Source organism: Mycolicibacterium vinylchloridicum, from assembly GCF_013404075.1.
Classification (GTDB): domain Bacteria; phylum Actinomycetota; class Actinomycetes; order Mycobacteriales; family Mycobacteriaceae; genus Mycobacterium; species Mycobacterium vinylchloridicum.
In genome coordinates, this window is the sequence record NZ_JACBJQ010000012.1 from 1 (window position 1) to 113,034 (window position 113,034).

At 66.1% G+C, this 113,034-nt stretch carries 113 protein-coding genes and 1 pseudogene (1 of these 114 only partly in view); 67 read left to right on the forward strand and 47 right to left on the reverse strand.

All coding sequences use genetic code 11. The features are described 5' to 3' along the window. Positions 1-596: 596 nt before the first annotated feature. On the forward strand, positions 597-2,858 hold the full coding sequence (locus HPC46_RS12220; RefSeq protein WP_179470111.1) for a sensor histidine kinase: 2,262 nt from the start codon (positions 597-599) through the stop codon (positions 2,856-2,858). Beyond that, complete coding sequence (locus HPC46_RS12225) at positions 2,842-3,519, forward strand: DNA-binding response regulator (protein ID WP_179470113.1); 678 nt, start codon at positions 2,842-2,844, stop codon at positions 3,517-3,519. Before HPC46_RS12220 ends, HPC46_RS12225 begins: the two co-directional genes overlap by 17 nt. Positions 3,520-3,562: 43 nt before the next feature. Here the strand turns inward: HPC46_RS12225 and HPC46_RS12230 are convergent, their stop codons facing one another. After that, positions 3,563-3,814, reverse strand: a complete 252-nt coding sequence (locus HPC46_RS12230) for a hypothetical protein (RefSeq protein ID WP_233716394.1) — start codon at positions 3,812-3,814, stop codon at positions 3,563-3,565. A gap of 684 nt (positions 3,815-4,498) precedes the next feature. On the opposite strand from HPC46_RS12230, the gene HPC46_RS12235 reads away from it, so the two are divergent. The 8 genes from HPC46_RS12235 (at position 4,499) to HPC46_RS12270 (ending at position 15,705) form a co-directional block, all read left to right on the forward strand. Continuing rightward, positions 4,499-6,718 (forward strand): sensor histidine kinase, encoded by a 2,220-nt coding sequence (locus tag HPC46_RS12235; RefSeq protein WP_179470115.1) that lies wholly within the window; start codon positions 4,499-4,501, stop codon positions 6,716-6,718. Next, positions 6,715-7,386, forward strand: a complete 672-nt coding sequence (locus HPC46_RS12240; protein WP_179470116.1) for a DNA-binding response regulator — start codon at positions 6,715-6,717, stop codon at positions 7,384-7,386. Before HPC46_RS12235 ends, HPC46_RS12240 begins: the two co-directional genes overlap by 4 nt. Before the next feature lie 9 nt (positions 7,387-7,395). Further along, positions 7,396-9,786 (forward strand): BamB-related PQQ repeat family beta-propellar protein, encoded by a 2,391-nt coding sequence (locus HPC46_RS12245; protein WP_179470118.1) that lies wholly within the window; start codon positions 7,396-7,398, stop codon positions 9,784-9,786. A 145-nt stretch (positions 9,787-9,931) separates the two neighbouring features. Beyond that, positions 9,932-10,303, forward strand: a complete 372-nt coding sequence (locus HPC46_RS12250) for a hypothetical protein (protein ID WP_179470120.1) — start codon at positions 9,932-9,934, stop codon at positions 10,301-10,303. A 494-nt stretch (positions 10,304-10,797) separates the two neighbouring features. Continuing rightward, the gene (locus tag HPC46_RS12255; protein WP_179470122.1) at positions 10,798-11,589 is read left to right on the forward strand and encodes a DUF5336 domain-containing protein; all 792 of its coding nucleotides are present in this window, start codon (positions 10,798-10,800) and stop codon (positions 11,587-11,589) included. 7 nt (positions 11,590-11,596) lie between these two features. Further along, on the forward strand, positions 11,597-12,205 hold the full coding sequence (locus HPC46_RS12260; RefSeq protein ID WP_179470124.1) for a hypothetical protein: 609 nt from the start codon (positions 11,597-11,599) through the stop codon (positions 12,203-12,205). 174 nt (positions 12,206-12,379) lie between these two features. After that, positions 12,380-13,321 carry a PASTA domain-containing protein gene (locus HPC46_RS12265; RefSeq protein ID WP_179470126.1) on the forward strand — a complete coding sequence of 314 codons (942 nt, stop codon included), beginning with the start codon at positions 12,380-12,382 and terminating at the stop codon, positions 13,319-13,321. Positions 13,322-13,353: 32 nt separating this feature from the next. Continuing rightward, entirely contained in the window at positions 13,354-15,705 is a 2,352-nt protein-coding gene (locus HPC46_RS12270) for a VWA domain-containing protein (protein WP_179470128.1), read from the forward strand. A gap of 1 nt (position 15,706) precedes the next feature. On the opposite strand, the gene HPC46_RS12275 is transcribed toward HPC46_RS12270, so the two are convergent. After that, positions 15,707-16,021, reverse strand: a complete 315-nt coding sequence (locus HPC46_RS12275) for a hypothetical protein (protein WP_179470130.1) — start codon at positions 16,019-16,021, stop codon at positions 15,707-15,709. A 130-nt stretch (positions 16,022-16,151) separates the two neighbouring features. On the opposite strand from HPC46_RS12275, the gene HPC46_RS12280 reads away from it, so the two are divergent. Beyond that, the gene (locus tag HPC46_RS12280; RefSeq protein ID WP_179470132.1) at positions 16,152-16,313 is read left to right on the forward strand and encodes a hypothetical protein; all 162 of its coding nucleotides are present in this window, start codon (positions 16,152-16,154) and stop codon (positions 16,311-16,313) included. A gap of 137 nt (positions 16,314-16,450) precedes the next feature. Here HPC46_RS12280 and HPC46_RS12285 read toward each other — a convergent pair whose 3' ends face one another. The 3 genes from HPC46_RS12285 to HPC46_RS12295 form a co-directional block, all read right to left on the reverse strand. After that, on the reverse strand, positions 16,451-16,858 hold the full coding sequence (locus tag HPC46_RS12285; protein WP_179470134.1) for a hypothetical protein: 408 nt from the start codon (positions 16,856-16,858) through the stop codon (positions 16,451-16,453). Positions 16,859-17,008: 150 nt separating this feature from the next. Further along, on the reverse strand, positions 17,009-17,659 hold the full coding sequence (locus HPC46_RS12290; RefSeq protein WP_179470136.1) for a TetR/AcrR family transcriptional regulator: 651 nt from the start codon (positions 17,657-17,659) through the stop codon (positions 17,009-17,011). After that, positions 17,659-18,954 carry an acyl-CoA dehydrogenase family protein gene (locus tag HPC46_RS12295; protein WP_179470138.1) on the reverse strand — a complete coding sequence of 432 codons (1,296 nt, stop codon included), beginning with the start codon at positions 18,952-18,954 and terminating at the stop codon, positions 17,659-17,661. The genes HPC46_RS12290 and HPC46_RS12295 overlap by 1 nt, the downstream gene beginning before the upstream one ends. Positions 18,955-19,034: 80 nt before the next feature. On the opposite strand from HPC46_RS12295, the gene HPC46_RS12300 reads away from it, so the two are divergent. Genes HPC46_RS12300 through HPC46_RS12320 form a run of 5 tightly spaced genes read left to right on the forward strand, consistent with a single transcriptional unit; the run spans position 19,035 to position 23,417 of the window. Continuing rightward, entirely contained in the window at positions 19,035-19,868 is an 834-nt protein-coding gene (locus HPC46_RS12300; protein ID WP_179470140.1) for a magnesium transporter MgtE N-terminal domain-containing protein, read from the forward strand. Beyond that, positions 19,865-21,118 carry an NRAMP family divalent metal transporter gene (locus HPC46_RS12305; RefSeq protein ID WP_179470141.1) on the forward strand — a complete coding sequence of 418 codons (1,254 nt, stop codon included), beginning with the start codon at positions 19,865-19,867 and terminating at the stop codon, positions 21,116-21,118. The genes HPC46_RS12300 and HPC46_RS12305 overlap by 4 nt, the downstream gene beginning before the upstream one ends. Further along, positions 21,115-21,915: an enoyl-CoA hydratase/isomerase family protein gene (locus HPC46_RS12310; protein ID WP_179470143.1), complete on the forward strand. Its 801-nt coding sequence runs from the start codon at positions 21,115-21,117 to the stop codon at positions 21,913-21,915. The genes HPC46_RS12305 and HPC46_RS12310 overlap by 4 nt, the downstream gene beginning before the upstream one ends. Beyond that, entirely contained in the window at positions 21,912-22,802 is an 891-nt protein-coding gene (locus tag HPC46_RS12315; RefSeq protein WP_325096643.1) for an SDR family NAD(P)-dependent oxidoreductase, read from the forward strand. Before HPC46_RS12310 ends, HPC46_RS12315 begins: the two co-directional genes overlap by 4 nt. Before the next feature lie 9 nt (positions 22,803-22,811). Further along, positions 22,812-23,417, forward strand: a complete 606-nt coding sequence (locus tag HPC46_RS12320; RefSeq protein WP_179470147.1) for a GNAT family N-acetyltransferase — start codon at positions 22,812-22,814, stop codon at positions 23,415-23,417. Positions 23,418-23,628: 211 nt separating this feature from the next. Here the strand turns inward: HPC46_RS12320 and glgX are convergent, their stop codons facing one another. From glgX to HPC46_RS12345, 5 genes are all read right to left on the reverse strand, one after another. After that, positions 23,629-25,761: a glycogen debranching protein GlgX gene (gene glgX / locus HPC46_RS12325; RefSeq protein WP_179470149.1), complete on the reverse strand. Its 2,133-nt coding sequence runs from the start codon at positions 25,759-25,761 to the stop codon at positions 23,629-23,631. Positions 25,762-25,860: 99 nt separating this feature from the next. Next, positions 25,861-26,286 carry a hypothetical protein gene (locus HPC46_RS12330; protein ID WP_179470151.1) on the reverse strand — a complete coding sequence of 142 codons (426 nt, stop codon included), beginning with the start codon at positions 26,284-26,286 and terminating at the stop codon, positions 25,861-25,863. Beyond that, positions 26,283-26,987: a pyrimidine reductase family protein gene (locus HPC46_RS12335; protein ID WP_179470153.1), complete on the reverse strand. Its 705-nt coding sequence runs from the start codon at positions 26,985-26,987 to the stop codon at positions 26,283-26,285. Before HPC46_RS12335 ends, HPC46_RS12330 begins: the two co-directional genes overlap by 4 nt. Beyond that, the gene (locus HPC46_RS12340) at positions 26,984-27,661 is read right to left on the reverse strand and encodes an HAD family hydrolase (protein WP_179470155.1); all 678 of its coding nucleotides are present in this window, start codon (positions 27,659-27,661) and stop codon (positions 26,984-26,986) included. The genes HPC46_RS12335 and HPC46_RS12340 overlap by 4 nt, the downstream gene beginning before the upstream one ends. Positions 27,662-27,732: 71 nt before the next feature. Then, a complete protein-coding gene (locus tag HPC46_RS12345; protein ID WP_325096644.1) occupies positions 27,733-28,458 on the reverse strand; it encodes a TetR family transcriptional regulator in 726 nt (241 codons plus the stop codon). A 70-nt stretch (positions 28,459-28,528) separates the two neighbouring features. Between HPC46_RS12345 and HPC46_RS12350 the strand changes: the two genes are divergently transcribed. Both HPC46_RS12350 and HPC46_RS12355 read left to right on the forward strand, forming a co-directional pair. Further along, the gene (locus HPC46_RS12350; RefSeq protein ID WP_179470159.1) at positions 28,529-29,575 is read left to right on the forward strand and encodes a ferredoxin reductase; all 1,047 of its coding nucleotides are present in this window, start codon (positions 28,529-28,531) and stop codon (positions 29,573-29,575) included. 16 nt (positions 29,576-29,591) lie between these two features. Then, positions 29,592-30,689: a fatty acid desaturase family protein gene (locus HPC46_RS12355; RefSeq protein WP_179470161.1), complete on the forward strand. Its 1,098-nt coding sequence runs from the start codon at positions 29,592-29,594 to the stop codon at positions 30,687-30,689. Here the strand turns inward: HPC46_RS12355 and HPC46_RS12360 are convergent, their stop codons facing one another. Next, positions 30,690-32,591 carry an ArnT family glycosyltransferase gene (locus HPC46_RS12360; RefSeq protein WP_407665493.1) on the reverse strand — a complete coding sequence of 634 codons (1,902 nt, stop codon included), beginning with the start codon at positions 32,589-32,591 and terminating at the stop codon, positions 30,690-30,692. A 129-nt stretch (positions 32,592-32,720) separates the two neighbouring features. On the opposite strand from HPC46_RS12360, the gene HPC46_RS12365 reads away from it, so the two are divergent. Continuing rightward, a complete protein-coding gene (locus tag HPC46_RS12365; protein ID WP_179470164.1) occupies positions 32,721-33,422 on the forward strand; it encodes a hypothetical protein in 702 nt (233 codons plus the stop codon). Between the two features lie 19 nt (positions 33,423-33,441). Here HPC46_RS12365 and HPC46_RS12370 read toward each other — a convergent pair whose 3' ends face one another. Next, positions 33,442-33,858, reverse strand: a complete 417-nt coding sequence (locus HPC46_RS12370; protein ID WP_325096645.1) for a hypothetical protein — start codon at positions 33,856-33,858, stop codon at positions 33,442-33,444. 390 nt (positions 33,859-34,248) lie between these two features. Here HPC46_RS12370 and HPC46_RS12375 point away from each other — a divergent pair, with 390 nt between their 5' ends. The 4 genes from HPC46_RS12375 to HPC46_RS12390 all read left to right on the forward strand — a co-directional run bounded on the left by HPC46_RS12375 (position 34,249) and on the right by HPC46_RS12390 (position 37,469). Further along, positions 34,249-35,148, forward strand: a complete 900-nt coding sequence (locus HPC46_RS12375) for a M56 family metallopeptidase (protein WP_179470168.1) — start codon at positions 34,249-34,251, stop codon at positions 35,146-35,148. 54 nt (positions 35,149-35,202) lie between these two features. Continuing rightward, positions 35,203-35,592, forward strand: coding sequence for a BlaI/MecI/CopY family transcriptional regulator (locus tag HPC46_RS12380; RefSeq protein WP_179470170.1), 390 nt, complete (start codon positions 35,203-35,205; stop codon positions 35,590-35,592). A gap of 224 nt (positions 35,593-35,816) precedes the next feature. Beyond that, entirely contained in the window at positions 35,817-36,509 is a 693-nt protein-coding gene (gene ripB, locus HPC46_RS12385) for an NlpC/P60 family peptidoglycan endopeptidase RipB (RefSeq protein ID WP_179470172.1), read from the forward strand. 252 nt (positions 36,510-36,761) lie between these two features. Further along, on the forward strand, positions 36,762-37,469 hold the full coding sequence (locus HPC46_RS12390) for a DUF305 domain-containing protein (protein ID WP_407665494.1): 708 nt from the start codon (positions 36,762-36,764) through the stop codon (positions 37,467-37,469). 27 nt (positions 37,470-37,496) lie between these two features. Here the strand turns inward: HPC46_RS12390 and HPC46_RS12395 are convergent, their stop codons facing one another. Both HPC46_RS12395 and HPC46_RS12400 read right to left on the reverse strand, forming a co-directional pair. After that, complete coding sequence (locus tag HPC46_RS12395; RefSeq protein WP_179470176.1) at positions 37,497-38,636, reverse strand: sensor histidine kinase; 1,140 nt, start codon at positions 38,634-38,636, stop codon at positions 37,497-37,499. Further along, positions 38,633-39,391, reverse strand: a complete 759-nt coding sequence (locus HPC46_RS12400; RefSeq protein ID WP_179470178.1) for a response regulator — start codon at positions 39,389-39,391, stop codon at positions 38,633-38,635. The genes HPC46_RS12395 and HPC46_RS12400 overlap by 4 nt, the downstream gene beginning before the upstream one ends. Positions 39,392-39,546: 155 nt before the next feature. Here HPC46_RS12400 and HPC46_RS12405 point away from each other — a divergent pair, with 155 nt between their 5' ends. Both HPC46_RS12405 and HPC46_RS12410 read left to right on the forward strand, forming a co-directional pair. Beyond that, complete coding sequence (locus tag HPC46_RS12405) at positions 39,547-41,043, forward strand: multicopper oxidase family protein (RefSeq protein WP_325096646.1); 1,497 nt, start codon at positions 39,547-39,549, stop codon at positions 41,041-41,043. A 27-nt stretch (positions 41,044-41,070) separates the two neighbouring features. Continuing rightward, a complete protein-coding gene (locus HPC46_RS12410; protein WP_179470182.1) occupies positions 41,071-41,340 on the forward strand; it encodes an SHOCT domain-containing protein in 270 nt (89 codons plus the stop codon). 110 nt (positions 41,341-41,450) lie between these two features. On the opposite strand, the gene upp is transcribed toward HPC46_RS12410, so the two are convergent. From upp to HPC46_RS12455, 9 genes are all read right to left on the reverse strand, one after another. Next, a complete protein-coding gene (gene upp, locus HPC46_RS12415; protein ID WP_179470184.1) occupies positions 41,451-42,080 on the reverse strand; it encodes a uracil phosphoribosyltransferase in 630 nt (209 codons plus the stop codon). Continuing rightward, positions 42,080-43,303, reverse strand: coding sequence for a URC4/urg3 family protein (locus HPC46_RS12420; protein ID WP_179470187.1), 1,224 nt, complete (start codon positions 43,301-43,303; stop codon positions 42,080-42,082). The genes upp and HPC46_RS12420 overlap by 1 nt, the downstream gene beginning before the upstream one ends. Continuing rightward, on the reverse strand, positions 43,303-44,556 hold the full coding sequence (locus tag HPC46_RS12425; RefSeq protein WP_179470189.1) for a GTP cyclohydrolase II: 1,254 nt from the start codon (positions 44,554-44,556) through the stop codon (positions 43,303-43,305). Before HPC46_RS12425 ends, HPC46_RS12420 begins: the two co-directional genes overlap by 1 nt. Before the next feature lie 47 nt (positions 44,557-44,603). Beyond that, positions 44,604-45,257, reverse strand: a complete 654-nt coding sequence (locus HPC46_RS12430) for a TIGR03085 family metal-binding protein (protein ID WP_179470191.1) — start codon at positions 45,255-45,257, stop codon at positions 44,604-44,606. Next, positions 45,244-46,107 carry an SAM-dependent methyltransferase gene (locus tag HPC46_RS12435; RefSeq protein WP_179470193.1) on the reverse strand — a complete coding sequence of 288 codons (864 nt, stop codon included), beginning with the start codon at positions 46,105-46,107 and terminating at the stop codon, positions 45,244-45,246. The genes HPC46_RS12430 and HPC46_RS12435 overlap by 14 nt, the downstream gene beginning before the upstream one ends. Positions 46,108-46,133: 26 nt before the next feature. Beyond that, positions 46,134-46,889, reverse strand: a complete 756-nt coding sequence (locus tag HPC46_RS12440) for an Rv2686c family ABC transporter permease subunit (RefSeq protein WP_179470195.1) — start codon at positions 46,887-46,889, stop codon at positions 46,134-46,136. Continuing rightward, positions 46,889-47,602 (reverse strand): fluoroquinolone export ABC transporter permease subunit, encoded by a 714-nt coding sequence (locus HPC46_RS12445; protein ID WP_179470197.1) that lies wholly within the window; start codon positions 47,600-47,602, stop codon positions 46,889-46,891. Before HPC46_RS12445 ends, HPC46_RS12440 begins: the two co-directional genes overlap by 1 nt. Continuing rightward, entirely contained in the window at positions 47,599-48,471 is an 873-nt protein-coding gene (locus tag HPC46_RS12450; protein ID WP_179470199.1) for an ABC transporter ATP-binding protein, read from the reverse strand. The genes HPC46_RS12445 and HPC46_RS12450 overlap by 4 nt, the downstream gene beginning before the upstream one ends. A 140-nt stretch (positions 48,472-48,611) precedes the next feature. Continuing rightward, a complete protein-coding gene (locus HPC46_RS12455) occupies positions 48,612-49,652 on the reverse strand; it encodes a zinc-binding dehydrogenase (RefSeq protein ID WP_179470201.1) in 1,041 nt (346 codons plus the stop codon). Between the two features lie 67 nt (positions 49,653-49,719). Between HPC46_RS12455 and HPC46_RS12460 the strand changes: the two genes are divergently transcribed. After that, positions 49,720-50,172 carry a PPOX class F420-dependent oxidoreductase gene (locus HPC46_RS12460; RefSeq protein WP_179470203.1) on the forward strand — a complete coding sequence of 151 codons (453 nt, stop codon included), beginning with the start codon at positions 49,720-49,722 and terminating at the stop codon, positions 50,170-50,172. Positions 50,173-50,222: 50 nt separating this feature from the next. Next, positions 50,223-50,678, forward strand: a complete 456-nt coding sequence (locus HPC46_RS12465) for a hypothetical protein (protein ID WP_233716401.1) — start codon at positions 50,223-50,225, stop codon at positions 50,676-50,678. A 10-nt stretch (positions 50,679-50,688) separates the two neighbouring features. Here HPC46_RS12465 and HPC46_RS12470 read toward each other — a convergent pair whose 3' ends face one another. Then, positions 50,689-51,306, reverse strand: a complete 618-nt coding sequence (locus tag HPC46_RS12470) for a TetR/AcrR family transcriptional regulator (protein WP_179470205.1) — start codon at positions 51,304-51,306, stop codon at positions 50,689-50,691. A 110-nt stretch (positions 51,307-51,416) separates the two neighbouring features. Here HPC46_RS12470 and HPC46_RS12475 point away from each other — a divergent pair, with 110 nt between their 5' ends. Further along, on the forward strand, positions 51,417-52,775 hold the full coding sequence (locus tag HPC46_RS12475) for a cytochrome P450 (RefSeq protein ID WP_179470207.1): 1,359 nt from the start codon (positions 51,417-51,419) through the stop codon (positions 52,773-52,775). Between the two features lie 78 nt (positions 52,776-52,853). Here the strand turns inward: HPC46_RS12475 and msrA are convergent, their stop codons facing one another. Together msrA and msrB are read right to left on the reverse strand one after the other, a co-directional pair. After that, positions 52,854-53,363, reverse strand: coding sequence for a peptide-methionine (S)-S-oxide reductase MsrA (gene msrA, locus HPC46_RS12480; protein WP_179470209.1), 510 nt, complete (start codon positions 53,361-53,363; stop codon positions 52,854-52,856). Then, entirely contained in the window at positions 53,360-53,812 is a 453-nt protein-coding gene (msrB, locus tag HPC46_RS12485) for a peptide-methionine (R)-S-oxide reductase MsrB (protein ID WP_179470371.1), read from the reverse strand. Before msrB ends, msrA begins: the two co-directional genes overlap by 4 nt. A gap of 194 nt (positions 53,813-54,006) precedes the next feature. Between msrB and HPC46_RS12490 the strand changes: the two genes are divergently transcribed. The 10 genes from HPC46_RS12490 to dps all read left to right on the forward strand — a co-directional run bounded on the left by HPC46_RS12490 (position 54,007) and on the right by dps (position 61,602). Beyond that, positions 54,007-54,990, forward strand: coding sequence for a GGDEF domain-containing protein (locus tag HPC46_RS12490; protein ID WP_179470210.1), 984 nt, complete (start codon positions 54,007-54,009; stop codon positions 54,988-54,990). A 62-nt stretch (positions 54,991-55,052) separates the two neighbouring features. Next, positions 55,053-55,469 carry a hypothetical protein gene (locus tag HPC46_RS12495; protein ID WP_179470212.1) on the forward strand — a complete coding sequence of 139 codons (417 nt, stop codon included), beginning with the start codon at positions 55,053-55,055 and terminating at the stop codon, positions 55,467-55,469. A 24-nt stretch (positions 55,470-55,493) separates the two neighbouring features. After that, positions 55,494-55,994: a nuclear transport factor 2 family protein gene (locus HPC46_RS12500; protein ID WP_179470214.1), complete on the forward strand. Its 501-nt coding sequence runs from the start codon at positions 55,494-55,496 to the stop codon at positions 55,992-55,994. Beyond that, a complete protein-coding gene (locus tag HPC46_RS12505) occupies positions 55,991-57,007 on the forward strand; it encodes an NAD-dependent epimerase/dehydratase family protein (RefSeq protein ID WP_179470216.1) in 1,017 nt (338 codons plus the stop codon). The genes HPC46_RS12500 and HPC46_RS12505 overlap by 4 nt, the downstream gene beginning before the upstream one ends. A 31-nt stretch (positions 57,008-57,038) precedes the next feature. Next, the gene (locus HPC46_RS12510) at positions 57,039-57,413 is read left to right on the forward strand and encodes a cupredoxin domain-containing protein (protein WP_179470218.1); all 375 of its coding nucleotides are present in this window, start codon (positions 57,039-57,041) and stop codon (positions 57,411-57,413) included. A gap of 63 nt (positions 57,414-57,476) precedes the next feature. After that, entirely contained in the window at positions 57,477-58,250 is a 774-nt protein-coding gene (locus HPC46_RS12515) for a class I SAM-dependent methyltransferase (protein WP_407665497.1), read from the forward strand. Positions 58,251-58,259: 9 nt separating this feature from the next. After that, positions 58,260-59,630 carry an NAD(P)/FAD-dependent oxidoreductase gene (locus tag HPC46_RS12520; protein ID WP_179470220.1) on the forward strand — a complete coding sequence of 457 codons (1,371 nt, stop codon included), beginning with the start codon at positions 58,260-58,262 and terminating at the stop codon, positions 59,628-59,630. Positions 59,631-59,690: 60 nt separating this feature from the next. After that, complete coding sequence (locus HPC46_RS12525; protein ID WP_179470222.1) at positions 59,691-60,068, forward strand: DUF427 domain-containing protein; 378 nt, start codon at positions 59,691-59,693, stop codon at positions 60,066-60,068. Between the two features lie 53 nt (positions 60,069-60,121). Beyond that, positions 60,122-60,985 carry a DNA-3-methyladenine glycosylase family protein gene (locus HPC46_RS12530; protein WP_179470375.1) on the forward strand — a complete coding sequence of 288 codons (864 nt, stop codon included), beginning with the start codon at positions 60,122-60,124 and terminating at the stop codon, positions 60,983-60,985. Between the two features lie 74 nt (positions 60,986-61,059). Then, the gene (gene dps / locus HPC46_RS12535; RefSeq protein ID WP_179470224.1) at positions 61,060-61,602 is read left to right on the forward strand and encodes a DNA starvation/stationary phase protection protein Dps; all 543 of its coding nucleotides are present in this window, start codon (positions 61,060-61,062) and stop codon (positions 61,600-61,602) included. Here the strand turns inward: dps and aqpZ are convergent. Both aqpZ and HPC46_RS12545 read right to left on the reverse strand, forming a co-directional pair. Then, positions 61,599-62,369: an aquaporin Z gene (gene aqpZ / locus HPC46_RS12540; RefSeq protein WP_179470225.1), complete on the reverse strand. Its 771-nt coding sequence runs from the start codon at positions 62,367-62,369 to the stop codon at positions 61,599-61,601. The genes dps and aqpZ overlap by 4 nt on opposite strands. A 125-nt stretch (positions 62,370-62,494) precedes the next feature. Next, entirely contained in the window at positions 62,495-63,952 is a 1,458-nt protein-coding gene (locus HPC46_RS12545; protein ID WP_179470227.1) for a chloride channel protein, read from the reverse strand. Positions 63,953-64,161: 209 nt separating this feature from the next. Between HPC46_RS12545 and HPC46_RS12550 the strand changes: the two genes are divergently transcribed. Further along, positions 64,162-65,931: a chloride channel protein gene (locus HPC46_RS12550; protein WP_325096649.1), complete on the forward strand. Its 1,770-nt coding sequence runs from the start codon at positions 64,162-64,164 to the stop codon at positions 65,929-65,931. Here HPC46_RS12550 and HPC46_RS12555 read toward each other — a convergent pair. The 4 genes from HPC46_RS12555 to HPC46_RS12570 all read right to left on the reverse strand — a co-directional run bounded on the left by HPC46_RS12555 (position 65,928) and on the right by HPC46_RS12570 (position 70,029). Beyond that, entirely contained in the window at positions 65,928-66,185 is a 258-nt protein-coding gene (locus HPC46_RS12555; protein ID WP_179470231.1) for an HPr family phosphocarrier protein, read from the reverse strand. The genes HPC46_RS12550 and HPC46_RS12555 overlap by 4 nt on opposite strands. A 61-nt stretch (positions 66,186-66,246) precedes the next feature. Then, the gene (locus HPC46_RS12560; RefSeq protein WP_179470233.1) at positions 66,247-68,256 is read right to left on the reverse strand and encodes a PTS fructose transporter subunit IIABC; all 2,010 of its coding nucleotides are present in this window, start codon (positions 68,254-68,256) and stop codon (positions 66,247-66,249) included. Between the two features lie 19 nt (positions 68,257-68,275). Next, positions 68,276-69,253 (reverse strand): 1-phosphofructokinase, encoded by a 978-nt coding sequence (gene pfkB / locus HPC46_RS12565; RefSeq protein ID WP_179470235.1) that lies wholly within the window; start codon positions 69,251-69,253, stop codon positions 68,276-68,278. Continuing rightward, positions 69,250-70,029 carry a DeoR/GlpR family DNA-binding transcription regulator gene (locus HPC46_RS12570; protein WP_179470237.1) on the reverse strand — a complete coding sequence of 260 codons (780 nt, stop codon included), beginning with the start codon at positions 70,027-70,029 and terminating at the stop codon, positions 69,250-69,252. Before HPC46_RS12570 ends, pfkB begins: the two co-directional genes overlap by 4 nt. Before the next feature lie 103 nt (positions 70,030-70,132). Between HPC46_RS12570 and HPC46_RS12575 the strand changes: the two genes are divergently transcribed. Both HPC46_RS12575 and HPC46_RS12580 read left to right on the forward strand, forming a co-directional pair. Further along, positions 70,133-71,830, forward strand: a complete 1,698-nt coding sequence (locus HPC46_RS12575; RefSeq protein WP_233716395.1) for a phosphoenolpyruvate--protein phosphotransferase — start codon at positions 70,133-70,135, stop codon at positions 71,828-71,830. Between the two features lie 36 nt (positions 71,831-71,866). Then, on the forward strand, positions 71,867-72,844 hold the full coding sequence (locus HPC46_RS12580; protein ID WP_179470241.1) for a pirin family protein: 978 nt from the start codon (positions 71,867-71,869) through the stop codon (positions 72,842-72,844). A 43-nt stretch (positions 72,845-72,887) separates the two neighbouring features. On the opposite strand, the gene HPC46_RS12585 is transcribed toward HPC46_RS12580, so the two are convergent. Together HPC46_RS12585 and HPC46_RS12590 are read right to left on the reverse strand one after the other, a co-directional pair. Continuing rightward, positions 72,888-75,059 (reverse strand): FUSC family protein, encoded by a 2,172-nt coding sequence (locus HPC46_RS12585; RefSeq protein WP_179470243.1) that lies wholly within the window; start codon positions 75,057-75,059, stop codon positions 72,888-72,890. A gap of 25 nt (positions 75,060-75,084) precedes the next feature. Further along, entirely contained in the window at positions 75,085-75,645 is a 561-nt protein-coding gene (locus HPC46_RS12590; RefSeq protein ID WP_179470244.1) for a TetR/AcrR family transcriptional regulator, read from the reverse strand. Positions 75,646-75,794: 149 nt separating this feature from the next. Here HPC46_RS12590 and HPC46_RS12595 point away from each other — a divergent pair, with 149 nt between their 5' ends. The 5 genes from HPC46_RS12595 (at position 75,795) to HPC46_RS12615 (ending at position 80,886) form a co-directional block, all read left to right on the forward strand. Continuing rightward, the gene (locus tag HPC46_RS12595; RefSeq protein ID WP_179470246.1) at positions 75,795-77,195 is read left to right on the forward strand and encodes an aldehyde dehydrogenase family protein; all 1,401 of its coding nucleotides are present in this window, start codon (positions 75,795-75,797) and stop codon (positions 77,193-77,195) included. Positions 77,196-77,504: 309 nt separating this feature from the next. Continuing rightward, complete coding sequence (locus HPC46_RS12600; protein ID WP_179470248.1) at positions 77,505-78,137, forward strand: TetR/AcrR family transcriptional regulator; 633 nt, start codon at positions 77,505-77,507, stop codon at positions 78,135-78,137. Positions 78,138-78,293: 156 nt separating this feature from the next. Beyond that, positions 78,294-79,229, forward strand: a complete 936-nt coding sequence (locus HPC46_RS12605; protein ID WP_179470250.1) for a class I SAM-dependent methyltransferase — start codon at positions 78,294-78,296, stop codon at positions 79,227-79,229. Positions 79,230-79,308: 79 nt separating this feature from the next. Next, positions 79,309-80,172, forward strand: a complete 864-nt coding sequence (locus HPC46_RS12610) for an SDR family oxidoreductase (RefSeq protein ID WP_179470252.1) — start codon at positions 79,309-79,311, stop codon at positions 80,170-80,172. A gap of 18 nt (positions 80,173-80,190) precedes the next feature. Further along, entirely contained in the window at positions 80,191-80,886 is a 696-nt protein-coding gene (locus HPC46_RS12615) for a haloacid dehalogenase type II (RefSeq protein WP_179470254.1), read from the forward strand. On the opposite strand, the gene HPC46_RS12620 is transcribed toward HPC46_RS12615, so the two are convergent. From HPC46_RS12620 to HPC46_RS12630, 3 genes are read right to left on the reverse strand one after another with little or no spacing between them, the layout of a single operon-like run. Next, positions 80,883-81,752 carry an EamA family transporter gene (locus tag HPC46_RS12620; protein ID WP_325096650.1) on the reverse strand — a complete coding sequence of 290 codons (870 nt, stop codon included), beginning with the start codon at positions 81,750-81,752 and terminating at the stop codon, positions 80,883-80,885. The two genes, HPC46_RS12615 and HPC46_RS12620, sit on opposite strands and share 4 nt — an antisense overlap. A gap of 9 nt (positions 81,753-81,761) precedes the next feature. After that, positions 81,762-83,183, reverse strand: coding sequence for a Re/Si-specific NAD(P)(+) transhydrogenase subunit beta (pntB, locus tag HPC46_RS12625; protein WP_179470256.1), 1,422 nt, complete (start codon positions 83,181-83,183; stop codon positions 81,762-81,764). A 1-nt stretch (position 83,184) separates the two neighbouring features. Then, complete coding sequence (locus HPC46_RS12630) at positions 83,185-84,717, reverse strand: Re/Si-specific NAD(P)(+) transhydrogenase subunit alpha (protein ID WP_179470258.1); 1,533 nt, start codon at positions 84,715-84,717, stop codon at positions 83,185-83,187. Between the two features lie 163 nt (positions 84,718-84,880). Here HPC46_RS12630 and HPC46_RS12635 point away from each other — a divergent pair, with 163 nt between their 5' ends. Further along, positions 84,881-85,366, forward strand: coding sequence for a DUF456 domain-containing protein (locus tag HPC46_RS12635; RefSeq protein WP_179470260.1), 486 nt, complete (start codon positions 84,881-84,883; stop codon positions 85,364-85,366). Here HPC46_RS12635 and HPC46_RS12640 read toward each other — a convergent pair. The 3 genes from HPC46_RS12640 to HPC46_RS12650 form a co-directional block, all read right to left on the reverse strand. Then, positions 85,355-86,149, reverse strand: a complete 795-nt coding sequence (locus HPC46_RS12640; protein WP_179470262.1) for a tyrosine-protein phosphatase — start codon at positions 86,147-86,149, stop codon at positions 85,355-85,357. The genes HPC46_RS12635 and HPC46_RS12640 overlap by 12 nt on opposite strands. Then, entirely contained in the window at positions 86,146-87,363 is a 1,218-nt protein-coding gene (locus tag HPC46_RS12645) for an acyl-CoA dehydrogenase family protein (protein ID WP_179470379.1), read from the reverse strand. Before HPC46_RS12645 ends, HPC46_RS12640 begins: the two co-directional genes overlap by 4 nt. A gap of 169 nt (positions 87,364-87,532) precedes the next feature. After that, positions 87,533-87,709, reverse strand: a complete 177-nt coding sequence (locus HPC46_RS12650) for a hypothetical protein (RefSeq protein ID WP_179470264.1) — start codon at positions 87,707-87,709, stop codon at positions 87,533-87,535. A gap of 150 nt (positions 87,710-87,859) precedes the next feature. On the opposite strand from HPC46_RS12650, the gene HPC46_RS12655 reads away from it, so the two are divergent. Then, entirely contained in the window at positions 87,860-88,498 is a 639-nt protein-coding gene (locus tag HPC46_RS12655) for a response regulator (protein WP_179470266.1), read from the forward strand. Next, entirely contained in the window at positions 88,491-89,699 is a 1,209-nt protein-coding gene (locus HPC46_RS12660; protein WP_179470268.1) for a sensor histidine kinase, read from the forward strand. Before HPC46_RS12655 ends, HPC46_RS12660 begins: the two co-directional genes overlap by 8 nt. 46 nt (positions 89,700-89,745) lie before the next feature. Here the strand turns inward: HPC46_RS12660 and HPC46_RS12665 are convergent, their stop codons facing one another. The 3 genes and pseudogenes from HPC46_RS12665 to HPC46_RS34970 form a co-directional block, all read right to left on the reverse strand. Next, complete coding sequence (locus tag HPC46_RS12665) at positions 89,746-90,219, reverse strand: acyl-CoA thioesterase (protein ID WP_325096651.1); 474 nt, start codon at positions 90,217-90,219, stop codon at positions 89,746-89,748. After that, positions 90,216-91,367, reverse strand: a complete 1,152-nt coding sequence (locus HPC46_RS12670) for a low temperature requirement protein A (protein WP_179470270.1) — start codon at positions 91,365-91,367, stop codon at positions 90,216-90,218. Before HPC46_RS12670 ends, HPC46_RS12665 begins: the two co-directional genes overlap by 4 nt. 19 nt (positions 91,368-91,386) lie before the next feature. Further along, a pseudogene (locus HPC46_RS34970) lies at positions 91,387-91,497 on the reverse strand (CAP domain-containing protein); the annotation flags it as partial. A 150-nt stretch (positions 91,498-91,647) separates the two neighbouring features. On the opposite strand from HPC46_RS34970, the gene HPC46_RS12675 reads away from it, so the two are divergent. Further along, positions 91,648-92,304, forward strand: a complete 657-nt coding sequence (locus HPC46_RS12675) for a TetR/AcrR family transcriptional regulator (RefSeq protein WP_179470272.1) — start codon at positions 91,648-91,650, stop codon at positions 92,302-92,304. Between the two features lie 14 nt (positions 92,305-92,318). Continuing rightward, positions 92,319-92,762 (forward strand): SRPBCC family protein, encoded by a 444-nt coding sequence (locus HPC46_RS12680; protein WP_005142557.1) that lies wholly within the window; start codon positions 92,319-92,321, stop codon positions 92,760-92,762. Between the two features lie 5 nt (positions 92,763-92,767). Here HPC46_RS12680 and HPC46_RS12685 read toward each other — a convergent pair whose 3' ends face one another. Then, positions 92,768-93,460 carry a GntR family transcriptional regulator gene (locus tag HPC46_RS12685; RefSeq protein ID WP_179470274.1) on the reverse strand — a complete coding sequence of 231 codons (693 nt, stop codon included), beginning with the start codon at positions 93,458-93,460 and terminating at the stop codon, positions 92,768-92,770. 154 nt (positions 93,461-93,614) lie between these two features. Here HPC46_RS12685 and fadD5 point away from each other — a divergent pair, with 154 nt between their 5' ends. The 15 genes from fadD5 (at position 93,615) to HPC46_RS12760 (ending at position 109,550) form a co-directional block, all read left to right on the forward strand. Continuing rightward, the gene (gene fadD5 / locus HPC46_RS12690; protein WP_179470276.1) at positions 93,615-95,240 is read left to right on the forward strand and encodes a fatty-acid--CoA ligase FadD5; all 1,626 of its coding nucleotides are present in this window, start codon (positions 93,615-93,617) and stop codon (positions 95,238-95,240) included. A gap of 275 nt (positions 95,241-95,515) precedes the next feature. Next, positions 95,516-96,271 (forward strand): MlaE family ABC transporter permease, encoded by a 756-nt coding sequence (locus tag HPC46_RS12695; protein WP_050950537.1) that lies wholly within the window; start codon positions 95,516-95,518, stop codon positions 96,269-96,271. A 1-nt stretch (position 96,272) separates the two neighbouring features. Then, complete coding sequence (locus tag HPC46_RS12700) at positions 96,273-97,142, forward strand: MlaE family ABC transporter permease (RefSeq protein ID WP_179470278.1); 870 nt, start codon at positions 96,273-96,275, stop codon at positions 97,140-97,142. Between the two features lie 4 nt (positions 97,143-97,146). Continuing rightward, entirely contained in the window at positions 97,147-98,358 is a 1,212-nt protein-coding gene (locus HPC46_RS12705) for an MCE family protein (RefSeq protein ID WP_179470280.1), read from the forward strand. Continuing rightward, complete coding sequence (locus tag HPC46_RS12710; protein WP_179470282.1) at positions 98,355-99,395, forward strand: virulence factor Mce family protein; 1,041 nt, start codon at positions 98,355-98,357, stop codon at positions 99,393-99,395. Before HPC46_RS12705 ends, HPC46_RS12710 begins: the two co-directional genes overlap by 4 nt. Next, a complete protein-coding gene (locus HPC46_RS12715) occupies positions 99,392-100,939 on the forward strand; it encodes an MCE family protein (protein ID WP_179470284.1) in 1,548 nt (515 codons plus the stop codon). Before HPC46_RS12710 ends, HPC46_RS12715 begins: the two co-directional genes overlap by 4 nt. Before the next feature lie 3 nt (positions 100,940-100,942). Continuing rightward, positions 100,943-102,568: a virulence factor Mce family protein gene (locus HPC46_RS12720; protein ID WP_179470286.1), complete on the forward strand. Its 1,626-nt coding sequence runs from the start codon at positions 100,943-100,945 to the stop codon at positions 102,566-102,568. Beyond that, the gene (locus HPC46_RS12725) at positions 102,565-103,722 is read left to right on the forward strand and encodes a virulence factor Mce family protein (RefSeq protein WP_407665495.1); all 1,158 of its coding nucleotides are present in this window, start codon (positions 102,565-102,567) and stop codon (positions 103,720-103,722) included. Before HPC46_RS12720 ends, HPC46_RS12725 begins: the two co-directional genes overlap by 4 nt. A gap of 15 nt (positions 103,723-103,737) precedes the next feature. Beyond that, positions 103,738-105,288, forward strand: coding sequence for an MCE family protein (locus tag HPC46_RS12730; protein ID WP_179470288.1), 1,551 nt, complete (start codon positions 103,738-103,740; stop codon positions 105,286-105,288). Next, the gene (locus tag HPC46_RS12735) at positions 105,258-105,887 is read left to right on the forward strand and encodes an Mce protein (protein WP_179470289.1); all 630 of its coding nucleotides are present in this window, start codon (positions 105,258-105,260) and stop codon (positions 105,885-105,887) included. Before HPC46_RS12730 ends, HPC46_RS12735 begins: the two co-directional genes overlap by 31 nt. Beyond that, positions 105,862-106,857, forward strand: a complete 996-nt coding sequence (locus tag HPC46_RS12740; protein ID WP_179470291.1) for an RDD family protein — start codon at positions 105,862-105,864, stop codon at positions 106,855-106,857. The genes HPC46_RS12735 and HPC46_RS12740 overlap by 26 nt, the downstream gene beginning before the upstream one ends. After that, on the forward strand, positions 106,854-107,402 hold the full coding sequence (locus tag HPC46_RS12745) for an Rv1363c family protein (RefSeq protein WP_179470293.1): 549 nt from the start codon (positions 106,854-106,856) through the stop codon (positions 107,400-107,402). The genes HPC46_RS12740 and HPC46_RS12745 overlap by 4 nt, the downstream gene beginning before the upstream one ends. Then, a complete protein-coding gene (locus HPC46_RS12750) occupies positions 107,369-108,001 on the forward strand; it encodes an Mce protein (RefSeq protein WP_179470295.1) in 633 nt (210 codons plus the stop codon). Before HPC46_RS12745 ends, HPC46_RS12750 begins: the two co-directional genes overlap by 34 nt. Before the next feature lie 26 nt (positions 108,002-108,027). Then, complete coding sequence (locus HPC46_RS12755) at positions 108,028-108,711, forward strand: YoaK family protein (protein ID WP_179470297.1); 684 nt, start codon at positions 108,028-108,030, stop codon at positions 108,709-108,711. Positions 108,712-108,725: 14 nt separating this feature from the next. After that, complete coding sequence (locus tag HPC46_RS12760; RefSeq protein ID WP_179470299.1) at positions 108,726-109,550, forward strand: SDR family oxidoreductase; 825 nt, start codon at positions 108,726-108,728, stop codon at positions 109,548-109,550. Between the two features lie 18 nt (positions 109,551-109,568). Here the strand turns inward: HPC46_RS12760 and HPC46_RS12765 are convergent, their stop codons facing one another. Continuing rightward, positions 109,569-110,648 carry a phosphodiester glycosidase family protein gene (locus HPC46_RS12765; protein WP_407665496.1) on the reverse strand — a complete coding sequence of 360 codons (1,080 nt, stop codon included), beginning with the start codon at positions 110,646-110,648 and terminating at the stop codon, positions 109,569-109,571. A 237-nt stretch (positions 110,649-110,885) separates the two neighbouring features. On the opposite strand from HPC46_RS12765, the gene HPC46_RS12770 reads away from it, so the two are divergent. Then, the gene (locus HPC46_RS12770) at positions 110,886-111,164 is read left to right on the forward strand and encodes a GlsB/YeaQ/YmgE family stress response membrane protein (RefSeq protein WP_005142580.1); all 279 of its coding nucleotides are present in this window, start codon (positions 110,886-110,888) and stop codon (positions 111,162-111,164) included. 4 nt (positions 111,165-111,168) lie between these two features. Here the strand turns inward: HPC46_RS12770 and HPC46_RS12775 are convergent, their stop codons facing one another. Next, positions 111,169-112,440, reverse strand: coding sequence for a PQQ-dependent sugar dehydrogenase (locus HPC46_RS12775; RefSeq protein WP_179470301.1), 1,272 nt, complete (start codon positions 112,438-112,440; stop codon positions 111,169-111,171). Then, positions 112,421-113,034: the 3' portion of a pirin family protein gene (locus tag HPC46_RS12780; RefSeq protein WP_179470303.1), read on the reverse strand. The gene runs 142 nt beyond the window's last position; only the last 614 of its 756 coding nucleotides appear in the window; its start codon lies beyond the right edge, outside the window — the gene reads right to left on this strand; its stop codon occupies positions 112,421-112,423. Before HPC46_RS12780 ends, HPC46_RS12775 begins: the two co-directional genes overlap by 20 nt.

Genomic DNA, 113,034 nt, shown 5'->3' on the forward strand with positions numbered 1-113,034 from the left:
CGGCGCCGTCTTCCACAAAGGCAAGCTACTCGAACGCCCCGCCGACATCACACCGCCCGAGCCGGCCGAATCAACCGAAACGGAGGTCGCCTGAAACACCCCGATCCACAGGTATTGACAATTCCTCCAAACGTATTCTCGCGTCGGTCTAAATTTAACCGCAATCGGAGCGTCAAATGTCACGGGACCGTTGCATTCCATCGGCCTATCTCCGCTATTCTTGTCGGCCGAACGTATGACGAAGAAGCACTGGTTCATCCATTCCGCGTGCCGGCAATCGGTAACACTGAGCGCGAAGTGGATCACAAACGTGATTTGATCAGCGAGAGTGTAAGTGAGGTGCCGGCGAGAGTCGCGCGACCCGTCGAAATGGCAAGCGCTGCTGATGGTTGCGAGAACTCTGACACGGTCGAGCATTCACGCACCGCATCCCGATGCGGCCGGCTCCAAACGGCCATGCTGAGCGTCTTGGATAGGGGTCAGTGCAACTCCGCACAGCAAGTGTCTGCAGTCCAACATTCATGCAGACGGACAAGCCGACTACCCGAATCGATTTCTTCGCTACCCATTGCGGATCGTGCCCTGGTGGTGAGTAGTTGATCGCGACCGTCGGCAGCCCCGCGACCGATCTGAGCGCATCGCGGCGGCACATGCTGCGACCTGCCGTCAGGGTGGGACTGCTGATGCGCAACTGGATCAACCTGATCGTCGCGCTGGTTATGTTGGCCGATTCCGGATCCCGGGCCCTGCCGGTCGGCGAGTGGTTCTTGGCCGCGCTGGGCTGCTGGTCGCTGTATCGCGTCGCTACGCGGTCGCGGCACTGGCTGCCCTTGGTCATCGATTACGTGCTCGTGCTGGCTGTATGTGTGTCGATACCCGCGCTCGCCCCTGACCCGCTGTTCTATGCCTCCAACAGCGCACCGCAGGCCATCGCTGGCACGGCTGTAGTCAGCTTTGCCGTGTCGGCTCCGGCCGCGGTGAGCCTGCCCATGACGGTCGGAATCGCCGCGGCTTACGCCTGGGGTAGCGCACAGATTCTTGGCTGGTCGCACATCGGTCCGGTGGCAGCGCTGTACTATTTTGCCTTGCAATGGATTACGGCTGCGCTGTTGCGATTCATGCTTCTGCGGATTGCGGCAGCCATCGACCGGACACGCGCTGCGCGTGCGGCTGCGGAATTCAATCGGCAAGTCAGTGATGCCGTGCGGCAGTACGAGCGGGAACAGCTCGCGCTGCTGCATGACACTGCAGCCTCGACACTCTTGATCGTCGGTCAGGGCGGGCATCTGGCGCCGCAACGGCTCGCCGCGCAAGCGCGCCGCGACCTGCAATTGCTCGAAGAGAGCTCGTGGGAAGCTCCGCCGACGAGCCAGGAATTGGTTGACGCCCTGCGTAATTGCGCCAGTCACATGAACACGCCTGCCCGCTTCGAGGGCCGCGACCGGTTGTGGCTGAACGGAGAGGCCGCGAGAGCCGTGATCGCTGCCGCACGCGAAGCCATGAACAACGTCGATCGGCACGCGAACGCAACCGAGGTCACGATCAACGTCACTGATCAGTCAGTTGTACTGATCGACAACGGGATTGGATTCGATCCCGCCAGTCCACGAACTGGGCACGGCGTGACCGATTCGATAATCGGAAGGATGCAACGGGCCGGCGGGACCGCGGTGATAACCTCCGCACCCGGCCGCGGTACGAAGACTGAACTCCTTTGGCCCAAGCCGTCTTCTGAAACCGCGACTGACCTGCCGAGCGACCCCGACAGGTTGATCGAACGGCTTCGCGTCCGCTACGGACTGGCACTGGTTGTCTACGCCTTGGCCAACCTGGCGTTCACCGTTCCGCACTCGGTCATCACCGCCGGTCATGGTGTCCTGAATGCGGCGTTGGCGTTGGCGGCCGCCGTGTGCACGCTTGCGGCGGTCCCTGGAATCCGTTCCAGCCGCCCGCGTCTCGTCTGGCCCGCTGGCGTAGTGTTGATGGTCATCGTGATCATCCAGCGATTGCTCTTGGAGCCGACGATGGTTGGCGGCAATGCCGACTGGGCGCAAGGCGCGATCGGGTGGTGTGCGCTGCCGTTGCTTCTCGGGTTCTCGACCCGGACGGGTGTGGGGATCCTCATCGCGTACTGGTCCGTCGGTGCCGCAGTCGAACTAATCTGCAACCCCACGAGCGCCGCGTTGGTCAATATCGGCCTGGGAAGCGCCAGTATTCTTGGCGTGCAACTCTTCGCGCTCGCCTTCAACGGATTGATGCGCGAGTCAGCCCTCGCGGCACAGGCCGAGGTTCACGCTCACAAACGCATAGCTTTGCGGGACCTGGTCGAACGTGCGTTGCGCGCCGAGTATCAACGTCGGTACGCCCAGCTGGTTGACAATGTAGTCCCCTTGCTGCGGGCGCTCAGCGATGGCGCCGTCGTCGACGATCACCTCCGGGCCCGCGCTCGTGCCCAGTCCCGAAGGATGCGTGCGTTGTTTGACCAGGCAGCCACGTTCGAACATCCCTTCATGCAGGCGGTCCGCCCGTTGGTGGACGCCGCCGAAGCGCGTCAGGTCGGAGTGACCGTCGACCTGGCGGGTGACTTGTCAGATCTCCCGCCCGCGGAGATCGATGCACTGCTGCGGCCGGTGGCCGAAGTGATGGCACATACCACAGAAGCCGCCCGGATCGTCGTTAGCTGCTCAGCTCAGGACATTTCGGTGAGCATTGTGTGCCATGGACTTTCGCTGCCCATTGAGCTTTCCGAAGATCCTAGTGTCGATATCGACATCATCGAGGCCGACAACACCATCTGGTTGCTCGTCTCTCACATCGCCTCACACCAAGGAGCTCATAGCCATGTCCTCGCCGGCTGAGAGTGCGTCCGCCATCCGCGTTGCAGTCATTGATGACCACGACGCCATCCACGCGGGTATCCAGACGTGGTGCCAGCAAGCGCATCCGCCGGTGCATGTGGTGGCCACCTACGCCACCGTCGAGGAATTCGTCGCTGAGCGCGGCGGCAATGTCGGTGATCTAGATGTCGTGCTGCTTGACCTCGAACTACAAAGCCGCCGACCGGATTTCAGTGCTGTCGAGCATATCGCGGCCATCGGATTTCGCGTGATCGTGTTCTCGCACATCGAAAGTGACGAAGCGATCCTCCGGACGCTGGACATCGGGGCGACGGCCTACGTCGCCAAAGCCGAGGGGAAAGACCATCTTCTGGAGGCCATTCGCGCCGCTGCCAGGGACATCCCGTACGTCGGTCCCCGAATGGCCAGCGCCATCAACAACGACCGCCGCCTTGGCCGGCCCGATTTGACCGAACGTGAACAGCAAGTGCTGTTGGCATGGTTCCAAACGGAGAGCAAAGAGCTCGTCGGCCATCAGCTGTTCATCTCACCGGGATCGGTGAAGACCTATCTCCAAAGAGTCCGCGCCAAGTATGCCGCCGTGGGGAGGCCCGCTCCCACCAAGGCGGCTTTGGTCGCCCGGGCTGTCCAAGACGGCATCATCAGCATCGAGGAACTCTGATCGGCTGCGTCCGCTCAATTGCGATGATTCGGCAGCAAACCGATCAGGGAATGTGTGGCGGGTGTCCGGAGTCGCCGAAGTTGACTACGTAGCAACGCGATCCCCCGATCCCCATCCCATAGCCGCTGTCGCATCGGGTGAAGTTCCCCAGCCGGTCGACCGGCCCGTCGCAGCGACTGCCGCCACCAAAGATGCTGACCGACACGCTGTTGCAGCCGGCAGCGGCCGGCGCGGCGGTACCAATCGCCCCGGCGATGAGTGCGCAGGCAGCCATCGCCAGTGTGACTTTCCCCATTTGATTTCCCTTCTGTTCCCTTTTGCGAATGGACTAATTAGCCATGAGTGCGGATTCACGAGCCTGCGGAATGCCCGTGAGATCAACGCAATTTTGCGAATCAAGATCGGGGTATTCCGTCCGATCGACGATTGCTGAAGGTGTTTCAACAGGCGAATACACCTGTGCCCGCCACACGCGGTTACGGCAGGAAGGGCGGCCGAAGCCGCGTCAGAGATTGCAACCCAATGTCACCTCAGACCTTAATTTCACTGCGAAAGGGTAGTTTGATAACGGCTAAATTACGCACGGCATTCGGAGCGGTAAAGGTGGCCGAAGCTCAATAAGACGTTCGGATTACAGCTATGGGCGGTGTTTCAGACGTTCGACTGACAGGAGACGCGTCACTGCTGTCATCAATTGCCACTCCTACACCGCCGAATTCCTACGGCCCCCAAGCTATTGCGTGAGCTGATCGCGACCAAGGCAAGACGTTCGCTCCCCAAGTTCACGTGCGCACCGCTGTCATACGAACGACTGACACTGCGTGTACTCCGATCGGCCAAGGCTTGGACGCATAGGTGAACTTACGTTGTCGATGATTAAATTTGCGTCTATATTCCGCTCAGGCCAGCACAGTGGGTTGGTTCGCTTCTAGAGGGGGAAGGGATGAGGCGCGGCTGTAACTATCGGCCGATCCACGACATGACCTCATCGGTTACCACTGGTTCGACGTCGCGGCGGATCCTGCGCCGCGGCAAAGGGTTGTGCGCGGTGGTGCGCAACAGCACCAACTTGATCGCCGCGGTTGCGATGCTCGCGGATCCTGGCACGTGGGGATATGGGCATCGGTATCTCGCGGCGGCACTTGCCTGTTGGGCGCTCATGCGGCTGGTGACGCGATCGCCGAGCCGCGTGCTCGCTGTCGCGGACTGGGGCTGGGCCGCCGTGGTTGCCGCCGCCATCCCGATGGTGAACGGCTGCGCCGGCGCGGGCGTGGCGACTGGCGCGGCGCAGGCGATCGTCACTTTGACAGTCGCTACGATCGTCATCGAGTTGCCCGCGCGGCTTTCGGTGCCGCTATGGCTGAGCCTGACCGCCATCTATGCGATCGCCGAAGCGAGCGCGACAAACTGGCTGGGGCCGTTCGTCTCCGACGACTTGTATGGCGTCACGGTGGTGACGCTCACGGCCTTCCTCATCCGCCGTGCAAGGCTCCAATTGACCACTGCCATGGATATTGCACGCCAGCAACGTATCTCGGCACAGCTCTTTACAACGGTGGCCGCCGAACGTCTCGCCGCCGAGCGTGAACAACTCGCCACTCTTCACGACACCGCAGCGGCCACCTTGTTGCTGGCAACCGAGGTCGACGAACCGGCACGGGAGCAACTGGCAGCGCAGGCCGCGCGTGACCTGACGATCCTGCAGCACCCGCTGTACCGACCGTTGCGCCGCGTCGACGTGGTCGCAGCACTGCATTCCGCAGCATGCCACGTCACGATCCCTGTTCGCTTCATCGGCAGGCGCCACCTCTGGCTGCGCGGGGGCCTCGCTTCCGCGGTGCAGTCAGCGGTGCGCGAGGCCTTCAACAACGTTGAGCGTCACGCGGACGCGTGCGAAATCGTGGTGGAGGTCGAAGGCACGCGAATTGTCGTTCATGACGACGGAATCGGCATGGCAGCCGATCAAGGGCGGTACGGATACGGCCTGAGCGAGTCGATCATCGGGCGAATGCGGCGAGCTGGTGGAACGGCCGCCATAAGTTCAGGGCCTGGACGCGGAACTGCTGTGGAATTGACCTGGATCGATGACGCGGAAGAGCCGGAGCCCGACGAGCCCGCTGACGGCTCCGGCGGTCTCATCGATCGAATCCGCGTCGTGTTCGGCTTGGCTGCAACGGGCTACGCAGTGGTCAACGTCATCGCGGCTGCGCCGTGGTCAATAGCTCATGGGGCACACCCACGGGTTGAATGGCTTCTGGCCTCGATCGCGATCATCTGTGCGCTGGCAGCCATTCCCGGAATCGTCTGGCATCGGTGGGGATTCTCCCAAGTCGCCGTTGTTGTGCTGGCATTCGTCGCCTTGGCCCAGCCAGCGCTACTGAGCGGAAGCCAGCTGCACACTGAGATCCACTGGGCTGCTTCGGCTGTCGGATTCTGCCTGATCCCTCAACTCATGCGCTGCTCGCCGTCTCGTGCGATCACCATCGTCGCGCTCTTCTGGCTGATCCCGGCCGCGGTTGACCTGCTGCGTGTTCCGTCTACATCGATGGTTGTCGCGATTGCCTGTGGGTTGGCCAATTTCCTGGTGCCGCAGATCGCGCTCACTTTCTGTACGTCCATCATCGAGCAGGATGTACGCGACGTCCACGCCGAGAATCGAATCCGGGATCAGCTGATGATCGACGGGGAAGTAGCTCGGGCTGTCCGCGATGATTACGAGACGCGCCACGCCGGCACGGTCGAGCGCCTCCTGCCCGTCCTCACCGAGCTGAGCAGTGGGCGACCGCTGACTCCGGAGCTGCGCAGTCAGGCCCGCACCGAGAACCAACGTCTCCGACACCTCTTCGATGCCGCGCGAGGCGGAACACCGCCCCGGCTGGAATCGATTCGCGCGGTGGTCAACGCTGCAACCGGGCGAGGCCTCGACGTCACCGCACACATCGACGCCCAGACAGCCAACGTCAGCGCACGCGATGCAAACGCTCTGCTCGCGACGATCGGCGAGGCGTTGGCCCATGCGCGCAGCTATGCGCGGGTGGTCGTGACGACCGCGGAATCGAAGCTCACCGGCAGCGTGGTGTGTGATGTCGCCGATGAAGATTTCGACCTGGTCTGCGTGGGCGCTGGAGTCGACGTCATAGCATCTGCCGACACCCGTTGGATCACGTGCGAAGTCCCCTGCAGCGAGCAGCCCGCATGAGCGCTCAGCAAGGGCGCTCACCCGTGGCGGTGGCCATCATCGACGACCATGAAGCGATCCACGAAGCGGTCAAAGTGTGGTGTGCGCGGGCGGATCCACCAATCAAGGTGGCTGGCGGGTACTTCTCGGCAGAGGAGTTCCTCGCTGAACAGCCGCCCGGGGCCGGCCACACCGTGGTGATATTCGACCTGGAATTGCAAAGCAGACGTTCTGATTTCGAAGGGCTGCAGCGCATCATCGCGGCTGGCTATCGCGTGGTGGTTTACTCCCACCTGTCGGCCGACGAGATCATTCTGCGATGCTTGGATCTGGGTGCGGTGACTTACCTCGTGAAGTCCGAGGGGAAGCGGCACCTCATCGATGCGGTCGAGGCCGCCCGGACCGACGAGCCCTACGTGGGCCCACAGATGGCGGGCGCGATCGTCAACGACGTCAACTTCGGGCGGCCTAAACTCGCGGCACGAGAGCGTGAGGTCCTCATCGCCTGGTTCCAAACGGAGAGTAAGGATCTGGTCGCGCAGAAGCTGCACATTGCGCCGACCACCGTGCGCACACACTTGCAGCGCATCCGGGCGAAGTATGCCGCGGTCGGCCGCCCAGCTCCGACCAAGTCGGCCCTCGTCGCGCGAGCGATCCAGGACGCCATCATCGTGGTTGACGATCTCTAGGGGCAGCTCATGGCGTCGCACTTCAACCGGCCGCCCAATTGGCCGTTACCGCAGGGATGGATACCACCGTCCGGCTGGACTCCTGACCCGTCTTGGCCGCCGGCACCGCCCGGCTGGCGGTTCTGGATCGATGACACCGAAACCGCGGCAGAGGAATTCGGCCCGGTGGAAACCGCCTGGCAGTTGGAAAGTGAAACCCGCCCGCGTCGACGCCGCGCGCTTCTGGTCGGCGCGCTGGCCGCCGTTCTGACTGTGGTGGCCGGCATTTCGATCGGCGTACTGTGGTCGAACAACTCGTCGCCTGCGGCGAAACAGCCACAGTTCATGCTCACCGGTACATACCCGATTGCGCCTGTGGCGGCCTGGTCGGTCGATGCGGGCAGCGTGGTCCACGACGCCACACCCGCTCACTTCCTGGACCCGTCATTCGGGACCGACATTCCCGACACCAACGGCGCGATCGTCGCCGCCGGCCACGTAGTGGCGTTCATTGGTTTGCCCACGGGATCTGGACATCGGCAACTTAGTTCGTTCAACCTGTCCAACGGCGCGCTGGAGTGGTCGGTATCCAGCGGGCCGTTGGCATGTGCGCGCGACTTGCTGGACGGTGCATGGCCGTGCATCGTCGTCACGAGCTCTCAACAGAGCACGCTGGTGTTCATCGATGCGAAAAGCGGTGCGACCACGTCGTCGGCGTCGGTTCCGTTCGATGCTCGCATGATTGCGACAGATGGCCGCAGTCTGTACACGGCCGGCTACCGCTCTGACCTTGGGCCTGACGCGATGGTGGTCACCAAGGGTTCCCGGCAGAACCCCTCCGACGGATGGAAAACCACTGTCCGGCTAGGTGATTGCAGCACGCACGGCACGTTCTCGAGCCTGCGGGTCGATCACGGCCTGGTCTGGGGCAGCTATGGTGGGGGCGCGTATGCGGTGTTGCGGGCCGACGACGGCTCGGCACTGTTCGACTATCCCATAACCAATGTGTCGGTCGCTGAGGACGGATCGCGGATCACGGCTGTACGGTGCGTGTTGAACAAGGATGCTGCAACGGGGCCGACCGACGTGGTCGACGACCGAGGGAGGCAGCTGTTCTCGGCGCAGACCGCGGTGCGCGAGCCCTCGCTGCAGGCCTACGCCGGCGGCCCCGCGCCGTTGGTCGACCAGGACGGTCGGGGTCTTGACCCGACTACTGGTGCCGAGCTCTGGCGTGCGGAGTTCGTGCCCGACGGCAAGAACGAGGGTCGATCACTCGTCGGCAATGTGGTGGTCGGCGGCGCTGCCGACGGCGTGACGGCGATCGATATCGGGACTGGTGAGCGGCTCTGGACTTGGACGAGACCGCAGGGCCATTACGGATTCAGCAAGTTGACAGACGGGGTGCACCTGCTGTTGTCGAACGACAACGGCGACATCGACGCGGTGAACCTCGCGGATGGCACGCTGGCGTGGTCGACCGACGGGGTTGCGGGTGAGCCGCCGCAGCTTTACGCCACCTCGGAAGGGCTCCTGACGGTGAGCCACAGCCGGATCCAGTTGCTGCGTCCGACCGGACCGGCCGCGGTGGTGCCGCCGCTTTCGGGGAGCCTCCGTGATGCGGCGACAACGAAGTTGGTGACCAAATGCGGTCGGGTGCCGGAGTTCAGGCCCGAAAGTGTGCGCACTGACAACGGAGAGCTCGTGATCAGGATGCGGATCGTTGCGCACTGTCCGAGCGGTGATGTCCTGTCAGGCAGTCAGACGACGCTCACTGTGAGGTCCAGCGACGCTGCGGTGGCGTCAGGAACTTTCGATCTGTCCACAAATCCGGTTGTTGTGCCGCCCAATTCGGGAGGCAGTAGTTCGGATCCGTTTGTGGAGCACGAATTCCGCTTTCCCACTGGAACGTGGGACCCACGGTTTGGCCGACAGGGCGCAAACGGTGCCGCTTCGTCGCAGGGCGGTTCCGAGCTGGATGCCACCACCCTGGTGGTGGCCTGTGACCAGGACGAGTCGGTTAGCCACGGTGCATCGATGTCGGGATCGTCGAGATCAAGCCACACCGCCACCGGGGCGGGTCGTACACCTGGGCCACAAACGATCACCGGCCCTGTCACCTTCGACGTGATGCGCGACCTCGTCCTCGCGTATTACGGGGAACTGCCGGCCAATGTCGACGATGCGTGGTCGAAACTCGATTCGCATCTCGCTGAGCGCAACGGCCACCAGGACTACCTCGACTGGTGGTCGAGTGTCCAATCGGTGTCGGTGCTGTCGATCAGCCCGCGTGATGACACAAGTGTGTTGGCGCAACTGGACTATCACCTGCGTGACGGCAGCACGAAGTCCGAACTTCGCTGGCTGAGCTTCGTTGCCGATGGTGGAGGCTTGCGGATCTATGACTCCGACGCGCTCCCGTAGCAATCTGGAATACAGCAGTCCAACGTCGGGACATTTTCAGCCGCAGGTCGAAATGCTCGTGTGGGGTGGCGGCGTGTCATCCGTTCGATCGATTTCGGCGGCGTTGTCTCCTGCGACCGCGCGGCGGCCCATTACCGTGCACGCTGTGATCGCCCGATTTATGACATCAAGTTCAGCTGCGCAGCCGCGACGGGTTGGGTACTTCCTGATCGCCGCGGCGGCGGCCGCTGCTGTCACCGCCTGCAGCGGCGGAGGCTCCTCGATGGGTGCAATGAGTTGCTCCACGTACAACTCAGTGAGAACGAACCCGTCGCAGTACGTGGCGAATACCAACGCGGTCAGTGACCTGCTGTCCGCGCACGGGATCGACCCAGCCGGCAGCCACCACTACAACGCGGCGGCAGGCAGCTACATCATGAACGTCACCGTGGCTTCCAACGAAGTGGACAGCTACTGTGCGGAAAACCCAGGCTCAACGGTCGGCAAGGGTGTGACGTGGTCGAACTTCAACAAGTGAACTCGACACCTGTTCGACATCACCGACGCTAGGAGAGGGCGAGTCGCTACTTGCAATGCCCGCGAGGGTGTACGCGGATACGAAAGGCTCTGCTGGGCAGGGTATTCCGGTAACCGGATCGCTCGGGTCGCTACAGCTCAACACGCCGGCGGCGTGGTTTTTCGCGTGTCTGTTGCTATAGAAGATGATCTTCCCCTGTCCATCACCGGCCGCAGTTCGGCCTAGCGCCAGAGCGTCGTCCGGAAGGAGTCGTGAGTGCCGACGCAGATAATGTGCCCCTCGACAGCGTGCCGGAGTCGGTCGCGATGGTAGTAGATACCAACGTGTACCTGCTTCGCCTGTGATACGTCGGCTGTCGTCCGTTCGTACGAATCTGGTGGGCTCGACGTGGACCAAAAATTTTCCTGCTACACAGAGACGGGCAGAGACTGGCATGCTTCCGGCAAGGCATCGACCGTCTTGCGTCGATACGGATGAAAAGTAAGGGGCCGTTGGTGGGCAATCCGTATGACCCGCAGCAATACCCAGGACAGCAGCCCGGTCAATACCCGGTCCCGGGATACGGCCAACCTGTGGGACAGTCCGCCTTTCCAGCCGGGGCTTCGTATGGTCAGTCGGCGCCGGGTGCGCAGCCGCAGTCGCAGTGGGCTCAGCAGTCCTACGGTGCTCCGCGCCCGAGCATCAACCTCGCAGCGCTGGGAACGCCAAGAATAGCCGCGGTCGTTGTCGTGGCGGCGGGCTTGATCGTGCTGTTCGGGTCACTGCTGGCGTTGTACAGCGTCACCGTGACACCCTCGGCGGCGAGCGTGCCGCACAATGACGCGCCGGCCGGCCAGATCAATGTCGACATCGGCTTCTACGATGTGATGCCGATCTTCGCGCCACCCATTGTGGCGCAGGCTGTTCCGGTCTTGATGGTGTTGGCCGCGCTGTGTGCGGTCCCGGTTGTCTTGGGTGCCGACCGCAAGACGGCGCCCCTGGCCGCGGTCTTCGCCGGCACAGGAACGTTGTTGGCGTTGATGTTGACGATCAGCAGCCCGCTACCGTCGGTCGAACTCACCGGGCAGATGGCCGCGAAGTTCGAAAAGAACGTCGGCAGCGTTACGGTCGAGGACTTTGTCAACTCAGTCGCCTCGGTGGGTCCCGGCGCCGGCTTGATCATCGCCCTGATATTCGGTGCGGTGGCCTGGGCGGCCGCGGTGGTGATGGTGTTCAAACGCAATGTCGTCGCCCCGCCGGCCGGGCCGCCGGGTGGGACGGTGCCGCCCATTCAACCGCGGTGGTGAGCTGCGGATGACCGGCCCGCATATCCCCGTCACGCGGCCACCGATCACCTGGCTGCCTGCTGCCTTGATGGGCGCGATGGCGGTCATCGGATTGTTGAGCACGCTTCTGCCGATCTGGACGCTGCAGGTCGCGCTGTCGGATCTGAGCCCTGGGCTCACGATCATGGACGGCGACGACGTTGAGCAGACTGTCGGCGTCCACTTCGGCTTCTACACCTGGATCGTCGCCAACGTTCCTGTGGCGGCGGTCATTCCGTTGACACTGGCAGTTGCCGCAGCGGTGGCGATGACTCAAGCGGTGTCGGGGTCGAACCGGACCCTGTGGGGTGGAACGGCGGCGCTGGCCGTTGGCGCGCTCGTCCTCACCGCCTCGGTGGCCATCAGGCCCAATCGGACGACTTCAGTCACGGGCCCACTGGCCAAAGAGGTGAGCATGCGGGGTTTGCGGCGGACCGTCGGCGCAGATGGGGACCTCGGTGTGGGGCTCGGTTCCGGGCTGATCGTCGCCCTGATCTGTTTGATTGCGGTGCTGGCAATCGCTGCCTGGCAGTACGTGATATCGAGCCGTCCAAGCTCAGCTGCGCCGCCGGGGATGCAGCCGACGCAGTCCCCCTAACCTGCCTCGACAAAAGGGACAGCAATGGTCCGTGGCCAAGATCAACCTGGCAATGACAATCCGGCTAAGCCGGTGTGGGGTCGCGGTGCGCAGCCGTCGCCGCCCGCCGATACCGCCGCGGCTCCAACGGCAGCGATCCCGGCACCTGCGCGAAAGCGGGGATGGTTGGTACGCATGCGTTGGCCGGCCACCATTGTGGGGCTATTGCTGGTCGGTGGCGCGCTGACCTATCTGCTGATTCCGCCGACGGTGGTGGCTGAGCAAGCCATCAGCGTGAATCCGGGAGACCTGCTGTCCGCGCAGGACCGCAAGGCGCAGCCCATGCCGGCGGTTCTGGGCCTGAACCGCGACGTGGCGCAGACGGTGCTCAGCGATGCCGCGCTCAGCGATGTGAAGCTGACCGTCAAAGAGCGACCGGCGGCCGGACCGTCGGCGATGGTGGTGGCCCAAAATCCCTCCGCTGGAACGACTTCTGTCGACACGATTGAACTGACGGTCTCGGTTCCCGCACCCGTGCCCGACGTCCTCGGCAAGCCGATGACCGACGGTCGCACCGCGTTGGAACAACTCGGTGCCGTTGTGGAGATCGTGCCGCAGTTCAACCCGTCGGTCCCGAAGGGGCAGATTATCGACATCTCCCCGAAGCCGGGCGAGACTATGCCGACAGTCGTCTCGATCACCGTCGGCGATCCCGGTGATGCCCTGACGCTGGCGTCGGTCAACTCGGTCGACGATACGCGTTGCGGCACAGTGGACAACGTCACCATCAACGGGACCACTGTCGGTGACAGCGTCAGGTGTGAGCCGGGGGAGAAGCCGGCGTTCGTGGAATATGCGCTGTCTCGGCAAGCTGCCGCGCTTGAGGCGACCGTCGGAACCGACGACCGAGGTAAGACAGGACCGGCACACGTGGTGGTGTTCGGCGACGGCCGGGAGCTGGCGTCGGCCGATGTGGGACTGGGCCAGTCGACGCCGATCCGCGCCGACCTCAACGGTGTGATGCGGATGCGGATCGAGGTCACGACGGCGGATCCCAAGCAGAGCCCGACGGTGATACTCGGCGACGGGAAGCTCCTCGGACTGCCTGAGGGGCTCAATGCGATTGCGGCGCAATGATGGATCGGGCCCTCCGGTTGCTCCTGTCAGTCATGTTGGCGCTGAATCTCTCTGCGATAGCGGGCATTGCCGCTCCCGCGGCGCAGGCCGACCCGGCGACCACCACCACCAATGACGCCTACAACCCCGTCATCGTCGTGCTCGACACGTCGGGCTCGATGAGTGATAAGGACGACTCCGGAACAGAACGTATCGTGGGTGCACGTTCCGCGGTTCTCGGACTGGTCGATGCCCTTCCGCCGCAGACCCAATTCGCGTTGATCGCGTACCCGGGCAACGGAGCCCGCGTCGCCAACGGGTGCTCGGAGGGCAAGGTCGAGATCAAGCTCGGACCCCTGGATCAGCCGACTACCGCAGCCGCGGTGCGCAGGCTGACCCCGGACGGTGACACCCCGACCGCGCCGGCTCTGCGACACGCCGCCGAGCTGATCAAGAACAGCCCGACGCAGCGGGGCACCGTCGTGCTCGTCAGCGACGGCGAATCCAATTGCGGTTCAAACGATGTCTGCCAGGTGGCCAAGGATCTGTCCGCCCAGGGTGTTGAAGTACGGGTCAATACGGTGGGTTTCCAGATCAACGACAAAGGTGCAGATGAACTGACCTGCATCGCCAAGTCGACCGGCGGCCGCTACATCGACGCGAAGGACAAGGATCAACTTCGCGATGCGGTCGAGGACCTCAGCGGTGCGAAGCTGACGCTCGAGGCGTCAGTGCCCGACCCGCTGGCGGTGGTCAGTGGCAGCGGCGCAGACGGTCCCAAGGTCGTCGTGAAGGTCGCCAACAGTGGCCGCAAGGCCGCGACCGACGTGCGGGTGTCCGTGGATTTCCGGGACGACGCCAATCACCCTGGGGCCCTGCTGGTTCCCCGGCCCATCCAGTTCCTCGGCAATCTCGATCCTGGGCAGTCCCGGCAACTCGAGGTGACCGTGCGACCAGACGCCGCGCAGGTCGACAAGAAGTTCAGTTGGACGGTCGTCGCCACCGCCGTCAACGCCAGGCCGCAACGCCGCGACGGGACGACGACAACGGCTGAACCGACGTTGAACGGGCTGCTGACCGGTGTCGACAGCATCGCGGTACTGGGTGATTCGTACTCGTCGGGGGAAGGCGCCGGCGACTACGACTCCGGCACCGACGGTGTCGCCGGCAACAAGTGCCATCGATCCGCCAACGCGTACGGGAGGGTGCTGGGCGCGAAGACGGTGACGCTGATTGCCTGCTCGGGTGCGGTGACTGCTGACTTTTACGATCAACAGAAGTCGAACGACAAGCCGGTCGAGCCGCAGTTGCGCCGGCTGCGTCGCCTGGCGCTATCCAAGGACTCGCCGGACGCGGTCTTGTTGAGCATCGGTGGCAACGACGCCGACTTTGCAGGCACCGTCAAATGGTGCATCTTGGCGGGCCCGGGACAGACTTGTTCACGGTTCGGTCCGATCGAGGAGGGGCAGTACCGTAGAGGGGCGGCTGATCGGATTTCCGCTATCGCCGATAGCGTCCGCCGGGTCTACCGCGACGTGAATCGAGCGGTCAACGACTCCGCTGCCCGTGCCAACCGGGATGACAAGTACGCACCCATCATTGTTGTGCCCTATCCCCGCATAGTTCCGTCGGCGCCGGCCGGCGCCAGTGCGGCAGGGAACTGTGAAGTGGCTATCAACGCCAATGAGGTGGCATTCTTCAACGATTTTATTGACATGCTGAACCTGGAACTCATGGCCGCGGTGGGATCGCTGCGCTCCCAACACATCCCGATCTTCGTCGCCTCCGATGTGATACCGGCGTTCCAGCCCAATCACACCATCTGCGATGCGACCAACAGCTACGCGAACTTCTCCAAGAACCTGCTGACTGCCGGCGATCAGGAGCAGCTACACCCGAACGCCGCGGGCAACAAGGCGATGGCACGGGCGATCTCAGCGTGGTCGGCCACCAAGACGATGATGACCGATCCGGCCGAGGTGAGCTGGGTGTCGCTTGACGCGAAGAAGCTCAACCCGCTGGCCAATGCGTTCGGCAACGCGACCCTCGGTGCGGCCGATCTCTATCTCGTGGGCGGGGATGCGCGCATCGATGCCAATGGGTTCGCCCCGTCGTCCACTGTCGTCTTCCGATTGGATTCGACACCGCGGATCCTCGGGTCGGCGAAGGTCGGCGCCGATGGATCGATCAGAGATCGGGTTCCGCTACCGGTCGATATCCGGCCCGGGGAGCATCACCTGCACGCCATGGGGATCGGTGCCGATGGGGCGCTGCGGGATGTGTCCAACCCGGTGCGGGTTGTTCCGTCGCACACTGTGGGCGCCCTGTTCGGCCTTGTCGCCGGGCTGGTGGCTCTGGTGCTGGGTGGCGTCGGGTTGTGGCGCAACCGCGCCTCCACCAGTTGAATCAGGGCGCGGCGCGCCAGCGTAGCCAGCGTGCGTGATCCCACCGTCGTACTCCGACGGCGCCGACGATTCCGATGGCCACGCCGACAAACATCGCCACGACGGGCATGACGCCGCCCCACAACCAGCCCTCGTAAATCCAGCTGGGGGACAACCGCAATAAGGCGAAGAACCAGCCGAACAGGGCGACACCGACCGCGGCGGTCAGCCCATAGCCCAGCCTGATCGGATTGACGTAGACGATGAGAGCCTCGGTGCCGCGGCGCCATAGCGCGGCCAGCCGGGCGATCAGATTCCGGACCGGGACGGTCGACATTTGGGCGGGAGATGTGACCCGGGGCTTCTGCGGCGGCCCGACTGGGGTGGAAGGTGTTGGCGCAGAAGGGAAACCAATACTGCGAGGCTTGTCAACGGAACGCGGTGGTGCTGCTCCCTTGGGTGGTGTGATGGCGGCAGGCCGTAGCGTGGACGGGGGTTTTGCGGACGGCGGTGCCGAGGTAGTCCAGAACACCCAGCCCGGCGGGGGTGGCGGCCAGGAGGGATCGGGGGTCCAGTCCGGGCCCGGCACCCACCCCGGAGGCGGCTTGGGCCAGTTGGGCGGGGAGTGAAACGGCACCGGTGGACGCTCCTGCTGATCGACTGTGCAGTGGCGACCATTGTCAGGTAAGCGACTCGATGTCTGCAACAGTCCGGCGATTCGCCCAGCGCTCAGCCGATCAACTCGGAGGCGCTTGCGAGACCACCGTCAGTAGCCCCTGGGCAGTGACACTCTCGCCGGAGGTGCGGCGGCGATGTTCGGTCCGCGGACCGCGTCGGCTTGCATGCCATCAGCATCCAGCGCGCTGTCGGCGTCATTGCTCGCTTTCGACCACAGCCCCGACGTGTGGCATTGCTGGCCGCCTAGCCCGATTTCGCAGCCGCCGTTCTCGAAGGTGTGACTGTCGAATTGGACACCTTGTGTCGGACGTTCAGAGCCGTGGACCGCGCTGGCCCACGAGCCCTGAGTTCCGTCGGCGTCGACCGACCCGGGGTTCGCGGTGAGCCCGTCGGCGTGCGCCATGCCCGCACCGGCGATGGCGGCGGCGAAGCCGGCGGCGCCGAGCATTCCCGCCATAGAGATCCGGAATCGACGAGAAGGGAGCGTGTTTGCCATTGGTTCCTCCGTGTGCTGGGTGTTGCACCAGAGGTTCCCATCGAATTTTTCAAAATAGTAGATCTAGCTGCGAATATAGGCCGAACGGCGGACCCCCTTTGTCTACCGAACGGTAGACAAATTGTCGCATCCAGATATTCGCTGACCGATTTATCGGCGCACCTGAGGGCGCGACTTGCGGGCCTGCCGCTCCTGCGCCAGTGACCGGGTCTCCTCCGACGGCGCCGCGGCGAGCATCGCGGCGACCGTGTCGATCAGATGGCTGGTGAACAAGCGGTCATCGGCGTGCGGTGCGGTGGCCGCGCGGCGGCCCAGCTCGACCGCCGCGTACACCAGCGCCCCCAGCCGCGGGTGCAGCGTGCGGGCCACCGGGTCGAACATCGGCTCGAGCAGCTGCCGCCAGCGCTGCAGGCTGGCCGAATGCCCGGTGAAATCGAAGGTGGGCACCGGGCGGTTCAGCAGGTCGGCGTGGATGCGCAGGAAGGCCGGCCCGCCGTCGGGGTCGGCGAGTTTCGCGGCCAGCGGTGCGACCAGGGCCGAGGCCATCGACCGCATGGACGGCCGCGTGTCGGCCTCGATCGCGTCGAGCAGCGCATCGCGGCGGGCGTCGACCACCGGCAGGTGCTTGCCGGCGATCGCGGCCAGCACCCCGGCGCGGTCGGTGAAGTGATACTGCACCGCCATCACGTTGCGTGCGCCGGCTTCGCGGGCGATCTCGCGCAGGCTCACCGCGTCGACCCCGCGGTCGGCGAACAACCGCTCTGCCGTGGCCACGAGGTTGGCCGAGGTGCCGGCCGCCATCAGAGTTCGGCGACCTCGTGTTCCAGCATCTCGGCCAGCCTGGCCTGCGCGGCGGCGCGTCTCGTCGGGATGTGCTGCGACGGGAACAGGGTGTCGACGGGCTCGTACTCCTTGAGCGTGCGGCGGGCCACCGTGAGCTTGTGCACCTCGGTGGGACCATCGGCGATGGCCAGGGACTCCGCACCCACCAACATCTTCACGAACGGCATCTCGTCGGAAACCCCCAGTGCCCCATGCAAATGCATGGCCCGTTGCACCACGTCGTGCAAGACCTGCGGCATGGCCACCTTGACCGCGGCGATGTCGCGACGCACCTTCTGGTAGTCGTGGTACTTGTCGATCTTCCAGGCAGTGCGCAGCACCAGCAGCCGGAACTGTTCGATCTGGATCCAGCTATCGGCGATCTTCTCCTGCGTCATCTGATAGTCGCCCAACGGCCCCATCCGGGTCTTGCGAGACACCGCACGTTCACACATCATGTCGAAAGCCTTGCGGGCCAGGGCGATTGTGCGCATCGCGTGGTGCACACGGCCACCGCCGAGCCGGGTCTGCGCGATCGCGAACGCCTGCCCCTCACCGCCGAGCACGTGGTCGGCAGGCACTCGAACGTCGTTGTAGCGGATGTAGCCGTGCCCGGCACGGTCGTCGGACTCGCCCCCGACCCCGACGTTGCGGATGATCTCGATGCCAGGTGTCTCGGCTGGCACGATGAACAGCGACATCTTCTGGTGGGTACGGGCTTCCGGGTTCGTCACGACCATGACAATGAAGAACGAGGCGTTGCGGGCGTTGGAGGAAAACCACTTTTCGCCGTTGATCACCCACTCGTCACCGTCGCGTTCGGCGTGCGTGGTGAACAGCCCGGGGTCGGAACCGCCGTGCGGTTCGGTCATCGAATAGCACGACGAGATCTCACCATTGAGCAGCGGCTGCAGATAGCGCTCCTTCTGCTCCTCGGTACCGAACATGGCGAGGATCTCGGCGTTGCCGGAGTCCGGCGCCTGCGAACCGAAAACCGAAGGTGCCCAACGAGACCGGCCGACGATCTCGTTCAGCAGCGCCAGCTTGACCTGCCCGTAGCCCTGCCCGCCCAACTCCGGGCCCAGGTGCGCGGCCCACAGCCCCTGGTCGCGGACCTGCTGTTGCAGCGGGCGCAGCACCCGTAGCACCTCGGGGTTGGTTTTCTCGTAAGGGTCCAGCGGTGCGAAGTCCAGCGGCTCGAGCTGATCGCGCATGAACTCCTCGACCCAGTCGAGCTTCTTCTGGTAGTCGGGGTCGGTTTCAAAGTCCCACATGGCCGCGAGCATAAACTGATGCAACTGTATTAATCAATGACTCCCGGTTGCGCAATCCTTCGATCAGGCATGCTTCCACCGTGCTGTTGCTCAGCCGAGTCATCGGTCACCACGTGCGAGATCCCGGCGGGCAGGTGGTCGGCCGACTGACCGACCTGACCGTCAGCCTGGCTCAGGAGTCCGGGCGGCATCGGGTCCAGCGGGTGTTGGTCCAACCACGCCACGGTGCGGCGCTGCTGGTGCCCTGGGATCGGGTGACCATATTCGAACGCGGCCGTGTCGTACTGTCCACGTCCACCGCCGACACCGCCGCCGCAATGCGTGAGTACGAGATTCTGCTGGGGCGAGACGTCTTGGACACCCAGGTCATCGATGTCGTCGGCCAGCGTCTGGCACGCGTTGCCGACGTGGTGCTGGCCCGCACCGATGGCGGCGGTATCGAACTCGTCGGGGTCGACGTCGGGTTCGGCGCCGTGCTACGCCGACTTGGATTGGGCGGATTTGCCGGACGTTTCGGCGCGGACGTCATCGCCTGGACCGACGTGCACCTGACGTCGGAGCGCGGGCACGTCGTTCAGCTCGGCAGCCCACGCGCTGTCGTGCACCACCTCGATGCTCGCGAACTTGCCGGACTCGTCAGTCGACTCGACACCGAGTCGGCCGCCGACGTTCTGGCGGCCGGAGGCCCCGCCGTCGCCGCCGCCGTCGTCCGCGCCGCGCACCCGGTGGTCGGCGAACGGGTGTTGCGGGCGATGCCCAGAACCGATGCGGCCCGCATCGTGGCGGCGATGCCCGAGGAGCACGCCGGTCGATGGCGTCAGCGGCTCGAACAGGTGCCTGCGCTGCGTGGGCGGCGCTTCCTTCGGTCGCGGGTGTGGCCACGGCGGCGGCATACCGGGGTGGTGTCGTCATGACCACGCGCACCACCAAGCGGTTCGGTGCGCTGCTGGCCGTCGTCGGACCCGGACTTCTTGCCGGACTGTCAGACGACGACCCGGCCGGAATCACCACCTACTCGGTACTCGGAGCGGAGCACGGTTACCAACTGCTGTGGGTCCTGCTGCTGTCCACCATCGCCCTGGTTGTCTTCCACAGCCTCGCTGCTCGCATGGGTGTGGTGACCGGTCAGGGCCTGATCGGTTTGGTGCGCCAGCGTTACGGCGTCACGGTCGGGGCGGTCGCACTTGCTGCGCTCGTGGTCGCCAACATCGGTACCACATGCGCTGAATTCGCCGGCATAGCAGCCGGATTCGAGCTGTTCGGGGTCAGCCGCTATGTGAGTGTCCCGGCTGCGGCGGTCGCGGTGTCGCTGCTGGTCCTCCGGGGCAGTTTCCATCGGGTCGAACGGTTGTTGCTGGCAGTGTCCACGGTGTTCCTGGCCTACGTGGCCTCGGGAATCTTGGCCAAGCCCGACTGGGGTGCCGCGCTGCACGGCACCTTTGTGCCCACGATGCCGATGACCGGGTCTGCGATCGTGATCGTCACGGCCACCCTGGGCACCACGCTGGCGCCGTGGGGCCTGTCCTTCATGCAGTCCTACGCGGTGGACAAGAAATTGCGCACCGGCGACCTGCCACTGGAGCGGGTCGATGTCGTCACCGGCGCGGTACTGACGGGGGTCATCGGCTTCTTCGTGGTGGTGGCGTGCGCGGCGACGTTGCACCGGGGCGGGCATGGTATCGCCGATGCGGCTGACGCCGCAATCGCCTTGCAGCCGTTGGCCGGTGAGGCAGCGGCCGCGCTCTTCGGGATCGGATTGATCGGTGCGGCGCTTCTGGCGGCGTCGATCCTGCCGCTGTCCACCGCGTACTCCGTGTGCGAATACGTGGGCGTGGAAGCCGCGATCGACGACTCGTATCACGACGCGCGCACTTTCTACCTGACGTATGGGATTGTCACTGCGATCGGTGCGGTGATCGTGCTGGCTCCCAACGCCCCGCTGGTGGCGATCCTGGTCGGTACCCAGGTGGTCAACGCGGTGCTGCTGGTGCCGCTGATGATCGCAATGATCGGGCTGGGCCGAGACCGCGACCTCATGGGCCGGTTCGCAATCAGTCGCAGGGGCGTAATCGGTTATGGCGTGACCACCGCGCTGGTACTGATGTGTGTGTTGGCACTGGGCGTGAGCACGCTCGTCGGCGCAGCAGAAGGGAGCGCACCGTGAGCAACCCGACCACAGTCCGCGTCGACGTCGATTCCTCCGGCGTCGCCCTGATCACCTTCGACGGTCCGGAGCGGCTCAATGCGTTCTCCGCCGAGACCGCCGCCGCGCTCGGCGAGGCCTACCGCCGATGCGATGCCGACGACACCGTCCGCGCCGTCGTGCTCACCGGAGCCGGCCGCGCATTCTGCGCCGGTGCTGACATGACGGCCGCGGCCGCAGCATTCGAGCGCCCCGAGGACGGATTCAGCGCCTCACCCGTCCAGCCGCCGGCCTGGCGGGTGCGCAAGCTGGTGATCGCCGCGGTCAACGGGCACGCCATCGGGATCGGCCTCACGCTGGCGCTGCAATGCGATATCCGGCTGGTCGCCCAGGACGCCAGGCTGGCTATCCCGCAGGTACGCCGGGGCGTGGTGGGCGACTGCGCGGTGCACTACACCCTCAAGCGCGCCGTCGGCCTGGCCGTGGCCGCCGACGTCCTGCTCACCGGCCGCACGTTCACCGGCAGCGAGGCTGCCGCATTGGGCATCGCCAGCCGCGCCCTGCCCGCCGATGAGGTGCTGCCTGCGGCGCTGGACCTGGCCAGGGATGTGGCCGTCAACGCCAACCCCGCCTCGCTGGCCTACAGCAAGCGACTCCTGTGGGCTGAGACGAACGTCGACGAGGTGGCCGCGCAGGAGACTACGGTGCACCTGAAACTGATGGGCGGTCCGGACGCGGCCGAGGGGCCGGCCGCCTGGCGGGAGAAACGCCCGCCGGTATGGCATTCCACCGCCAGCCAGACAGGAGACCCGGCGTGAGCTCACCGTCCACCAGCGACGTCCTCGACGGCATCGACCTGACCGGACGCACGGTGGTGATCACCGGTGCCTCCACGGGGCTGGGACTGCAGACCGCGCGGGCGTTGCAGGGCGCCGGGGCGACGATCGTGGCCGCGGTGCGCGATATCGACAAAACCCGAGAATCCATCGACTGCGAGACCGTCGCGCTCGAACTCGGCGACCTGCGCTCGGCACGGGCCGCGGCCGAGACGATCGCCGGGCGCCACGACCGCATCGACGTGCTGATCAACAACGCCGGGGTGATGGCGCCGCCACTGTCGCGCACCGCACAGGGCTACGAAATGCAGCTCGGCACCAACCATCTCGGGCATTTCGTGCTGACGACGGCACTGGCCGACCGCTTCGTGGACGGCACCCGCATCGTCAACCTGAGCAGCCGCGGGCACCAGCTCAGCGGAATCCGGTGGCACGACCCCAACTACGACGACGAGAGCGCCTACGACAAGTGGCAGGCCTACGGCCAGAGCAAGACCGCCAATGTGTTGTTCACCGTTGAGGCGCAGCGGCGCTGGGGCCCGCGCGGCGTGCATTCCTTCGCCGTGCATCCCGGGGTCGTCTACACCGACCTGGCCCGGCACATGACCCGCGACGATTTCAGCGAGGGTGGCACCCTGGCCAACCTCGAGGTGACCGACGTCGCCCACGGTGCGGCCACCACGGTGTGGGCCGCGACCAGCCCCGACCTCGACGGGCTCGGCGGGCGCTACCTCGAGGACTGCCGCATCGCCGATCCGCAGGTGGACGGCATCGAGGGCGGGTATGCGGCCTGGGCCGTCGACCCCGAGCAGGCGGCCCGGCTGTGGGACTGGTCGCAGCGACAGGCCGCACTTATTTTGGGTGGCTAACCTGCAGTGGTGCCCATCGACGTCCGTCGCGCCCGCAAGGGCGACATCCCCGCGCTAGCGCAGGTGTTGGGGCGGGCTTTTCAAGACGACCCCGTGATGGCGTGGGTGCAACCCGACGCCGCGCGTCGCAAGGCGGCGCTGCCCGGACTGTTCAGTGCCCTGACCCGGCACCACTTTCTGGCAGGTCGCGGCACCGAGGTGGCAGCGTCCGACGACGGGGTGGGCGCCGCAGCGCTGTGGGATCCCCCCGGGCGGTGGACGCAGTCCCCGCGCGAGCAGCTCGCGATGCTGCCCGGCGTGATGCGCGCCTTCCGGGGCCGGCTCGCGGCCGCGCGGACCGTCACCGACATGATGAAGGCCAATCATCCCGAGGAACCGCACTGGTATCTGGCCATGATCGGCAGCGACCCGACAGTGCGGGGTGGCGGGTACGGGCGCGCCCTCATGCAGTCCCGGCTGGATCGGTGCGACGCGGAATACGCGCCTGCCTATCTGGAGTCCAGCAACCCCGACAACATCCCGTACTACGAGCGGTTCGGCTTCGAGGTGACCGGCGAACTCACGCTGCCCGAAGGCGGGCCGTCGCTGTGGCCGATGTGGCGGGCGCCGCGCTAACCGACGGCCGTGAGTGCGTTGTTTCCTGAGCGTTTGCTGGTCGCTTGGAAATACTTGAATTCAAGATGTTCAAAACTGCGCATCGCACGTTCCTGATTGTGATAATCGGGCCGGGTGCAAAACGGGTCATGGCGGGTCCCCCGGAGGGGAGGGGATCGGCCGTGATCTGGTTCTTTACGATGCACAAGGCGTATTTCCAGCGGTGAACGCCCTACTGAACTGCTCGTAGCACCATCATCGCGCGCGGCTCGATGTGCAGCGGTGCACCAGCCTTCACCACCCCAGTGTCTTCGGTTTCCCCAGTTCCAGTGGCTGTGTCGAGAACCGGCCACCATGCTTTTCCAAACTCAGCCGGCGGCAGGGTGAACTCGATGGGCTCGTGGTGGGCGTTGAAGCACATGACGAAGGATTCGTCGATGACGCGCTGGCCACGGGCGTCCAGGTCGGGAATGCCGTGGCCATTGAGGTAGACCGCCACCGATTTGCCAAAGCCGGAGTCCCAATCGTCGTCGCTCATCTCCGACCCGTCCGGGCGGAACCAGGAGATGTCAGGCACGCCTTTGCTGCCCCGGCGGCGGACTGGCCGGCCGTTGAAGAAGCGCCGCCGGCGGAACACCGGATGCGCCGCGCGCAGCGCCGACACCGTGGCGGTGAAGTCGAGCAGTCCGGCGTCGGCGCCGGCCCAGTCGATCCAGGTGATCTCGTTGTCCTGGCAGTAGCCGTTGTTGTTGCCGCCCTGCGTTCGGCCGAGCTCGTCGCCGTGGCAGATCATCGGAACGCCCTGGGACAGGATGGTCGTCGCAATCAGGTTGCGCTGCTGGCGAGTTCGTAGTGCGTTGATCTCGGGGTCGAGTGTGGGGCCTTCGACGCCGCAGTTCCACGACTTGTTGTTGCTCTCGCCGTCGTTGTTGTCCTCGCCGTTGTCTTCGTTGTGTTTCTCGTTGTAGGACACCAGGTCCCGCAACGTGAAGCCGTCGTGGGCGGTGACGAAGTTGATCGAGGCGACCGGACGACGCGCGGTGTGCTCGTAGAGATCGGCCGAGCCGGTCAGCCGGGAAGCGAACTCGCCTAGGCTGGCGTCTTCCCCGCGCCAGAAGTCGCGGACGGTGTCGCGGAACTTGCCGTTCCACTCCGTCCACTGCGGCGGAAAGTTGCCGACCTGGTAGCCGCCGGGGCCGACGTCCCATGGCTCGGCGATGAGCTTGACCTGGCTGACTGTTGGATCTTGTTGCACCAGTTCGAAAAACGTGCTCAGCCGGTCGACGTCGTAGAACTCGCGGGCCAGCGTGGACGCCAGGTCGAAGCGGAAACCGTCCACGTGCATCTCCAGCACCCAGTAGCGCAACGAATCCATGATCAGTTGGAGCGAATGGGGGTGCCCGACGTTGAGGCTGTTGCCGGTACCCGTGTAGTCCATGTAGTAGCGCTTGTCGTCGTCGACGAGCCGGTAGTAGGCGGCGTTGTCGAGGCCTCGGAACGACACCGTCGGCCCGAGGTGGTTGCCTTCAGCGGTGTGGTTGTAGACGACGTCGAGGATCACCTCGATGCCGGCCTCGTGCAATGCGCGCACCATTGCCTTGAACTCCTGAACTTGGCCGCCAGGGGTGGTGCTGGCCGAGTATTTGCTGTCCGGGGCGAAGAACCCAATCGTGTTGTATCCCCAGTAGTTCGACAGACCCTTGTCGATCAGGGTGGAATCGTTGGCGAAGTGGTGCACCGGCATCAGCTCGATCGCGGTGGCGCCCAACTCTTTCAGGTGCTCGATGATCACCGGGTGGGCGATCGCCGAGTAGGTTCCACGGGCATTGTCCGGAATGTCGGGATGGGTTTGGGTCAGACCCTTGACGTGTGCCTCGTAGATCACGCTGTCGGCGTACTCGCGCTGCGGCGGCCGGTCCACTCCCCAGTCGAAGTACGGGTTGATGACCACCGACTTGGGCATACTCGCCGCCGAGTCGTCGTCGTTGCGGCTATCCGGGTCACCGAAGTTGTAGCCGAACAGCGACTGGTTCCAGTCGAAGGTGCCGTCGATGGCCTTGGCGTAGGGGTCTAGAAGAAGCTTGTTCGGATTACAGCGTTGGCCTTCGGTGGGATCGTAAGGGCCGTACACCCGATATCCGTAGCGCTGGCCAGGTTCCACGCCGGGCAGGTAGCCGTGCCAGACGAAACCGTCGACCTCGGGCAGGACGATGCGGGTCTCGGTGCCGTCCTCGTCGAAGAGGCACAGCTCGACTCGCTCGGCCACCTCCGAGAACACCCCGAAATTGGTGCCGTAGCCGTCGTAGGTGGCACCCAGAGGATAGGCCTTACCCGGCCATACCTCGAGTGCGGCGGCGTTGGTCACGTGGACTCCCTTGAATCATCGGCGGACTGTCCGGCATACCCAGGAACCGGCGATACCAAATCTATGCGCAGGGGTTTGTGACTGTCGCGACAATTTGGCTCACGGAGTTGCGCCGTGGCCGCGGTGCCCCTTGGTGCGGCGCCGTTGCTTCATCTCGGCCTCGAACACGTGCCGCTGGCCGCCCATCATCTGGTCACGCACGGTGCGCTCATGGTCGCGTAACACCGACCAGTAGTTGTCGTCGAACTCTTCGACGACCTGGAAGGTCCAGCGACCCTCGAGGACGTTGCGGCCGACGAGCTCGGTGCTCAGCACCGCGGCGATGTCGGGGTGGCCGGAGTCCCGCAGCTTGTCGCAGGTCTCGCCGAGCAGGAGGTCGGCATGACCCATCAGCTGGTGAAAGGAGTAGAGGTGACCCCGTGCCCGCTCGACGTACTCCAGCGCCTCGGACAGTGATCCGACCGCCTCGACGGTGTCGTCGTCGACGCCGTCGGGTCGCCGCCCCAGGAGCTCGTCACCGCTCATAGGCTTCCCTCGCCGGACCGGGTGTATCGCAGGTATACGTAGTCGTCCACCGTCACGACGTGGCCCAGTGTCATGCGCGCGGGCGCGGTGAGCGCGTGCGCTCCCGGGCGGTCGATGGCGGCGGTGGCGGCCAGGGTGGGGGAGATCGTCAGGCACATCTCGTCGACGAGGTCGTTGGCCACGAGTTCGTCGAGCAGGGTGGGGCCGCCCTCGCACAGGATCCGGCGCATGCCGCCGGCCTGCAGAGTGCTTATCGCGGCGGCGACGTTGACCGCGGTGTCGCCGGCGATCACCAGGTCGGCGTGGTCGCGCACTTCGGGGTGGGCGTGCGCCAGGTGCGCGGTGGTGATCAGGATGGGTCGCTGCTTGGGATTGGCGAACAGTGCTGCGGGCAGGTGACCGGTGTGGGTCACCACCGCGATGGGCGGGGCGGACTCGAGGCCCCAGCGTTCCCAGCGCTCGACGCACTGGTCGGCGGTCAGCCGGACCGGGCCGTAGCCTTCGGCGCGCACGGTCCCCGCCCCAACCAGCACCACGTCGGCGAATCCACGCAAGGCCAGCAGCAGATTCTGATCGTTCGTATCCGACAGCGGCCCCGCTCGTCCGCCGAATGCGGCCGCACCGTCCAGCGACATGATCATGTTGACTCGGACCCCGTCGGGTGGGTCACGGTAGAGCGGCACCAGTTCGTCGAAAATCATCGGCGCTCGATCAGCGCGGCGATCGGTGAGTCGCCAAGGTGTTCGCACAGATCCTGGGCATCGTCGAAAATGGCTGCCGCTCCAGCGCTTTCGAGCTCACCACGCGACACGCCGCCGGATAGTACGGCGATGCAGGGGACCCCGGCGCGAGTGCTCGCCTCGACGTCCCAGACGGTGTCGCCGACGAACACGGCGTGCTCGGCGCTCACGCCGGCCTTCTCGAGAGCGACGTTGACGATGTCGGGCCTGGGCTTGGCCTGTTCGACGTCCTCGGAGGAGGTGATGGCTGATACCAGGTCATCGCACGACAGGGTCGCGAGTAGCATCGCCAGTTCGTTCTCCGGCGCCGACGTCGCCAGCACGACCTGCAGCTTCGAGTCGGCCACCTGTTGCAGCAGCTGACGTGCGCCGGGCAGGGCCGCCAGCAGCTCAGCGCTGGCCTCGTAGTAGCAGGTGTGTAAGTCCTTGAGCCGCTTCTGCACATCGTCGTCGGCACCCTTGGAGAGCTTGTCGACCAGAGTGGAACCGTCCATCCCGATCGAGCGGTGGATGTGCCACGCCTCGACGGGCAGACGCGCCTCGTGGAAGGCTCGTTGCCAGGCGTGAACGTGCAGGTAATTCGAGTCGACGAGGGTGCCGTCGATGTCGAAGAGCACAGCGGGCCGCGGGTCCATGGGCTGGGGTATACCCGTTTGCGTACGCCGAAACATTTTGTCTATCAGGTGCTTCAGCAGTCGCAGAACGCTCAGGACTCGGGTGTGTCCACGCCTTCGTCGGCAATGGCGCCGTCGTCGTCGCCCTCCTCGGGTTGCCAGGCATCGACGCCGATCGTGATCATCCGCAGTTGCTTGACGGCCGTGCGCTTGATCTCGTCGAGTGCGGCCGCGTCGTGGGCGTCTTCGATCGCCTCGGCGATGATGATCATCGAATTCACGAACAGGCTGGCCAAGATGTTGAGGTCTTCGGTACTCCAGGTGTTCAGACCGGGAAAGCGGGCCAGGTCGGTAGCCAGCTCCGAGGTGATCAGCCGGATCTCGGTGCGGATCGCATACCGCAGCACCGTCACACCGCTGGACCGTTCGCGCCCGATGAACCGCCAGTGCTCGCGCTGTTCGGCCACCCCGGCGACCAGGATCTCCACCGTCGACTCGATCACCCGGTTCGGGTCCAGCTTCCCCGCGCGAGCACTGCGCAACATCTCCCGCAGCGTGCGGAACGACTCGTCGATGAGCACCAGGCCGAGGGCTTCCATCGACTCGAAGTGCCGGTAGAACGCGGCGGGCACGATACCCGCCTCCCGGGTGACTTCGCGCAGGCTGAGACCGCTGAAGCTGCGCTCGTCCAGCAGCTTCAGCGCGGCAGCGATGATCGCCCGGCGGGTGGCCTCTTTGCGCTCCTCGCGCGAGGGCGTCTCCCGCGAGCGAGACCTGCTCGAGCGCTCACGGCGTGAGCTCGGCGTACGACTGTTCACTGTTGTGAACGCTACCACACTCTGGCCAAATTCCTTGACGACGTGCACTTTCACCAGGAACGGTATACATATGTTCACTCAAACTCTGACCAAGAAGGTGCTCCGCTCGCCGCTGGTCGATCTGCTCACCGGTCCGCATGGCGTCGACCGGTACACCGAGCTGGTGGACCCGACCTGGACCACTGACGCCAGGGCCAAGGTGGTCGACGTACGACGGACCACCCCGCGCAGCGTCACCCTCCTCCTTGCCCCGAATGCGGCCGTCGCCGGCTACCGCGCCGGCCAACACCTGAACGTGACGGTGGAGATCGACGGCCGCCGCCACACCCGCTGCTATTCGCCGGCCGGCGCCGAAGGCTCGCCGCTCATCGAGCTGACGATCGGCTGCCACGACGGCGGCCTGGTGTCGGGCCACCTCTACCGGCACGCCCGCCCCGGCATGGTCGTCGGGCTCTCTGAACCGGCAGGCGACTTCGTGATGCCCGACCGCAGGCCCCGGCGCATTCTGTTCGTCTCCGGCGGCAGCGGGATCACCCCGGTGATGTCGATGCTGCGGACCCTGCATGCCGAGGGCTTCGACGGCGACGTGGCCTTCATCCACTACGCCCGCAAGCCGGAGGAGGCGTGTTACCGAGCCGAGCTCGCGGCCATGCCGTACCGGGTCCTCCACGGCTACACCCGCTCGCCCGGCGGCGAGCTCACCGGCCGCTTCGGTCCCGAGCACCTGCAGGCCGCCATGGTCGATCCTGACGCGGTGTACGTCTGCGGACCACCGGCTCTCGTCGAGGCGGTGCGGGAGCACTGCAGCGAAGTCTCGGCCGAAAGCTTCGTCCCGATGCCGTTCGTCGCCCCGGATTCTCCGTCGGGCGGTCGAATTACCTTCCGGGACAGCGCAATCGACACAGAAGACGACGGACGTCCCCTGCTGGACCAGGCCGAGGACGCCGGGCTGAACCCCACCAGCGGATGCCGGATGGGCATCTGCCATACCTGCACCCGCCGCAAGCATCGCGGCGCCGTGCGCAACGTGACCACCGGCGCGGTATCGACCGCCGACGAGGAGGACGTGCAGATCTGCGTGTCCGTTCCCGTGGGCGACGTCGAGATCGCGTTGTGAGACGAAAGGGAAAACCATGACCCCCCAACACATCACACTGACACCCGAGCAGGCCGACGAGTTCGGCCGCGAACTCGACGCCATCAAGGAACGGGTGATCGCCGACCTCGGCCAGACCGACGTCGACTACATCCGCCGGGTCATCAAGGCTCAGCGCGCCATGGAGATCGGCGGCCGCGCGCTGCTGATGGCCGGCATCTTCCCGCCGGCCTGGCTGGCCGGCACCGCGCTGCTCGGGATCTCGAAGATCTTGGACAACATGGAGATCGGCCACAACGTCATGCACGGGCAGTACGAGTGGACCGGCGACCCTGCGCTGGCCGGCCGCACCTTCGAATGGGACACCGCGTGCCCGGCCGACCAGTGGCGGCACTCGCACAACTTCTCTCACCACACGTTCACCAACATCGTCGGCATGGACCGCGACATCGGTTACGGCATCCTGCGGATGAGCCCCGACCAACGCTGGCGGCCCTACTACTTGGGCAACCCGGTGTATGCCTTCCTGCTTATGGTGCTGTTCCAGTACGGCGTCGCATTGCACGAGCTGGAGACCGAACGCATCCGCTCCGGCGCGATCTCGCTGTCCGACAAGCGTGAGGTTCTCCGCGAGATCTGGCACAAGACCCGTCGCCAGCTGCTCAAGGACTACGTCGCCTTTCCGCTGCTGGCCGGACCGGTCGCGCCGTTCGTGTTCACCGGCAATCTGACGGCCAACCTGATCCGCAACGTGTGGTCCTACGCGATCATCTTCTGTGGTCATTTCCCGGATGGCACGCAGGAATTCACCGTCGAGGAGACCCGCAACGAGTCTCGTGGTCAGTGGTACTTCCGGCAAATCCTCGGCTCGGCCAACCTGACCGGCGGCAAGCTCTTCCACCTGCTGTCGGGCAACCTGTCCCACCAGATCGAGCACCACCTGTTCCCGGATGTGCCGGCGCGCCGCTACGCCGAGATGGCCCCGCGTGTTCGCGAGGTGTGCGAGCGTTACGGCGTGCCGTACAACGCGGGGCCGCTGCCCAAACAGTTCGCCACCGTGGTGCGCAAGATCGTCAAGCTGGCGTTGCCGACCAGGCAGCGCCAGGAGTCCGACGAACTGGTCGCGGCCGCCTGATCACTTCGGCTTGGTCAGGTCGTACACATCGTCGTCGCCGACCTGGATCGCGGCAAACGTTGCGGTGACCCAGTCGGTGAGGCCGGTGTGACTGCGATTGCCTGCCGGCCACCCGCCGGGTTTGCCCCGCCAGTCCTTCTCGACGATGTAGTACGTCACCTGGCCATCGGAGACGTCAGCCTTGAACTGGCCGAGGCTGGGAACCGGGTCTGCCCCGGTGAATCCGCCGATCGCCATGACCGCAGTGCCGCTTGATAATTCGAGACCGGCTGCCGTCGACGATCCGACCACCGCCGCCGACCACTTCGTCCTGGTGGCCCGCAACAGATTGGCCAGCTGCGGATTGTCCTGCGTCTCGTCGAATCCCGCTCCAAAGCCGGTCTTCGGCCGCGACGGACCTACCGTCGGTCCGCCACCGCGATGTGCCGCGCCGAGCGTGGCCATCGCGTAGGCAGTCGGGCCGGCCAGCATCGCAGCGACCCCCAGTGCGGCGGCGGCCAGCGCGACTCGGCGCCTGCTCGGCGCCGACACCGCGAGCGTGACCGCCGCCAGTACGGTGCAGGCCAGGATCGTCCATCGCAGCGCGGGCAGCCAATCCCCGTTGCGGCCCAGCACAAACCAACTCCAGATCCCGGTCACCGCAATCAGCGCGGTCAGACCGATACGCCCGAAGCGGGATTGGCGGCGCACCCACATTTCCTGGGCACCGATCGCCACCATGCCGGCCACCGCGGGCGCCAGCGACAGGCAGTAGTAAGGGTGCACCATGCCCTTCATGTAGCTCAGCACCAGGCCGTCGACGATCAGCCATCCGCCGAGCAGCAGCGCGCCCGCACGGACTGTGTCGGTGCGAGGGGCTCGCCCGCGGGAGATCAGCACGAGCACGAAGGCGAGCAGTGCCGCCGGAACCAGCCAGCCGACCTCGAAACCGAACTCGCCGGCCAACAACCGGCTCAGCCCCTCCTTCTGGCCACCCATACCGCCGAACCCGCCGAGGTGACGCAGGCCGTCGCCGACGGAGTTACCGAGCGGATCGCTGGGGCCGAAGTTCATGTGGTTGTGCCCGAGTACCCGGGCAAACCCGTTGTAGCCCAGCACAAGATCCATGAAGCTGTTGTCCGTCGAACCGGCGATGTACGGGCGCGACGAGGCCGGCCACACCACCGTCAACACCACGAACCAGCCGGCCGACACTCCGAACGCCGCCAGTGCGCCGAGCAAGTGCAACACCCGTGTCCGCAGCGTCGTCGGTGCGGCGATGAGGTAGACCACCCCCACGGCCGGCACCACCATCAGCCCTTCGAGCATCTTGGCCAGAAACGCGAACCCCAGCGCGACGCCCGCCCAGGCCAGCCACGTGCCGCTCGCCCGGTCGAGCGCGCGCACGGTGCAGTAGGCGGAGACCATCATCAGCAGGACCATCGCGGCGTCGGGGTTGTTGAAGCGGAACATCAACGCGGCCACCGGCGTGAGTGCCAGCGCGGCAGCCGCGAGCAGCCCCGCACGCGGGCCGCAGATGCGTGTCACCGCCGCATAGAGCAGCGCGACCGTCGCCACCGCCATGAGTGCCTCGGGAATCAGCATGCTGGCACTGCTGAAGCCGAACAGCTGGCCCGACAATCCCATCACCCACTGGGACACCGGCGGCTTGTCGACGGTGATGAAATTGGCCGAGTCGAGCGAACCGAACAGCAGCGCCTCCCAGTTCCTCGAGCCGGCCTGAGCGGCGCCGGCGTAGAACTGGTTTCCCATACCGTTGACGGTGATGTTCCACAGGTACATCACGGCGGTGCCGGTGAGCAGCAGCACCAATCCGGCGCGGTCCCATCGCGACGGGCGGGCTGGGGTTGTGGCAATCTCGGTGGCGTCCTGCGGCAGCGGGGTTTGGAACGTCGTTGTCACAACACCTATTGACCCACTTATGCCTGACTGTTGACTGTAAGGAAACTGGCGGCGCTGTTGCCGAGCTGGCATCTGACTGTTATTGCTTGCTGCTCGTACGGACGGGCTCGGTGTGTCACGGTCGACGCTGTGGGCGCCACCGTCGTGAGAAAGACCGACAGCCAGCTAGCGGCCCGGTGTGCGGCCGTGGCTTCGATCGGCGCAGCCGTCATCCATGTCGCCGTGGTGCCGATGCACTGGACAGACTGGCTGCCGTCAGGGGTGTTCTTCGCCGCGATCGCGGCGTTTCAGCTGGTTTGGGGATTTCTCGCATGGTCGCGACCGACGCGAATACTGCTCGCCGCCGGCGCCGCGGCCAATCTCGGTTCAGCTGCGTTGTGGGTTATGTCCCGAACCGCGGGTGCCCCGTTCGGCCCCAACGCGGGAGTGCCCGAGGCGGTCGAGGCGGCCGGGATAGCGGTCCTGCTGCTTCAGTGCTACGTGATCATGGGTGCGGGGTGGGCATTGCTTCGGCGCTACCGGGGAGACGAGATTTCAGGTCTCGGGCGAGCCGTGGTGTTGTTGGGAGCCAACGCCGTGATGGCAGGTGCGGTCACGGTTGGCCTGGCGTCCGGCCTCCAGGGCCAACACCATCACCACGGCGGCCCGGCTGAGGCAGAACGGGCGCCGGGCCACCATGCTGATGTGACCGACCATGATCTCCAGGTGGTGCCTGTGGCTCCGCCGGGACTACCGGTGACTGACATGAGCCTGAACACAGCCGGTGATCATCATTCGGAATCCCCGGCCCCGGCGGAGGCCGACGGTCACCAGCACAGCCATGGCGACTGAGAACTGATCAACTCACCGCTCAATGGGCGTGTTCGAAGAGGACCAGGGTGTGCACCAAGGAGCCATCGACGAAATAGGCCCGACAGTCGAAGTGGTCGGACAGCGTCGAGCCGACTTCGGTGGGCGTACTGATCACACCCGAGACGTTCAGCACGGTGATGCGGGATTCGTCGATGTCTTTGAGGGGTTCCTCGAGGGTGAGCGAGAACAGATCTCGGCCGTCGACGTCGAGGGCGCTGGCCTCAGCCCGTACCTCGGAGAAGTGCGACGTCGACGGAGATAGCACCTTCTCGAGCACGTCGCGTTGGCAACGCTGCTGAGCGGACTGTTCGGCTGTAGGACCGGCGTCGTCGGCTTTCCACAGCCGCAGCGCGCCCGTGGTGATGGCAACGGCGACGATGGCCGCGCCCACCAGGACAAGGGCGGCGAACAGCACGAGTCGGCTTCTGCGCCGTATGTGATTCCCAGGGTTGTCGACCATCGCCCTCCTGCCCGTCGCACCGCGAGGCTCTGCTCGCGGACGATACGCGATGACGGATGTGGGTCCTCGATTCGGCGCAGTCTGCCCACTTCTTCGTCAAATCTTTATGGAAGGCATATGGGGGCCATACCGGCGCCGGGGCAGATTCGGGCCTGTCCTGGGTCAGAACCACGGCTGGGGTTGGGATACAACGTGATTGCGCTACCGATCGCTGCGGGCGTGAAGTGGTTCTCCGTAGTAACTACGTATTCGGCTACTGTCGAGCTCAGTAGTTAGCGCGTGGTGGTGACGCCTCTCGCCGGGAGGGCCGGTTATCGTGAGGCGGAGAAAGGGGTGGCGCGGCCAATGACAGGCGCAGTTCTATGGACAATCGGCGGCCTTCTCGTCGGGGTGTTCTCGCCGCCACTGCTGCGCCGCGGGATGCGGCGGAATGTCGACGCGGGACTGTTGCTGACCCTTTGGGCGATCCCGGTATGTCTCGCGGTGTCCGCGATCGCAGTGCCGCTCGTGACCAAACTCGCTCACGGTTGTTGGCTACCGCCCGATTCCGGCCTGCCGCATTGGGTAAATTCCGTCGCGGCGTCGCTCAGCGGCACGGCAGTCGTCATCGCCGTCGTTCGGGGGACGTGGCAGCTGGGTAGCACCGCACTCCGCCGTCGCCGTGTTCACGCGCGACATGTCGAATTGGCGTGGCTGCTGACGGGAAAGGCGCCACAGCCGCGCTCGGTTTTGTGGCTGCCGACGCCGGAGCCGCATGCTTATAGCCTGGCGGGCAACCCTCCTCTCGTTGTGATGAGTGAGGGAGTCCGCAGGTGCTTAGGGCAGGCCGCGGTGAGCGCCGTCGATACCCACGAACGGGCGCATATCCGCAGGCGTCACCATTTGTTCATGGCGGTGGCGCAGGCGCTCTCCGCGGGCCTCGGCTGGTTGCCTCTGACGCGGCAGTCGCCCTCGTTGGTACGGACCCTTATCGAATTGGATGCCGATGCCCAAGCTGCCCGAGTTCACGGCACGTGGCCGGTTCGGCAGGCAATCCAGGCTCTCCAGCACACGGCCGCACCGGCCGTCGCGCTCGGGATCGCCGGTGAACGTGCGCAGTTGCGGTTAGCACGCCTGACAAAACAGACTCCTGATGGCACGACGCGCCGATCGCGATCGGCGGCAGCGGTTGCGATGATGGCGGCGACGGCATTGGCGTTGTGCGCGTTGACAGTTGGTGTCACCCTTGCGTCGTGCGGACCCTGAGCAGTGATCTGATACGGCGAATATTGGACCGCCCGATGAGAGTTGAGGATCTGCATGAGGGTTCGAGGATTCGGCGAGTTGGAAGCCACCGTCATGGCGAGGGTCTGGGATCGCGACCCCTATACCATCACGGTACGTGAGCTCTTTGACGAGCTCGCTGCCGAACGGCGGATCGCCTACACCACAGTGATGTCGACGATGGACAATCTGCATGCCAAAGGTTGGCTTGACCGGGAGAAAGACGGTCGCGCATACCGGTACTGGGCGGTCATGACCCGCGAAGAACACACCGCGAGCCTGATGCGTGAGGCACTCGAAGGCGGCGGGCGCCCCGAACTGGTGCTCGCTCACTTTGTCGAACAGATGGACGCTGAAGCGTCGGAGGGCCTACGGACGGCGTTGCGGCGCAGGGCAAAGCGAACGGGTAAGCCGAACCAGAAGTAATTTTGTCCAATCCGACACGCCCACAGGGGCGATCGTTACTCAAGTGATACGAGATGCGGGTGTGAGTGCCTGCTCTGCACTGCTACGGTACCGAAATACGTAGTAACTACGTACTAAGTAAAGCAGTATCCGTGAGATGCAAATCGGTTCTGCCCGCGCAGCAATGTCCTTCTTGTCGTCGCTGCGTGGGCACGCGCAACAGCAGAGCGAGGACGTGATCGAAGATGCTTCACCGACTGATGCGGCTGATCTGTCTCTTGTTCGCAGCGTTGTTCCTGCAGCCGTCCATTCCTGCTGCCGCGGATCCCGGCTCCGTGGCGTGGGATCCCTTGCTCCCCAACGTCGTCAGTGCTGGAGCGCCGGGTGACCCGTTGGCGATCGCGAACGCATCACTTCGGGCGAGCGCGTCCGCCCTGCAGACCACTATGGACCTCGGTCGGTCCTTCCTGCAGAGTCTCGGCTTGGCCGGTAGTGACACCAACGTCGTGCCCGCCGCTGGTAGACGCGTCTCCGGAAGTCAGGCGATCGAATACGTCATACGCCGTGCCGGCACCCAAATCGGTGTTCCGTATTCATGGGGCGGCGGAAGCCTCAACGGCCCGAGCAATGGGATCGACTCCGGAGCCGGCACAGTAGGTTTCGACTGTTCAGGGCTCACCAGGTACGCGTACGCCGGTGTGGGTGTACTTCTGCCCCGATGGTCGGGTGACCAGTACAACGCGGGCCGCAAGATCGCCCCATCGCAAGCCCGGCGAGGGGATCTACTGTTCTGGGGACCGGGGGGAAGTCAGCACGAGGCGATATACCTTGGCGGCGGCCAGATGCTGGAGGCTCAGCAGACTGGGGTGCCGGTCAAAATCTCTCCCGTGAGAACGGCGGGGATGACGCCGTACGTGACCCGCATCATCGAGGGCTGATGCGCTGTACGTCGCCGGGCTGACCCAAGGTGGGCTCACCTTCGCACGCCGAGCGTGCGGGCTGTCGAGATGTTGACGACGAATTTCACCGATAGCCCACACGTTCGGAGCAAGACGGGCAGGCCGAAACCGCTCACCACCGGCGGGTTGTGGTTCTTTGCCAAATCTTCACAGAACGACTAGGGCAGCCCTATCGAACCTGGGAAGTCTGGAAGGCGGACCCGAATGGGTGATCGGACGAAAGGATGTGCTGTGAAGCAGGCAAGGATTGTGGCGACCGGGGCGGCTGCATTCGCCGTGGTGTTCGCCGTCGGCGCGTGTAGCAACCCCGTAACCAAGGAGGCGACATCGTCGGCGCCGGCCACGGCCCAAACCTCGCCGTCGGCTTCGGCAAGCGCGCACAACCAGTCCGACATGATGTTCGCCCACATGATGATTCCGCATCATCAGCAAGCGATTGAGATGAGCGACATCATCGTGGCGAAGCAGGGCATCGACCCGCGGGTGATCGACCTGGCCAAGCAGATCAAGACCGCGCAGGGTCCGGAGATCGACCAGATGCAGGGTTGGCTGAATCAATGGGGCATGTCCGGAATGCCGGGGATGAACAACATGCCCGGGATGCACGGCTCCGATACCGCCACCGCGTCCCCGACCACCATGCCCATGCCGATGCCCAGCGGTTCGATGATGCCGGGTATGCCCGGAATGGGTGACATGCCGGGCATGGACGGGATGATGTCGCCGGCCGACATGCAGGCGTTGCAAAACGCCCAGGGCGTCGAGGCCAGCAAGTTGTTCCTCACCCAGATGATCAAGCACCACCAGGGCGCGATCGCCATGGCGCAGGACGAGATCAGGAACGGCCAGTTCACCGACGCCATTGCGTTGGCCAAGTCGATCGCCACCAGTCAGCAGAAGGAGATCGACGCCATGAACCAGATCCTGAGCTCCCTGTAGGGGAGTCGCAGTCGGGACGACGACGCGTCAGGCGGGTTCGTGTTGATGGAGCCGTGCGACGGTCAGCGGCTGATCAGGGACCGACACCGTGAAGGTGGTGCCGGCTCCCTGTCCGGGGCTGGTCACGGCGATAGACCCGCCGTGGGCCTCGGTCAAGGCCTTGGCGACCGCAAGTCCGATACCGGAGCCGCCCCGCCCGCGATTGCGTGCGGAGTCGACGCGATAGAACCGCTCGAAGACGTGCGGAAGATGCTCAGCCGCAATGCCTTCGCCGTCATCGCGCACCGTGAAGACCACTCTGTTGTCCGCCCTCTCGGCGGCGAGAAGAACCTGTCCTCCGGCCGTGGTGTGGCGTAATGCATTGTCCAACAGATTGCTCAACACTTGTGCCAGGCGTTGACGGTCCGCCCACAGGCGGATCCCTTTGCCCACCACGATGCTCAACGCGACGTTCTTGGCGGCATAACGGTCCGCCATCGCGGCACTGACTGTTCGTGCGACATCACCGGCCTCGATCCACCCCGGGTTGATGGTGGCGTGAGCTTCTTCAGCCTGGGCCAGGGCGGCGACGTCGGCTGAGAAGCGCACCAGACGACCGGTCTGCTCACGCAACATAGCGATGGTCGGCTGATCCAGGGTTTTCACGCCGTCCTCTACGGCTTCCAGATATGCCTCAAGCACGGCTACCGGTGTGCGGATCTCGTGGGCAAGATCACCGAACAGCTGGCGCCGGGTTGATTCCACCGCTTGCAGACGATCTGCCATCTTGTTGAAAGCGGTTGCCATATTGTCGAATTCGCTGCCGAGACGAGGTGGTGCGACACGTATGTCATAGTGTCCCTCCGCGATCGCTGATGCTGCGGCAGACACCTCTGCGATGGAATGCTGCAGGCGCCGGCTCAAGTAGACGGTGACCACGAGCGCGGTAAGGGCGGCCACCGTGATCGCGACCCCGATGGAGAGCGCCGTCGCGTGCTGGTAGGCCTGCTCGGCGTGATATTGCTCGTTGGAATCATGGGCGACGCCGGCCATGTGCAGGTGTTCCCGGAACAGCGGCGGCCCGACCATCGACGCGACAACCCACGTGGTCACACCGCCGGCGACCAGAACCAAGCTCTGGGCGAGCAGCAATCGCCGACGCATGCCGAAACCGGTGGGCGCGATCATTGGCCGGATCCCATCCGGTAGCCAACGCCGCGCACCGTCAGTACGAACCTCGGCTCGGTGGGATTGTCGCCGAGTTTGCGCCGCAGGTGCCCGATGTGGACATCGACGAGGTGGTCGTTGCCCACCCAGGGTTCGCCCCACACGGTGTCGATCAGTTGTCGGCGACTCCACACCACGCCCGGCCTCGACGACAGAGCCGCCAGAATGTCGAACTCGGTGCGGGTCAAGGGAATCAGTTCCGCGTCGAGGAACACCTGTCGGCTGGGCACATCGATTGTCAACGGGCCGAACATCCGCGGCGGCAGCTCGGCGTCTGCCGTCCCGCCACCCGGCGTGACGGGTGCACTCACCGAACGGGGCCGGCGCAGCATCGCCCGGATCCGAGCGACCAACTCCCGCGGACTGAAGGGTTTGGTCACGTAGTCGTCTGCACCGACCGACAACCCGACGATGGTGTCCACCTCGGTGTCGCGGGCGGTGAGCATCACCACGTAGGCGTCGGAGAACGTCCGCAACTGTCGGCACACTTCCAGCCCGTCGATACCCGGCAGGCCGAGATCAAGCACCACCACGTCCGGGTCGACCTGCCGGGCCACCGCCAGGGCGTCCACCCCGGAGTGACTCACTGTCACTTCGAAGTGCTCGCGCTCCAAGTAACTGGCGACAACTTCCGCCAACGGCTTCTCGTCATCGACGACCAGGGCTCGGTAGCCCAGGTCAGCATCGCGCGGTGCCGCCTGGGATTTGAGATCCATACCTTCATCGTGCCGCGTTGCCGCGACCAGGTCAGGTCTTGAGTGAATCTTCACAGAACGAACACCAAACCCGTCGTGGGTCCAGCGCAGGCTGGGGACGAGACCTTGAGAAGACGGGATTGGTGATGAGTCGACGGCCCCTCACGGCGGCACCCATGACGCGGCGAGGCTTTCTTGCCGCAAGTGTGCTCGGGGGCGCGGCGTTGGTGGCCTGCAGCCGCTCCACCTCTGTCGGGGCCTCTGGCGGGTCTACGGGACCTGGCGCAGTCGCCGCCGCGGAGGCGGCTCGGCCGCACACCGGTAGGACGGTCAACGCGCGCCTGATCGCGCGAGCGGCTGATATCGACCTTGGCGGCACCAAGGCGCACACGCTGGCCTACAACGACCAAGTACCAGGCCCGCTGATCCGGGCCAACGTCGGCGACGACATCGCGATCACCGTCGACAACGGGCTCGATCACGCGTCCTCGGTGCACTGGCACGGGATCGCGTTGCGCAACGACATGGACGGCGCCGCCCCGGCGACCCCCGACATCGCATCAGGCTCGAGCTTCACCTACCGGTTCAGCTCCCCGTATCCCGGAACGTACTGGGCGCATCCGCATACCGGGCTGGACACCGATTACGGTCTGTATGTACCGGTCATCATCGACGACCCGACCGAGCCGGCCCGCTATGACGCCGAGTGGATCGTGATGCTCGACGACTGGACCTCAGGTGTCGGAACCAGCCCCGAGCAGATTTTCCAGGGGCTGCGATCGATGGGCGGTATGGGGCACATGCCGGGCATGGGTGGCATGGGCGCGATGCCCGGGACACCCGGCGTCGGCGGTGTGGGACCAAGCGATCTGCTCGGCGGTGACGCCGGCGACGTCACCTACCCGTACTACCTCATCAACGGCCGCATCCCGTCAGCGGAGACGTCGTTCAGCGCAAAGCCGGGGCAGCGCATCCGTATCCGAATCATCAACGCCGCGGCCGACACCGCGTTTCTTGTTGCCCTGGCCGGACATCGCATGACGGTCACCCATACCGACGGCTTCCCCGTCGTGCCCACCGATGTCGACGCCGTCCTCCTGGGCATGGGCGAGCGTTACGACGTCATCGTGACCGCCGGTGATGGAGTTTTTCCGCTCGTCGCCTCTGCGGAAGGGAAGAGTGCGGTCGCGCGCGCCTTGCTGTCCACGGGCGCCGGCACTGCACCGGATAGCGCGTTCCGGCCCAAGGAACTCACCGGGCGGGTCGGCACCGTCGATATGTTCACTGCCGCAACAGAAGTCCAACAGCGACCCGACAGCGACCTCAGCCTGTCAGCCCGCCTGACCGGATCGATGATGCACTACAACTGGATGATCAACGGCCGGCGCTATGACCAGACAGTTCCGCTGACCGTGCGTCAGGGGCAACGCGCTACCCTGACGTTCGCCAACGACACCATGATGTGGCATCCCATGCACCTGCACGGCCACACCTTCCAGGTGATCAAGGCGGACGGGAGTCTGGGCCCGCGTAAGGACACAGTGATCGTCAAGCCGATGCAGTCCGTCGCCGTCAAATTCGTTGCCGACAATCCAGGAATATGGATGCTCCACTGTCACAACGGTTATCACATGGACGCTGGGATGATGACCCTGCTGAACTACGTCGGCTGATCGAGTCGTGAGGAAGGAGAGGTGCTCATGATGTTCTGGTACGACCACGATTTGAGCGGATGGGGATACGCGGGCATGGCCGTCGCAATGTTGGCGTTCTGGGTGCTCATCGCTGCCGGGATCGTCGCGTTGATCCGGTTCTCTGCGGCGTCTCCCCAACAGCGGACCATACCTCGACCCCCACTGCACGACGAGTCGCCTGAGCAATTGCTTGCGCTCCGATTCGCGCGCGGCGAGATCGACGAGACCGAATATCAACAGCGTGTGGCTATCCTACGAGGAACAAAACGCGAGTGAGCGTCGCACGGCCCTCGACGTCGGCACGCCGATCTGGCGGACCCGCGCGAGGATGGAATTCGGCGCCGCAACCGTAGTCAGATCACAGGCGAAAGCCTGACTCGGCAGCCCTATTTGGTGCCGAACAGCCGGTCACCGGCATCGCCGAGGCCCGGCACGATGTAGCTGTGTTCGTCGAGACCGCGGTCTACCGCCGCGGTGTAGATCGGCACCTCCGGATGGGCGTCGTGCAGCGCGGCGATGCCTTCCGGGCAGGTGAGCAGGCAGACGAACTTGATGGATTTGGGCCGGAACTCCTTGAGTCGGTCGACCGCGGCCACTGCGGAATTGCCGGTGGCCAGCATCGGGTCTACGACGACGACCTCGCGCTCATGCAGGTCGCTGGGCATCTTGAAGTAGTACTCAACGGCGACAAGGGTTTTCGGATCTCGATACAACCCGATGTGGCCGACGCGGGCACCGGGCACGACGGTCAGCATCCCGTCCAGAATGCCGGTACCGGCCCGCAGGATGGACACGAAAACCAGCTTCTTGCCGTCGATGACGGTGCCGGTCGTCGTCTCCAGTGGCGTGCGGACCTCGATCTCCTGAGTGGGCGTGTCGCGCAGCACCTCATACGCCAGCAGCGTGGCCATCTCGTTGGCGAGCCGCCGGAATGTGTTGGTGGACGTTTCCGCCCGGCGCATCAAGGTGAGCTTGTGCTGGACCAGCGGGTGGTCGATGACGTGGACGTCGCGCATCAGAACACCGTGCCATCACTGGCGACGGTCAATGGCGGCAGCCCCCCACGCAACTGCTGGGCCAGTACCCGGCCCGCCGCCCACGTACCGCCTTCCAGCACCCGCGCCAGCGGCATCTGCAGAGCGTCCACCCCGAGCCGGCCGCGGACCAGGGGAGCCAGCTCGTCGAGTAGCGTCACCGTCAGTGCCCGCCACTCGACCACCAATTCGTCTGCTGCGGTGCAGGGCTGGGACGCCCACCCGCCGTCGCGAAGCCGCAGGACTCCGGTATCCAGCAGCAGGCCACCGTTGCGGTACTCGGGCAGTCCGGTCAGCTCGTCGAGATCGGTGACCGTGACGCCCGCCCACCCGAACGGTTCGAGCAGGGAGTAGGTCAGCCACTGCGACAACTTGTGAAACGGCATCCAGCCCGTGGTCAGGCCGGGGCCGCCGAGCGCCGGGTGATACCAGCAATCGCCGAGCGGCTGATCACCGATCATGCTGCCGCCGGGCCAGATTGGCGCCATCGACGCCAGGATCGCGGTGAGGATGGCGTGCGCGCGCACCGACTCATGACCCGGGGCGCGCACCGTGTCGAGTAACCCGCCGGGCCGGCCGTCGGCGCCGAAGACCTCTGGCGCGGCGGACAGGGCCGCACCCAGGCGGCGCAGGATCGCCACCCGGCCGTCGAGCCCTACCAAGGGGTTCGCGGCATCGGCCTGAAACGCATCGGCCAGCTCGGGCACGGTCAGATCGGCCAGGCCCCCGGCATCGACGCGCAGCGGATCGTCGGGGTCCGACGAGAACAGTCCTGCGGCGAACGCGTGAAAGCTGGCCACCCCCAGGCCTTCCGAGCGGCTCAGCCGCAACCCGGTGCCCGGCTCCCGGTAGGACCAGTCCGGCCCGGCGCCGGCGTCGAGCAGCACGCTGACCACGGTGAGATCGACCGTCGCCGTGGCGTCGGCACCGGGCAGGAGGTCTTTGCGATTCACGCCGCCGGCCTCGAAATGGCGCCACCGACTGTGGAACGGGATCTGCAGGTCCGGATAGCTTGCCCGGGTGACGTCGGCGACCAGCGCTGCGGCCGAGTCCAGGCGCTCGTCGTGCACGGTGAACCAGCGCGAGTCACCGGCACGAGCTCGTTCGGTCAGCAGCCGAGCCCGCTCACGGATGGCATGGGTGCTGCGCAGCGCCGCTGCGGCTCCGGCCGGGCTGTCAACGTCGACCTCGATGGCCGAGCCCATCAGCCCTCCAATCCGCGGCCCTTGGCCTTTTTCAGCTCGTCGGCGTCGGGTACCGGTCCGGGCGTGAAGTAGCCGGCCGCCATCTTCGCGTCGATCTCCACCCGGGCGTCGGGCGGGATCAGGTCGTCAGGAATGTTGACGCGCTCGCCCACTTCGATGCCCGAGCCGACGATGGCGTCGTACTTCATGTTGCTCATCGAAACCAGGCGGTGAATCTTTTGTATCCCCAACCAATGCAACACATCTGGCATCAGCTCCTGGAACCGCATGTCCTGCACGCCGGCGACGCATTCGGTGCGCGCAAAGTAAGCCTCGGCGGTGTCGCCGCCCTGCTGGCGCTTGCGGGCGTTGTAGACCAGGAACTTGGTCACCTCGCCCAGGGCGCGACCTTCCTTGCGGGAGTAGGCGACCAGTCCGACGCCGCCACGCTGCGCGCCCAGGATGCACTCCTCGATCGCATGCGTCAGATACGGCCGGCACGTGCAGATGTCGGAACCGAACACGTCCGAACCGTTGCATTCGTCGTGCACCCTGGCGGTCAGCTCGACCGCGGGATCGGCGAGATCGCCTGGGGCGCCGAAGATGTAGAGGGTCTGCCCGCCGATCGGTGGCAGGAACACCTCCAGGTCGGAGCGGGTAACCAGTTCGGGATACATGCCGCCGGTCTCTTCGAACAGGACGCGGCGCAGGTGTGCCTCGCTGCATCCGAATCGTTCTGCGACACCGGGCAAGAACCAGACCGGCTCGATGGCGGCCTTGGTGACCAGCGCCGCGCCGCCGGGCAGTAGCACCTTCCCGTCGGGAACCAGCCTGCCCTTGTCGATCGCGTCGGCGATCTCGGGCAGGATCACGTGCGCTTTGGTCACCGCGATCGTCGGGCGGATGTCCTGACCGGCGGTGAGCTCGGCGGCGAACGCGTCGGCGACCATGGCGCCCCACGGGTCGAGGCTGACGATCGCCGCGGGGCGGCTCCACTGCGGGTAGGGGCCGATGCTGTCGGTCGGGGAGGTGTTCGTCAGGTCCGCCCGGTGCTCGCGGGAGAGTGCACCGGCCGCGACGGCCAGGGCGCGGTAGACGCTGTAGGACCCGCTGTGAGTGCCGATGACGTTGCGGTGGCTGCGGGTGCTGGTGGTCCCGATCAGCGGTCCGCGCTCGCCCGCGGTGGGCGCACCCCATCTGATCGGCAGAGCGTCATCGGCACCGCGGTGCGATGTCAGCCGGATGTGGCCGGGGCTCTTCGCTTCGGCGGACATGTGCCCTCCTCGTGGAAACACGCCAGCTTAGTCACGATCGCCGGCGTTCACATCCCGAAGCGAGCGCCCCGCACGGCTTGGACGGCCGACGGCGGCCCGAGGACTTCGACTTGCGCCGCAGCCTGACGCCCGAACAGATAGAGGAGCAGCTCGCCGGGTGGCCCGCTGAGCACCGCCGTCGATTCGCCGGATCGGACCGCGATGCGCTCGGGGGTCCCGGCCCACACGATGTCGAGACCCGCCCCGCGCACGCGCCTACTCAAGAAGCGACTGCCGCGCTGAACGTTTCGCCACAGCGCCGCCTGCAGCGCGGGAGTCAGATCCTCGCGCGGGCCGAGCCCGTTGGCCCGGCGGACGTCCTCGTGGTGGACGAAGAACTCGTTGAGGCTCGGGAAGGAGCGGACCCACGGGACCCGGAAGAAGCCCGGCGGGGGACCGGACCGCAGGCGTCCGACCAGCCAGCCGAACTCGTGCCGCTCGACCATGGCCGCAGTGCGGCGTTCGGCCAACCGGGCAAGGGGACCGGGAAGAACCAGGCCAGGGGCGGCCACCGGATCCCGTTCTCGGAGCAGCAGGTGGGCGGCGAGGTCCTTGGTGGTCCACCCGTCGAGCAGGGTGGTGGCGTGCGGTCCGAGCGTGTCGAACAGATCGCACAACGCCACCCGCTCCTGGGCGTCGAAAGGACGATCAGCGCTCGGCATAGACGGCCCTCTCGATTTCGGACACCTCGGTGTCCCGTCCGGCGGGGTTCAGGTATCGGGCCGCATAGTCGGCGGGACCGACCTGGTCGACCTCACGCCAGCCGTACTCGGCGAGAAACGGGCCCACTTGCTCGGGCTGGAGCCCGAAGCGCCACAGCTCGTTGTCGACGACGAACTGGCGGCGGGCCCGGGCGGCCCCGTACGTGTGTTGCCCGGTGAGGAAGTCCTTCCGGACGAAGGTGAACGCGAGCCCACTACCGGCTGGCGCCTGGGCAAGATAGTCGAACGTTCGGCGCACGGCTGCCTCGGTGAGGTACTGCGTCACCGCCTCCCAGACGTAGAACGTGCGTCGGTCGGTGCCGAATCCGGCTCGCCAGAGGCTCGTGGAGAGATCGTCGGTCTCGAAGTCGACGGGCACCAGCGTGACATCGGGCGGGATTCGGCCGAACGCGCGGTGCAGCGCGGCGCCCTTGCGCCTGGTGTTGGCGGGCAGGTCGACTTCGTACACCGGGATGCCGGCCAGCTCCGGCAGCCGGACTGCTCGGGTGTCATACCCGGCACCTAGAATCACCACGGCGTCAACACCTTTGGTGATCGCCGCACGCAGCTGGTCGTCGATATAGCGCTTGCGGCACAGGAAGCTCGCCCACCCGCCTTCGAGTTTCTTGTCGGTGGCCGACTTGAATGCGCTGCGCACCGGCGACCACCGGGTGAGGGCGGCCGCCACCCGCCCGGACGTCGGGAGCAGTTGTGCCGCCCACGGGTCGTGCACCAGGGGCACCGGCTCGTACTGGTCGGCGGCCACGACGATCATCGGTCCGATCGCGGTCTGTTCGGCTGGATTTCCCATTGCGTACTCCTGGTCATCGAGACAGGTCAGGTGTTCTTGGCCACGAAGCGACGAAACAACGGCCAGGCGATGGCCAGGTTGTAGCCGGTCCCGGCAAGCAGGTATGGCCACCACGTACCGTGTTCGGTGGCCAGCCAGAACGCCTTCGCAGCCCAGTATGGCGGCAGCACACCGAACAGCACACTCCAGTTCGAGTGGATGAACCACGGCAGGCAAGGGAGGCCGGCAATGAGCATGCCCAGTCCGCGTAGCGCCGCCAGACCCTGAATCTTGTTGCTCGCCAATGTGATGATCAACAGCAGCGTCACGACCGCCGACAGCCCGGCCAACAGTCCAATCGGAACCAGTGCCGGTGCGACGCCGGGTGCCAGGATGCCGCTGAACGACATGGTCGCGAAGACATAGGCCGCGGTCACCACGACGACCGTGGCGGCCCGGTAGGCGAAGAATCCGCCGAGTGGGACCGGCGTCACCCTCAGCGCAGCCAGTGTGCCGGCGTCGACCTCGTCGAGTACGAGAAATGCGGCCAGCCCACCGACGATCACGATGCTGGTGAGTAGCAGGAACGCGGTCAGCACGAGCGGGTAGTAGGGAACGAGATCGAAGTTGTAACGCTGTGCCAGCATGGTGGTGAAGCGGGGCGTCAGGACCGCGACACCGGTGGTCCAGATGACCGGTGCGACGACGATCATGACCAACAGCGGGTCGCGGTATGTACCGCGAATGTCGTTGCGGCCGAATGCCAGTGCCGCCCCCGCGGTCATCAGAGCAGGTCTCGGCATCACAGCCCTCCTGACTGCGCGATCACGTACCGGGTGAACATGTAGCGTGCGGTGTACGACAGGACGACCACCCAGGCGAGCGGGTATGCGAGCGAGTATCCGATCTGCCATGGTGCAAGCGAGACCTGATCGAACGCGGCGCCGAACAGCAGGAGCGGGCCTTGCGTGGGGACGAGATATGTCAGCCCGCTGGTCCACACATTCGAGAAGAAGAGCACCGGCGGCACGGTGAGCACCGCGAGCGGAATCGTCTCCGCCAGAAACCAATCGCTGATTGAGGCGAATGGAAGCGAGGTGGTGAAGCCGACGAGAAGCATCAGGCTGGTTCCCAGCACCGTCCCTACGATCAGGGGAAGCGGTTGATAGCCGAATCCGTGGCTGATAGTCGGGACGACCAGTGCGACCGACAGTGAGATTCCCACCAACGGAGTCACTTTCGCCGCCAGATACTCCCAGAATCGCAGCGGGGTCGACACCAGCGCGCTGAGCGTGCGTTCCTGCTTCTCGAAGAACACCGTTCCCGCGACGAAGAAGAACCCGATGATGCAGGTATCGCCGAGCAGGATGTACGGTTCGGCGACCGGGCGCAGGTTAGGCGACAGCGGCAGGAGAACTGCCAGCCAGATGAGGCCGGAGAATACGGCGGCATGCAGAAAGCGTTGTCTGACTTGCAGAATCACTTCGAGCCGGAGGGCATGTGCCAGCCGCGTCACGTCAGCTGCCTGCCGGTGATCTCGACGAACACGTCATCGAGGCTGGCTTCCCTGCTGTGAATGGTCTCGACGTGATGGTCACGTAACAGCCCATGAAACTCTGGGTCGTCGGCCAGGCCGGCCATCGGGAATTCGGCGCTCGCCAAACCCCCGTCCGTACCGCGGTATTCCACGCGGACCAAGCGCTGGCTTCGCGCGATCTTCAATTCCGAGGGCGTGTCGAGCGCGACGATCCGCCCGTCGACGACGAAGGCCACCCGATCGCACAACTCGTCGGCGGTCGCCATGTCGTGTGTGGTCAGAAAGACGGTGCGCCCGGTTGCCTTCACGTCGCGGATCATGTCTTTGACCGTGCGTGCGTTCACCGGATCGAGCCCGGAGGTCGGCTCGTCGAGGAACAGCAGTTCGGGATTGTTGAGAAGCGCTCGTGCGAAGGTCAGGCGCATCTGCATTCCCTTGGAGTACTTGCCAACCCGGACGTTGGCGGCCTCTGACAGCCCGACGGCGTCGAGCAGCCCGGCAGGGTCCCGGGTGTCGCCGTCGTAGAGCGCCGCGAAGAACTGAAGGTTCTCCAGGCCGCTGAGCTTCTGGTAGTGGTTGGGTAATTCGAACGACACACCGATGCGTTGGTAGTAGTCGGGGCCCCACTCCAACGGATCCTTGCCCCACACCGATGCCGTTCCGCCGTGCCCGCGCAGCAGACCGATCAGCAGCTTCTGGGTGGTGGACTTCCCCGCACCGCTGGGGCCGAGAAACCCGAAGATCTCGCCGCGACCGACGGTGAAGTCCATCTCCCGGATCGCCGGCTCGGCCGACTTCGGATACCGAAAGGTGAGGTCCCGAACGCTGATGACGTCGGAGTCGCGCATCCCTGACTGGCCCCTCTCGTGGGTGCGCGCGGCGCGCCGATCGGCCGCCACCGCACAACGGCGGATATCAATTCCGACCAGACTTCCCGGAGCCGTTCAGCACCTTACTCCACGAGCGAGGCGTCACCTAGTACATGGGGCTAGGGCGCTACGAGCACCCTGATCGGATTTCCCTCGGCGTGCTCGAGGATGCGGATGCCATCCGCGATGTCCTCGAGCGGGATGATCTGGCTGATCGAGCGCGTCAGATCCAGCCGCCCGCGGGACACCAACTGCGCCAGCGTTTCGATGTCGGTGTTGTGATAGCCGAGGTGGCCGAGCACCTGGCGTTGCACCAGGTTGAACATCGACGTCGGCCCGATCGTCGGGCACTCGGCACTCATGCCCACCCCGACGAGTCGGCTGCCGATCGTCAGCGAGTCCAGTGCCTGCTCGAAGGTGACTTTCAGCCCGACCGCATCGAACGCGACGTCGAGCTTGCGGCCGCCGGTCGCTTCGGCCAGCTTGTCGGCGAAAGCGGGGTCACGGGAATCGAACGCGTAGTCGGCCCCGAGTTCCAGCGCGCGATCGCGCACCGCGGGATTGATGTCGACGGCGATCACCGGCACCGCGCCGACCAGGCGGGCCAGCTGCACGACGTGCGTGCCGACGCCGCCGACACCCCACACGCCGACGGATTCACCGACCGCGACCTTGCCGGTATGCACCACCGCACCGAACGGCGTCGACACCGCGTCGGCGAGGATCGCGGCCTGCTCCAGCGGCACGTTGTCGGGCACCCGGGTCAACCCCGAGGCCTGCGCGACGGTGTATTCCGCCCATGCGCCGTCGTAGGCGAAGGCCATCAGCTGAATTCGCATGCAGTTGGCCAGATCACCGCGGCGGCAGTTGGCGCACGTCCCGCATGGCCGGCCGGCGGCGACCACGACCCGGTCGCCCTCCGACCATCCGGTGACGCCCGGGCCGAGCGCGGCGATGGTCCCCGCGGCTTCGTGTCCCTGGGTGACCACGGGGCGCTGGGCCGGGAAGGTGCCGTTGATGAGACTGAGGTCAGAATGGCAGATCCCGCAGAACGCCACCTTGACCAGTACCTCGCCGTCACCGGGCTCGGGGATCGGAACATCCTCCAGCACAACAGTTTTAGTGTCGGCATAAAAGCGTTCGGCACGCATCGTGGCCATGGCGTCCTCCTCAGGTCAGTCACAAACGTACGCCGGGCGGTCGTCGACGGTGGCTAGAGTGGCCATCATGGCCAGGATCGCCAAAGCTGAGGCCGTCGACCTCGACACGCTGCTGGACTTCGTGCGGCCCCGACACCACATGGTGCTCATCACCTTCCGCCTCGACGGTTCACTGCAGAGTTCACCGGTCACGGGCGGGGTCGACGAGCACGGCCGCCTGGTGATCTCCAGCTACCCGCAACGAGCCAAATCGGTGAACATCCGCCGCAATGGCCGGGCTAGCGTCGTGGTGCTGTCCGATGAGTTCGACGGCGCCTATGTGCAGATCGACGGCCCCGCGGAGGTGATCGACCTGCCCGACGCGGTCGAGCCGCTGGTCGACTACTTCCGCGCGGTGGCCGGCGAGCACCCGGATTGGGACGAATACCGCGAGGCGATGGTCAAGCAGGGCAAGTGCCTGATCCGGGTGACACCGCAGACCTGGGGTCCGGTGGCCACCGGCGGCTTCCCCCCGTCGTGAGCCGGCCGCACCAGCGCGACGGGGTCAGCTGCGGCCCCAGTGTCGCGGTGATGGCCGGCGCCCTGCTCGACCCCGACTACGGCGGCCCGCTGCGCTCCCGGGACCCGCAGCCGTGGTTCGACGCCGAACAGGTGCGGGTGCACCGCGCGATCAATGTGGTGTGGCCGCGAGCGCTGGGGGCCACGCCCGCGGGCATCGCCCGGGCACTGACCGTGCACAGCGCATCTCGTGGCGTGCACTACCGCTGGCGGCCGGCCCGCTGCGCTGACCGGCTGTCCGACGTGTGCGTCGCCGTGGCGGCCGGCTGGCCGGTTGCCATGCTGATCGGTGCGGTCCTACCCCGGCATTGGGTGCTACTGACCCAACTCGAGGGTGCGGTATTCCGTTGCTACGAACCGTCCTCCGGTGCAGTTCTGGACATTCCGATCGATGACATCCGCCGGGGCCGGTTGGTACGGCCGGGCTTTCCGCGCGCGTTCGCGTTCGTCGTGCCGCGAATCGGTTGAGAAGTCGTTCTCAACCAAGCATTTTCGGGCCAAGCAGTGCCAGTGAGACGGCCAGCGCGGGCTCGATGATATCGGTGACGGGGTCACCGTCCTCCACGGTCTGTGCCGTCAGCTCGCGGAGGCCACCCACCAGGATGACCGCTGCCGCACGGGAAATCGGTGGCAGTCCAGCCGATCGGAAGCCTTCGTTCGACGACAGGTCGACGATCATCGCGGCGAGGCGGGCAAACCCGCGGCGCAGGGTCGGCCGGGCGTACTCGCCAAGGGCGGGCAGTTCGCGGATCCAGCTCAACGTGATCGCCCGCCGCTCGTCGATGTGGTCGACGTACGTGACGACCGCCTGCCGGACCTGTTCGCGCCAGGGTGCCTGCGGATCGACGGCAGCGCTGATCGCCTCGACGAGTTCGTCGTTGTTGGTCGTGAGCAGTTCGGCGAAGCAGTCTTCCTTCGTCGGGAACTGACCGTAGAAGGTGCGCTTCGAGGTCCGGGCGTGCCGGACGATGTCGGCAACCGTGGTGTCGCGGTACCCCCGCTCCTCGATCGAGGCCGCCATCCCCTCGAGCAGCCGCCGCCGGAAGTCGTGATCGGGTCCGACGGCCACCGCGCCGTCAACAGCCGTCGTGGTCATCGGATCTCCTTTCCAGAGCGCTCTTGTCATCGCTGGTACCGAAGGGTACCGTACCTCACAACCTCGTGGTACAACGCGGTACCACGTCAGTGCTTGGGAGGGCCTCACCGATGAGCGAAGCGCCAACTGTCGGAGCCGCCGGGCCGGCGACATCGGGCAGAGATCGTCCGGTCGCCACCGAACCGAAGCTGCCGCCGAGTCCGGGTCTGCCGAGTGCCCTGCTCAAGCTCGCTTTCGTCGCCGCACGCCGGCCGACGACGGAGTGGCTGAGCCGCCGTTACGGCCGCAGTCTCACCTTGCAGGTTCCGGTATTCGGGAACACCGTGGTGGTCACCGACCCCGCGCTGACCAAGCAGATCTTCACCACCAGTCCCGACGTGTTGTACAACATCCAGCCCAACCTGAGCCGGCTTCTGGGCCCCGGGTCGGTGTTCGCCCTGGACGGCGTCGACCATCGGGTTCGCCGCAAGCTGCTCACCCCACCGTTCCACGGCAAGAGCATCAAGGCCTACGAACAGATCGTGGTCGAGGAGACGCTGCGGGAAGTCGAATCGTGGCCGCAGGGAACAGAGTTCGCCACCATCGAGCCGATGATGCACATCACCCTCAACATCATCCTGCGGGCGATCTTCGGTGCCGACGGCGCCGAGCTGGAGCGCTTGCGTGACCTGATCCCGAGGTGGGTGACCCTGGGTTCGCGGCTTGCCGTGCTGCCCGCGCCCAAGCGCGAATTGTCTTGGACGCCTTGGGGAAAGCTCGCACGGTTCCGTCGTGAATATGAGGGTCTGGTCGACATCCTGATCAGCAGGGCGCAGGCGGACCCGAACTTCGAGGAGCGCACCGACGTGCTGTCGCTGTTCCTGCGCAGCAGCTACGAAGACGGCTCGACGATGACGCGCGGTGAGATCGGCGACGAACTGCTGACGCTGCTGGCCGCCGGCCACGAGACCACGGCTTCCACCCTGGCGTGGTCCTTCGAGCGGATCTCGCGGCATCCGGAGGTGTTGCGCCGCTTGGCCGCCGAGGCCGACACCGACGAGAACTCGTATCGTCAGGCCGTCATCTACGAGGTCCAGCGCAACCGTACGGTCATCGATTTCTCCGGTCGTCACGTCATGGCGCCGATCTACGAATTGGGCGAATGGCGGATACCGCAAGGCTATTCGGTGATGGTCAGCCTGAGTCAACTGCACGAAAACCCGGAAATGTTCCCGGATCCGGAGCGTTTCGATCCACAGCGATTCGTTGACACCAAGCCCAATACCTTTGCCTGGGTTCCATTCGGCGGCGGTACCAGGCGCTGCATCGGCGCTGCCTTCGCCAACATGGAGATGGACATCGTCCTGCGGACGGTGTTGCGCAACTTCACGATTGCGACCACGAACGCTCCGGACGAGAAATGGCATTCGCGCGGTGTGGCCTTCGTCCCGAAAAAGGGTGGGCGCGTCGCCGTCTACCGACGGCGCTGACGCGCCGAGTGTGCGGCCTCATACGGCAACCGCGGCGTGTTGCGTAGGAAACCGCACACTCGGTGGCGAAAGCGAACCCTAGACCTGGGCTCGCTTCGGTAACTTCCAGCCCGGCCGCGGGAAGTGGCAGGTGTAGCCGTTCGGGTAGTGCAGCAGATAATCCTGGTGCTCGGGTTCGGCATCCCAGAAGTCACCGGCCGGGGTCACCTCGGTGACCACCTTGCCCGGCCACAGCCCAGAGGCGTCCACGTCGGCGATGGTGTCCAGAGCGACCTGCTTCTGCTCGTCGTCGAGGTAGAAGATCGCCGAGCGGTAGCTGGTGCCGACGTCATTGCCCTGCCGGTTCTTCGTGCTCGGATCGTGGATCTGGAAGAAGAACTCCAGCAGTGCGCGGAAGTCGGTCTGGGCCGGGTCGTACTCGATCTCGATCGCCTCGGCATGGCCGGGATGGTTGCGGTAGGTGGGGTGATCGTTCTGGCCGCCGGTGTAGCCGACTCGTGTCGACACCACGCCGGGCTGCTTCCGGATCAGATCCTGCATGCCCCAGAAGCAGCCGCCGGCCAGGATCGCCCTCTTCGTATCGCTCACGCGTCCTCCTTGAATAGCTGGGTGTAGTCGCCGTAGCCCTGGGCCTCGAGGTCGTCGAGGTGGATGAACTTCAGCGAAGCCGAGTTGATGCAGTAGCGCAACCCTCCTTGGGCGCGCGGGCCGTCTTTGAAGACGTGTCCCAGATGGCTGTCGGCGTTGGCCGAGCGGACCTCGGTGCGGACCATCAGGTGACTGAAGTCCCGTTTGGTCACGACGTTGGACGCAGCGATCGGTTTGGTGAAACTCGGCCACCCGGAGCCGCTGTCGAACTTGTCGACCGAGGCGAACAACGGTTCGCCCGAGACGACGTCGACGTAGATCCCCGGCTCGTGGTTGTCCCAGTACTCACCCGTGAAGGGGCGTTCGGTGCCGTTCTCCTGCGTCACCCGATACTGCTCGGGGGACAGCGCGGACACGGCAGTGGGATTGCGGTGATAGGCGTGCGACATGCCCCGTTCAACCTCAACTGCCATTCAGATAGTTCCCATGTCACAGTTCCGTCAGACCTGACGCGCGCTGCAGCCCGCCAGGCTCGGTGTCACAATTGGCCGGCCGGCAAACGAGGCCGGGTCTGACCAGGAAAGTTCGGCGTGATGTCGCTTCGCCAAATCTGCGGACCCGTGTGTGTCGGAGGCGGGATCGCATGGCTCGGGTAAAGCTGCTCGCCTACACCGGCAGTGACTTTCACGGTCCCCAGCAGATCCGGTTGCTGCGCATCTATCTGGGTCTCACGACCTTCCTATACACCTACGGCGTGGTCTTCAGTGTCCTGCGCGTCCGCAAGGATCTGCTGTACGGAAATCCGACCGGGGGCATTCTGGCGATCGTGCTCGGCGTCGCGGCCCTGGCCTGGCTGGCGATCAAGCCGGACAAGCCGGGGCCGGCAACCCTGGCGGCCATCATCGCGACGCCCTTGGTGATGGCGTTCCACATCGCGATAAGCGCCGAGCTGGCCTGCTTGATCGCGCCGATGTTCCTGGCGATGTACCTGCGGGCGTTCTATCCACCCCGGCGGGCCATGGTGCTCATCGGGTTTCTCACGCTCGCCGCGGTCGGGGCGCTGGCCGTTGCGCCGATGCCCAAGCTCTACATCGACTACCTCATCTGGGTCATCGCGATCGTCGGTGCGGGTGAGTCGTTCGGACTGGTGATGCGTGCTCTGGTCACCAGTGCCTGCACCGACCCGCTGACCGGTCAGCTGAACCGGGCCGGATGGGAGATCGCCACACGCGATCTCCTGGTGCGCCGGAGATCGTCGACGTCGACCATCTCGGTCGTGGTCATGGACCTCGACGGCTTCAAACAGATCAACGACACCCTTGGCCATCTCGCCGGTGACGAGCACCTGGCCAGTCACGCACGCCGCTGGCGTGAGCTGCTGCCGGCCGATGCGGTGCTGGCCCGCCTCGGCGGCGACGAATTCGCCGTGTGCATCCCTGACCGCACCGAAGCTGCGGCGTCGGCTGCGGAGCGGTTCGTCGCCGAGGTCGGGCGACACACCCCCGACACGAGCGTCGGGATGGCCTCACAACGCGGGGATACCGCCGACGTCGCGACGTTGTATGCGCAAGCCGACGCCAGGCTGTACGCCGCCAAGGGTCGCAACCGCCGCAAGACCGACCGCTGAGCGGGCTTGCTGCTGAGGCAAAAGCCGTGTGTGGTGTCTGCGAGGGTGGGTACCGCAAGCACATGATGATTCGGTGGTCGGTCCTTTTTGTCGGTGTGGTGGCGTTGGCCGTGGGCGTGGTCGGACTCGTTAGCCCCGTCTCGGCCGGACCGGCGAATGTGCGCTGCGGCAGCGCTGTCGCCCAGGACCTCTCCGCCGCCCGGCAGGCAACGGTACTGGGCGGAGCGAACATGCCCGGCCCGCCGGCCGTGCCGGAAACCCCCGGCCTGGCCGAACCCCATGACGACGACATCATCGTCAACACCGACTACGTGTCGTTGTGCCGAAAGGACTTGACTGATCGGCGAATCTGGACCATCGCGCTCGTGGGAGTAGGCGCAATCGCGGTACTCGGGATCGGACTGGCAGCCGTTTTGTCCGGGCGATCGCGCCGTGAAAGGGCCGCCTCGCAATCGGCGGATACCCTCGACAAAGGGTGATAGAACGTGTTCTAGTTTGAAGCTGTGGCGCGATTCTCCCGTGAAGAACTGACCGAAGCTTTCGCCGTTTTCGAGCAGACCGTCGCCGAGGCGGCCCGCACCCAGGACTGGGATGCCTGGGTGAGTCACTACACCCCCGACGTCGATTACATCGAGCACGCGATGGGCACGATGAAGGGCCGGGACCAGGTGCGGGCCTGGATCACCAAGACCATGGGCAGCTTTCCCGGCAGCTACATGACGGAGTTTCCGTCGCTGTGGACGGTGTACGACGAGGACACCGGCCGGGTTATCTGCGAGCTGGACAATCCGATGCGCGATCCCGGCGACGGCACGATCATCAGCGCGACCAACATCTCGATCGTCACCTACGCCGGTGACGGACTGTGGTCGCGCCAGGAGGACATCTACAACCCGTTGCGGTTCCTGCAAGCCGGCATGAGGTGGTGCAAGAAGGCCGAGAAGCTGGGCACCCTCGACGAGGAGGCGGCCGCCTGGATGCGCGCCAACGGAGGCATGAAGTGAGCGCCAAGCTCGTCATCGGAGCCAATGGATTTCTCGGCTCGCACGTCACCCGTCAACTCGTGGCCGATGGCCACCAGGTCCGAGTCATGGTGCGTGCCAACGCTTCCACGATCTCCATCGACGACCTCGACGTGCAGCGGTTCGTCGGCGACATCTGGGACAACGACGTCCTGCGCGAGGCGATGGCCGGTGTCGACGACGTCTACTACTGCGTCGTCGACACCCGCGGCTGGCTGCGCGATCCCGCGCCGCTGTTCCACACCAATGTCGAGGGCACCCGCAACGTCTTGGATCTCGCCAGGGACGCTGGGCTGCATCGCTTCATCTTCACCAGCAGCTATGTCACCGTCGGGCGTCAGCGGGGCAAGACGGCGAGCGAGACCGACATGATCTCCGACCAGGGCCTGACGCCGTATGTCCGGTCCCGGGTGCAGGCCGAGGAACTGGTGTTGCGCTACGCGCGCGAGTATGGCCTGCCCGCGATCGCGATGTGCGTCTCGACCACTTATGGCACCGGCGACTGGGGCCGCACCCCGCACGGCGCCATCATCGCCGGGGCGGCATTCGGCAAGCTGCCCTTCGTCATGGGCGGCATCGAGCTGGAAGCCGTCGGGGTCGAAGACGCCGCCCGCGCGATGATCCTGGCTGCCGAGCGCGGCCGGGTCGGCGAGCGCTACCTGATCTCGGAGAAGATGATCAGCAACGCCGAGGTGGCCAGGATCGCGGCCGTGGAGGCCGGGGTTCCGCCGCCCGCCAAGACGATCCCGCTGCCGCTCGCCTACGCGCTGGCCGCACTGGGCACCGCCAAAGCCCGGCTGCAGAAGACCGACGAGAAGTTGTCGCTGGGCTCGCTGAGGCTGATGCGCGCCGAGGGCCCACTGGATCACAGCAAGGCCGTCCGCGAACTGGGTTGGCAACCCCGCCCGGTGGAAGAGTCTGTCCGGGAGGCCGCCCGTTTCTGGGTCGGGTTGCGCGAAGCCAAGCGGCAGGCGAAGGCAGCCAAGCGGGACTGAACCGGGCAGATGGCGAATTCGTGTCCCGCGTATGACGCCTCGCATATCTGCCTTGCTCGCCGGCCTGCTGGTGCTGACCGCGTGCTCGGCGGGAAGCACACCTGCTCCGTCACCCACATCGTCGCCGGCGGCATCGCCCACCGCGGTGCAGCCGGCCTCCGGTCCGGCGATCACCATCTCGGGTATGACATTCACCTCGCCGTCGGCGGTGGCGCCGGGCGCCACGATCACCGTCACCAACTCCGACTCGGTCGAGCACTCGGTCACCGCCGACACCGGCAACGCGTTCGACGTCGAGGTCGACGGCAAGGGCACGGCCACCTTCACCGCGCCGACCCAGCCCGGAACCTACCCCTACCACTGCACATACCACCCGTCGATGCACGGGCAACTGATCGTCGGTTGATAGGGGACTAGCCTGAACCGGGTGTCGAAGATCCCGGTCGATCTGAGCGGACCGCCGCAGACAATGCTCGCGACGCTGTACGCGAAAGCCCTTGACGCACAGCGACAACAGCCGATCCTCGGCGATGTATGGGCCAAGGATGCGGTCGATCGCATCGACTACGACTGGACCAAGACGACGATCACCGACCGCATGTCTCCGTCGGTCACCACCCGTTCGCTGCACTTCGACGGCTGGGCGCGTCAGTTCCTGGCCTGCCACGACCGCGCGGTTGTCCTGCATCTCGGCGCGGGCCTGGACAGCCGGGTCTACCGGCTCGATCCGGGGCCGGGCATCGAGTGGTACGACATCGACTACCCGTCGATCATGGAACTGCGCGAACAGATCTACCCGCCGCGGCCGCACTATCACCGGGTTGCCGCCTCGGTCACCGACCCGGGCTGGCTGGACGAGATCCCCGGCGATCGTTCGGTGCTCGCCCTCGGCGAGGGCCTGACCATGTACCTCACCGAATCCGACGGCATCGCATTGCTGCGCCGGATCGTCGCGCATTTCCCTTCCGGGGAGCTGCAATTCGATGCGTTCAACCGGTTCGGCATTCGCAGCCAGTGGGTCAACTCTGTGGTGCGCCGGTCAGGGTCGACGCTGCACTGGGGCATCGACAGTCCCGGCGAGATCGTCGCGGCGGTGCCGGGCGTGCGACTGCTGGCCTGGGTGTCGCCGTTCGAGTCGCACGCCTTTCGGGACGTGTCCCTGGCCTACCGCATCATGGCCCGGGTGATGGGAAAAGTGCCCGCACTGAGAATGATGGCGCAGTACCACCGCTACGCGTTCTAGATTCGAACCATGTCCACGATCAACGGTGCCGTCTCGCACTGGTTCACCGAACTGCCCCACCCGCGCCCCGCCCTGCCGGGCGACCGCGATGCCGACGTCTGCATCGTCGGTGCCGGCTACACCGGGTTGTGGACCGCCTACTACCTGAAGCAGGCCGACCCCTCGCTGCGAATCACCGTGCTGGAGGCGCGTTTTGCCGGGTTCGGCGCGTCCGGGCGCAACGGCGGCTGGCTGTCCGGGCTGGCGCCGGGCCATCGTGGATTGTTGGCCAAGAAGTACGGCCGCGACAACGTGGTGGCCTGGCAGCAGACCCTCAACGCGGCTGTCGACGAGGTCATCGCGGTGGCGGCCAGGGAGAACATCGACGCGGACATCGTCAAGGGCGGAAACCTCGAGGTCGCACGTAACCCGGCCCAGGCCCGACGGCTGCGCGCCGAGGCCGACGAGGACCGCGAATGGGGAATCGGCGGCATCGAGGTGCTGAGCGCCACCGAAGCCGCCGCGCGGGTACGGGTCGACAGCCTGGTGCTCGGCTCCTTCAACCCGCACTGCGCGCGGATCCAGCCGGCGAAGCTGGCCCGCGGGCTGGCCGATGTCGTGCAGCGGCTCGGCGTCACGATCTACGAGCAGACCCCGGTGACCGAGATCAGCCCGGGGCGGGCGCAGACGCCGATGGGTACGGTGCGGGCGCCGATCGTGTTGCGTGCCACCGAGGGCTTCACGCCGAGAATGCGCGGCCTGCGCCGGCGCTGGCTGCCGATGAACAGCGCGATGATCGCCACCGAACCGATGTCCGACGAGATCTGGGCAAGTATCGGCTGGGAGGGCCGTGAAACCGTCGGCGACCTGGCCCACGGATTCTTCTACGCACAGCGCACCGCCGACAACCGCATCGCGATCGGCGGCCGGGCGGTGCCATACCGCTACGCCTCCCGCATCGATCGCGACGGCGCCGTCGGCGCGGACACCATTGCGTACCTGACCGGTGTGCTCAACACCGTCCTGCCGCAGACCCGTGGCGTCCCGATCGCGCATGGCTGGTGTGGCGTATTGGGTGTGCCGCGCGATTGGTCGGCCGGCGTCAGCCTGGACCCCGCGACCGGACTGGGCGAGGCGGGCGGCTACGTCGGGCACGGCGTGACGGCGACCAATCTGGCCGGCCGGACCCTGACCGACCTGGTTCTCAAACGATCCACACCGTTGACCGGGCTGCCGTGGGTCGGGCACCACTCGCGGACCTGGGAACCGGAGCCGTTCCGCTGGCTCGGCGTGCGCGGGATGTACACCGCATACAAGGTGGCCGACCGCCACGAGTCGGGTGGGCGAGCGACCACGTCGCCGATCGCCGTTGTCGCCGACGCCATCGCCCGCCGGCCCTGACGGGAATCATGGATGCCGCGCGGTGTTGCATGGACTACGTCGACTTGAGGAGATTCACCGATGAGCACACGAGAGATCAAGCAGCCCACCGCGGAGCATCCGATCACGATCACCCCGACCAATGGCCGGGTGCAGGTCCGGGTCAACGGTGAGGTCGTCGCCGAGACCCGCGCCGCCCTCGGCCTTGCCGAATCCACTTATCCTGTCGTGCAATACATTCCGATCGGCGATGTCGACCAGGCGGTCCTGACTCGAACCGAGACCCACACGTACTGCCCATACAAGGGGGAGGCCGGCTACTACAGCGTCACCGCTGCGGGTACGACTGTCGACGATGCGATCTGGACCTACGAGGCACCCTATCCCGCGGTCGCCGCGATCGCCGGGCACGTCGCGTTCTACCCCGACAAAGCCGATATCACCGTCGACCCGGACTGACGGTGGACGCGAAAGAGCGCACGCTGAGCTTCCCCGGTCCGGCCAGCCCGGGCATGACGCTGGCGCCGCAGCGGCGCGGGCCGGGTGACCCGTGCTACCAGCTCGACGCCGAGCGGGCGATCTGGCGGACCAGCCTGCAAGCCAGCGGTCCGGTCACCGCGAGGATCCGCCGCGTGGCCCCCGACGCGGTTGTCTGCCAGGCGTGGGGCGAGGGCGCCGAGGAGTTCACCGACGCACTGCCCGCACTGCTGGGCCTCGATGACGACGCGCGCGATTTCCGTCCCGACCACCCGGTGGTGGAGGCGGCTCGGATGCGGGTGCCGCAGCTGCGGCTGGGCCGCACCGGGCGGGTGCTCGAGGCCTTGGTCCCGGCCGTCATCGAGCAGCGGGTTCCGGGCGCCGACGCGTTTCGCGCCTGGCGGCTGCTCGTTACGAAGTTCGGCACCCCGGCACCGGGGCCCGCGCCCGCGCGGATGCGAGTGCCGCCCTCGGCCGAGGTGTGGCGCCGGATCCCGTCCTGGGAGTTTCACCGGGCCAATGTCGACCCCGGACGCGCCCGCACGATCGTCGGCTGCGCGCAGCGCGCGGCTGCGCTGGAACGGTTGTCGGCCCGCCCCGCGGCGAAGGCTCGCGAAGCGCTCACCACGCTGCCCGGGGTGGGCGTGTGGACGGCGGCGGAGGTTGCCCAGCGAGCCTTCGGCGATGCCGACGCGCTCTCGATCGGCGATTACCACGTCGCCAAGATGATCGGCTGGACACTGATCGGAGCGCCGGTCGACGACGCCGGAATGGTGGAGCTACTCGAACCGATGCGCCCGCACCGCTACCGCGTGGTGCGCATGCTTGAGGCCAGCGGATTGGCCTACGAACCGCGGCGCGGCGCCCGGCTTCCGGTTCAGGACATCAGCAAGTTGTGACGGCGGTGGGCGATTATCACCCCCGCAACCCGGGTATGTGGCGTCGTGAAGCCAGAACACGAAGGGAGCGATACATGGGTTCCAAGTTCACCATCCCCGGTCTGTCGCAAGAGAAGAGCCGCAAGGTTGCCGACCTGCTGCAGAAGCAGTTGAGCACCTACAACGACCTGCACCTGACGCTCAAGCATGTGCACTGGAATGTCGTGGGCCCCAACTTCATCGGCGTCCACGAGATGATCGATCCGCAGGTCGAACTGGTCCGCGGGTACGCCGACGAGGTTGCCGAGCGGATTGCCACTCTCGGCGCATCACCGCAGGGTACGCCCGGTGCGATCCTCAAAGACCGCACGTGGGACGACTACTCCATCGGCCGGGACACCGTCCAGGCTCATCTCGCCGCACTCGACGTCGTCTACGACGGTGTCATCGAGGATGTCCGCAAGGCTATCGGGGCCACCGAGGAGCTCGACCCGGTGACACAGGACATTCTCATCGATCACGCTGTCGAGCTGGAGAAGTTCCAGTGGTTCGTGCGGGCCCACCTCGAAAGTGCCGGCGGCACATTGGAGCACGCGGGTAAGTCGACGGAGAAGGGTGCTGCCAAGGCCGCGCGTTAGCCGGCGCTCGAGGCATCCAGGGCGTCGTCGCGCACCGGACGCTCGGCCAGTTCGTCCTTGCGCCCGAACAGCACCGGGTAGAGCACGCCGGCCAGGGCTGCGCCCACGAGCGGGGCCAGCCAGAACACCCACAGCTGCGCGGGGGCGCCGTCGGCGTTGAAGAATGCCACCCCCGTGGAGCGGGCGGGGTTGACTGACGTGTTCGAAATCGGGATCGAGATAAGGTGGATGAGCGTCAGCATCAGACCGATCGCCAGGCCGGCGAACCCTTTTGGTGCCCGGTTGTCGGTGGCGCCCAGGATCACGAGCAGGAACAGGAACGTCAGCAGTACCTCGGCAATGATCACTGCGGCCATCGAGTATCCGAACGGTGAGTGGTCGCCGAACCCGTTGGCGGCCATATGCCCGGTCGCCGTGAAATCGGGCTTGCCCTTGGCGATCCAGTAGATGACGCCGCCGGCGACCAGGCCGCCGATCACCTGGACCACCCAATACGCCGGCAGGGCTTTCCATTCCACGCGTTTGGCCAGTGCAGCACCCAGCGTCACCGCCGGGTTGAAGTGGCCGCCGGAAATGGTGCCGAACGCATACACGCCGGTGAGCACGGTCAGGCCGAAAGCCAGTGACACTCCAAGGAATCCGATGCCCACGGAGCTGTCTTCGGCGGGGTTTGCTGCGAATACAGCTGCGCCACAGCCGCCGAGAACCAGCCAGAAGGTACCGATGAACTCTGCGGCCAGCCGATGCGCCATCGTGGGAGCGTTCACTGTAAAACCCCTTCACCATTGAACCGGGTCCGTGCTTTGGAGAAATATCCCATGGCTGAGAGCAAGAGCACACGTGTCTTTGCTGAATTGTGTTGAGACGGTGACCCGGCTTTGAGGTCGAATGGCTAGCCGGCGGAACCGTTGGGGTCCTCGCGCTGCGAGGGGGTGTCGCGACCCGAGCAGGCGGTGCGTTGGGCGACTGCCGTCTCGCGGTCGAGTCGCTGCGCCTTGTAGATCGACACCGGCGTGCGCGAGATGAGCAGATAGGCAATTCCCACGGCAACTAGCGCACAGGGAATCACCGAGAAGGACCCGGTCATTTCCGCAACCATGATCATCACGGCAAGAGGTGCGTGTGCGACGCTGCCGAAGCAGGCCATCATGCCGACGACGACGAAGAGGGCAGGGCTGTCGGGCAAACCTTGTAAGCCGATGTCATGGCCGAGACGCCAAATCGCTGCACCGACGAACGCCCCGACAACGATGCCGGGTCCGAAGATGCCGCCGGAACCCCCTGTGCCAATTGACAAGGACGTCGCGACGATCTTGGCCAGGGGCAGCAGTAGCACGATCCACAGCGGGATGGAAAGCAAAGTGCTGGTATCGGTGGCCTTTTGGGCCCAGCCATATCCGCTGGCGAGAACCTGCGGGATGAGCAGAGCGAGGACACCGACGAGCAGACCGCCGATTGCCGGCTTGATGACCTTGTTGCCCGGCAGCTTTGCGGTCAGCGTAACGGTGCCGTAGAAAATCCGGGCGTAGAGATAGCCGAACAGCGCGGCTGCGATGCCCAGCACGACGAACCAGACCAGAATGGCCGGTTGCTCGAACCGAAAGTCCGCTGCCACATACCCGAACAGCGGCTCAAAACCAAGAATCGACCCGAATACCGAGTAAGCGGTGGCCGACGTGATGAACCCGGGCACTAGGACCTTGTAATCGAAGTCCTCGCGATAGACGATCGACGCCGCGAGGACTGCGCCACCAAGCGGCGCGCCGAAGATCGCACCGATGCCCGATCCGATGCCCAGCGAGACCGCGATCCGGCCGTCCGCATCGGCAAGATTGAGCCAGCGACTGATCAGCGAACCGAATCCAGCCGAGATCTGCGCGGCTGGTCCTTCCCGGCCGCCGGAACCCCCGGAGCCGATCGTCAAAGCACTGGCGACCGTCTTAACGACGATTGCACGACCTCTGATAGCGCGGGGATCCGTGTGCACGGCTTCGATGGCGCTGTCGGTTCCGTGGCCCTCGGCTTCCGGGGCGAACCGGGCCACGATCCACGCCGACAACAGCGCGCCGCCGCACGTGATGAGTGGTATTGCCCAGGGACGCACGAATCCCGGCGAGCCAGGTTGGCCGCCGTCCCCGATGGGCTTGGGGATGTCGTAGCCGCCGAGGTGTCCGAGCAGGATCTTGCCGGTGTAGTCCAGTGCAAGGTAGAACGTGACGGCACCCAAACCGGCGATGACGCCGATCGCGACGCCCAGGATCAACCATTTACGCAGAAAGCCCGACCGGCGGATGAAGGCGCCCAACCGGCCGCCAGGCTCGACGTCACTATCCGGACGCGGGTGCGGCATGGTGCGGATGCTAGCAGGCGCGGCCGAAGCGTGGCCGGGGTCCGCGCGAGGGGGAATCGAATCATGTTGCAGCTCAGCAGATTCTGTGCAGACTGGCGATCCGGCCGTCGCCGGATAGCGCGACCCAGGTGCAGAATGCGGATGGGCAACGGTGTCGTCTCTAACAGCCTGATTACTGAAGCAGTATGCAACTCTTGCATACTGCAAGGGTGAGTAATGGTCTCGGCACGCCGCGCAGAATCCCCGTGCCGAGTCGAGCGCTGTGGATCAGCTGGCTCCGGGACAGCTCGTCGGCACTGGTAGTGCTCGCCGTCGCCGTCGGCGCGGTGACCGGCGTCGGCGCGGTCGGCTTTCGATTCCTGATCACATTCTTCACCAGGTTCTTCACCGGTTATGACGACTACTCAGGCGTGGGTCGGGTGCCGAGCGAGCACTGGCCATGCCTTGGTGTCTGGTTCCTGCTCTTGGCCCCGGTGATCGCCGGTGCGATCTACGGCCCCATCGTGCACTGGTTCGCGCCCGAGGCGCGCGGACACGGGGTACCGGAGGTGATGTACGCGGTAAGTCATAAGGGCGGCCGAATCGCGCCGCAGGTCACCTTGGTGAAAGCTCTCGCCTCGGCGCTGTGTATCGGGGGCGGCGGATCGGTTGGCAGGGAGGGGCCGATTGTCCAGATCGGTTCCGCCACCGGGTCCACGGTGGCGCAGATACTTCGGCTGGACACCGCGCGCGTTCGGCTCCTGGTCGCGTGCGGGGCGGCCGCGGGTATCTCGGCAACCTTCAACGCGCCGCTGGCCGGACCGTTCTTCGCAATGGAACTCATCCTCCGTGACTTTGCTGCCCAGTCATTCGGCGCAGTCGTGTTGTCGAGTGTCACCGCCGACGTCGTCGGGCGGGCGATGCTGGGTAACCACCCGTTCCTCTCGTTGCCGTCATTCGCAGTCCGCAGTCCGGTCGAGTACCTGCTCTACGTCGCCCTCGGGATCGCCGTTGGGGTGGTCGGCGTCGCTTTCTCCAAGATTCTCTACCTGGTGGAGGACGCGTGCGACTGGCTGTGGCGTGGACCGGAGTGGGCTAGACCGGCTGTCGGTGGACTACTTCTGGGAGGCGTCCTCGTGGCGCTGCCCCAGATGTACGGGGTCGGGTACCCAGTCCTGGAGAACGCAGTCGAGGGCCATTATGTGATCGGTCTGCTGTTGCTGTTGATGGTTGGCAAGATGTTTGCCACCAGCCTCACCATCGGGATCGGCGGGTCCGGTGGCGTGTTCGCGCCGACGCTGTTCGTGGGCGCGATGGCCGGAACCGCGTTCGGGGCAGTTGCCCACGGCGTGTTTCCCAACCTCACCGAATCCGCCGGCGCGTACGGGTTGATCGGAATGGGCGCAGCTCTCGCAGGCGCGACGCGGGCACCAATCACCGCGGTGGTAATCCTGTTCGAACTCACCGGCGAGTACTCGATCATCCTGCCCCTCATGGCTGCGGTTGCGATGGCTGCCGGCACCGCGCATCTGCTGTCCAGAGACACCATTTACACCGCAAAGTTGTGGCGCCGCGGCGTAGATCTCGACACGCTCCCGGCCGATCTGCCGGATCTCCACGCGGTGGAGCTGGCTGCCCCCGCGCCCGAGCCGCTGGCCGTCGGCAGCTCTCTGCGCGGCGCCGCCAAGGCGCTGTCGCAGAACGTCTTTGGCATGTTGCCTGCGGTAGCCGAGGACGGGCGCTACGCGGGTTGTGTCGCCGCCGAGGACGTCGCCGAGGCGCTCGAGGACCCGAACGGCCCCGCCACGATTGCCGAGCTGGTCAAGCCGACGGCCTTCGTCAGTGCGGATGCCAACGTCCGCGACATCCTCAACGCGCTGAAGGGCCGAGGCGGTACCGGCCTGCCGGTGCTGGACACTGCTCGGACGTCTCTCATCGGCTGGGTCACCTACGAAACGGTGTTGTCGCGCCTTCACCCCGACCCCGGGGTTCAGGACTAGGCGTCGAGGTCCTGCTGAACGAGGTCGGCGATGGTCTTGCAGGCTGTCTCGTCCTCGGAGGCGACCGTGACCTGCGCACCGTTCCCGGCCCCCAGCGTCATGATCATCAGCGCCGAACCGGCATCCACCGGTTCGCCGCCGTCGACGGACAGCGTCACCGGAACACCGGCATTGACAACGGCCTCGGAGATGATCGCGGCCGGGCGGGCGTGCAGGCCGATCGCTGAGCCGACGATGACGGTCTTGGTGTGCATGAGACTCCTTCTGTTGGCGTCGAGATCGACGTAATGGTGATGTTTACTTGAACTTTCGCGATCAAACTGCCGTTTGGGCGACGGCGGGGGTGGCGACAGATCGGTTGGTGAACTGTTTGGCGCCGAGGACTGCGAACGCGCTGACGGCGGTGCCTGCGGCCAGGGCCACCAGGAACCAGACCAGCTTGCTGATTGCGAAGAACACGAAGATCCCGCCGTGTGGCACGGTCTGGGAGACTCCGAAGGCCATGATCAGTGCGCCGGTGACGGCGCCGCCGGCCATCATCGACGGGATGACCCGCAGCGGGTCGGCAGCAGCGAACGGGATCGCGCCCTCGGAGATGAACGAGGCGCCCAACAACCATGCGGCCCGGCCATTCTCGCGCTCGGGCTCGCTGAAAAGCCCCGGGCGGACGGTGGTGGCAAGTGCCATCGCCAGCGGCGGCACCATGCCGGCAGCCATCACCGCGGCCATGATGCGCAGTGAGGCGGGGTCGGTCACCGACAGACCCGCGACCGCGAATGCGTAGGCGGCTTTGTTCACCGGGCCACCGAGATCGAAGCACATCATCAAGCCCAGGATGATGCCGAGAATGATCACGGAGCCGCCGGTGAGGCCGTTGAGCCAATTCGTCAACCCGGAGGTGATCGCGGCCAGTGGGCGGCCCAGTAGCAAGAACATCAGCAGGCCGACGACCAGCGACGCGAACAGCGGAATGATCACCACCGGCATCAGGCCGCGCAGCCATTGCGGCACGTTGATCCGGCTGATCCAGAGCGCCGAGAATCCGGCGATCAGGCCGCCGACGATACCGCCGATGAAGCCGCCGCCGACGAACACCGCCACCGCGCCCGCGGTGAAACCCGGTGCGATACCAGGCCGGTCGGCGATCGCAAACGAGATGTAGCCCGCCAGTGCCGGAACCAGGAAGCTGAACGCCAGCCCGCCGAGGGTGAACAACACCGCTCCGAGGTACTGGGCGAAGCCGCCACTCGGCAGGTTGGTCAGTGAGTTGGTGGTCGCGATGATGTTGCCCAGCGGTGTCTTGCCGTCAGGCTTGTTGGCGATGTCGGCGCCTGCGAACAGGAAGCCGAGTGCGATCAGCAGACCGCCGGCGGCCACGAACGGAATCATGTAGCTGACACCGGTGAGCAGGATCTGCCTGATCCGGGTGCCCCAGCCGACCCCGCCCGCCGAGGCGCCGCTGTCGGCCGCGCTCGCCGTGCCCTCGACCCGCGGGGCCTTCGGATTATCAGACGCGGCAACGGCTTCGGCGATCATGGTGTCGGGCTCATTGATGGCCCGCTTCACCCCGGAGGCGATCACCGGTTTGCCCGCGAACCGCTGACGGTCTTTGACCCCGACGTCGGTGGCGAAGATGACGGCGTCGGCATCGCTGATGGTCTGCGCGCTCACCGGAGTGCTGCCCGAAGAGCCCTGGGTTTCCACCGTCAGGGTCACTCCGGCACGCTCGGCAGCCAGCTTCAGCGCGTCGGCAGCCATATAGGTGTGGGCGATACCCGTCGGGCACGCCGTGATCGCGACGATCGACTTGCTCTGCGCCCCAGCAGGTTCAGTGGGCGCCGCAGCGGCGGGCTTGGTGCCATCGGGATTGACGACACCGTCGACGAGGCCCACCACGTCGTCGGCGGATTTGGCGTCTCGCAACGATTGCACGAAGTCCGGCCGGACCAGGGCGCGCGCCAGGCTGGACAGCAGCTTCATGTGCTCGGCGCCCGCGCCGTCCGGTGCGGCGATCAGGAACACGAGATCCGCGGGACCGTCCGGCGCTCCGAAGTCGACCTTCGGTGCCAGCCGGGCGAACCCGATCGACGGGCTGGCCACTGCCGCCGAGCGGCAGTGCGGGATCGCGATACCGCCGGGAAGCCCGGTGGCGGACTGTGCTTCTCGGGCCATGGCCGCGGCCTGAAGTGCCGCGCCGTCGCTGACCCGTCCGCTGTCGGCGAGTCGGGTGGCGAGCCGGCCGATCACCGACTCCTTGTCCGACCCGGCGTCGACGTCGAGGAGCACCAAGTCGGTGCTGATGATGGAAGTGGCGGAGTGCGTCATGGTGAAATGCCTTCTGCTATCAGGATCGGGCGGGGTAGGGCGATATCGAAGTGACCGCCACATCATCGAGGTCGATCTCGGCCGGGGACGGCAGCGCCGAACCGGGAAGTGCCGCAGCGGCGCTGCCGTAGGCGACGGCCATCTGCAGTCGTTGCGGCGCCTGGGCGCCGCCGACGTCGGCGCGTACATAACCCGCGAGGGAGGAGTCGCCGGCGCCGACGGTGCTCCTGGTTTGGATCGGTGGCGGTGTAGCCAGCCAGCTCCCGGTGTCGTTGACCAGTAATGCGCCCGCCGCGCCGAGCGTGGCCAGCACCGTCTTGGCCCCACGGTCGAGCAGTTGCCGGGCGGCATCGACGACGGGATCCGGATTACCCTGGGCCAGGGCATCTTCCAAACTCTGCGCGTCGAGCCCGGCCAGGCTGGCCAGTTCCTCGGCGTTCGGCTTGATCAGGTCAGGTGCGGCGGTGGCGAAACCGGCGGCCAGCGCGGCCAACGGGGCATCGGAGGTGTCGACGGCGACTTTGCAGTCGTAGGGCTGCAATTGGGCTACCACGTCGGCGTACCAGCTATCCGGGATGCCAGGCGGCAGGGAGCCGGACAGCACCACCCACCGCGCCAGGGCCGCGCGATCGAGGATCGCCTGGGTCAGGGCGGCCAGGACGGGCGCGTCGATCACCGCGCCCGGCTCGTTGATCTTCGTTGTGGTGCCGTCGGGTTCGGTGATCGTGAGATTGGTGCGTACTGCGCCGTCGATCGGCACTGCGTAGAACGGGACACCGCGGGACCCGAGTGCGGTGATGATGGGGTCGTGCTGTGCGGCGGGCAGCACTGCCACGGTGCTCAGCCCGGCCAGCGTGAGCGCCCGAGCGACGTTCACGCCCTTGCCGCCCGGTTCGTTCGTCACCGACTGCACCCGGTGCACGGCGCCGCGAACCAGTGGGGCGGGCAGCGTCACCGTACGGTCGATGCTCGGATTGGGTGTGACGGTGACGATCATGATTCCCCTCCTGCCACAACGACTTCGATGCCCTGCTCGGTCAGCGCGGCGCGATCGGCCGCGTTGATCTCACGGTCGGTGATCAGCGCGTCGACGCTGTCGATCGGGGCGAAGCTGACGAACTCCTCGCGACCGATCTTCGACGAATCAGCCAGCACGACAACGTAATTGGCGCATCGAACCATCGCGCGTTTGACGGCCGCCTCGTCGCTGTCGGGCGTGGAGAGCCCGTGGCGCACGGTGATGCCGTTGCTGCCGATGAAGGCGATGTCGACGCGCAGGGTGTCCAGCGCGCGCAACACCGGTTCGCCGACGGCTGCCTGGGTCAGGCCGCGGACACGGCCGCCGAGCAACTGCAGGGTGATCGACGGCATGGCGGCCAGCCGCGCGGCGATCGGCACCGAATTGGTGACCGCGACCAGCTCCCGGTCGGCGGGCAGCATGGCCGCGACGCGGGCGGTGGTGGTGCCGGCGTCGAACAGCACCGTCGCACCCGACAGCGGCAGGAATTCGGCGGCGGCCTTGGCGATGGCCTCCTTGTAATCGGCGCGGGTGGTCTCCCGCTCGTCGACGCCGGGCTCGACCACGTGCAGCGCCCGCACCGGGACGGCACCGCCGTGCACCCGCCGCAGCACCCCGGCTCGGTCCAGGACCGCGAGGTCGCGACGCACCGTTTCGGTCGTGACGTCGTAGGCCTGGGCGAGTTCAGTGACCGAGGCTCGTCCCTGGGACAGCACTCGGGCGGCGATCGCCTGCTGACGTTCTTCCGGGTACACAATTCTCCGTTTATGTGGGCTTGTGGCCGAATCGGATGTTGATATGTGTTGTTTTACCCCCGTTCGTGTTGACTTGTCAACGATCCGTTGTAACCTAGTTCACATGACCGCCTCTTCCACACCTACCTCACTCGGTGCCGGACAGGTTCTCACCGGCGTCCCGGTCGTTCCCGGCGTCCGCTATGCACCGGTCATCCGTCCGGGCCGGCTCCCCGCCATCGAGGACCTCGACCCGGGGGGCGAGCTCGCCGACGACGCGCGTGACGCCGAGGCGACGCGGTTCGCCGCGGCCGCGGCCACCGTCGCCGACCGGCTGCGAGGGCGTGCAGCCCACGCCACCGGCGCCGCTTCGGAAGTGCTGGCTGCCACCGCGATGCTGGCGCAGGACCGTGCCTGGCTGGGCGCCGCGGAGAAACGCATCAAGGAGGGGGTGCCCGCGGTCCGTGCGACCGCCGCGGCGGTGGCCCAGTTCGTCGATCTCTTCACCAAGATGGGCGGGTTGATGGCCGAACGCGTCACCGACCTGCGTGACATCCGCGACCGGGTGATCGCCGAACTCAGCGGCCTGGCCGAACCCGGAGTGCCGGTGCCGGACCAGCCCGCCATCCTGTGTGCCGAAGACCTCGCCCCTGCCGACACCGCGGGGCTGGACCCCACGCTCGTCGTCGGCCTGGCCACCACCCTCGGCGGTCCGACCAGCCACACCGCGATCATCGCCCGCCAGCTCGGAATCCCGTGCGTCGTAGCCGTTCACGGCCTCGACGACGTCCCGGCCGGCGCCGACGTCCTGATCGACGGGACCCTGGGCACCATCAGTGTTTCGCCCGACCCGGCCGAAGCCGTCGCGGCCGTCGAAACCGCGGACGCTGCCGCCGCCGCGATGGCGGGCTGGACCGGCCCTGGCGCCACCGCCGACGGCCATCCGGTCTCGATTCTGGCCAACGTGCAGGACGGGGCCGCCGCCCGCTCCGCACGGGACACCCCGGCCGAAGGTATCGGGCTGTTCCGCACCGAACTGTGTTTCCTCAACCGCGACACCGAACCTAGCGTCGATGAGCAGGCCGTGATCTACGGCGAGGTGCTCGATGCCTTCGCCGGGTGCAAGGTCGTCATCCGCACCTTGGACGCCGGATCGGACAAGCCGCTGAAATTCGTCGGACATCCCGACGAGGCCAACCCCGCGCTCGGCGTGCGGGGAATCCGCATCGAGGCCATCCACCCCGAAGTCCTCGAGCGCCAGCTCGACGCGATCGCGGCCGCCGCCGAGCGGACCGGCACCTCACCGTGGGTGATGGCCCCGATGATCGCCACCCCCGACGAGGCCAAGCGATTCGCCGATCGGGCCCGCCAGCGCGGCCTGGTGCCGGGTGTGATGATCGAGGTGCCCGCCGCCGCGCTGCTGGCCGAGCACATCCTCACCCACGTCGAGTTTCTCTCCATCGGCACCAATGACCTGGCGCAATACACGATGGCCGCCGACCGGATGTCGGCCGAACTGGCCACCTTGACCGATCCCTGGCAGCCCGGCGTGCTGGCACTGGTCGCGCAGACCGCCCGCGCCGGTGCCAACCGCGGTAAGCCAGTCGGGGTCTGCGGTGAGGCCGCCGCCGACCCGTTGCTGGCCTGCGTGCTGGTCGGGCTGGGCATCACCTCGCTGTCCGCGGCTGCCGCGGCGGTGACTGGTGTCGGCGCCAAGCTGGCCTCGGTCACGCTGCAGCAGTGTCGTGAGGCCGCCGACGCCGTGCTGACCACGGCGAGCGCGGCCCAGGCGCGTGCCGCGGCATTGGCCGTCCTGGGCTGACGGAATTAATCGGACCGCGGTCCGGTTATCGATGGCATGCCAGCAGTTACCGCAGACACGTTGTCCCTGCCGCGGCTGAGCGCAGCCGCCCCGACCGATACCGAACGGCCCGTCAGGTCCATCACCACCGGACCGCGCGGCTATGAAGGCGAAGGCTTTCCCGTCGTGCGCGCGTTCGCCGGAGTCAGCGCCGCCGACCTTGATCCGTTCGTGCACATGGACCAGATGGGCGAAGTCGAGTACTCGCCCGGTGAGCCGAAGGGCACCGACTGGCATCCGCACCGCGGGTTCGAGACGGTGACCTACATGATCGACGGCCGCTTCGCACACCAGGATTCGCACGGTGGTGGTGGTCTGATCGCCGATGGCGCCACCCAGTGGATGACGGCGGGGTCCGGCATCCTGCACATCGAGACGCCGCCGGCCGAACTCGTCGAAAGCGGTGGCGTCTTCCACGGAATTCAGCTGTGGGTCAACCTGCCTCGCAAGGACAAGTTCGCGCAGCCGCGCTACCAGTCCATCGAGGGTCCGGCCGTCCGCCTGCTGTCGTCGAGCGACGGCGGCGCGCTGGTTCGCGTCATCGCCGGTGACGTCGACGGCTGGTCCGGCCCGGGGATCACACACACCCCGATCACGTTGGCGCACGCGACTATCCAGCCCGGGGCTCAGCTGAACCTGCCATGGCCGCGCGACTACAACGGGCTGGTGTACGTGCTGTCCGGTTCAGGCGCGGTCGGTCCGATCGGGCACCCGATTCAGCAGGGGCAGCTCGCGGTCCTGGGTCCCGGTGACCGCATCACGGTCGCGGCCGATCCCAGCCAGGATTCCAACCGACCGGCCATGGAGGTGCTTCTGTTGGGCGGCAAGCCGATTCGTGAGCCGGTGTTCCACTACGGGCCGTTCGTGATGAACTCCAAGTCCGAGATCATTCAGGCGCTCGACGATTTCAACGCCGGCCGGTTCGGCGCCATCCCGCCCGGCGCATTGATGCCGCACCGCGCGGGCCAAGGGTGACGATTCAGAGCTCAGAGCGGCGTTGAGCCGGGCAACGTCGCTCTCAGCTCTGAATGGAAGTGCCCGCCGCCGCCACGGCCGGGGGGTAGGTGAGCTCCAGCTCGCCGATGTTGGCCGCGGCGGTGACCAGCGGCAGTGCCGCTGATACCGCCAGGTCACCCGTACCCGCCTCGGCTCGCAGCGCGGGCACCAGATCGTCACTGATCGGCGCGGTCGTTTTCAGCGGTTCCGTCCCGCCGAGCGAGCCGTCGAACCGGGAGCACAGTGCGGCGGCGTGAGCCTCGAGCACCGCCCGTGCCCTCGGGTACACCCCGAGCGGTGGTGGCACGATGTCGGCGATCAGATCGGCGGCAGCGCGTAGCCGCACCGCACGGCTGGCTGACCGCACCACGGGAGCGCGGGAGTCCGTCGGCCCGCCGTTCTCCGAAAGATATTGGCGCACAGCGTCATCCAATGTCCGAGACACCGTCAACGCATCATGACTGAGCGCGTTCACCTGGTTCTCGGCCTGCTCGAAGGCGCCGCGGGTGACCCGCAGGACCGCGGCCCGCAGATAGCGGGAGCCGACCTCGCGCACTGCGTCGATGGCCTGCTGTACGGCGGTCTTGATGCCGCGCGGCCACAGCAGAAGTGAGACGACCACACCCACCGACGCGCCCACCACGACGTCCTCGATCCGGATCAGGCCGACGGCCCAGCCGCTGGGGACGATCAGGTTGAACACGATCAGCACCATCATCGTGAACGCGGCCTGGCTGGCGGTGAACGAACCGATCTCGGGCACATAGGCCGAACCGAAGGCGACCATCGGCAACAGCACCCACATCACGATGGGGTCGGTGCCGAGCAGTTCGATGATGACCGCGCCCAGGACGAAGCCGATCACCGTGCCGGTCACTGCCCGCACGACCGTCGTGCCGGTGGTCAGCGCGCTGCTGCGCAGCACCGACAACGCACCGAGGACCACCCAGAATCCGTGTTGCACCGGGAACACAAACGTGACGAGCACGGCCAGCGCCAGGCCCAGCCCGGTCCGCACGCTGTTGCGGGCCGTGACCGAACGGGTCGCCAGATGCCCCGTCGTCAGCGCGGTGACGGCCTCGGTCTCGGAGTACACCCGCTCGGCGATGCCCGTCTCCGGCAGCCGTCGCCCCAGCACCCGTGCCCATACCGGCCGGGCGTCAGCCGCCGCGGCGCTGGCGATCAGTCGCCCGGTGACCCCGACCGCCGCGCCGATGGTCCGCCGGTTCAGCAGGGTGCGGCCCAGCGCGACGGCTTCGTCGTCGTCGGGCTCGGCGAGGATGTCGACGATGTCCTGGCGGTAACTGCCGATCGCGATCGTGCGCAGGTTCGCTGACGCCTCGGCCAGATGCGCGCGTTCGGCGGTTCGGGCGCCGGGCCGGGTGATCTGCAAGACCTGGGCGCAGTCCCGCAGCACGCGCACCACCGGCTCGCACATCGGACCGAGTAACTCGCCGGTGTCGTCGGTGACCCGATCGCAGATCCACTGCAGGTCGTCGACCACACGCACGAGCGCCCGACTGCCCGCGGTCAGCGCCACCGGTCGGTAGGCCGCCCCGAGGAAGTTGGCGCGCAGAGCGTCCATCGCCGCGGTCACATCGGCGGCGGATGCCGTGGCCTCGATCCGGTCGGCGAGCACCGCACAGACGGCGGCCGCATGCTGGCGCAGCTCGCCGTGGTGGCGCGGGGGGAAGAGGAAGAGCGCGGCGGGCACGCAGATCACCAATGCGATCAGCCAGCCGAACAGCCGCTCACCGAGCGGGCCCACCGGCGTGCAGACCGGGAGCACGAACGTCAGCAGGGTGGCCCGCTGCCCGGCGGCGACGACCTCGCTGAGCACGCCGGAAAACGTGACGGCCACCCCGATGACGAACATCAGCGTGACCGCCAACCAGGGGATCGGTGCGGCCAGGGTGCCCAGGCTGATCAGCACCGCGCCGTTGAAGCCCAGACCGCCGTAGGCAACGGCCCGCGCATTCATGTTGCCGGGGAAGTCGGTGACGATCAGCAGTGCGATCGACCCGAAGATCGTGAACAGCGGGGTCTGCGATCCGCCGCCGACGCTGAAGCTGACCGCGGCGGCTATCGGGACGACAATCGCCGCGCGCAGGGCGCGGCGCGCGCCGTCGTTCTCGGGGTCGCGGGTCCGCACCCGTTCCGCTGCCCGGTGCCACAGGCCGGCTGGGGTCAGCACAATCCGCCGATGAACTCGGCTGGGTTCACCGCGGCACGCTGGCGAAACTGCCCTGATCCAGCGCGTCGAGCATGTAGCGGGCGATCCAGCCGAACATCCCCGGCTCGCGCGGCAGCGTGGCCTGCTCGTAGCCGACAAAGACGTAGACCGCCCAGGAGGCGTAGACCTCGGCCTGGCGCGCATCGTCGACGATTTCGATCGCCGAGTCGTAGAGGATCTTGTGTCGCGCCCGGTCGACCTCGGTCTGCACCGCCAGTACGTGCGGGTCCACCGAGCTCCAGGAACGGATGGCGGCTTCGGCTCCGTGCGGCAGCGACAGCCCGACCTGGATGATCGCCTCGATACGACGGCGCGGGTCGGAGACCTCGCGGATTGCGCTGATCAGGCGGATCGTCCGATCCTGGACCCAGTACGAAACCAGATCTCGGGTGTAGGCCGGCCAACTGGAGAAGTAGTGATAGAACGACCCGGTCGTCACGCCGAGCCGATTACACACTTCGGCAAGTTTGAGTCCGCCGTAACCCACGTCTGCGAGAACCTCGAGGCCGGTCTCGAAATACGCCTCTCGGTTGGCAACGGTGGCCATGACAGAAGACGATAGTGCGCTGCCCTGGCACGGTGGCCGTGACGTGCAGGATCGTGACCAAGTTTCGCGCCGATCCGCTGCCAGGCCAGCTGTGACGTCACCCCGGCGATGGGGCAAGCTGGACTCACGGATCGATTCGAGGAGTTGTCATGACCGTCCAGATCACCAACGACCAGGCCACCCAGGGGGGTGCCGCGGGCGTGCTGGCAGACGTGCGCCGAGTTTTCAACAGTGGCCGCACCCGCTCGCTGACGTGGCGGACCGAGCAGTTACGCGCCGTTGAGCGGATGTGCGACGAACGGGAACCGGAGATCGCCGAGGCGCTGGCCAGCGATCTGGGCCGGTCCTCGTTCGAGGCGTGGCTCGGCGACATCGGCTCGACGAAGGCCGAGGCCGCTTTCGCCCGCAAGCACCTGAAGAAATGGGTGAAGCCGCAGCGGTACGGGCTTCCGCTGGCGCAGCTGCCGGGCAAGGGCTGGGTGCAGTACGACCCGCTGGGCGTGATCCTGGTGATCGGACCGTGGAACTACCCGTTCTATCTGTGCATGGCGCCGGTGGTGGCCGCGATCGCGGCCGGAAACGGCATGGTCATCAAGCCGTCGGAGTTGGCGCCGGCCACCTCGGCCCTGATTGCCCGACTGGTTCCGGAATACCTGGACTCGGAGGCCATCCGGGTGGTCGAGGGTGACGCCGCGGTCACCCAGGATCTGATGGCGCAGGGCTTCGACCACGCCCTGTTCACCGGTGGCACCGAGATCGGCCGCAAGATCATGGCCGCCGCGGCGCCGACGCTGACGCCGGTGACGCTGGAACTGGGTGGGAAGAGCCCGGTCGTGGTGCTCGCCGACGCCGACCTCGACGTGGCGGCCCGCCGGATCGCCTGGATCAAGATGCTGAACTCGGGGCAGACGTGCATCGCCCCGGACTACGTGCTGGCCGACCGCACGATCGCCAAGGAGCTCACCGACAAGATCGTCGCGACGATCGCCCAGTTCCGCGCGGAGGAGAAGGACCCGTCGCTGCGGATCGTCAACGAGCGGCAGTTCGATCGGCTGGTCTCCCTGATCGGCGCGACCAGCGGCACCGTCGTCACCGGTGGCGGCTCGGATCGGTCGGCGCTGCGGATCGAGCCGACGGTGATCGTCAACCCCGCCGCCGACGACCCGGTGATGTCCGAGGAGATCTTCGGGCCGATCCTTCCGATCATCGCGGTGGATTCGCCAGACGCGGCCGTCGCATTCGTCAACGCCCGACCCAAGCCGTTGGCGCTGTACGTCTTCACGGCCTCCCAGTCGGTGGCGCGGAACCTCGTCGACCGGATGCCGTCCGGCGGCGCGGTGGTCAACCATGTGGCGGTCCACTGCCTTGTCCCGCAACTCCCGTTCGGCGGTGTCGGGGCCAGCGGCATGGGTGCGTATCACGGGAAGTGGGGCTTCGAGGCGCTAAGCCATCGACGCGCCGTGTTGGCTAAATCGACCAAATTGGACTTGAAACTCATGTACCCGCCATACACTGATCGCGCGATCAGGCTCATGCGTAAAGTGATGTAGAGTCTCAAAATCGCCGTTAGCAAACACGTCTCAAGTCCCTTATAACGTATTGAACGGGGACTCTTGCGCGCAAATGCAATCTCAGCGAATTCTTATGCGGAATTTCATTTCCAAAGGATTTGCCGGGGCTGCGGCTATCCGATATGCGAATAGAAACCCGCAGGTTGTGCACGGATCACGGGCCAAAGCGGCGCTGTGGCAACGGATTCCGCAGGTGGGTTTGAATATGAGCGGAATTCTAATTTAGAACTCGTGAGCAAATGTCGTCGGCCGTCAAAATTTCCCCGTTGGTTGTGGCACAATTTCACCGTGCCGCATACAGCGAGTCGGGGCCCGGGTCGCCCCCCAGCAGCTAAGGCCGCGGAAACACGCGAGCGCATCATGCGCGCCGCCCGCGAGGTGTTCAGCGAATTGGGTTACGACGCTGCCACCTTTCAGGCAATCGCCATCCGTGCTGACCTGACCAGACCCGCCATCAACCACTACTTCGCCAGCAAACGGCTGCTTTATCAAGAGGTAGTGGACCAGACCAACGCCTTGGTCATCGAGGCCGCCGTCCAGCAGTCGCAGCGTGAGGGGACGCTGGCCGGACGGATTCGTGCCTTCATCCAGGCGGTGGTGTCGGCCGAGGGCCAGGATCGCTCGGTTGCTGCGTTCCTGGTGACGGCCGTGCTCGAGGCCGAGCGGCATCCGGAGTTGGCCGAGTCCAACCATGACTCGCGGGAGTTCACCCGCGGGTACATCAAGGCCGCCATCAAAGACGCCATCGAGACGGGCGAGGTCCGTTCCGACATCGATATCGAAGCGGCCGCCGAGATGTTCATGGCCGTGATGTGGGGCCTGGGCTTCTATGCCGGATTCGTGGGTGACAACGAGCGCTTGGTCGCGATCACCGACCAGTTCCTCGAGCTGCTCAACGGCAAGGCCTGGCACGCCGGCTGAGCGCGCGGTGACATACACCACAGTCGCATAGCTTGGCTAAGTTTCTCGGTACGATCGTCGTATAACCCTGGCTGAACTGGGTTGATGCGTCCCTTGCGGGGAATTGCGGACCAGTGTCGAGCCGATGAGCGACGCCGAATTGGGGATACCGCTGCCATGAGCACCTTGCGCACTGATGACGACACCTGGGACATCGCGACGAGCGTGGGTTCGACCGCCGTATTGGTGGCCGCCGCGCGGGCCAGCGAGACCGACCGCCCCGATGCCCTGATCCGGGATCCGTACGCCCGGATCCTGGTGGAGGGCGCCGGGACCGGGATGTGGGAGCACTTCCTCGACGCGTCCCTCGCGGACCGGCTGACCGAGGCCGATCCCGAAGCCGTTGCGATGCTCACCCGCATGCTCAATTACCAGGCGGTGCGGACACACTTCTTCGACGCGTTCTTTACCGAGGCCGCCGCTGCCGGCATCCGGCAGATCGTGATCCTGGCCTCGGGACTGGATTCGCGTGCCTACCGGCTGGACTGGCCGGCCGACACTCATGTCTATGAGATCGACCAGCCCCTGGTCCTCGACTACAAGGCGAAGACACTGGCCGAGCACGGTGTGCGTCCGGTGGCTGAACGCCACGAGGTTCCTGTCGACCTGCGTCAGGACTGGCCGGCTGCGCTCAAAGAGCAGGGCTTCGACCCGTCGCTGCCCACCGCCTGGCTGGCCGAGGGACTGCTGATGTACCTACCGGCCGACGCCCAGGACCGGTTGTTCGAACTACTCACCGAACTGAGCGCGCCCGGCAGCCGGGTGTCGGCCGAGACGATGGGGCACCATTCCGAGGAGCGCCGCGCGGAGGCGCGGGAACGGTTCGAGAAGTTCGCCGACCAACTCGGCATCGAGCGCACCATCGACATGCAGAACCTGACGTACAACGACGCCGATCGCGCCGATGTCACCGACTGGCTCAACGCCCACGGCTGGCTCGCGACCGGCGAGCGTTCCACCGATGCCATGCGCCGGCTGGACCGTTGGGTCGAGGTGCCGATGGCCGACGATGAGGACGCCTTCTCGACGTTCGTCGTCGCGCAGAAGGCCTGACCCCAACCCGGGTGCCTGCAGCTCCGACTGCCCACGTATACAAGAGTTACGTTCCGTCAGTCGCAGGAGAGGAAGGCCCATGCCCGGAGTTGTTGATCGAGTCATCGTCGTCACCGGAGCCGGTGGCGGTCTGGGTCGTGAGTACGCCCTGACCCTGGCCCGCGAAGGTGCCAGCGTCGTAGTGAACGACCTCGGCGGCGCGCGCGACGGAACCGGCGCCGGCCACAACATGGCCGACCAGGTGGTCGCCGAGATCAAGGACGCCGGCGGCCGCGCGGTCGCCAACTACGACTCCGTCGCCGAGCCCGAGGGTGGCGCGAACATCGTCAAGACCGCACTCGACGAGTTCGGCAAGATCGACGGCATCGTCAGTAACGCGGGCATCCTGCGCGACGGCACCTTCCACAAGATGCCGTTCGAGAACTGGGATTCCGTGCTCAAGGTTCACCTGTACGGCGGGTACAACGTGATCCGCGCCGCCTGGCCGCACTTCCGCGAGCAGAGCTACGGCCGCATCGTCGTCGCCACCTCCACCAGCGGTCTGTTCGGCAACTTCGGTCAGGCAAACTACAGCGCCGCGAAGCTCGGCCTGGTCGGCCTGATCAACACGCTGGCCCAGGAAGGCGCCAAGTACAACATCAAGGCCAATGCGCTGGCGCCGATCGCCGCGACCCGCATGACCGAGGACATCCTGCCGCCCGAGGTGTTCAAGAAGCTCACCCCGGAGTACGTCGCGCCGGTGGTCGGCTACCTGTGCACCGAAGAGGTGCCGGACTCCGCCTCGGTGTTCATCGTCGGCGGGGGCAAGGTGCAGCGCGCCGCGCTGTTCCAGAACGAGGGCGTCACCTTCGACCATGTGCCGAGCGTCGACGACGTCGCCGCACAGTGGTCGACGATCGACGACCTGTCGGCGGCCGAGCACGCCACCTTCAAGCTCGGCTGATCTCATGCTGGAGCCGTAGTGGTTCGCGCACTGGCCTTCGACGTGTTCGGCACCGTTGTCGACTGGCGCGCGAGCCTCATCGGCGAACTCCGGGAATTCGGGAACAAGCAAGGCGTACAACGGGATTGGGCCCAGTTCGCCGACAATTGGCGGGCCGGCTACGTTCCGGCGATGGATCTGGTTCGCCGTGGCGAGCTCCCGTGGACTCGGCTGGACGATCTGCACCGCAGGATCCTCGACGAGTTGCTCCGCGAGGCCGACATCACGGCTGCCGACAACGACATCGACCACCTGAACCGCGCCTGGCATCGACTGGATCCGTGGCCTGACAGCGTGGCCGGGCTGTACCGGCTCAAGGAGCGATTCGTGATCACCACGCTGTCGAACGGCAACGTGTCGCTGCTGACCGACATGGCCAAGCGCGCCGGGCTCCCCTGGGACTGCGTACTGTCAGCGGAGATCTTCGGCCATTACAAGCCCGACCCCGAGGCGTATCTCGGGTGCGCGCACATCCTGGATGTGCCGCCCGGCGAGCTCATGTTGGTCGCGGCGCATCCCAGTGACCTGCGGGCCGCCCGCGACGCCGGGTTGCGGACCGCCTACGTCGACCGGCCGCTGGAATGGGGACAACCAGGGCGCTATCGAGTGGCGTTCGAGCCCGACGAATTCGACGTGACCGCAACGGATCTCGTGGACCTTGCCGACAGGCTCTAGTTTCCGGTGTCCCCGGCAACCGAGTCGTCCGCACTGATGACCAGTGCCGTCATGACCAAGGCGATACCCGCGAGTTCGGTGGGTGTTGGCCACTGATGCAGCATGATCGCGCCGATACCGGCGGCGGTAGCGGGCAGCAGTGCCAGAAGCAAGGCGAAGCGGGCCCGCGCGACGACCGTCAGGACGAACTGGTCGAGCGCGTACGGCACCGCCGTGGACAGCACGCCGACACCGAGACCCAAAAACCAGGTCCGGGGATCGCTGAGCACGTGCGCTTCGGTGTTCAGCTGGCCGGCCAGCAAGGGCGCCGCCAGTAGCACTGCCGCGACGGCGATCCCGATGGACAGGGAATCCAGCCCCGAACCCGCGTCGGCGACCCGCTTGCCGAGCAGGATGTAACCCGCCCAGAGTGCCGCTGCGGTCAGGGCGAAGAACACACCGACGGCGTCGGCACCGGCCTGTACTCCGGCCAGGAGCGCCACCCCGCCCGCCGCGAGTGCGACGGCCAGGACATCACGGGGGCGCCGCGTGCCCAGTGTCGCCACCGCCACGGGTCCGATGAATTCGATCGCCACCGCGGTACCGAGCGGGATACGCGAAATCGCCTCGAAGAAGGCCACATTCATCCCGACGGTGACGGTTCCGAACCCGGCGGCGACGATAAGGCCACGGCGCGTCCACAGCCGGCGCCACGGTCTGCGCCAGGCGAGTAGCACGACCGCGGCTCCCGCGGCACGTAGCCAGGCCACCGCGGGCGGGTTGGCCGCGGCGAACAGGAACACCGCCACCGCGGCACCGACGTATTGCGATACGGCGCCGGCGATGAAGAACATCGGCACCGACCACATCGGGACGCGGCGGCTCACCGCAGGGTCTTACAGCGCGGCGTTGATGTCGTCGACCCGGTCGCGGGCGTCACCGAACAGCATCTGGGTGTTCTCCCGGAAGAACAGTGGATTCTGGACGCCGGCGTAACCGGAGGCCATGGACCGTTTGAACACGATGACGTGCTCGGCGTTCCAGACCGTCAGCACCGGCATACCGGCGATCGGGCTGCTCGGGTCTTCTGACGCAGCCGGGTTCACCGTGTCGTTGGCGCCGATCACCAAAACCACCGAGGTGCTGTCGAAATCGTCGTTGATCTCGTCCATCTCCAGCACGATGTCGTAGGGCACCTTGGCCTCTGCCAGCAGCACGTTCATGTGTCCGGGCAGACGGCCTGCGACGGGGTGGATACCGAATCGCACGGTGACACCACGCTCGCGCAGTTTGCGGGTCAGTTCGGCCACGCCGTACTGGGCCTGGGCCACGGCCATCCCGTAACCGGGGGTGATGATCACCGAACTGGCCGAGGACAACAGTTCTGCGGCGCCTTCGGCGTTGATCTCGCGGTGTTCGCCGTAATCCTTGTCCTCGGCCGGGCCGGCTTCGATTCCGAAACCGCCGGCGATCACCGAGATGAACGAGCGGTTCATGGCCTTGCACATGATGTAGGACAGGTAGGCACCCGAAGAGCCGACCAAGGCACCGGTGACGATCAACAGATCGTTGGACAGCAGGAAGCCCGAAGCTGCTGCGGCCCAACCGGAGTAGCTGTTGAGCATCGACACGACGACAGGCATGTCGCCACCGCCGATCGAGGCGACCAGGTGCCAGCCCAGCAGCAGTGCCAACACTGTGACGGCGATCAGCAGCCACAGCTGGGGTTCGATGACGAACCAGACGGTGAGCGCAACGAACAACACCAGGGCGCCGACATTGAGAAAGTTCTTGCCGGGCAACATCAGTGGGGCCGATTTGATGCGCGCCGACAGTTTCAGGTTGGCGACGATCGATCCGGTGAAGGTCACCGCACCGATGAACACGCCGATGAAGACCTCGGCGGAGTGAATGCCAAGCATGCCCTCGCTGCCCAGCGCTGCGGCCTCGGCGCCGGCCAGATCGTGTTCGACGTGCAGGTAGCCGTTCCAGCCGACCAGGACCGCGGCCAAACCGACGAAACTGTGCAGTAGCGCGATCAGCTCGGGCATGCCGGTCATCTCGACGACGCGGGCACGCCACAACCCGATCGCGGCACCGATGGCCATGGCGCCGATCAGCAGGCCCAGACCAAGCGGCTCGATGTGGCGGGCCAGGGCCAGCGCGATGGTGGCCACCAGCGCGACCACCATGCCGGCCATGCCGAATGTGTTTCCGGCCCGCGAGGTTTCGTGCTTGGACAGCCCGGCCAGCGCCAGGATGAACAGCAGGGCCGCGACGACGTAGGCCGCGGTCGCGGCCGTTTCCAATGTGAACAACTCAGCTCCTCGAGAACATCGCGAGCATGCGACGCGTCACCGCGAAGCCACCGAAGATGTTGATACTGGCAAGCAGGATGGCGACGGCGGCCAATGAGGTGACGATGACGTCACCGTGGCCGATCTGGAGCAGCGCGCCGACGACGATGATGCCGGAGATGGCGTTGGTCACCGACATCAGTGGCGTGTGCAGTGCGTGGTGCACATGGCCGATCACGTAGTAGCCGATCACGATCGCGAGTGCGAAGACCGTCAGGTGCACCTGTAGTGCGGCCGGGGACAACGCGATGAGTCCGAACAGCACGGCGGCGGCACCGAAGGTGATGCCGAGCCGGCGTCCCATCGTCATCGGTTCTTTGGCCTGCTGCACTGCCGGGGCGGCCGACGCATTCGGAGCCGGGGCCGCCGAGACCTGTACCGGTGGCGGTGGCCACGTCGTTTCGCCGTCGCGGACCACGGTGACCGACCGCTGCACGACGTCATCGAAATCGAGTACGAGTGTGCCGTCCTTTTCCGGGGTCAGCAGCTTGAGGAGGTTGACCAGGTTGGTGCCGTAGAGCTGCGACGCCTGGGTGGGCAGCCGGCCGGCCAGGTCGGTATAGCCGATGATGGTCACGCCGTTATCGGTGAGGATGGCCTGGTCTTTGACGGTGCCCTCGACGTTGCCGCCGTTGGCCGCGGCCATATCGACGATGACACTGCCCGATTTCATCGAGGCCACCATCTCGGCAGTGATGATGCGCGGCGCGGGCCGGCCGGGAATCAGGGCAGTGGTGATGATGATGTCGACATCCCCGGCCTGATCGGCGTACAGCTGCGCCTCGCGGGCCTTGTAGTCGTCGCCCATCTCCTTGGCGTACCCGGTAGCCGATACCTCGGTCTCTGGTGATTCGATCGAAAGATACTCACCACCAAGGGATTTGACCTGATCAGCCACTTCGGGGCGCGGGTCGGTGGCGCGCACGATGGCACCCAGGCTGCCCGCGGCGCCGATCGCGGCCAGCCCGGCCACACCCGCGCCGACCACCAGCACTTTGGCCGGCGGGACCTTGCCTGCCGCGGTCACCTGGCCGGTGAAGAACCGGCCGAACGCATGTGCCGCCTCGATGACCGCGCGGTACCCGGCGATGTTGGCCATGGACGACAGGACGTCCAGAGACTGGGCGCGCGAGATCCGCGGGACCGCGTCCATGGCCAGCACCGTGATGGGCCGGGTGGACAGTTCCTCGACGAGTTCGGGTTTCAGTGCGGGGGAGATCAGGCTGATCAGTGTGGCCCCGTCGCGCAGTGCGGCGATCTCGGCGCTGGTGGGTGCGTTGACCTTGAGGACGATATCGGTTGCCAGCGCTTCCGCGGTGGTCCCGATCCCGGCACCGGCCTGCACGAATGCCTCGTCGGAGAAGCTCGCCGCGACACCCGCACCGGACTCCACCAATACCTCGTAACCGAGTTTGATGAGCTGTCCGACCGTCTGTGGCGTGGCGGCGACACGTGTTTCCCCAGGTAGAGACTCGCGTGGAATCCCGATGAGCATCGATGCGATCCGATCTGGTTGGTCGTGGGCGAGGCCGGACGGCCCGGGTGGAAGATGCCAGTGTATTTCCACGCGCCGCAAGGGCACGGTCGGCCGCTACTCGCTCAGGTAATGGACAGGTGTCCAGTCGAGCCGTCGGATGTGAGGCCCTAGGCTCGGACGGGTGAGCACCGGCGGCATCGTCCTGGTTGGCCTGGCCATTGCGATCGGACTGGTCGGTGTCATCGTGCCGCTGCTGCCGGGCACCCTGTTGGTCTATGCCGCCATCGCGGTGTGGGCCGCCGTCGAACACACCCTGGTGTCCTGGGTGGTGCTCGGCGTGGTCACCGTGGTGCTCGGGGCCAGCGTGGCGATCAAGTACCTGTGGCCGGCCAAGCGGATGCGGGCGGCCGAGGTCGGCAGATGGACGCTGGCGGCGGGAGCCGTGCTCGGTGTGATCGGCTTCTTCGTGGTGCCGGTCATCGGCCTGCTGCTCGGTTTCGTGCTTGGGGTCTACCTGGCCGAGTTCGCCGCCCGCCGTGATCAGCGGCGCGCTTGGGCGGCCACCGTGCATGCGCTGAAGGCCGCTGCACTGTCGGTCGGTGTCGAGATGACCGGCGGGCTGATCGCCACCGTGGTGTGGGTGGCGGGCGTGGTGCTAACCCAGTAGTTCGGTGCGGGCGCGATCGACGTCTTCGGCGCTCACACCGCTGACTCGCAGGAAGCCGTCGAGGCTGCCGTAGTTCTCGTCGATGGTGCGGCGCGCGGTCGCCAGGTACTCCTCGCGCACACCGAGCACACCGTTGGTCAGGCGGGCCTCGGCGAATGTGGTGATCTCGGGTGTCTCGCCCGCATGGCTGACCACCGATTCCATGATGCGTTCGCGCAGCGAGTCGACCGCGTCGTTGCTGCGCAGGAAATCGGTGAGGATGGCGTCTTGGCGGATCCCGATGGCCTCCAGGACCACCGCGACGGTGAACCCGGTGCGATCCTTACCGGCGAAGCAGTGCGTGATCACCGGGCGGCCCGAACCCAGCAGCGAAAAGACTTGGCGCACAGCTCGTTGCGCGCCACCGAGGACTGGAAACTTCTGGTACTCCTCGGTCATGAACCGTTCCGCCGCGGCCTCGACGTCGTCCTCGGCGGTCTTGTCGGTCATCATCTTCTGCCAGCTGGTCTCGTGCGGAGCCTCGGCGGCCGTGTTCGACAGATCCGGGAACGGCAACAGATGGATCGCGACTCCGTCCGGAACGGCACCGGTCCCGCGGCGCTCCACCTCTTGGGGCGAACGCAGGTCGGCGACGTCGGTGATGCCGAGCCCGCGGAAGAACTCGCGGCCGACGTCGTCGAGCCGGCTGAGCTCACTGGACCGGAAGAACCGCCCGGGGCGCAGCCCGGCAGTAGCGGCGATATCGCGGAAGTTCCACGCACCGGAGAGCTGACCGTTGTTCACGCTCCGGTCACCGCCGCCGCGAGAGCGCTTTGTTCCCGGCCAATTTCGGCGCGGGCGATGCTGCGCATGTGGACTTCGTCGGGCCCGTCGAAGATCCGCATGGCCCGCTGCCAGCCGTACATCCGGGCCAGCGGGAAGTCGTCGCTGACCCCGCCGCCGCCGTGCACCTGGATGGCGCGGTCGATGACATTGCACGCCATCTGCGGTGCGACGGCCTTGATCTGAGCGACCAGATCGCGGGCTTCCTTGTTGCCGTGCTGATCGATCGTCCAGGCTGCCTTCTCACACAGCAGCCGGGCTTGATCGATCTCATTGCGGGACAACGCGATCTGCTGCTGAACTACACCCTGCTCGGCCAGCGGCTTGCCGAATGCGATACGCGTACGGGCACGCTCGGTCATCAGCGCCAGCGCCCGCTCGGCTACGCCGATCGCCCGCATGCAGTGATGAATCCGGCCCGGCCCCAACCGCGCCTGAGCGATCGCGAAGCCCATACCCTCTTCGGCCAGCAGATTCGTCGCCGGCACCCGCACGTTGTCGTAGATCACCTCGGCGTGCCCGTGCTGGTCCTGCCAACCGAACACCGACGTCGAGCGCAGGATCTTCACCCCAGGGGTATCGGTGGGCACCAGGATCATCGACTGCTGCTGATGCGACGCGGCGTCCGGGTTGGTGCGGCCCATGACAATCAGGACCTTGCAGCGCGGATCATTGGCGCCCGACGTCCACCACTTGCGTCCGTTGATGATGTAGTCGTCCCCGTCGCGCACGATCGACGTCGCGATATTGCGGGCGTCGCTGGAGGCCACGGCGGGCTCGGTCATCGAGAAGGCACTGCGAATCTCGCCGGCGAGCAGCGGCTCCAGCCACTGTTTGCGCTGCTGTTCGGTCGCGAACAGGTGCAGGGTCTCCATGTTGCCGGTGTCCGGGGCTGCGCAGTTGATCGCCTCGGGGGCGATCTCGGTGCTCCACCCCGTCAGCTCCGCCAGCGGTGCGTACTCCAGGTTGGTCAACCCCGACTCCGACGGCAAGAACAGGTTCCACAACCCCTGGCCGCGGGCCAGCACCTTCAACTCCTCCACCACCGGCGGCACGGTGAAGTCATTCGGCCCGGCGGCGGCCCGGTACTCGTCGTAGGACTTCTCGGCCGGGAACACGTGCTCGACCATGAAATCGGTGAGGCGTTTGTGGTAATCAGCGCCCTTGGCGGACATGGCGAAATCCATGCCGCCACGATATGGCACCGGTTAAAACCACGACGAGGCCCTCCCTTATGACCGTAGGGAGGGCCTCGTAGGCATGTGGAGAAAGGTATCGATCAATAGACCTCCGAACTCCCGCGAGCGGGTAGCGGTGTGGTGGGTCGAGGGCCGCGGTCGCCGATCACAGCGAGATGGGCACCATCCCGGCCGGGGCGGGCGCGTCGGGTGCCGCCATGCTCAGCCCCATCGTGTCGGCGGCGGCGGGGGTGGCGACGACCAGAGTGCCGGCCAGGACGCCGACCGCGAGGGTGGGTCCCGCCAGAGCGGTGGTGAAGCGGCGAGTGAATGTGCGGTCCATGTCCGTCTCCTCAAGCTTGCGATCCGATGGCTTTCGGCTATGCACTGACTATTGCCCGCACGCGACGGGCTGTCTGTCCGCTGATGGGACGTCGGTGGGGATGAAGTGTTTGTCCCCCGATCGGTGGACTTGATATGGAAAGCTGCTGGTATGGCCGGAAAAGTGCGTGTCGTTGTCGGTGACGACCACCCGCTGTTCCGCGACGGCCTGGTTCGGGCCCTGTCCGGCAGCGGCGAGGTGGAGGTCGTCGCCGAAGCCGAGGACGGTGCCTCGGCGTTAGCGGCGATCAAGGAGCACAGCCCGGACGTCGCGCTGCTGGATTACCGGATGCCGGGCATGAACGGCGCCGAGGTGGCCGCCGCGGTGCGCCGCGACGAACTGTCGACCAGGGTGTTGCTGGTCTCCGCACACGACGACGCCGAAATCGTCTATCACGCGCTTCAACAAGGGGCGGCGGGCTACCTGCCCAAGGACTCCACTCGGTCCGAGATCGTCAACGCCGTTTTGGACTGCGCCAAGGGGCGCGATGTTCTCGCGCCCCGGCTGGCTTCGGGGCTGGCCGTCGAAATCCGGCGCCGCGCAGAGCCTTCCGGGCCGTCGCTGAGCTCGCGGGAACGTGAGGTGCTCAACATGATTGCGCTGGGGCGCAGCATCCCGGCGATCGCCGAGGCGCTGTTCCTGGCCCCCTCGACGGTCAAGACCCACGTCCAGCGGCTCTACGAGAAGCTCGGCGTCGGCGATCGGGCCGCAGCGGTCGCCGAGGGCATGCGTCGGGGCCTGCTTGAGTAATCTGCCGGCCCCGCTGGCCCGCGCGGCCGACTTCCTGGGTGTCGAGCCGGTGCGGGTCGCGGCCGTCCTACGGCTACCGCTGATCGTGTTGATCGCCCTGCTGGTCTGGATCGAGGGCGTCGACCATTGGCTGCCCGAGGTCTATTGGACGGTGCTGATCGTCTATACAGCCACCGCCGCGGTGTGGTTGACGGTCGTGCTGCGTAGGCCGCTGCAGTGGTGGTTCGGCTGGGCATCGACGGCCATCGACGTGGTGGCCGTGCTGGCCATGTGCGTCGCCTCCGGCGGGGCGACGTCGTGGCTGTTGCCGATCTTCTTCTTGATCCCGATCACGGTAGCGTTCCTGGACCGGCCCGAGATCACTGCCCTGATCGGTGCCAGCACCGCGGTGGGCTACCTGGGTGCGTGGATCTTCTACTCCAAGCGCGACGACACGATGGGCTTGCCCAACATCGTCTATGTCCAGGTCGGTTGCCTGGCGTGGCTGGCCCTGGCCACCACCGCGCTGTGCCTGGTGCTGGCCCGCCGCCGGGCGCGGGTGCGTTCCCTGCTGGAGGTGCGGCGCCGACTGGTCTCGGAGTCGATGCAGGCCGACGAACGTAACAATCGGCAACTGTCCGAACAACTGCACGACGGGCCGCTGCAGAATCTGCTGGCTGCCCGCCTTGACCTGGAGGACCTGCGCGAACAGCCGTCCGAGATCGGGTTCGAACGGGTCGACGCCGCGCTGCAGGACGCCATCAACATGCTGCGTAGTGCGGTCTCGACGCTGCATCCTCAGGTGCTGGCGCAGGTGGGTCTGGGTGCCGCGCTGCGCGAGCTGGTCGGCCAGTACGAGCGGCGCTGGAACGTCACCATCGACTGTGTCGCCGAAGAAGTGGGCAAGCCGCCGTCGCAGGCCCTGCTCTACCGTGCGGCGCGTGAGCTACTTGCCAACGCGCACAAGCACTCTCGTGCCTCCCGGCTGAGGGTCGAGCTCGAACCCATACCCGGGTCGCTGGTGCTGCGGGTGGTCGACAATGGGGTGGGATTCGACCCCGCCGTGCTGGATCGCAAGGTGGCCGAAGGTCACATCGGGCTGTCGTCGCTGCTGGTCGGTGTCGAGGCGATGGGCGGTTCGGTCGAGTTGGTCGACACCCCCGGCGGCGGGACGACGGCCGTCGTGACCGTGCCCGACGGTGACATTCCGACTGAGCTCTGACTCCCAAACCGACATTTGACCGCGAAAGTGCGAGTAGCGCAGGACATTACGTCGATCTCGGTGCGCCCAGCCGGACGGTTTCCAGCACGGCCAGCCACTCCTCGGGAATCGGCACCGGGCCGTCGTCGCCGAGGAAGACCAGCACGGTGTCGCACACACCGACGCAGGCGCCGTCGACGAACAGTCCCGTCGACGCCACGAACGACGTGCGACCGATCCGGCCGACCCCGGCACCGGTCTGGATTGTCCCCGGCCAGTGCACCTCGGCGAGGAAGTGCACCGCGTTCTGCGAGGTGACCAGGCGCAAACGGCGGTGTTTCCGGTCGTAGATATCGGCGAACAGGCTGCGGTTCATGGTCGCCCGCGCGTTCTCGTGCATCGACTCCAGCGCCAGGTTGTTGAGGTGGGCGTTCGAATCCATGTCGCCGTAGCGGGCTCCGACGGCGTCGATAACGGGGTAGGAGTCCAGGCGAAGCCGCATCTCGTGCGGGCGCGCCGCGGTGGTTGTCCAATCGCTCACAAGGTGGCAAGCCTATCGGCCGTCGCGTGCCGCCAGCTCACCAGTGCCGCCGCCGCGATCATGATCACCGCCGCACCGAGTGGCGCGTTCGGCAGGTAGGCCGTGCCGACCAGTGCCACAGTGAGCACGATGGTGCCGATCGCCTGGACGGCGTCCCGGCGTACCGAGTCGAGCACCAGCCACGTCGCGAGCAGGAACACCGCCAGCGGAATGGTCAGCGTCAGCCCGGCCGCGAGGTGCGGCAGGTGGCTTTCGCCGAGATGGTCGGCGACGGCGACTTCCACCCCGGCCGAGAACGCGGCGGCCGCGGCAAAGATGAAGTAGTGCAGGTACCCCCAGAAGAACGACCGGCCGAACGTCATGGTCTGGTGGTGCTGCGGGCGGTCGAAGTAGATCCACCACATCGACGCCACGGTCGCCAGCGAACAGGCCGCGACGACGATAAGGCCGGTGCGCGCGTGGGCGTCGGTCAGCCCGCCGATGATCGAATTGGCTACCGCCAGAATTGATTCGCCCAGAACGATCAGGGTGAACAAGCTGTACCGCTCGGCGATGTGGTGATGATGGTAGGCCGTCATCTTGTGCCGCTCCGCGATCGGTGACACCGACAGGTCGATCAGCGCGAGTACGGGGAACCACCACACCGGACCGTCGAGGACGAACCACGAGACCCACAGAACTTGGACGATCACGATGCCGACGGCATAGCGCACGCAGGTCCCGCGGAACTCAGGATCGCTGATCGCCGCGCGTGTCCACTGGGTCGCCATGGCCACCCGCATGATCACGTAGCCGGCGACGATTGCCCCGAAGTCGTTCTCCAGCATCGCCCGCTGCGCGCCCGCGGCGATGACCAGCGCCCCGGCCATCTGGACGAACACCGTCAGCCGGTAGAGCCAGTCGTCGGTGTCGTAGGCGCTGCCGAACCAGGTGAAATTCATCCAGGCGTTGAAGATCGCGAAGAACACCATCGCGTAGGACGCCAAGCCTTCGACGAAGTGTTGCTCTTCCCAGATGTGGTGCAGGGCGCCGGACGCCTGGGAGACGGCGACCACGAAGACGAGGTCGAAAAGCAGCTCTAGTGAGCTGGCCGCACGGTGCGGTTCATCGGGGTCGCGGGCGAGCATCGCCCGCAGGCCGGCCGGCAAAAGTATTGGTCAGGCTGGATCAAACCGGCGGGTACGCGGGCGGCGGGTACACGCCGCGCAGTGCCCACGGAAGCCAGCTGAAGAAGTACTCGACCTCATCGCTTGCGTCGTAATCCGGATTCGGATCCATCCGTCACACCTCCCAGGACAACCGCAACTTCGGCTGAGTCTAGTCCGCAGGTCCATACCGCGACACCGGTCATTAAACTATCCAACCAGTTGATAGAGAGACCGGCTGGTCCGACGAAGACAAGCCCGGAAGAGGACAAGCGAGGACATCATGCCACCCGAGAACGGGATGACGCGGCGCGAAGAGCTGCTGGCCGTCGCCACCAAGCTCTTCGCCGCCCGCGGATATCACGGCACCAGGATGGATGACGTCGCCGATGTCGTCGGCCTGAACAAGGCGACGGTCTACCACTACTACGCCAGCAAGTCGTTGATCCTGTTCGACATCTATCGACGCTCCGCGGAGAGCACCCTGGAGGCCGTTCACGACGACCCGTCCTGGACTGCCCGGGAGGCGCTCTACCAATACACCGTCCGGTTGCTGACGAACATCGCCGAGAACCCCGAGGGTGCGGCGGTGTACTTCCAGGAGGCGCCCTACATCACCGAGTGGTTCACCGCCGAGCAGGTCGCTGAGGTCAGGGAGAAGGAAACCCAGGTCTATGAGCACGTGCACGGCCTGATCGACCGGGGTATCGCCAGCGGTGAGTTCTTCGAATGCGACACCCACGTGGTGGCGCTGGGCTATATCGGCATGACGCTGGGCGCCTACCGCTGGCTGCGCCCGGACGGCCGGCGCACGGCCAAGGAGATCGCCGCCGAGTTCAGCACCGCGTTGCTGCGCGGCCTGATCCGTGACGAGACGATTCGGGCCGAATCACCGCTCGGCCCGGCACCCGGTACGAAAAAAGCCAACGCTCGGCTCTGAAATACACTCGGCCGATGCCGCTCGTCAGTAAGACCGTTGAGGTCGCCGCCGATGCCGATTCGATCCTGCGGATCGTCGCCGACTTCGAGAAGTATCCGGAATGGAACGACGAGGCCAAGGCCGTCTACGTGCTGGCGCGTTATGACGACGGCCGGCCCAGTCAGCTGCGGCTGGACATGGAGATCCAGGGCCAGTCGGGCACCTTCATCCAGGCCGTGTACTACCCGGGCGAGAACCAGATCCAGACCGTGCTGCAGCAGGGCGAGGTGTTCACCAAACAGGACCAGCTGTTCTCCGTGGTGGCGATGGGGCCGACGAGCCTGCTGACGGTGGACCTCGAGGTCGAGGTCTCGTTGCCGGTCCCGGACATGATGGTCAAGAAGCTGGTCAACGATGTGCTCGAGCATCTGGCCGACAATCTCAAGACCCGCGCCGAGCAGCTGTCGGCGAGCAGTTAGACCGCTTAGCGCCACATCCCGTTGCGCTCCAGCTGTTCGAGCAGCCGGTGCACACCGTCACTGAACTCCGCGCCCGACAATTCGACGAGCGCGTCCTTGTCGCGACGGCGCAGCGCGGCGATCAGCTGGCGATGGGTCTCGACGGACGCCTCGCCCCAGGACGCGTCGGTGACATAGATCTGCGGCGGCATATAGCGCGCCGCGTGCAGCAGAAACCAGGCCAGCTTCATCCGGCCGGCCCCGCGGTTGAGCAACCGGTGAAAGGCGAACTCGGCGGCGCCGATGGTGGCCGGATCGCCCTGTGCCACCGCCGCGGCCAGCCGGTCGTTGGCCTGTTCCAGCTCGCCGATCTGATCTTCGGTCAGTCGGTCGGCCGCACTGGTCACGAGTTCCTTGGCGATCGTGGCCTGCAGCCAGTAGATGTCGGCGACGTCCTGGCGGCTCAGCGGTTGCACGACATAGCCCCGCCGAGGTTCGAGGGCCACCATCCCCTCGCCTCGCAGGGTCAGCAGGGCCTCGCGTACCGGGGTGATGCTGACGCCCAGGCGGGCGGCCGTTTCGTCGAGCCGGATGAACGTCCCGGGCCGCAGCATGCCGGTCATGATCGCTTCCCGGAGGTGTGCTGCGACCTCGTCCGACAGCTGTGAACGACGGCGTCCCCGACGGTTTTCAACCCGTGCGGAAGCCGGTGCGTTCACGTGACCTCCGAGGACTTGTGTGGGGAGCAGCAAGGCAATATTGTGACCCAAGCAACAATAGATTTGATCAAATATAACGATTCCTGCGTTCTCCAGCCACCGGGTTCACGCAACGTTTACTCCTGACGGAACTGTTGAGAGGGCAACGAAAACAGTGACCAGCCAGCTGACCGCGACCACCGACCAGCCGTATCTCGCCCGCCGCCAGAACTGGACGAACCAACTGGCCCGGCACGCGCTCATGCAGCCGGATGCAACCGCACTGCGCTTCATGGGTCACACCACCACGTGGGCCGAATTCGACCGCCGCGTCACCGCACTCGCGAATGCCCTGCACCGACGCGGAGTCCGGTTCGGCGACCGGGTGATGATCCTCATGCTCAACCGCCCGGAGTTCGTCGAGGCCACGCTGGCGGCCAACCAGCTCGGTGCGATCGCGGTTCCGGTCAACTTCCGCCTGACCCCGCCCGAGCTGGCATTTCTGGTTCAGGACTGCGAGGCGGCGGTGGTGGTCACCGAGACCGTGCTCGCCGATGTCGCCAAGGCCGTCCGGGATCTCGCACCGGCCTTGACCGATGTCATCGTCGCCGGTGGCGCCACCGACGACGGGGTGCTCGGCTACGACGACCTGATCGCCGAAGAGGGCGAGCCGCACGAACCCGTGGACATCCCCAACGACAGCCCGGCCCTGATCATGTACACCTCGGGCACCACCGGGCGGCCCAAGGGGGCGGTGCTGACCCACACCAACCTGGCGGGCCAGGCGATGACCGGGATGTACACCACCGGCCCCGACATCAACCACGATGTCGGATTCATCGGGGTGCCGCTGTTCCACATCGCCGGGATCGGCAACATCCTCGGCGGCCTCATCCTGGGCACCCCGACGGTCATCCACCCGCTCGGCGGGTTCGACCCCGGGCAACTGCTCGACGTTCTCGAGGCCGAGCGTGTCACGGGCATCTTCCTGGTGCCGGCGCAGTGGCAGGCCGTCTGCGCGGCCCAGAAGGCCAAGCCGCGGGAAATCCGGCTGCGGTCGTTGTCCTGGGGTGCCGCCCCGGCATCGGACACCCTGCTGCGCGAGATGTCGGAAACGTTCCCCGACAGCAAGATCCTCGCCGCGTTCGGTCAGACCGAGATGTCACCGGTGACGTGCATGCTGCTCGGCGACGACGCGATCGCCAAGCGCGGATCGGTGGGCAAGGTCATTCCGACTGTTGCCGCTCGCGTCGTCGACGAAGACATGAACGACGTCCCAGTGGGCGAGGTAGGCGAAATCGTCTATCGCGCACCGACTCTCATGGCCGGCTACTGGAACAACCCGGACGCCACTGCCGAGGCGTTCGCCGGCGGCTGGTTCCACTCCGGCGATCTGGTCAGGATGGACGCCGACGGCTACGTCTGGGTCGTCGACCGCAAGAAGGACATGATCATCTCCGGCGGCGAGAACATCTATTGCGCAGAGGTGGAGAACGTCCTTGCCGCCCACCCGGCGATCGTCGAGGTGGCGGTCATCGGGCGGGCCCACCCCACGTGGGGCGAGGTGCCGGTCGCCGTGGCCGCCATCTCTTCTGAAGAACTTCGGCTGGCCGAACTCGACGAGTTCCTGACCGAACGTTTGGCCCGTTACAAGCACCCCAAGGGCCTCGAAATCGTCGACGCCCTACCCCGTAACCCCGCTGGCAAAGTGCTGAAGACGGAACTACGGATTCGCTTCAGCGCCAGTATCGAAACGGATCCGGCTGGCGAAAATGCTTCGGATACAGCAGATCCCAATTAGCACGCGAACCACTTACCAGCTCGACAAATTTCGCCGGATAACGAGGGAGGGTCAATAGTGCGGATGCGGTGCACGGGCCCTCGGCGATCGGGTACATTCCTGTGGTCCGCCTTACTACTCGTTAGTAGGGAGACGACACTCACTCACTGCGGGTCGGGGCAAGGAGGGTATGTGCCAGACGGACTGCCGCCACGCCACGACCGACGTGGTCCCGTCATGTGGGTGTCCAAGTGACGGCGACGACGACGGGCGTAGGTGACTACGTCTCGGACAAGATGCGTCCGGCGCTCACCGCCATCGGCGGCTTCTTCCGCATGTGCGTACTCACCGCGAAGGCCACCACGAAATGGCCCTTCGAGTGGCGAGAGTTCATCCTCCAGGGCTGGTTTCAGTTCCGGGTGACGTTCCTGCCGACCATCGCCGTGGCCGTGCCGAACACGATCCTGATCATCTTCACCATCAACATCCTGCTCGTGGAGTTCGGCGCCGCGGATGTCTCCGGCGCGGGCGCCGCATTGGCCGCGGTGACCCAGTTGGGACCCATCGTGACCGTGCTGGTGGTCGCCGGAGCCGGGTCGACGGCCATCTGTGCCGACCTCGGCGCACGCACCATTCGCGAGGAGATCGACGCCCTCGAGGTGCTCGGTATCGATCCGATCCACCGTCTCGTGCTGCCCCGCGTGGTCGCCTCGACGTTCGTCGCGGTCCTGCTCAACGGCGCGGTGATCGCCGTCGGCCTGGTCGGCGGGTTCATCTTCGGCGTGTACATGCAGAACATCTCCGCCGGTGCCTACGTCTCCACTCTGACCCTGATCACCGGACTCCCCGAGGTGATCATCTCGATCGTCAAGGCGCTCACCTTCGGCCTGATCGCCGGCCTGGTCGGCTGCTACCGCGGTCTGACGGTGTCCGGCGGCTCGAAGGGCCTCGGGACGGCGGTGAACGAGACCCTCGTGCTGTCCGTCGTCGCCCTGTTTGCCGTCAACGTCGTCCTGACGACCATTGGTGTTCGCTTCGGAACGGGGCACTGACATGAGTACAGCGACAGTTCTGCGCGGCCGGTATCCCCGCGCCTATTCCCGGGCAACGAAGTTCGCGTCGGCGCCTGGCCGATTCATCACCCGAGTCGGCGACGTGGCCTGGTTCACCGTCACCGCCGTCGGCCAGATTCCGCACGCGCTGCATTACTACCGCCGGGCCACGCTGCGGCTGATCGCCGAGATCGGCATGGGCACCGGCGCGATGGCCGTCATCGGCGGCACCATCGCGATCGTCGGTTTCGTGACGCTGTCCGGTGGTTCGCTCATCGCGATCCAGGGCTACGCCTCACTGGGCAACATCGGCGTCGAAGCCTTCACCGGATTCGTCGCGGCGTTGGTGAACGTCCGGGTTGTCGCGCCCCTGGTTTCGGGGCACGCGCTGGCGGCGACGGTCGGGGCCGGCGCCACCGCCGAATTGGGCGCCATGCGCATCAGCGAGGAAATCGACGCACTCGAGGTGATGGGCATCAAGTCCATCAGCTACCTGGTGTCGACGCGCATCCTCGCCGGCATGGTCGTGATCATTCCGCTGTATGCCATGGCTCTGCTGCTGTCGTTCCTGGCCGCGCAGCTGACCACGACGGTGCTCTACGGCCAGTCGACCGGTACCTACGACCACTACTTCCGGACTTTCCTACGGCCCGACGACGTGTTCTGGTCGTTCGTCGTCGCGATCATCATCGCGATGTTCGTGATGATCAATCACTGCTACTTCGGCTACAACGCCAGCGGTGGTCCGGTGGGCGTGGGCGAGGCCGTGGGAGTCTCGATGCGAGCCTCACTGGTTGCCGTCGCGACGGTAGTTCTGCTGGCTTCGTTGGCGCTGTACGGCACCGACCCGAACTTCAACCTAACGGTGTAGCGGCATGACCGAGCCGTTGAATGCTTCCCGGCGCCCGCCACTGAAGTTGGCGGGTGTGGTCTTCTTGGTGCTGGCCGTCGTCCTGGTGGCGCTGGTCTACCTCCAATTCCGTGGTGACCTGACGCCGAAGACGAGGCTCACCATGGTTTCCGACCGCGCCGGCCTGGTGATGGACCCGGGGTCGAAGGTGACCTACAACGGCGTGGAGATCGGTCGCGTCAGCAAGGTCGCCGCGGTGAACCGCGACGGTAAGTCGGTCGCCGAGCTCACCCTCGAGGTCGCACCGCGCTACATCTCGTTGATTCCGGCCAACGTCGACGCCCAGGTCAAAGCAAGCACCGTGTTCGGCAACAAGTACGTGTCGTTCACCAGCCCGCAGGACCCGGTGAAGACCCGGATTTCGAGCTCTGACGTGATCAAGTCCTCGGGCGTGACGACGGAGTTCAACACGTTGTTCGAGACATTGACGTCGATCTCGGAGAAGGTCGATCCGGTCAAGCTGAACCTGACGCTGTCCGCGGCGGCCGAGGCGCTCGACGGTCTGGGTACCAAGTTCGGGCAGTCGATCGTCAACGGCAACGCGGTCCTCGATGACATCAATCCGCAGATGCCGCAGATTCGCAGCAACATTCAGCAGCTCTCGAAGCTGGCCGATGTCTACACCAAGGCCAGCCCGGATCTGTGGGACTTCCTCGATCACGCGGTGACGACCGCGCGCACGTTGAACGAGCAGCAGAAGGATCTCGACGCCGCGCTGCTGGCCTCGACCGGGTTCGGCAATACCGGCGCCGACATCTTCGAACGCGGCGGCCCCTACTTCGTGCGCGGCCAGGCCGACCTGATCCCCACCGCCAAACTGCTGGACACCTACAGCCCGCAGCTGTACTGCCAGATCAAGGGTGAAGCCGAGGCGCTGCAACCGGCGCTGGATGCGTTCGGCGGCAACGGCTACTCGTTGGACACCGTGACCGAATTCCTCGGTGCCCCTAACCCGTACGTCTATCCCGACAACCTGCCCAGGATCAACGGGCACGGTGGCCCCGGCGGCGCGCCCGGCTGCTGGCAGACGATCGACCGCAACTTCTGGCCCGCGCCGCACCTGGTGGTCGACGACGGTGCCTCACTCGCGCCGTACAACCACTTCGAACTGGGCCAGCCGATCCTCACCGAGTACGTCTGGGGACGCCAAGTCGGGGAGAACACGATCAACCCATGAAAATCACCGGCACAGCAATCAAACTCGGCGCCTTCTCGCTGGTGCTCCTGCTTTTCACGGCGATCATCGTCATCGTGTTCGGTCAGTTCCGATTCGACCGAACGACCGCGTACACCGCGGAATTCAGCAATGCCAGTGGTTTGCGTGACGGCCAGTTCGTCCGGGCCGGTGGTGTCGAGGTCGGCAAGGTGTCCGACATCAAACTCATCGGGAACGGCGACCGGGTTCAGGTGACGCTCAACGTCGACCGGACCCTGCCGCTGTACCAGTCGACCACCGCCCAGATCCGTTACCAGGACCTGATCGGCAACCGCTACGTCAATCTCGAGCGCGGCACCGGCGAAGGCGCCGAACGGATCCTGCCCGCGGGCGGCTTCATCCCGATGTCGCGCACGCAGCCCGCGCTCGACCTGGATGCCCTGATCGGTGGTTTCAAGCCCCTGTTCAAGTCGTTGGACCCGCAGAAGGTCAACACCATCGCCTCGTCGCTGGTCACCGTTTTCCAGGGACAGGGCGGCACGATCAACGACATCTTGGACCAGACGGCCCAGCTGACCTCCGCGCTGGCCGACCGCGACCAGGCGATCGGTGAGGTGATCACCAACCTGAACACCGTGCTGGACACCACCGTCAAGCACGAGAAGGACTTCGACCAGACGGTCAACAACCTCGAGATCCTCATCACCGGGCTGAACAACCGTGCCGACCCGCTGGCTCAGTCAACCGCCGATATCAGCAGTGCTGCAGGCACTCTGGGCGACCTGCTGGCCGATGACCGTCCACAGCTCAAGGACACGATCGGCAAGCTCGAGATCATTCAGCAGCCGCTGGCCGACGGTCAGGACCGCCTTGACGATCTGCTGACGAAGCTGCCGCAGGCTGTCAAGATGATCGGCCGCGCCGGCGGTATCTACGGCGACTTCTTCAACTTCTACCTGTGCGATATCAACCTGAAGCTCAACGGCCTGCAGCCCGGCGGCCCGGTCCGCACCGTGAAGATCACTCAGCAGCCCACGGGTAGGTGCACGCCGCAATGAGGACGCTAGAGACTCCCAACCGGATCAAGAACGGCCTGGCCGGCATCGTGATCGTGCTGCTGGTTGTCGCTGTGGGACAGAGCTTTTCGGGCATTCCGCAGCTGTTCGCGCAGCCGACCTACTATGGCCAATTCACCGACAGTGCAGGTCTGAACCCCGGTGACAAGGTCCGCATCGCGGGTATGGATGTCGGCGAAGTGAAGTCGCTGAAGATCGATGGCGACCACGTGCTGATCGGATTCAACTTGGGCCCCAGGCAGATCGGCACGGAGAGCCGGGTCGCCATCCGCACCGAGACGATCCTGGGTAAGCGGGTGCTCGAGATCGAGCCGCGCGGTGCCAAGTTGCTGCAGGCCAGTTCTGTTCTGCCAGTAGGGCAGACCACCACGCCCTACCAGATCTATGACGCGGTGTTCGACGTGACGAAAGCCGCCGCGGGCTGGGACATCGACACCGTCAAGCAATCGCTGAATGTGTTGTCGGAGACCATCGATCAGACATATCCGCACCTGAGCGCGGCGCTGGACGGCGTCGCCCGGTTCTCCGACACGATCGGCAAGCGTGACGAGCAGTTCAAGCAACTGCTGGCCAACGCCAACAAGGTCGCCGCCGTGTTGGGCAACCGAAGTGAGCAGATCAACAAGCTGGCCGTCAACGCGCAGACCCTGTTGGCCGCGGTCAACCAGCGTCGCTCCGAGATCGACTACCTGTTGGCCAATGTGTCGCTGATCTCCGAGCAGTTCGCCGGATTCATCAACGACAACCCGAATCTGAATCATGTTCTGGAGCAGCTGAAGACGATCAGCGATGTGCTGGTGAAGCACAAGACGGACCTGTCCGACGTGCTGATCACCGCCTCGAAGTTCATGGGCGCACTGGCCGAGGCCATCGGGTCGGGCCCGTACTTCAAGGTGCTCGTGGTCAACCTGGTGCCCTACCAGATCCTGCAACCGTGGGTGGACGCCGCATTCAAGAAGCGCGGCATCGACCCCGAGGAGTTCTGGCGCAATGCGGGTCTGCCGGCGTTCCGGTTCCCCGATCCCAACGGACAGCGTCAGCCCAATGGTGCTCCGCCGCCGGCCCCGATCCCGCTGGAGGGCACTCCGGAGCATCCTGGTCCCGCGGTCGGCCCCGGCTCACCGTGCTCGTACACCCCGCCCCCGGACGGCATCCCGACGACCGGCAACCCGCTGCCGTGCGCCGGCCTGACCCAGGGACCGTTCGGCGGACCGGAGTACCCGAGCGCCGACGTGCCGATCTCGGCACCCAACCCCGCCGCGGGCTACGCCCCCGGTGTCCCGAGTGCCGCCTTCCCAGGCGAACTCTCGCCGGCCATCCAGGGTGTGCCTGCCCCGCCGTTGGCGCCGGGTCCGCCAGGGGCACGCACCGTCCCGGTCGCCCCGACACCGGGCCCGGCCACCGATATCCCCGGATACGCACCACCGCCGAACGCGCTCATCGGACCGATCCCGCCGCCGGGACCGGGACCGCAGGTGCCGCCGGTCGGAGACCTGGCGCCCGTCGATCAGGGAGGGGGAGCCTAACCGATGTCGACTGTCTTCAATGTTCGTAATCTGGGTCTGCCCAAGGTGTCTCGGACCGCGGTCATCATCAGCACGCTCGTGGTGATCCTTGCGGTGTTCGCGGCGTTCTTCGGTTACTACGGCTACAAGAGGCTGACCACCAACACGGTGGTCGCGTATTTCCCCGAGGCGCTTGCCCTGTACCCGGGTGACCGCGTGCAGATCATGGGTGTGCAGGTCGGCAAGATCGACAAGATCGAACCAGCCGGCGACAAGATGAAGGTCACCTTCAACTACCAGAACAAGTACAAGGTCCCCGCCAACGCCACCGCGACGATCCTCAACCCGAGCCTGGTCGCCTCCCGGGTGATCCAGCTGGCCCCGCCCTACACCGGCGGTCCGGTCATGGAGAACAACGCGGTCATCCCGATCGACCGCACTCAGGTGCCGGTGGAGTGGGACGACCTGCGCAACCAGATCTCCGATATCGTCACCAAACTCGGCCCGACGCCCGAGCAGCCCAAAGGCCCGTTCGGTGATGTCCTGGAATCCTTCGCCAATGGGCTGGAGGGCAAGGGCGAGCAGATCAACACCACGTTCAAGGCGCTGTCCGATGCGGTCACCGCCCTGAACGAGGGGCGCGGTGACTTCTTCGCCGTTCTCAAGAGCCTGGCTCTGTTCGTCAATGCGCTCCACAAGAGCGACCAGCAGCTGGTGGCACTCAACAACGACCTGGCCACCTTCACCAACTCGTTTTCCAACTCCGATCAGGAAGTGGCCAAGGCGGTCAAGGACATTGACGCGCTGCTGACCACGGCGCGCAAGTTCGTCAACGACAACGGCTCGGTGTTGAGCAAGGACATCAACAACCTCTCCGAGGTCACCACCCAGGTGCTGCAACCGGATTCGCGCAACGGCTTGGAGACGGTGCTGCACGTCTACCCGAACCTGGCCGCCAACCTGCAGAACATCTATCACCCGACGCACGGTGCGCTGGTGGCGATTCCGACCGTCGCCAGCTTCGCCAACCCGATGCAGTTCATCTGCTCGGCGATCCAGTCCGGTAGCCGCCTGGGCTATCAGGACTCGGCGGAGATGTGCGCGGAGTACCTCGCGCCGATCATGGACGCGATCAAGTTCAACTTCCCGCCGTTCGGTGTGAACCAGTTCTCGACGGCCGAGACGCTGCCGAAGTACGTCGCCTACTCCGAGGAACGGCTGCGGCCGCCGCCGGGGTACAAGGACACGACGGTGCCCGGCATCTGGTCGCGGGACACGTTGTTCTCGCACGGCAATCACGAGCCGGGCTGGATTGTGGCGCCGGGTATGCAGGGTGTCGACGTGCAGCCGTTCACCGCCAACATGCTCACGCCCGACTCGCTGGCGGCACTTCTGGGCGGCCCGGATCCCGTCGACTACCCGCCGGGCGGCCCGCGCGGTGGCGCGCCGTCGAACTCCTACGACCAGAACAACCCGCTGCCGCCGCCGTGGTACCCGGGTGCGATCCCGCCGCCACCACCGGGTCCCGACGTCGTCCCCGGACCGCTGCCGCTCTCGCAGCAGATCAACGGTGGAGGTCCTCCGCCAGGGCCCGCGCCCGCGGCTCCGGCCGGTCCGGCGTTGCCCGCTGAAGCAGGAGGTGGACAGTGAGCGCGATCCTGACCACCACCCGCCGGTACGGCTGGCGCGCTTTCGTGCTGCTGATCACGGCGTTGGTGCTGACGTCGTGCGGCTGGCGGGGTATCGCCAACGTGCCGATGCCGGGTGGACCCGGTAGCGGCAAGGACAAGATGACCATCTACGTCCAGATGCCGGATACGTTGGCGCTCAACGTCAACAGCCGGGTCCGGGTTGCCGACGTGTTCGTCGGCTCGGTGCGTGCCATCGAGCTGAAGAACTGGATCCCCACCCTCACGCTCGACTTGGAACCCGGAATCAAGTTGCCTGCCAACGCGATTGCGCGGATCGGCCAGACCAGCCTGTTGGGCACCCAGCACGTTGAGCTGGATCCGCCGCCGAACCCGTCGCCCGAACCGTTGCGTAACGGTGCGACGATTCCGCTGAAGAACTCCCAGTCGTTCCCGACCACCGAACGCACGCTGGCCAGTATCGCCACCGTGCTGCGCGGCGGCGGCATCCCGAACCTGGAGATCATCCAGACCGAGGTCGCCAACATCCTGGACGGCAACGCCGAACAGATCCGAGACTTCCTGGGCAAGCTGGACACCTTCACCGACCAGCTCAACCAGCAGCGTGAGGACCTCACCCGGGCCATCGACAAGACCAACGAACTGGTGTCGATCGTGGCCGCGCGGGACGCCACGCTGGACCGTGTGCTCACCGAATTCCCGCCGCTGATCAAGTATTTCGCGGATGCCAGGGATCGCTTCACCGGCGCCGTTGAGGCGCTCGGCCGATTCAGCCGCATCACCGACCAGACGCTGTCGCAGTCGCGTGCCGATTTCGACACCAACCTGGCGCTGCTGCAGCGTCCGCTCAAGCAGCTCGGGCGGGCTGCGCCGTATCTGATCGACTCGCTGAAGCTGGTCATCACGGCCCCGTACCCGATCGACAACATCCCGAAGGTTATTCGTGGCGACTACATCAACACGTCGGCCACCTTCGACCTGACGCTGAGCTCGATCGACAACGCGTTCCTCACCGGCACCGGCGTCTCCGGAATGCTGCGTGCTCTCGAGCAGTCCTGGGGCCGCGATCCGCAGACGATGATTCCGGACGTGCGGTTCACGCCGCACCCGAACATGACCGACGGTGGCGGACCGTTTGTCGAGCGCGGCGAGTGAGGGGGTGACGGACACATGCTGACGACGTTCATCAAGAGACAGCTCGTGATCTTCGGTGTGCTGACCGTGATCGCCCTGCTGGTGCTGGGCTGGTACTTCCTGCGCCTGCCGACGCTGGCGGGTATCGGACAGTACGAGCTGAAGGCGGACCTGCCGTCCTCGGGCGGCCTGTACCGCACGGCCAACGTCACCTACCGGGGCATCACGATCGGCAAGGTCACCGACGTGGAACCGACCGAGACCGGTGTCCGGGCGACCATGAGCATCAGCGACAAGTACAAGATCCCGCTCGACGCCAGCGCCAACGTGCACTCGGTGTCCGCAGTCGGCGAGCAGTATCTGGACCTGGTGTCCGACGGCAACCCGGGTCAGTACTTCGCCGGTGGGCAGACCATCACCAAGTCGACGGTGCCCGAGGAGATCGGTCCGGCCCTGGATGCGGCCAACAAGGGACTTGCCGCGCTGCCTGCCGACAAGATTCCGGTGCTGTTGAACGAAACTGCCCAAGCGGTAGGCGGTTTGGGCCCGTCGCTGCAACGCTTGGTCGACGGCACGCAGGCGATCGTCAGTGATTTCAAGACGAACATCGCCGACGTCAACGACATCATCCAGAACTCGCCCGCTGTCATCGACAGTCAAGTCGACTCCTCGAACGCGATCCAGCAGTGGTCGGCGAACCTGAACACGATCGCGGCGCAGACCGCGGCCCAGGATCAGGCGCTGCGCAGTGGACTGAGCCAGGCGGCACCCACCGCCGACGCCGTCAACGCGGTGTTCAGCGATGTGCGTGAGGCGCTGCCGCAGACGCTGGCCAACCTCGAGATCGTGCTGGACATGCTCAAGCGCTACAACAAGGGCGTCGAGCAGTCGCTGGTGCTCCTTCCCCAGGGCGCTGCGGTCGCCCAGTCCGTGTCGGCGCCGTACCCGCGTCAGGCGGCATTGGACTTCGGTTTGACGATCAACCAGCCGCCGCCGTGTCTGACCGGCTTCCTGCCGGCCAGCCAGTGGCGTGCACCGGCGGACACCAGGCTGATGCCGGTGGAGAGCGGTCTGTATTGCAAGATCCCCAAGGACACCCCCGCCAACGTGGTTCGTGGTGCACGTAACTTCCCGTGCGCCGACGTGCCCGGTAAGCGGGCGGCGACGCCGATGGAGTGCCGCAGCAACGAGCCGTACACCCCGCTGGGCAACAACCCGTGGTACGGCGACCCCAACCAGGTGCTGAACTGCCCGGCGCCGGGTGCTCGATGCGACCAGCCGGTGAACCCCGGTACCGTGATACCGGCACCTTCGATCAACAACGGGATGAACCCGTTGCCGGCCGATCTGCTGCCAGGGCCCACGCCGCCGATCAGTGACGACCTCAGTCCACCAGGGACGGGCACCGTGCAGTGCAACGGCCAACAACCGAACCCCTGCACGTACACCCCGGCAGCGAGCAACACCGCCATCTACACCCCGCAGAGCGGAGAGGTGGTTGGCCCTGACGGTGTGAAATACAACGTCAGCAATTCGAGCAGTACAGGAGACGACGGATGGAAGACGATGCTGGCTCCGGCCGGCTGACTCCATCGCTGGACGACGAGGCCGAACGCGGAGAGGCGCAGGAGCCGGCACAACAGACCGAACAGCGCGGGTCACGGCTGAGCGGACGCCGCCTGGCGCTGGTCTGCGCCGCTCTCGTCATCGCGAGCCTGGTCGTTGCCACCGGCGGATACTTCGCGATGCGTGCTCACGAGAAGAGCGTCGCCGCGGCGCAGGCGGAGAGTCGCGCGCTGGCCGCTGCCAAGGACTGCGTCACCGCCACCCAGGCACCCGATGCCGCGGCAATGGCGGCCAGTCAGCAGAAGATCGTCGAGTGCTGGGACAGCGACCTCGCCGCGCAAGCACCGCTCTACAGCTCCCTGCTGATCGAGGCCTACCAAGCGGCCAACGTGCAGCTGAAGGTCTCCAACATGCGTGCCGCGGTCGAACGGCACAACGACGACGGCTCGATGGACATCCTGGTTGCGGTGCGGGTGAAGATGTCCAACTCGCAGGCTGCCGACCAGGAGCAGAGCTATCGGCTGCGGGTGCGGATGATGCCCGAGGGCGGCACCTACAAGATCGCCAGACTCGACCAGGTGAGCAAGGGGCCAGGTGACGGTGACCCTCCCCAAACTTGATGCCGTCGACGCCGGCGCCGACATATCCGGAGCAGTAGGCCAGGCGTCCGACGGGGTGCGGGCGGGCTGGTGGGCTCGTGCGCGGGCCTTCGCCGTCGACGTGTTCTTCGGCACCGGTGTGGTGATCACCTGCGTGCTGGTGGCCCAGTCGGCGTCGATCTCGGGCCTCGGATGGCTGCGGTGGACGGCGATCGCGGTAGCAGCGGTGGTGTTCCTCGCGATGGCCGTGAACCGGCTGCTACTTCCGTCGATCACCGGCGCGACCCTCGGCCGGGCGCTATCAGGCATTGTGGTGGTCAGCCGCGACGGTGCGCCAATTGGCCCGTGGCGCTTGCTCTTACGTGATCTTGCGCATCTGCTCGACACCGCCGCGTTGTTCCTGGGCTGGCTGTGGCCGCTGTGGGATTCGCGCAACCGCACCTTCGCCGACCTGATCGTCCGTACCGAGGTCCGCCGTGTGGAAGCCGAACGGCCCGATGGACGCCGGCTGGCGGGGGCGGTGCTGGTGGCGCTCGCCGTGCTGGCCGCCGCGGCCTCGCTGCTGGGCTATTTCGGCGTGTACCGTCCCGAGCTCGCCGTCGAGCAGGCCCGCGAGCAGATCGCTGTGCGGGGACCCGAGCTCGTCGAGCAGATGCTGAGCTACAACGTCGCGACGACCGACGCCGACTTCGCTCGGGCCAGGGGATTGGTCACCGACGGCTATCGGCCGAAAGTCTTGGCCGATCAGGACGATGCGCGCAAACGCGGCCTGGCCAACACCGAATACTGGGTCGTCAACAGTTCTGTGCTGACCAACACTCGCGACCGGGCCGAGATGCTGATCTTCATCCTGGGACAGCGCGGCGAGGCGGCCAAACTCCGTCCGAGCTCGGCGACCCTACGGGTGACGTTCGCGCGGTCCGGCAGCGGCCAATGGCTGGTGGACAACTTGTCGGTGCTGGCGAGGCCGAATCCGGGGCAGCCGAAGTGAGCCCGCGACGCAGGGTGGAACCCGACAGTCCGGAGCTGTTTCGGCCACAGATTCGGCGACCGCGCCGGTGGGTGTTGCCGCTGGTCGCCAGTCTGGCTGCGGTGGCGATCATCGCCGCGGTCACCGTGAGCGCCCTGCTGCTGGTGAAGCGGGAAACTCAGCGGGAGAACGCCATTCGAGATGTGGCTGTGCTGAGCTTCGTTCGCGGCTTTGTCACGCAATACGCCTCGCTGGACCCGTTCCACGCCAACGATTACGCCGACGGGATCCTGGCGCAGGGGACCGGGGAGTTCGCCCAGCAGTTCCAGGCCAAGAAGAACGAGATCGTCATTCAGGTGGCGCGGGCCGAACCGACGACGGGAACGGTGCAGGCCGTCGGTGTCGAGCGCTGGAACCGCGACGGCAGCGCCGACGTGTTGGTGGCGGCCACGACGAAGACCCGGCTGCCCGACGGCAAGACCCTCGAGCGTGCCAGTCGCTGGCTGGCCATCGCGACCAAGGAAGGAGGCCAGTGGAAGATCAGCAGCTTCAGGGAAGTGATCTGACCGATGCGGAGCAGGATCGCGAGGTCCACAGCGAGGCCGTCGAGCTGGGCGCCACGGAGGAAGCGCAGACGCCGCGAAAGCGGTTCAGCCTCAACGCCACATCGGTGGCAGTGGGAATATCCGCCGCGCTGTTCGTTGCCGCGGGTGCCTTCGCCGGTGCGGCCGTGCAGCCCTATCTGATGGACCGGGCCGCTGTCGACACCAAGCTCGACATCGCTCGCACCGCGGCCGAGGCGATCACCACGCTGTGGACCTACACCCCCGACGATATGGACAAACTGCCGGACCGATCGGCGAAGTACCTGTCCGGGGACTTCCAGGACCAGTACCGCAAGTACGTCGACGCCATCGCGCCGACCAACAAACAGGCCAAGGTCACCAACAGCACGGAGGTGGTCGGCGCGGCCGTCGAATCGCTGGCCGGGCCGAACGCCACCGCGATCGTGTACACCAATACGACGTCGAAGAGCCCGCTGACCAAGGACATCCCGTCCACGAAGTACCTGTCCTACCGGGTGGAGCTGACTCGCGACGGATCGCACTGGCTGGTCACCAAGATGACCACGGTGACGTCGCTGGACCTCACACCCAAACTCTAAAGACGCGCATTGGCGATACTTGCCCCATGGCCGTCGCCTCGCCCGTATCGGAGCGCTCCACCGTCGTCGCACTGCTGCTGCTGACGTTCGCCACCGGGCTGGTCGATGCGATCAGCGTGTTGGTGCTCGGGCATGTGTTCGTCGCCAACATGACCGGCAACGTGGTCTTCCTGGGGTTCTGGTTCGTTCCGCATTCCGGGGTGGACATGATCGCCGCGATCCTGTCGTTCGTCTGCTTTCTGGTCGGCGCCGTGTTGGGCGGCCGGTTCGCGCATCACTTCGACTACGAGGTGCGGGTGTGGCTGACGGCAGCGCTGGGCACCGAGGTGGTGCTGCTGAGCGTGCTGGCGATCCTCGCCGGGACCGGTGCGGTGAACTATCACGACAACGGCAAGCTGATCCTGATCGCCGGACTGGCGGTGACGTTCGGTGCGCAGAACGCCGCCGCGCGCCAGTTCGGCGTGCAGGAACTCAGCACCACGGTGTTGACCTCCACGCTGGTCGGGATCGGTGTCGACAGCCGGCTCGCCGGCGGTAGCGGGGAGCGGGAAAGGCTGCGCTACAGCGTTGTTTTGACGCTGTGTGCGGGCGCGATGGTCGGTGCGACGATGACGCGCTGGATGGTGGCTCCGGTGATCGGGCTGGCCGCGATCGTGGTGACCGCCAGCCTGGCTGTCTTCCGGTACGGCCCGCGAGCGGCGAGCGGGTAGCTAGAGTCGCGGCTATGCCCACTGTTCTGGTCACCGGCGCCGCCCGGGGAATCGGCAAGTCGATCGTGAGCTATCTGGCGGCCGCCGGATGGGATGTCATCGGCGGTGTCCGTAATGCGGCCGACGCCGAAGCACTGTCCGCGCTACCGAGGGTCAGTGCGGTCACCCTCGACATCACCGACGACGCGCAGGTCGCCGCGCTGCCCGAGGCCCTGCCCGGCCGCCTCGACGCAGTGGTCAACAATGCCGGAATCGCCGTCAGTGGGCCGCTGGAGGGGTTGACCGCGGCCGAGATCCGCCGCCAACTGGAGGTCAACGTCGTCGGCCAGCTCGCCGTCACGTCCGCAGTGCTGCCGCTGCTGCGCGAGTCCCATGGTCGAATCGTGTTCATCTCCAGTGTGAATGGCAAGCTCTCGGCGCCGATGATGGGTGCGTACAGCGCGTCGAAGTTCGCGCTCGAGGCGGCCGCGGACGCGTTGCGAGTCGAGCTGCGGTCGTGGGACATTGCGGTCAGCGTGGTTCAGCCCGCCCAGACCGACACCGACCTGTGGCGCGGCGCCGACCAGATGGTCGTCGATATGGAAGCCGCCCTGGCGCCACACCACCGCGAGCTCTACACCAAACATGTTGCGGGAATGCGGAAAGCGATTCCGATGTCGCAGCGGCTCGCCGTGGATCCGGACAAAGTGTCCAAGGTGGTACTCGAGGCGCTCACCGCGCGCAAACCCAAGGCGCGCTATCCGGTCGGTGTGGCGACCGCGGTGCAGATGACGCTGATGACCAAGCTTCCCACTCGCGCACGGGATGCCCTGCTAGGCAGGGTGTTCGGCCAGCCCTGAAATCGCAAGCCAGCGGGCTCAGTTGAACCCGAGCCATGCGGGCAGTGCGCGCTCACGCGAGTCGCACAGCACAGCCATCGTGTCGCAGGACCCGCGCGGAACGCCGGCGCCCGCCCACATGCCGCCGGTGTCACGGCGCAACACGATCGACGACGAGCCGCCGCCGTCGAGCAGGATCGCGGTATCGCTGCCCAGGCCCCGGAACAGATCCTGGATCTGATCCGGCGTGTAGCTGCCGCCCTGGAAGATGTACATCTCGTCCTTGTCCCTGGCGTAGGCCAGCGCGGTGCGCGCCGTGCTGGGGCCGGGGTCGTTGAGCTGACCGGTATCGCCCGGGGCCAGCAGTTTGAGTCCGCTTACCGCGGCGAACCGGGTGCCCTTGTCCAGCAGTCCCTGGATCACCGGGGTCGCGGCGTCATAGTCGTCGGGCGCCTTGGGGGTCACGACGAACGGCGGACCGGCGACGGGAAGGACCATCGTGGTCAGCGCGGTCCACACCTCGTCGCCGCCGGACAAGGCCTGCTTTCCGGCGTAGACGACAGTCCCGGTGACCGCGGCGTTGGCCCGGCCCTGTCCTTGGGTGTTGTCGACATAGGCCCCCAGCGGAGAGCTGCACCCCGTCGACTTCCACGAACCCGCCTGCTGCCCACGGACATCGAAGAAGTTGGCATTGATCGCGATGGTCGGCTGCCCGAGCGCCTGCCACGCCTGCAGCGGGGTGTAGGTCTCCGATGCCTGCACCAGTCCCTCCCGAGTGCGGGTGCCTCGAGTCTGTTCGCAGCGGGCCTGATAACCAGAGTGGGAGTCGACCAGCAGACGGGGCGTCAGCCGCTTGGACGCGGCCTTGATGATCATCAGGTGGCCGCCGTTGGTGAGCTCGTACCAGTTGCCGCCGGCATTGAGCATCGGTGCGGGAAAACCACTTCCGAAGTTGTAGACGAGGTAGCTGCCACGTGTGGTCGCGATGGCTTGTGCCAATTGCTCACGACCATCAGCGGACGCCAGCGGCGCTCCGGTCGTCACTGCCAGCGCCAGGCAGCCGGCCACGGCCATGGTCCCTGCGGCAAGGCGGCACAACTTCGCGGCGACGGTTGGCACAGTTGCCCTTTCATGACTGAGACTTCGCTACGGCACGGCCACCCTTATTCTCAGCAATCACACAGTCAACTTTGGTAACAGACCCGCGACGGTTCCGCACCGGCGTGGTCACAACCAGGGGCGTTGATTTGCCGCGTCGACAATTTCTTTGCCCCGGGACGGTTATCCGGGCTGCGGGTGGGGAATCACTGCTTGGCGCGGTGCCCGCCGGGGCCCGCCGGAACATGAGGAGCAGCAATGGTCGGATCGATTATCGGGGCCATCATCGTCGGAGCGATCATCGGCGTGCTGGCGAGATTGGTGATGCCCGGAAAGCAAAACATCGGCGTTCTGATGACGGTCCTGTTGGGCGTCGTCGGAGGGCTGCTTGGTTCGTGGCTCACGAGCCAATTCGGCTACGCGAACTCCAACGGCGGATTCGAGATCCTCCCGTTCGTGGTCGGAATCGTTGTCGCGGCCGTACTGATCGGGATCTATGTCGCGGTCACCGGCCGCAGTAATCGAGTGCATCACTAGGAGGTCAGCGGCCTGGCGGCGCAAGGCGGTACACCGCACCGGCGTCATCGTCGGTGATGTACACCGCGCCGTCCGGGCCGACCACCGCGGCCACCGGGCGTCCCCAGCGAGCGCCGGCCTGATCCTGAAATCCGCCGACGAGAGTCTGCTGCGGACCCAAAGTGCCGTTGCGCCAAGCGAAGAACGAGACCTCCGGCGCCCTGGGCGGGGTGCGGTTCCACGATCCGTGGACCCCGACCAGGGCGCCGGAGGCATATGGCGTGGGGAGCAGCCCGTCGACAAAGCTCAAACCCAGTGGCGCCGAGTGCGCGCCGAGTGTCTGCTCCACCGGCGCCAGTCCGGCACAGTCGAGTTTGCTTCCATCGGCGTTGGTCTGCACATCGCGCAGAAATGTCGGCTGGCCGTCGATATCGGGATGGCAATAGGGCCAACCGAGTTCGCGTCCACGCGTCAGTCGGGCGATCGCCTCCGGCGGATGGTCGTTGACGTAGTCAGTCACCTTCCCGAACGACGGGCCCGGCCGTGGATCGGCGATCTGGTCACGGTTGTTGACCGCCGTCCACACCGAACCATCGGGTGCGATAGCCAGGCCGGTGCCGTTGCGAACACCGCTCGCGAACACTGTCGGTGCGCCGCCGCCCGGCGGGATGCGCATGATCGTCGCGCGGGGCGGATCGGCGGTCCGGTCGGCGGCACTGACGTTGCCGGTCGAACCGATCGAGAAGTACACCGCCCCGTCCGTGCCGACGGCCACGCTCTTCAGCGCATGGGCGTACGCGCCGCCGAGATCAGGGCTTCGGGCGTCGGGCAGACCGCCGGCAACCACCCGGCGGCCGTCGGCGCTTCCCGCGCGGTAGTCGAAGGCGTCAATCTCGTCGCTTTCGGCGACGTAGAGGGTGTCGCCATCAAACGCGAGGCCGTGCGGCTGGTCGAGACCGTCGAGCAGTACCGAGGTCTGCGGCACCGAGTGGGTCGGCGTCAGCCGGAGTACCTGACCCGCAGCGGGCGCCGAGACCAGCAGGGCACCGTCGGGTGCCCAGGCGGCCAACCTGGCCTTGGGCACCCGGGCCCAGACCGACATGCTCCAGCCCGCCGGCACCAGAGCCTGGCGCGGTGTGTCGAATGGCGCGCCGGCCAACTCGGCCGGCACGGCGACGGCGACCGGTGCCAGACCGGTCGGTGCCGAAGCCGGTGGGGCCGGTGCCGCCGGATGCCCGCACGCCACCGTCAGTGCCGCGATAGCCGCAGCGGCGGCCCTACCCCGCCAACCCGGCATGCATCTCCCAAACGAGAATCTCCGACGGCTGGTCCGCGGTGACACGCTGACCGCCCGCCGCGGTGAACCGCACCGCGTCACCCTCGTGCAGATCGCCGGCCCCTTCCAGGCTCACCTGGCCGCGCGGTACGAACAGGTGGAGGTACGGCGCCTCGGGCAACTCGACGGTATCGCCGGGCGCTAACCGGGCACCGTGTAATGCCGCGTACCGGTTGCGAATCGAGATTGCGGCGTGGTCTCTGTGCTCGGGCATCCCGGAGGCGATCGTGACCAGGCCGCCGCGCAGCAATTCGTCGTCAATTTCCAGCTGCTGGTAGCCCGGATCGATCCCCGACTCGTCGGGTGCCACCCACATCTGCACGAAATGCACTGGTTCGCTGTGTGTTTCACGTCCAGTGAGGGTCCAGGAGTCGTTCTTCTCCGAGTGCAGGATTCCCCGACCCGCGGACATCCGTTGGGCCAGACCGGGGTAGATCACGCCGGAGTGGCCGGTGGAGTCCTGGTGCACCAGCGAGCCCTGCAGTACCCACGTGACGATCTCCATGTCACGGTGCGGGTGGGTGTCAAAGCCGGTACCCGGTGCCACCATGTCGT

What these genes read in the sequence shown, in the direction of transcription:
- HPC46_RS12355 (WP_179470161.1), top strand. Translation starts at nt 29,592, where the DNA reads ATGACCCCCCAACACATCACACTGACACCCGAGCAGGCCGACGAGTTC.
- HPC46_RS12420 (WP_179470187.1), bottom strand. Translation starts at nt 43,303, where the DNA reads ATGGGCTCGGCCATCGAGGTCGACGTTGACAGCCCGGCCGGAGCCGCA.
- HPC46_RS12700 (WP_179470278.1), top strand. Translation starts at nt 96,273, where the DNA reads ATGAGTACAGCGACAGTTCTGCGCGGCCGGTATCCCCGCGCCTATTCC.
- HPC46_RS12465 (WP_233716401.1), top strand. Translation starts at nt 50,223, where the DNA reads ATGGCCGGCGCCCTGCTCGACCCCGACTACGGCGGCCCGCTGCGCTCC.
- HPC46_RS12245 (WP_179470118.1), top strand. Translation starts at nt 7,396, where the DNA reads ATGGCGTCGCACTTCAACCGGCCGCCCAATTGGCCGTTACCGCAGGGA.
- HPC46_RS12230 (WP_233716394.1), bottom strand. Translation starts at nt 3,814, where the DNA reads ATGGGGAAAGTCACACTGGCGATGGCTGCCTGCGCACTCATCGCCGGG.
- HPC46_RS12400 (WP_179470178.1), bottom strand. Translation starts at nt 39,391, where the DNA reads ATGGATCTCAAATCCCAGGCGGCACCGCGCGATGCTGACCTGGGCTAC.
- HPC46_RS12695 (WP_050950537.1), top strand. Translation starts at nt 95,516, where the DNA reads ATGCGTCCGGCGCTCACCGCCATCGGCGGCTTCTTCCGCATGTGCGTA.
- HPC46_RS12260 (WP_179470124.1), top strand. Translation starts at nt 11,597, where the DNA reads ATGACCGGCCCGCATATCCCCGTCACGCGGCCACCGATCACCTGGCTG.
- HPC46_RS12380 (WP_179470170.1), top strand. Translation starts at nt 35,203, where the DNA reads ATGAGGGTTCGAGGATTCGGCGAGTTGGAAGCCACCGTCATGGCGAGG.
- HPC46_RS12460 (WP_179470203.1), top strand. Translation starts at nt 49,720, where the DNA reads ATGGCCAGGATCGCCAAAGCTGAGGCCGTCGACCTCGACACGCTGCTG.
- pfkB (WP_179470235.1), bottom strand. Translation starts at nt 69,253, where the DNA reads ATGATCGTCACCGTCACACCCAATCCGAGCATCGACCGTACGGTGACG.
- HPC46_RS12425 (WP_179470189.1), bottom strand. Translation starts at nt 44,556, where the DNA reads ATGTCCGCCGAAGCGAAGAGCCCCGGCCACATCCGGCTGACATCGCAC.
- HPC46_RS12520 (WP_179470220.1), top strand. Translation starts at nt 58,260, where the DNA reads ATGTCCACGATCAACGGTGCCGTCTCGCACTGGTTCACCGAACTGCCC.
- HPC46_RS12450 (WP_179470199.1), bottom strand. Translation starts at nt 48,471, where the DNA reads ATGCGCGACTCCGACGTCATCAGCGTTCGGGACCTCACCTTTCGGTAT.
- HPC46_RS12605 (WP_179470250.1), top strand. Translation starts at nt 78,294, where the DNA reads ATGAGCACCTTGCGCACTGATGACGACACCTGGGACATCGCGACGAGC.
- HPC46_RS12680 (WP_005142557.1), top strand. Translation starts at nt 92,319, where the DNA reads ATGCCGCTCGTCAGTAAGACCGTTGAGGTCGCCGCCGATGCCGATTCG.
- HPC46_RS12730 (WP_179470288.1), top strand. Translation starts at nt 103,738, where the DNA reads ATGCTGACGACGTTCATCAAGAGACAGCTCGTGATCTTCGGTGTGCTG.
- HPC46_RS12515 (WP_407665497.1), top strand. Translation starts at nt 57,477, where the DNA reads ATGCTCGCGACGCTGTACGCGAAAGCCCTTGACGCACAGCGACAACAG.
- HPC46_RS12590 (WP_179470244.1), bottom strand. Translation starts at nt 75,645, where the DNA reads ATGGCCACCGTTGCCAACCGAGAGGCGTATTTCGAGACCGGCCTCGAG.
- HPC46_RS12490 (WP_179470210.1), top strand. Translation starts at nt 54,007, where the DNA reads ATGGCTCGGGTAAAGCTGCTCGCCTACACCGGCAGTGACTTTCACGGT.
- HPC46_RS12335 (WP_179470153.1), bottom strand. Translation starts at nt 26,987, where the DNA reads ATGATTTTCGACGAACTGGTGCCGCTCTACCGTGACCCACCCGACGGG.
- HPC46_RS12350 (WP_179470159.1), top strand. Translation starts at nt 28,529, where the DNA reads ATGTTCACTCAAACTCTGACCAAGAAGGTGCTCCGCTCGCCGCTGGTC.
- HPC46_RS12265 (WP_179470126.1), top strand. Translation starts at nt 12,380, where the DNA reads ATGCGTTGGCCGGCCACCATTGTGGGGCTATTGCTGGTCGGTGGCGCG.
- HPC46_RS12575 (WP_233716395.1), top strand. Translation starts at nt 70,133, where the DNA reads ATGACCGCCTCTTCCACACCTACCTCACTCGGTGCCGGACAGGTTCTC.
- HPC46_RS12645 (WP_179470379.1), bottom strand. Translation starts at nt 87,363, where the DNA reads ATGTCCGCCAAGGGCGCTGATTACCACAAACGCCTCACCGATTTCATG.
- HPC46_RS12285 (WP_179470134.1), bottom strand. Translation starts at nt 16,858, where the DNA reads ATGGCAAACACGCTCCCTTCTCGTCGATTCCGGATCTCTATGGCGGGA.
- HPC46_RS12610 (WP_179470252.1), top strand. Translation starts at nt 79,309, where the DNA reads ATGCCCGGAGTTGTTGATCGAGTCATCGTCGTCACCGGAGCCGGTGGC.
- HPC46_RS12340 (WP_179470155.1), bottom strand. Translation starts at nt 27,661, where the DNA reads ATGGACCCGCGGCCCGCTGTGCTCTTCGACATCGACGGCACCCTCGTC.
- HPC46_RS12440 (WP_179470195.1), bottom strand. Translation starts at nt 46,889, where the DNA reads ATGCCGAGACCTGCTCTGATGACCGCGGGGGCGGCACTGGCATTCGGC.
- HPC46_RS12495 (WP_179470212.1), top strand. Translation starts at nt 55,053, where the DNA reads ATGATGATTCGGTGGTCGGTCCTTTTTGTCGGTGTGGTGGCGTTGGCC.
- HPC46_RS12525 (WP_179470222.1), top strand. Translation starts at nt 59,691, where the DNA reads ATGAGCACACGAGAGATCAAGCAGCCCACCGCGGAGCATCCGATCACG.
- HPC46_RS12430 (WP_179470191.1), bottom strand. Translation starts at nt 45,257, where the DNA reads ATGCCGAGCGCTGATCGTCCTTTCGACGCCCAGGAGCGGGTGGCGTTG.
- HPC46_RS12375 (WP_179470168.1), top strand. Translation starts at nt 34,249, where the DNA reads ATGACAGGCGCAGTTCTATGGACAATCGGCGGCCTTCTCGTCGGGGTG.
- HPC46_RS12545 (WP_179470227.1), bottom strand. Translation starts at nt 63,952, where the DNA reads ATGCCGCACCCGCGTCCGGATAGTGACGTCGAGCCTGGCGGCCGGTTG.
- HPC46_RS12330 (WP_179470151.1), bottom strand. Translation starts at nt 26,286, where the DNA reads ATGAGCGGTGACGAGCTCCTGGGGCGGCGACCCGACGGCGTCGACGAC.
- HPC46_RS12715 (WP_179470284.1), top strand. Translation starts at nt 99,392, where the DNA reads ATGAGGACGCTAGAGACTCCCAACCGGATCAAGAACGGCCTGGCCGGC.
- HPC46_RS12775 (WP_179470301.1), bottom strand. Translation starts at nt 112,440, where the DNA reads ATGCCGGGTTGGCGGGGTAGGGCCGCCGCTGCGGCTATCGCGGCACTG.
- HPC46_RS12710 (WP_179470282.1), top strand. Translation starts at nt 98,355, where the DNA reads ATGAAAATCACCGGCACAGCAATCAAACTCGGCGCCTTCTCGCTGGTG.
- upp (WP_179470184.1), bottom strand. Translation starts at nt 42,080, where the DNA reads ATGCGCGACGTCCACGTCATCGACCACCCGCTGGTCCAGCACAAGCTC.
- HPC46_RS12470 (WP_179470205.1), bottom strand. Translation starts at nt 51,306, where the DNA reads ATGACCACGACGGCTGTTGACGGCGCGGTGGCCGTCGGACCCGATCAC.
- HPC46_RS12295 (WP_179470138.1), bottom strand. Translation starts at nt 18,954, where the DNA reads ATGTGGGACTTTGAAACCGACCCCGACTACCAGAAGAAGCTCGACTGG.
- HPC46_RS12240 (WP_179470116.1), top strand. Translation starts at nt 6,715, where the DNA reads ATGAGCGCTCAGCAAGGGCGCTCACCCGTGGCGGTGGCCATCATCGAC.
- HPC46_RS12435 (WP_179470193.1), bottom strand. Translation starts at nt 46,107, where the DNA reads ATGGGAAATCCAGCCGAACAGACCGCGATCGGACCGATGATCGTCGTG.
- HPC46_RS12560 (WP_179470233.1), bottom strand. Translation starts at nt 68,256, where the DNA reads ATGACGCACTCCGCCACTTCCATCATCAGCACCGACTTGGTGCTCCTC.
- HPC46_RS12395 (WP_179470176.1), bottom strand. Translation starts at nt 38,636, where the DNA reads ATGATCGCGCCCACCGGTTTCGGCATGCGTCGGCGATTGCTGCTCGCC.
- HPC46_RS12410 (WP_179470182.1), top strand. Translation starts at nt 41,071, where the DNA reads ATGATGTTCTGGTACGACCACGATTTGAGCGGATGGGGATACGCGGGC.
- HPC46_RS12225 (WP_179470113.1), top strand. Translation starts at nt 2,842, where the DNA reads ATGTCCTCGCCGGCTGAGAGTGCGTCCGCCATCCGCGTTGCAGTCATT.
- HPC46_RS12675 (WP_179470272.1), top strand. Translation starts at nt 91,648, where the DNA reads ATGCCACCCGAGAACGGGATGACGCGGCGCGAAGAGCTGCTGGCCGTC.
- HPC46_RS12720 (WP_179470286.1), top strand. Translation starts at nt 100,943, where the DNA reads ATGTCGACTGTCTTCAATGTTCGTAATCTGGGTCTGCCCAAGGTGTCT.
- HPC46_RS12510 (WP_179470218.1), top strand. Translation starts at nt 57,039, where the DNA reads ATGACGCCTCGCATATCTGCCTTGCTCGCCGGCCTGCTGGTGCTGACC.
- HPC46_RS12630 (WP_179470258.1), bottom strand. Translation starts at nt 84,717, where the DNA reads ATGCTCATCGGGATTCCACGCGAGTCTCTACCTGGGGAAACACGTGTC.
- HPC46_RS12580 (WP_179470241.1), top strand. Translation starts at nt 71,867, where the DNA reads ATGCCAGCAGTTACCGCAGACACGTTGTCCCTGCCGCGGCTGAGCGCA.
- HPC46_RS12280 (WP_179470132.1), top strand. Translation starts at nt 16,152, where the DNA reads ATGGCGGCAGGCCGTAGCGTGGACGGGGGTTTTGCGGACGGCGGTGCC.
- HPC46_RS12735 (WP_179470289.1), top strand. Translation starts at nt 105,258, where the DNA reads ATGGAAGACGATGCTGGCTCCGGCCGGCTGACTCCATCGCTGGACGAC.
- HPC46_RS12705 (WP_179470280.1), top strand. Translation starts at nt 97,147, where the DNA reads ATGACCGAGCCGTTGAATGCTTCCCGGCGCCCGCCACTGAAGTTGGCG.
- HPC46_RS12760 (WP_179470299.1), top strand. Translation starts at nt 108,726, where the DNA reads ATGCCCACTGTTCTGGTCACCGGCGCCGCCCGGGGAATCGGCAAGTCG.
- HPC46_RS12305 (WP_179470141.1), top strand. Translation starts at nt 19,865, where the DNA reads ATGACCACGCGCACCACCAAGCGGTTCGGTGCGCTGCTGGCCGTCGTC.
- HPC46_RS12235 (WP_179470115.1), top strand. Translation starts at nt 4,499, where the DNA reads ATGACCTCATCGGTTACCACTGGTTCGACGTCGCGGCGGATCCTGCGC.
- HPC46_RS12650 (WP_179470264.1), bottom strand. Translation starts at nt 87,709, where the DNA reads ATGGACCGCACATTCACTCGCCGCTTCACCACCGCTCTGGCGGGACCC.
- HPC46_RS12530 (WP_179470375.1), top strand. Translation starts at nt 60,122, where the DNA reads ATGACGCTGGCGCCGCAGCGGCGCGGGCCGGGTGACCCGTGCTACCAG.
- HPC46_RS12770 (WP_005142580.1), top strand. Translation starts at nt 110,886, where the DNA reads ATGGTCGGATCGATTATCGGGGCCATCATCGTCGGAGCGATCATCGGC.
- HPC46_RS12405 (WP_325096646.1), top strand. Translation starts at nt 39,547, where the DNA reads ATGACGCGGCGAGGCTTTCTTGCCGCAAGTGTGCTCGGGGGCGCGGCG.
- HPC46_RS12755 (WP_179470297.1), top strand. Translation starts at nt 108,028, where the DNA reads ATGGCCGTCGCCTCGCCCGTATCGGAGCGCTCCACCGTCGTCGCACTG.
- HPC46_RS12555 (WP_179470231.1), bottom strand. Translation starts at nt 66,185, where the DNA reads ATGCACACCAAGACCGTCATCGTCGGCTCAGCGATCGGCCTGCACGCC.
- HPC46_RS12290 (WP_179470136.1), bottom strand. Translation starts at nt 17,659, where the DNA reads ATGGCGGCCGGCACCTCGGCCAACCTCGTGGCCACGGCAGAGCGGTTG.
- HPC46_RS12270 (WP_179470128.1), top strand. Translation starts at nt 13,354, where the DNA reads ATGTTGGCGCTGAATCTCTCTGCGATAGCGGGCATTGCCGCTCCCGCG.
- HPC46_RS12475 (WP_179470207.1), top strand. Translation starts at nt 51,417, where the DNA reads ATGAGCGAAGCGCCAACTGTCGGAGCCGCCGGGCCGGCGACATCGGGC.
- HPC46_RS12655 (WP_179470266.1), top strand. Translation starts at nt 87,860, where the DNA reads ATGGCCGGAAAAGTGCGTGTCGTTGTCGGTGACGACCACCCGCTGTTC.
- msrB (WP_179470371.1), bottom strand. Translation starts at nt 53,812, where the DNA reads ATGTCGCACGCCTATCACCGCAATCCCACTGCCGTGTCCGCGCTGTCC.
- dps (WP_179470224.1), top strand. Translation starts at nt 61,060, where the DNA reads ATGGGTTCCAAGTTCACCATCCCCGGTCTGTCGCAAGAGAAGAGCCGC.
- HPC46_RS12275 (WP_179470130.1), bottom strand. Translation starts at nt 16,021, where the DNA reads ATGTCGACCGTCCCGGTCCGGAATCTGATCGCCCGGCTGGCCGCGCTA.
- HPC46_RS12595 (WP_179470246.1), top strand. Translation starts at nt 75,795, where the DNA reads ATGACCGTCCAGATCACCAACGACCAGGCCACCCAGGGGGGTGCCGCG.
- ripB (WP_179470172.1), top strand. Translation starts at nt 35,817, where the DNA reads ATGCTTCACCGACTGATGCGGCTGATCTGTCTCTTGTTCGCAGCGTTG.
- HPC46_RS12455 (WP_179470201.1), bottom strand. Translation starts at nt 49,652, where the DNA reads ATGGCCACGATGCGTGCCGAACGCTTTTATGCCGACACTAAAACTGTT.